Source organism: Chryseobacterium sp. (genome assembly GCF_019236175.1).
In the GTDB taxonomy this organism is placed as follows: Bacteria; Bacteroidota; Bacteroidia; order Flavobacteriales; family Weeksellaceae; genus Chryseobacterium.
Genome location: NZ_JAFAJM010000019.1, coordinates 230686 through 346028, shown reverse-complemented (window position 1 = coordinate 346028; position 115343 = coordinate 230686). Strand labels below are relative to the sequence as shown.

Annotated in this window: 105 protein-coding genes, 8 tRNA genes, 1 other RNA gene and 1 riboswitch (1 of these 115 running past the window's edge); of the genes, 58 read left to right on the top strand and 56 right to left on the bottom strand. The window is 37.5% G+C overall.

What is annotated here, in order from left to right; all coding sequences use genetic code 11:
- Nucleotides 1–66 precede the first annotated feature (66 nt).
- Nucleotides 67–4704: a GEVED domain-containing protein gene (locus JO178_RS17760; protein WP_291938654.1), complete on the top strand. Its 4638-nt coding sequence runs from the start codon at nt 67–69 to the stop codon at nt 4702–4704.
- Between the two features lie 106 nt (nt 4705–4810).
- Here JO178_RS17760 and coaE read toward each other — a convergent pair whose 3' ends face one another.
- Genes coaE through ruvB form a run of 4 tightly spaced genes read right to left on the bottom strand, consistent with a single transcriptional unit; the run spans nt 4811 to nt 8000 of the window.
- Nucleotides 4811–5434, bottom strand: coding sequence for a dephospho-CoA kinase (coaE, locus tag JO178_RS17755; protein ID WP_291938652.1), 624 nt, complete (start codon nt 5432–5434; stop codon nt 4811–4813).
- Between the two features lie 9 nt (nt 5435–5443).
- Complete coding sequence (locus JO178_RS17750; protein ID WP_291938650.1) at nt 5444–6310, bottom strand: MBL fold metallo-hydrolase; 867 nt, start codon at nt 6308–6310, stop codon at nt 5444–5446.
- 13 nt (nt 6311–6323) lie between these two features.
- Entirely contained in the window at nt 6324–6938 is a 615-nt protein-coding gene (locus tag JO178_RS17745; protein ID WP_291938648.1) for an FMN-binding negative transcriptional regulator, read from the bottom strand.
- Nucleotides 6939–6977: 39 nt separating this feature from the next.
- Nucleotides 6978–8000 (bottom strand): Holliday junction branch migration DNA helicase RuvB, encoded by a 1023-nt coding sequence (gene ruvB, locus JO178_RS17740; RefSeq protein WP_291938646.1) that lies wholly within the window; start codon nt 7998–8000, stop codon nt 6978–6980.
- Between the two features lie 260 nt (nt 8001–8260).
- Between ruvB and hutI the strand changes: the two genes are divergently transcribed.
- From hutI to JO178_RS17720, 4 genes are all read left to right on the top strand, one after another.
- A complete protein-coding gene (gene hutI, locus JO178_RS17735) occupies nt 8261–9484 on the top strand; it encodes an imidazolonepropionase (protein ID WP_291938643.1) in 1224 nt (407 codons plus the stop codon).
- Between the two features lie 124 nt (nt 9485–9608).
- A complete protein-coding gene (locus JO178_RS17730; protein WP_291938641.1) occupies nt 9609–9896 on the top strand; it encodes a hypothetical protein in 288 nt (95 codons plus the stop codon).
- An 8-nt stretch (nt 9897–9904) separates the two neighbouring features.
- Complete coding sequence (gene hutG, locus JO178_RS17725; protein WP_291938639.1) at nt 9905–10819, top strand: formimidoylglutamase; 915 nt, start codon at nt 9905–9907, stop codon at nt 10817–10819.
- 137 nt (nt 10820–10956) lie between these two features.
- Nucleotides 10957–12249 carry an aldehyde dehydrogenase family protein gene (locus tag JO178_RS17720; protein WP_291938637.1) on the top strand — a complete coding sequence of 431 codons (1293 nt, stop codon included), beginning with the start codon at nt 10957–10959 and terminating at the stop codon, nt 12247–12249.
- A gap of 102 nt (nt 12250–12351) precedes the next feature.
- On the opposite strand, the gene pyk is transcribed toward JO178_RS17720, so the two are convergent.
- The 8 genes from pyk to map all read right to left on the bottom strand — a co-directional run bounded on the left by pyk (nt 12352) and on the right by map (nt 19730).
- Complete coding sequence (gene pyk, locus JO178_RS17715) at nt 12352–13797, bottom strand: pyruvate kinase (protein ID WP_291938635.1); 1446 nt, start codon at nt 13795–13797, stop codon at nt 12352–12354.
- On the bottom strand, nt 13790–14263 hold the full coding sequence (locus tag JO178_RS17710) for an IPExxxVDY family protein (RefSeq protein ID WP_291938633.1): 474 nt from the start codon (nt 14261–14263) through the stop codon (nt 13790–13792). The genes pyk and JO178_RS17710 overlap by 8 nt, the downstream gene beginning before the upstream one ends.
- Nucleotides 14241–15005: a ribonuclease III gene (rnc, locus tag JO178_RS17705; protein ID WP_291938631.1), complete on the bottom strand. Its 765-nt coding sequence runs from the start codon at nt 15003–15005 to the stop codon at nt 14241–14243. The genes JO178_RS17710 and rnc overlap by 23 nt, the downstream gene beginning before the upstream one ends.
- 9 nt (nt 15006–15014) lie before the next feature.
- The gene (fabF, locus tag JO178_RS17700) at nt 15015–16259 is read right to left on the bottom strand and encodes a beta-ketoacyl-ACP synthase II (protein WP_291938628.1); all 1245 of its coding nucleotides are present in this window, start codon (nt 16257–16259) and stop codon (nt 15015–15017) included.
- Between the two features lie 34 nt (nt 16260–16293).
- Nucleotides 16294–16533, bottom strand: coding sequence for an acyl carrier protein (locus tag JO178_RS17695; RefSeq protein ID WP_002976354.1), 240 nt, complete (start codon nt 16531–16533; stop codon nt 16294–16296).
- A gap of 250 nt (nt 16534–16783) precedes the next feature.
- Nucleotides 16784–17674, bottom strand: coding sequence for a helix-turn-helix transcriptional regulator (locus JO178_RS17690; RefSeq protein ID WP_291938626.1), 891 nt, complete (start codon nt 17672–17674; stop codon nt 16784–16786).
- A 79-nt stretch (nt 17675–17753) separates the two neighbouring features.
- Entirely contained in the window at nt 17754–18575 is an 822-nt protein-coding gene (locus tag JO178_RS17685) for an SDR family NAD(P)-dependent oxidoreductase (RefSeq protein ID WP_291938624.1), read from the bottom strand.
- A 390-nt stretch (nt 18576–18965) separates the two neighbouring features.
- Complete coding sequence (gene map, locus JO178_RS17680; protein ID WP_291938622.1) at nt 18966–19730, bottom strand: type I methionyl aminopeptidase; 765 nt, start codon at nt 19728–19730, stop codon at nt 18966–18968.
- 127 nt (nt 19731–19857) lie between these two features.
- Between map and JO178_RS17675 the strand changes: the two genes are divergently transcribed.
- Entirely contained in the window at nt 19858–20412 is a 555-nt protein-coding gene (locus JO178_RS17675) for an NAD(P)H-dependent oxidoreductase (protein WP_291938620.1), read from the top strand.
- 52 nt (nt 20413–20464) lie between these two features.
- Here JO178_RS17675 and ssrA read toward each other — a convergent pair.
- Nucleotides 20465–20866: a transfer-messenger RNA gene (gene ssrA / locus JO178_RS17670) on the bottom strand.
- A 269-nt stretch (nt 20867–21135) separates the two neighbouring features.
- Here ssrA and rpsU point away from each other — a divergent pair.
- The 28 genes from rpsU (at nt 21136) to rplL (ending at nt 40698) form a co-directional block, all read left to right on the top strand.
- The gene (gene rpsU, locus JO178_RS17665) at nt 21136–21333 is read left to right on the top strand and encodes a 30S ribosomal protein S21 (protein WP_034693154.1); all 198 of its coding nucleotides are present in this window, start codon (nt 21136–21138) and stop codon (nt 21331–21333) included.
- A 78-nt stretch (nt 21334–21411) separates the two neighbouring features.
- On the top strand, nt 21412–22299 hold the full coding sequence (locus JO178_RS17660) for a tyrosine-type recombinase/integrase (RefSeq protein WP_291938618.1): 888 nt from the start codon (nt 21412–21414) through the stop codon (nt 22297–22299).
- The gene (locus JO178_RS17655) at nt 22296–22586 is read left to right on the top strand and encodes an HPF/RaiA family ribosome-associated protein (protein WP_034693158.1); all 291 of its coding nucleotides are present in this window, start codon (nt 22296–22298) and stop codon (nt 22584–22586) included. Before JO178_RS17660 ends, JO178_RS17655 begins: the two co-directional genes overlap by 4 nt.
- A 108-nt stretch (nt 22587–22694) precedes the next feature.
- Nucleotides 22695–22771, top strand: a tRNA-Thr gene (locus JO178_RS17650).
- Between the two features lie 15 nt (nt 22772–22786).
- Nucleotides 22787–22867 (top strand) — tRNA-Tyr (locus tag JO178_RS17645).
- An 87-nt stretch (nt 22868–22954) separates the two neighbouring features.
- Nucleotides 22955–23027: transfer RNA gene (locus JO178_RS17640), tRNA-Gly, on the top strand.
- A gap of 90 nt (nt 23028–23117) precedes the next feature.
- Nucleotides 23118–23194: transfer RNA gene (locus JO178_RS17635), tRNA-Thr, on the top strand.
- Between the two features lie 17 nt (nt 23195–23211).
- A tRNA-Tyr gene (locus JO178_RS17630) sits at nt 23212–23292 on the top strand.
- An 84-nt stretch (nt 23293–23376) separates the two neighbouring features.
- Nucleotides 23377–23449: transfer RNA gene (locus JO178_RS17625), tRNA-Gly, on the top strand.
- A 40-nt stretch (nt 23450–23489) separates the two neighbouring features.
- Nucleotides 23490–23561 (top strand) — tRNA-Thr (locus JO178_RS17620).
- Between the two features lie 243 nt (nt 23562–23804).
- On the top strand, nt 23805–24485 hold the full coding sequence (locus tag JO178_RS17615; protein ID WP_291938615.1) for a response regulator transcription factor: 681 nt from the start codon (nt 23805–23807) through the stop codon (nt 24483–24485).
- On the top strand, nt 24486–25850 hold the full coding sequence (locus JO178_RS17610) for an ATP-binding protein (RefSeq protein WP_291938613.1): 1365 nt from the start codon (nt 24486–24488) through the stop codon (nt 25848–25850).
- 223 nt (nt 25851–26073) lie between these two features.
- Nucleotides 26074–27315, top strand: coding sequence for a TolC family protein (locus JO178_RS17605; protein WP_291938611.1), 1242 nt, complete (start codon nt 26074–26076; stop codon nt 27313–27315).
- 4 nt (nt 27316–27319) lie between these two features.
- Nucleotides 27320–28402 carry an efflux RND transporter periplasmic adaptor subunit gene (locus JO178_RS17600; protein WP_291938609.1) on the top strand — a complete coding sequence of 361 codons (1083 nt, stop codon included), beginning with the start codon at nt 27320–27322 and terminating at the stop codon, nt 28400–28402.
- Nucleotides 28403–28461: 59 nt separating this feature from the next.
- Entirely contained in the window at nt 28462–31557 is a 3096-nt protein-coding gene (locus tag JO178_RS17595) for a CusA/CzcA family heavy metal efflux RND transporter (protein WP_291938607.1), read from the top strand.
- A gap of 238 nt (nt 31558–31795) precedes the next feature.
- On the top strand, nt 31796–32356 hold the full coding sequence (locus tag JO178_RS17590; protein WP_291938605.1) for a hypothetical protein: 561 nt from the start codon (nt 31796–31798) through the stop codon (nt 32354–32356).
- Nucleotides 32357–32370: 14 nt separating this feature from the next.
- Nucleotides 32371–33462 (top strand): hypothetical protein, encoded by a 1092-nt coding sequence (locus JO178_RS17585; RefSeq protein ID WP_291938603.1) that lies wholly within the window; start codon nt 32371–32373, stop codon nt 33460–33462.
- Between the two features lie 279 nt (nt 33463–33741).
- Nucleotides 33742–34947, top strand: coding sequence for an elongation factor Tu (gene tuf / locus JO178_RS17580; protein WP_291938601.1), 1206 nt, complete (start codon nt 33742–33744; stop codon nt 34945–34947).
- Nucleotides 34948–35003: 56 nt separating this feature from the next.
- Nucleotides 35004–35074, top strand: a tRNA-Trp gene (locus JO178_RS17575).
- A gap of 12 nt (nt 35075–35086) precedes the next feature.
- Complete coding sequence (gene secE, locus JO178_RS17570; protein ID WP_002976410.1) at nt 35087–35293, top strand: preprotein translocase subunit SecE; 207 nt, start codon at nt 35087–35089, stop codon at nt 35291–35293.
- A 19-nt stretch (nt 35294–35312) separates the two neighbouring features.
- On the top strand, nt 35313–35855 hold the full coding sequence (gene nusG, locus JO178_RS17565; protein WP_002976412.1) for a transcription termination/antitermination protein NusG: 543 nt from the start codon (nt 35313–35315) through the stop codon (nt 35853–35855).
- 412 nt (nt 35856–36267) lie between these two features.
- Nucleotides 36268–36888: a hypothetical protein gene (locus JO178_RS17560; protein ID WP_291938599.1), complete on the top strand. Its 621-nt coding sequence runs from the start codon at nt 36268–36270 to the stop codon at nt 36886–36888.
- 14 nt (nt 36889–36902) lie between these two features.
- Complete coding sequence (locus tag JO178_RS17555; protein ID WP_291938597.1) at nt 36903–37550, top strand: hypothetical protein; 648 nt, start codon at nt 36903–36905, stop codon at nt 37548–37550.
- A gap of 7 nt (nt 37551–37557) precedes the next feature.
- Nucleotides 37558–38226, top strand: a complete 669-nt coding sequence (locus JO178_RS17550) for a hypothetical protein (RefSeq protein ID WP_291938595.1) — start codon at nt 37558–37560, stop codon at nt 38224–38226.
- Nucleotides 38227–38521: 295 nt separating this feature from the next.
- Nucleotides 38522–38968, top strand: a complete 447-nt coding sequence (gene rplK / locus JO178_RS17545; RefSeq protein ID WP_291938593.1) for a 50S ribosomal protein L11 — start codon at nt 38522–38524, stop codon at nt 38966–38968.
- 11 nt (nt 38969–38979) lie between these two features.
- Nucleotides 38980–39672, top strand: coding sequence for a 50S ribosomal protein L1 (rplA, locus tag JO178_RS17540; protein WP_291938592.1), 693 nt, complete (start codon nt 38980–38982; stop codon nt 39670–39672).
- Nucleotides 39673–39689: 17 nt separating this feature from the next.
- A complete protein-coding gene (rplJ, locus tag JO178_RS17535) occupies nt 39690–40283 on the top strand; it encodes a 50S ribosomal protein L10 (protein ID WP_291938591.1) in 594 nt (197 codons plus the stop codon).
- Between the two features lie 46 nt (nt 40284–40329).
- Nucleotides 40330–40698: a 50S ribosomal protein L7/L12 gene (gene rplL / locus JO178_RS17530; RefSeq protein WP_076781873.1), complete on the top strand. Its 369-nt coding sequence runs from the start codon at nt 40330–40332 to the stop codon at nt 40696–40698.
- Between the two features lie 83 nt (nt 40699–40781).
- Here the strand turns inward: rplL and JO178_RS17525 are convergent, their stop codons facing one another.
- The 3 genes from JO178_RS17525 to JO178_RS17515 all read right to left on the bottom strand — a co-directional run bounded on the left by JO178_RS17525 (nt 40782) and on the right by JO178_RS17515 (nt 46424).
- Nucleotides 40782–41582: a tyrosine-protein phosphatase gene (locus tag JO178_RS17525; RefSeq protein WP_291938589.1), complete on the bottom strand. Its 801-nt coding sequence runs from the start codon at nt 41580–41582 to the stop codon at nt 40782–40784.
- 104 nt (nt 41583–41686) lie between these two features.
- Nucleotides 41687–43318, bottom strand: coding sequence for a SusD/RagB family nutrient-binding outer membrane lipoprotein (locus JO178_RS17520; protein WP_291938587.1), 1632 nt, complete (start codon nt 43316–43318; stop codon nt 41687–41689).
- Between the two features lie 10 nt (nt 43319–43328).
- Nucleotides 43329–46424, bottom strand: a complete 3096-nt coding sequence (locus tag JO178_RS17515; protein ID WP_291938585.1) for a SusC/RagA family TonB-linked outer membrane protein — start codon at nt 46422–46424, stop codon at nt 43329–43331.
- 546 nt (nt 46425–46970) lie between these two features.
- Between JO178_RS17515 and JO178_RS17510 the strand changes: the two genes are divergently transcribed.
- From JO178_RS17510 to JO178_RS17445, 14 genes are all read left to right on the top strand, one after another.
- Nucleotides 46971–48119: a hypothetical protein gene (locus tag JO178_RS17510; protein WP_291938584.1), complete on the top strand. Its 1149-nt coding sequence runs from the start codon at nt 46971–46973 to the stop codon at nt 48117–48119.
- Between the two features lie 81 nt (nt 48120–48200).
- Nucleotides 48201–49343 carry a hypothetical protein gene (locus tag JO178_RS17505; protein ID WP_291938583.1) on the top strand — a complete coding sequence of 381 codons (1143 nt, stop codon included), beginning with the start codon at nt 48201–48203 and terminating at the stop codon, nt 49341–49343.
- 26 nt (nt 49344–49369) lie between these two features.
- Entirely contained in the window at nt 49370–51970 is a 2601-nt protein-coding gene (locus JO178_RS17500; protein ID WP_291938582.1) for a T9SS type A sorting domain-containing protein, read from the top strand.
- Between the two features lie 448 nt (nt 51971–52418).
- Nucleotides 52419–56240: a DNA-directed RNA polymerase subunit beta gene (gene rpoB, locus JO178_RS17495; RefSeq protein ID WP_291938581.1), complete on the top strand. Its 3822-nt coding sequence runs from the start codon at nt 52419–52421 to the stop codon at nt 56238–56240.
- 82 nt (nt 56241–56322) lie between these two features.
- Nucleotides 56323–60588, top strand: coding sequence for a DNA-directed RNA polymerase subunit beta' (gene rpoC / locus JO178_RS17490; RefSeq protein WP_291938580.1), 4266 nt, complete (start codon nt 56323–56325; stop codon nt 60586–60588).
- An 87-nt stretch (nt 60589–60675) separates the two neighbouring features.
- Nucleotides 60676–60981 carry a DUF3467 domain-containing protein gene (locus JO178_RS17485; protein ID WP_002976436.1) on the top strand — a complete coding sequence of 102 codons (306 nt, stop codon included), beginning with the start codon at nt 60676–60678 and terminating at the stop codon, nt 60979–60981.
- A gap of 221 nt (nt 60982–61202) precedes the next feature.
- Nucleotides 61203–64037: a T9SS type A sorting domain-containing protein gene (locus JO178_RS17480; RefSeq protein WP_291938579.1), complete on the top strand. Its 2835-nt coding sequence runs from the start codon at nt 61203–61205 to the stop codon at nt 64035–64037.
- Between the two features lie 3 nt (nt 64038–64040).
- A complete protein-coding gene (locus JO178_RS17475) occupies nt 64041–64511 on the top strand; it encodes a hypothetical protein (RefSeq protein ID WP_291938578.1) in 471 nt (156 codons plus the stop codon).
- Between the two features lie 52 nt (nt 64512–64563).
- Entirely contained in the window at nt 64564–65088 is a 525-nt protein-coding gene (locus JO178_RS17470) for a hypothetical protein (protein WP_291938576.1), read from the top strand.
- Between the two features lie 28 nt (nt 65089–65116).
- Complete coding sequence (locus JO178_RS17465) at nt 65117–67264, top strand: TonB-dependent receptor (protein ID WP_291938574.1); 2148 nt, start codon at nt 65117–65119, stop codon at nt 67262–67264.
- Between the two features lie 203 nt (nt 67265–67467).
- Nucleotides 67468–68067, top strand: coding sequence for a GrpB family protein (locus tag JO178_RS17460; RefSeq protein ID WP_291938572.1), 600 nt, complete (start codon nt 67468–67470; stop codon nt 68065–68067).
- A gap of 10 nt (nt 68068–68077) precedes the next feature.
- Nucleotides 68078–68473 (top strand): cytidine deaminase, encoded by a 396-nt coding sequence (locus tag JO178_RS17455; RefSeq protein ID WP_291938570.1) that lies wholly within the window; start codon nt 68078–68080, stop codon nt 68471–68473.
- Nucleotides 68474–68505: 32 nt separating this feature from the next.
- Nucleotides 68506–69348, top strand: a complete 843-nt coding sequence (locus JO178_RS17450) for a GNAT family N-acetyltransferase (RefSeq protein ID WP_291938568.1) — start codon at nt 68506–68508, stop codon at nt 69346–69348.
- Between the two features lie 106 nt (nt 69349–69454).
- Nucleotides 69455–70738, top strand: a complete 1284-nt coding sequence (locus tag JO178_RS17445) for an ectonucleotide pyrophosphatase/phosphodiesterase (RefSeq protein ID WP_291938566.1) — start codon at nt 69455–69457, stop codon at nt 70736–70738.
- Nucleotides 70739–70845: 107 nt separating this feature from the next.
- On the opposite strand, the gene JO178_RS17440 is transcribed toward JO178_RS17445, so the two are convergent.
- Nucleotides 70846–71724: an NAD(P)H-binding protein gene (locus JO178_RS17440; protein WP_291938564.1), complete on the bottom strand. Its 879-nt coding sequence runs from the start codon at nt 71722–71724 to the stop codon at nt 70846–70848.
- Between the two features lie 83 nt (nt 71725–71807).
- On the opposite strand from JO178_RS17440, the gene JO178_RS17435 reads away from it, so the two are divergent.
- Nucleotides 71808–72206, top strand: coding sequence for a helix-turn-helix domain-containing protein (locus JO178_RS17435; RefSeq protein ID WP_291938562.1), 399 nt, complete (start codon nt 71808–71810; stop codon nt 72204–72206).
- 91 nt (nt 72207–72297) lie between these two features.
- On the opposite strand, the gene JO178_RS17430 is transcribed toward JO178_RS17435, so the two are convergent.
- Together JO178_RS17430 and JO178_RS17425 are read right to left on the bottom strand one after the other, a co-directional pair.
- Complete coding sequence (locus JO178_RS17430; protein WP_291938560.1) at nt 72298–73350, bottom strand: NAD(P)-dependent alcohol dehydrogenase; 1053 nt, start codon at nt 73348–73350, stop codon at nt 72298–72300.
- Between the two features lie 33 nt (nt 73351–73383).
- Complete coding sequence (locus tag JO178_RS17425; RefSeq protein WP_291938559.1) at nt 73384–73788, bottom strand: cupin domain-containing protein; 405 nt, start codon at nt 73786–73788, stop codon at nt 73384–73386.
- A gap of 130 nt (nt 73789–73918) precedes the next feature.
- On the opposite strand from JO178_RS17425, the gene JO178_RS17420 reads away from it, so the two are divergent.
- The 4 genes from JO178_RS17420 (at nt 73919) to JO178_RS17405 (ending at nt 76860) form a co-directional block, all read left to right on the top strand.
- Entirely contained in the window at nt 73919–74821 is a 903-nt protein-coding gene (locus JO178_RS17420; protein WP_291938556.1) for an AraC family transcriptional regulator, read from the top strand.
- A gap of 117 nt (nt 74822–74938) precedes the next feature.
- Nucleotides 74939–76282: a carboxylesterase family protein gene (locus JO178_RS17415; protein WP_291938554.1), complete on the top strand. Its 1344-nt coding sequence runs from the start codon at nt 74939–74941 to the stop codon at nt 76280–76282.
- Nucleotides 76283–76422: 140 nt separating this feature from the next.
- Nucleotides 76423–76587: a hypothetical protein gene (locus tag JO178_RS17410; RefSeq protein WP_291938552.1), complete on the top strand. Its 165-nt coding sequence runs from the start codon at nt 76423–76425 to the stop codon at nt 76585–76587.
- 105 nt (nt 76588–76692) lie between these two features.
- Nucleotides 76693–76860: a hypothetical protein gene (locus JO178_RS17405; protein ID WP_291938550.1), complete on the top strand. Its 168-nt coding sequence runs from the start codon at nt 76693–76695 to the stop codon at nt 76858–76860.
- Nucleotides 76861–76911: 51 nt separating this feature from the next.
- Here the strand turns inward: JO178_RS17405 and JO178_RS17400 are convergent, their stop codons facing one another.
- The 6 genes from JO178_RS17400 to lpxK all read right to left on the bottom strand — a co-directional run bounded on the left by JO178_RS17400 (nt 76912) and on the right by lpxK (nt 82687).
- Nucleotides 76912–78384: an alpha-amylase gene (locus JO178_RS17400; RefSeq protein ID WP_291938548.1), complete on the bottom strand. Its 1473-nt coding sequence runs from the start codon at nt 78382–78384 to the stop codon at nt 76912–76914.
- 47 nt (nt 78385–78431) lie between these two features.
- Nucleotides 78432–79526 (bottom strand): DNA polymerase IV, encoded by a 1095-nt coding sequence (gene dinB, locus JO178_RS17395; RefSeq protein ID WP_291938546.1) that lies wholly within the window; start codon nt 79524–79526, stop codon nt 78432–78434.
- Nucleotides 79527–79636: 110 nt separating this feature from the next.
- Nucleotides 79637–80092 (bottom strand): GNAT family N-acetyltransferase, encoded by a 456-nt coding sequence (locus JO178_RS17390; protein ID WP_291938544.1) that lies wholly within the window; start codon nt 80090–80092, stop codon nt 79637–79639.
- Nucleotides 80093–80131: 39 nt separating this feature from the next.
- Complete coding sequence (locus tag JO178_RS17385; protein WP_291938542.1) at nt 80132–80653, bottom strand: thioredoxin family protein; 522 nt, start codon at nt 80651–80653, stop codon at nt 80132–80134.
- A gap of 209 nt (nt 80654–80862) precedes the next feature.
- A complete protein-coding gene (locus tag JO178_RS17380; protein ID WP_291938540.1) occupies nt 80863–81678 on the bottom strand; it encodes a purine-nucleoside phosphorylase in 816 nt (271 codons plus the stop codon).
- Nucleotides 81662–82687, bottom strand: a complete 1026-nt coding sequence (gene lpxK, locus JO178_RS17375; RefSeq protein WP_291938539.1) for a tetraacyldisaccharide 4'-kinase — start codon at nt 82685–82687, stop codon at nt 81662–81664. Before lpxK ends, JO178_RS17380 begins: the two co-directional genes overlap by 17 nt.
- Before the next feature lie 88 nt (nt 82688–82775).
- On the opposite strand from lpxK, the gene truA reads away from it, so the two are divergent.
- Together truA and JO178_RS17365 are read left to right on the top strand one after the other, a co-directional pair.
- Nucleotides 82776–83528 (top strand): tRNA pseudouridine(38-40) synthase TruA, encoded by a 753-nt coding sequence (gene truA, locus JO178_RS17370; protein WP_291938538.1) that lies wholly within the window; start codon nt 82776–82778, stop codon nt 83526–83528.
- A gap of 456 nt (nt 83529–83984) precedes the next feature.
- Entirely contained in the window at nt 83985–85742 is a 1758-nt protein-coding gene (locus JO178_RS17365) for an ABC transporter ATP-binding protein (protein WP_291938537.1), read from the top strand.
- Between the two features lie 133 nt (nt 85743–85875).
- Here JO178_RS17365 and JO178_RS17360 read toward each other — a convergent pair whose 3' ends face one another.
- From JO178_RS17360 to JO178_RS17340, 5 genes are all read right to left on the bottom strand, one after another.
- Nucleotides 85876–86490, bottom strand: a complete 615-nt coding sequence (locus JO178_RS17360) for a class I SAM-dependent methyltransferase (protein ID WP_291938536.1) — start codon at nt 86488–86490, stop codon at nt 85876–85878.
- Nucleotides 86487–87080 (bottom strand): hypothetical protein, encoded by a 594-nt coding sequence (locus JO178_RS17355; RefSeq protein WP_291938535.1) that lies wholly within the window; start codon nt 87078–87080, stop codon nt 86487–86489. Before JO178_RS17355 ends, JO178_RS17360 begins: the two co-directional genes overlap by 4 nt.
- On the bottom strand, nt 87070–87540 hold the full coding sequence (locus JO178_RS17350) for a sigma-70 family RNA polymerase sigma factor (RefSeq protein WP_291938534.1): 471 nt from the start codon (nt 87538–87540) through the stop codon (nt 87070–87072). Before JO178_RS17350 ends, JO178_RS17355 begins: the two co-directional genes overlap by 11 nt.
- Entirely contained in the window at nt 87540–88391 is an 852-nt protein-coding gene (locus tag JO178_RS17345; RefSeq protein WP_291938533.1) for an alpha/beta hydrolase, read from the bottom strand. The genes JO178_RS17350 and JO178_RS17345 overlap by 1 nt, the downstream gene beginning before the upstream one ends.
- A 229-nt stretch (nt 88392–88620) precedes the next feature.
- A complete protein-coding gene (locus tag JO178_RS17340; RefSeq protein WP_291938532.1) occupies nt 88621–90000 on the bottom strand; it encodes an MFS transporter in 1380 nt (459 codons plus the stop codon).
- A gap of 110 nt (nt 90001–90110) precedes the next feature.
- On the opposite strand from JO178_RS17340, the gene JO178_RS17335 reads away from it, so the two are divergent.
- Nucleotides 90111–90947, top strand: a complete 837-nt coding sequence (locus tag JO178_RS17335) for an AraC family transcriptional regulator (protein ID WP_291938531.1) — start codon at nt 90111–90113, stop codon at nt 90945–90947.
- Nucleotides 90948–91201: 254 nt separating this feature from the next.
- Nucleotides 91202–91417: a hypothetical protein gene (locus JO178_RS17330; protein WP_115970288.1), complete on the top strand. Its 216-nt coding sequence runs from the start codon at nt 91202–91204 to the stop codon at nt 91415–91417.
- A 56-nt stretch (nt 91418–91473) separates the two neighbouring features.
- On the opposite strand, the gene JO178_RS17325 is transcribed toward JO178_RS17330, so the two are convergent.
- From JO178_RS17325 to JO178_RS17315, 3 genes are all read right to left on the bottom strand, one after another.
- Nucleotides 91474–92766: an MFS transporter gene (locus JO178_RS17325; protein WP_291938530.1), complete on the bottom strand. Its 1293-nt coding sequence runs from the start codon at nt 92764–92766 to the stop codon at nt 91474–91476.
- A 21-nt stretch (nt 92767–92787) separates the two neighbouring features.
- Entirely contained in the window at nt 92788–93717 is a 930-nt protein-coding gene (locus JO178_RS17320) for a hypothetical protein (RefSeq protein ID WP_291938529.1), read from the bottom strand.
- 88 nt (nt 93718–93805) lie between these two features.
- A complete protein-coding gene (locus JO178_RS17315) occupies nt 93806–94558 on the bottom strand; it encodes a DUF3575 domain-containing protein (protein WP_291938528.1) in 753 nt (250 codons plus the stop codon).
- 191 nt (nt 94559–94749) lie between these two features.
- Here JO178_RS17315 and JO178_RS17310 point away from each other — a divergent pair, with 191 nt between their 5' ends.
- Entirely contained in the window at nt 94750–96834 is a 2085-nt protein-coding gene (locus JO178_RS17310) for an outer membrane beta-barrel protein (protein ID WP_291938527.1), read from the top strand.
- Nucleotides 96835–96954: 120 nt separating this feature from the next.
- Here JO178_RS17310 and ribB read toward each other — a convergent pair whose 3' ends face one another.
- From ribB to JO178_RS17195, 23 genes are all read right to left on the bottom strand, one after another.
- Nucleotides 96955–97602, bottom strand: a complete 648-nt coding sequence (ribB, locus tag JO178_RS17305; protein WP_291938526.1) for a 3,4-dihydroxy-2-butanone-4-phosphate synthase — start codon at nt 97600–97602, stop codon at nt 96955–96957.
- A 92-nt stretch (nt 97603–97694) separates the two neighbouring features.
- A riboswitch (FMN riboswitch) is annotated at nt 97695–97820 on the bottom strand.
- A 156-nt stretch (nt 97821–97976) separates the two neighbouring features.
- Nucleotides 97977–98738, bottom strand: a complete 762-nt coding sequence (locus JO178_RS17300) for an SMI1/KNR4 family protein (protein WP_291938525.1) — start codon at nt 98736–98738, stop codon at nt 97977–97979.
- A gap of 8 nt (nt 98739–98746) precedes the next feature.
- Nucleotides 98747–99526, bottom strand: coding sequence for an alpha/beta hydrolase (locus JO178_RS17295; RefSeq protein ID WP_291938524.1), 780 nt, complete (start codon nt 99524–99526; stop codon nt 98747–98749).
- Nucleotides 99527–99625: 99 nt separating this feature from the next.
- Complete coding sequence (locus JO178_RS17290; RefSeq protein ID WP_291938523.1) at nt 99626–100870, bottom strand: hypothetical protein; 1245 nt, start codon at nt 100868–100870, stop codon at nt 99626–99628.
- Nucleotides 100871–101253: 383 nt separating this feature from the next.
- The gene (locus tag JO178_RS17285) at nt 101254–101814 is read right to left on the bottom strand and encodes an SHOCT domain-containing protein (RefSeq protein ID WP_291938522.1); all 561 of its coding nucleotides are present in this window, start codon (nt 101812–101814) and stop codon (nt 101254–101256) included.
- Between the two features lie 173 nt (nt 101815–101987).
- Entirely contained in the window at nt 101988–102491 is a 504-nt protein-coding gene (locus tag JO178_RS17280; protein ID WP_291938521.1) for a DinB family protein, read from the bottom strand.
- Nucleotides 102492–102527: 36 nt separating this feature from the next.
- Nucleotides 102528–102911, bottom strand: coding sequence for a 5-carboxymethyl-2-hydroxymuconate Delta-isomerase (locus JO178_RS17275; protein WP_291938520.1), 384 nt, complete (start codon nt 102909–102911; stop codon nt 102528–102530).
- Nucleotides 102912–103010: 99 nt separating this feature from the next.
- The gene (locus JO178_RS17270) at nt 103011–104621 is read right to left on the bottom strand and encodes a serine hydrolase (protein WP_291938519.1); all 1611 of its coding nucleotides are present in this window, start codon (nt 104619–104621) and stop codon (nt 103011–103013) included.
- Nucleotides 104622–104711: 90 nt separating this feature from the next.
- Nucleotides 104712–105173, bottom strand: a complete 462-nt coding sequence (locus JO178_RS17265) for a hypothetical protein (protein WP_291938518.1) — start codon at nt 105171–105173, stop codon at nt 104712–104714.
- Nucleotides 105174–105314: 141 nt separating this feature from the next.
- The gene (locus tag JO178_RS17260) at nt 105315–105707 is read right to left on the bottom strand and encodes a hypothetical protein (protein ID WP_291938517.1); all 393 of its coding nucleotides are present in this window, start codon (nt 105705–105707) and stop codon (nt 105315–105317) included.
- A 9-nt stretch (nt 105708–105716) separates the two neighbouring features.
- On the bottom strand, nt 105717–106256 hold the full coding sequence (locus JO178_RS17255) for a dihydrofolate reductase family protein (protein ID WP_291938516.1): 540 nt from the start codon (nt 106254–106256) through the stop codon (nt 105717–105719).
- A 184-nt stretch (nt 106257–106440) separates the two neighbouring features.
- Complete coding sequence (locus JO178_RS17250) at nt 106441–106791, bottom strand: TM2 domain-containing protein (RefSeq protein ID WP_291938515.1); 351 nt, start codon at nt 106789–106791, stop codon at nt 106441–106443.
- A 188-nt stretch (nt 106792–106979) separates the two neighbouring features.
- A complete protein-coding gene (locus JO178_RS17245; RefSeq protein WP_291938514.1) occupies nt 106980–107408 on the bottom strand; it encodes a DUF1801 domain-containing protein in 429 nt (142 codons plus the stop codon).
- Nucleotides 107409–107476: 68 nt separating this feature from the next.
- Nucleotides 107477–108118 (bottom strand): hypothetical protein, encoded by a 642-nt coding sequence (locus JO178_RS17240; RefSeq protein WP_291938513.1) that lies wholly within the window; start codon nt 108116–108118, stop codon nt 107477–107479.
- Nucleotides 108119–108309: 191 nt separating this feature from the next.
- Nucleotides 108310–109404, bottom strand: a complete 1095-nt coding sequence (locus JO178_RS17235) for a hypothetical protein (RefSeq protein ID WP_291938512.1) — start codon at nt 109402–109404, stop codon at nt 108310–108312.
- Between the two features lie 125 nt (nt 109405–109529).
- Nucleotides 109530–110189 carry a DUF2461 domain-containing protein gene (locus tag JO178_RS17230; protein ID WP_291938511.1) on the bottom strand — a complete coding sequence of 220 codons (660 nt, stop codon included), beginning with the start codon at nt 110187–110189 and terminating at the stop codon, nt 109530–109532.
- 89 nt (nt 110190–110278) lie between these two features.
- The gene (locus tag JO178_RS17225; RefSeq protein WP_291938508.1) at nt 110279–111847 is read right to left on the bottom strand and encodes a rhomboid family intramembrane serine protease; all 1569 of its coding nucleotides are present in this window, start codon (nt 111845–111847) and stop codon (nt 110279–110281) included.
- A gap of 49 nt (nt 111848–111896) precedes the next feature.
- Nucleotides 111897–112298, bottom strand: coding sequence for a DUF2310 family Zn-ribbon-containing protein (locus JO178_RS17220; RefSeq protein ID WP_291938506.1), 402 nt, complete (start codon nt 112296–112298; stop codon nt 111897–111899).
- The gene (locus tag JO178_RS17215; RefSeq protein WP_291938504.1) at nt 112258–112758 is read right to left on the bottom strand and encodes a DUF2004 domain-containing protein; all 501 of its coding nucleotides are present in this window, start codon (nt 112756–112758) and stop codon (nt 112258–112260) included. Before JO178_RS17215 ends, JO178_RS17220 begins: the two co-directional genes overlap by 41 nt.
- Nucleotides 112759–112896: 138 nt before the next feature.
- Nucleotides 112897–113616 (bottom strand): hypothetical protein, encoded by a 720-nt coding sequence (locus JO178_RS17210; RefSeq protein WP_291938502.1) that lies wholly within the window; start codon nt 113614–113616, stop codon nt 112897–112899.
- A 28-nt stretch (nt 113617–113644) separates the two neighbouring features.
- Nucleotides 113645–114316, bottom strand: coding sequence for a DUF4919 domain-containing protein (locus JO178_RS17205; RefSeq protein ID WP_291938501.1), 672 nt, complete (start codon nt 114314–114316; stop codon nt 113645–113647).
- 17 nt (nt 114317–114333) lie between these two features.
- A complete protein-coding gene (locus JO178_RS17200; RefSeq protein WP_291938499.1) occupies nt 114334–114618 on the bottom strand; it encodes a hypothetical protein in 285 nt (94 codons plus the stop codon).
- A gap of 160 nt (nt 114619–114778) precedes the next feature.
- Nucleotides 114779–115343, bottom strand: the 3' portion of a protein-coding gene (locus JO178_RS17195) for a hypothetical protein (RefSeq protein ID WP_291938497.1). 44 nt of this gene lie beyond the right edge of the window; only the last 565 of its 609 coding nucleotides appear in the window; its start codon lies beyond the right edge, outside the window; the stop codon is at nt 114779–114781.

The window sequence follows — 115343 nt, the reverse complement described above, 5'->3', positions numbered from 1 at the left end:
AATATGAGTGTACTTTTACTCTGTAACATGAGCAGGCCCCGGCGGGCGCTCATAACACTGCTTTGTATGGTCTTCGGACTATTCTTACAAGCGCAAACCGTTACAATTGGTACCGGAACCAGTACTCAAAGATACCCTTTGGGTAATTATTATGGGTTCGAAAGATCGGCATCACTGTATACGGCAACGGAACTAAGTGCTCCAACAGGAGGAAGCGTTCTTTCTGTAGCGTGGAATGCTACAACAGCTTCGTCAACGACTGTTCCGGTAAAAATTTACTTAAAGTCTGTACCAAGTACAACAACAACACTTTCCTCACAAAACTGGGCTGCCTCTACCGCAGGAGCCACTCTGGTATATGACGGAAACATAACCAGCCTAGCTACAGGCTGGAATACTTTTACATTACAAAATCCTTTTTATTATAATGGAACGGATAATTTGACTGTATTGGTTGAAACAAGTTACGGAGGTTCCGGAACAGGTACAACAGGTGGAGCTGGTATTACTTATTCTACAGCTACATCCAGACATATGTATATTCAGGGAGATTCTACAGCACCTACCGGAACAGGTACGGTGGTTTCAACCAGACCAAATCTTCAGATTACATATGGCCCTGCACCTGCATGTATTCCTCCGGGAGCTTTAAGCTTGGGAACTGTAACAGCTACAAATGCTGTTATCAACTGGACGGCATCATCACCAGCACCTGCCGGAGGTTATGATGTGTATTACAGTACGACCAATACTGCTCCAACAGCGGCAACAGTACCTCTACAAACAGTTACAGGCCCTACTGCAACTATTTCTCCGTTATTACCAAATACAACCTATTATGTATGGGTAAGAGCAAAATGTAGTGGAACCAGCCAGAGCTGGTGGGTGGGAGCAATTTCTTTGCTGACTCCTCCTACATGTCCGCCTATGCCTACAGGAGGTTCAATTACTATTGGAACTGTAACGCCAACAAGTGCTGTAGTAAACTGGACAGCCTATTCATACACACCAGCTGGTGGTTATGATGTGTATTATAGTACCACCAATACTGCTCCAACAGCGGCAACAGTTCCTTCACAAACTGTTACAACCGGAACTTCAACAACTCTTTCTCCGTTGTTGCCCAATACCACCTATTATGTTTGGGTAAGAGCAAGATGTAGTGCTACAGATCAAAGTTCATGGACTGGTTCAACATCGTTGTATACAGGATACTGCATACCTACAGGAGGTAGCAGTTCAACATCATACTACCTGACTAGTATTAAAACAACAGGTGGTATTTCGAACCTTAACTATACAGCCAATTCTTATCAGGCTTACGTAAATAGTACTGCCACACCATTCTCTGCAATACCAGGAACAACAGTAAATATGAATTTAGCTGTAGGTACCAGTACTTACTATTATTATGTATGGGTTGACTGGAATAATGATATGAACTTTAACGGAGCAGGAGAAACTATTTTAGCTACACCTAGCTATGTAACTGCTGCATCCGCTAATATTGTTATCCCTTCAGGACAAGCTCCTGGAAATTACAGAGTAAGAGTAGCAACCTCTTATATTGGAACGCTGAATTCTTGCGGACCGGCTTCGTATGGTAATTATGTTGATTTTAATCTGAATGTTATTGCTTTACAGCCTTGTAGTGCTTCACCTCCAAATAATATCACGGTTACAAGTATTACAGCGAGTACTGCACTTGTAAGCTGGATTCCTGCTACAGGAGCTTCTTATGTGGTAAGATATAAAAAACTTACTGACCCGACCTGGACTACATTGCCTGTAACAGCTGTGCTGGCTAGTAATGTAACGCTTAGTAACCTGACTGATGCAACTCAGTACGAAGTTCAGGTAGCAACAGTATGTAGCGGTACCCAGGGAGCATTCTCTGCAAGCACAAACTTTACAACACTCGCTCTTGGTTATTGTGACCCGAGTCCTGTGAATACCACTTCGGATGGTTATATCAATAAGGTCGTGGTAACACCTACCAACGCACCGCTTATGGTAAGTGATTCCGGATATGATGTATATAAAGATTATACTACAGATCCTACAAGATCAATTATCTTGGTAAGAGGTTCTGCAGGAAATAAAATATCTGTTAATAAATACTGGCCAGGTTCTACTTCTTCTTATGGAGTGGTTGCGTGGATCGATTACAATAGAAACGGAATCTTTGAACCAAGTGAAAAAGTATTAGATACAGCAAGTAATACAACGACTCCTGTAACGAATACCTTTACTTTAGTAGGACAGCCTGTGTATACGGGAGCTCAGCCAACACGTATGCGTGTAGCGATGAAGCAATATGCTGTTCCTGAACCTTGTGGTAGTTTTGGACAATTTGATTACGGGGAAGTAGAAGATTATTCTGTGAGATTTATTGATCAGCAGCCATGTACCACTGCTCCTCCAACGAATATTACCGTTTCAAATCTTACGGCTACAAGCGCAACGTTCTCTTGGGTAGCAACTACAGGGGCAACTTATAACCTGAGATACAGAAAGATAAATCCTGCCGGAGCATATACGACGGTAAACGGTATTACAGGAAATTCATATACAATTCCTAATACCGCTCAGTTAACTGAACAGACTCAGTACGAAGTGCAGGTACAGACCATATGTAGTGGCAGTACCGGGGCATTCTCTACAGCAGTACCATTTACAACACCACCATTATCTTACTGCCAGATGACAGGTAGCGGAGCTAACGATCACATCTCAAATGTAACAGTTACTTCTTCTAACCCTGGTGTTCCGGTGATGAGTAATACTTCAGTACAAACGAATTATATTGCTTATACAAGTGCTCAGACGTTGGTTACTTTAGATATCGGATCTAATAATAACAAGATCTCTGTAGCTAAAGGATGGACAGGTGCTACGAATAATGATGCTGTAGCAGTATGGATTGACTTTGACAGAGACGGGCAGTTTACCGATGCAGAAAGGATTCTTAATACACCTGCTAATACAACAACTCCAGTTACAGGTACATTCTCTGTTCCGGCAACTGCTTATACAGGTCCTTTGACCACTACCATGAGAGTGGTATTAAAACGTACAAGTGCTCCGGTAATGTGTCAGAATGCAGTCAACGGAGAAGTAGAAGATTATAGAGTACAGTTGAGACCATGTAGTACAGCTACGCCAACCTTAACTACTATGGTCCCTACTTATAACTCAGTTACCATCAACTGGACAGGAATGACAAATAACGTAAGTTACGTCGTAAGATACAGAGTACAAAATACAACGACATGGACTGAGGTTTATGCTTCTGCACTTCTTGGAAATGTTCCGCTTGTTGTAAACGGATTAACTCCTGCCACAACATATGAAGTTCAGGTAGCTGCCCTTTGTGGTGATACAATAGGTAATGCGACTCCGATAAAAACATTTACAACGAGATGTGATCCTACTCCTCCGAATGTGGCCATCAGTAATATTACTCCTACCACAGCTTTAGTGACGTGGTCGCCACTCGCTGCAAGCTCTACTTATATTATGAGATACAGAGTATACGGATCCGGAGCAACAGGATGGGTTACCGTTAATTTACCTGCCCCACCTGCCAATACCTATGTGTTGGGTACTACAACTCCGTTGCTTCCATATACTACTTATGAAGTACAGATCGCTAACCAATGCGTAGGAGAATCTACGCCGAATCCTTATTCTAATCCAAAAGTATTTACTACGGAAAGAATTTGTGAGATTCCGCCTCCGGGATTAACGATTACACAGTTGTTGCCAACAAAAGCTGAAGTGAAATGGGATCCTTTCCCTGGAGCAACTTATATTCTAAGATATAGAAAAGTAGGTATTCCAAGCTGGACAGAAGTTCCAACACCAGTTAATAACGTAGTATTAACAGGATTAACAGAACTTACAAAATACGAAATGCAGGTGGCTAATATCTGTAGCGGCGGACCTGGTAATTTTACACCGCTGTATTACTTTACAACACCTACGGTAATGTATTGTAAGATGGGATCAGAAAATGCAGCTGGAGAGCATATCGCCAAAGTTACTGTGAAGCCGAACGGAAAACCTGTGATGGAAAATGCATCTGGTGCTTCCAGCTATACGGATTATACCGGTGTTCCAGCCAAGTTTATAGAAATGATCCAGGGGTCTGCAGACAATGAAATCATCATTGAAAAGAAATGGACAGGAACTAACTATAACGAAGGAATTGCAGTTTGGATTGACTTCAACAGAAACGGAGAATTTGATATTAACGAGAGAGTATTTACTTCACCTCCTAATACCACAACTCCTGTATCCGGTAAATTCAGTGTTCCTGCAGACGCATTTGTAAGCATGACAGATTACAAATATGTAGTAATGAGAGTTGCTATGTCAAGAGACGGAATTCCTGTAAGTTGTGTTAACTTTAAAAACGGTGAAGTTGAAGACTATACAGTAAGAATCACTAAGCCGGCAGTTTCCAACCCTCTGAACCAGACTGATATTCTGATCTATCCTAACCCGGTAAGTACAGTATTGTATGTGAAAAATATAAGCAAAAAAGCGAAATATAAAATATACAATGCAGCCGGACAGTTGATCGCAGATGGTATTCTGTTGAATAATCAAATCAACGTAAGCAAGTTAATTAACGGTGTTTATGTAATCGATATTGATGACAATGGAAATTCAGCGCAGAAGAAATTTGTTAAAGAATAATAATTAAATTTCAATAGAATAAGCCTCCGGAAACGGAGGCTTATTTTTTTATCAATATGGAGGCTTATTAAAAAACTCGTTAGGAAATCTTCCTAACGAGTTTTGTTTATTCAATACTAAAGATGACCTGTTCCGTCTGTTCTTTTAAATCTTCCAGATTTGTATTGTTATAGATAATATAATCCGCTATTTTAATCTTATCTTTTTCAGACATCTGTTTTTCCATAATAGCTTCTACCTGACGATACGTTTTATGATCTCTGTCCATAACCCTTTTAATTCTGATATTGTCTTCAGCAGTCACCAGAAGGGATTTATAACATTGTCTGTTGAGTTTTAGCTCAAATAATAATGCTGTTTCTTTAAAGATCAGATATTTGGTTTGCTTTTTGACCCAGCTTTCAAAATCAAGGCGTACAGCAGGGTGAATGATTTCATTAAGTTTTTGAAGCAGTTCCTTATTGCTGAAAACTTTATCTGCGACAAATTTTCGGTCATATAATCCGTTTTGATCATAAGACTCATCTCCTAAAAGTTCTTTAATTCTGACCTTTACACCATCATGATCATTAACAATGGTCTTGGCTCTGTCATCAGAATAATAAACTGGAAATCCAAATTCTTCAATAAAGCGGGCCACTGTGGTTTTCCCTGAGCCTATTCCTCCGGTTAACCCGATAATCTTGGGTTCCGGTTCAATAGATTGTGTTTCTGAATGTAATTCTTCCATGATTAAAAATTAATATCCGAAAACATCATTAAAACTAAACGTTTCATCAAGTCTTACTCCTTTTTCGGTCATCTTAAGACTTGCCAGTTCGTTATGAGCATCATGTTCAAAGAATAACAGGTATTCATTATCTACACATTGTTTTAGGAATTTACCTTTTTCTTCTAATGTTAGGAGAGGTCTTGTATCATATCCCATTACGTAGACCTGATTAATATGCCCTGCTGTAGGAATAAGATCCGCAGCGAAGACTACTGTTTTTTCCTGATACTGAATGACCGGTAACATTTGTTTTTCCGTATGTCCGTCTACAAAGATAACATCCATTTTAAGATCCGGAGCAAAGCCATAATTTCCTGTGGTAGGAAGGGGCAGAAAATTCAGCTGACCACTTTCCTGCATCGGGATGATATTTTCCTTCAGAAAACTGGCTTTTTCTCTTGCATTAGGCTCTGTAGCCCACTGCCAGTGGTTTTCATTAGTCCAGAAATGTGCATTTTTAAAAGCAGGTCTGTATCCCGTTTTATCGTCATTCCATTCAATAGCCCCGCCACAGTGGTCAAAATGAAGGTGCGTAAGGAATACATCGGTAATATCTTCTCTTACGAAACCGTATTTCTTTAAATTTTTATCCAGACTGTCATCTCCCCAAAGAGCGTAGTGTCCGAAGAATTTATCATCTTGTTTATTACCCAGACCACAGTCTACAAGGATTAATTTTTTGCCATCCTCAATAAGAAGGGAGCGGGTTCCGAGTTCAATCAGGTTTTTTTCGTCTGCCGGATTTGTTTTTTCCCACAGACTCTTTGGGACGACTCCGAACATGGCACCGCCGTCCAGTTTAAATTTTCCACATTGTATTGGATATAGCTTCATATGTATATTTTGATTATTTTTTTATTAATTTCATTTTTTCAGCAATTTTCCGGGCATTTTCATCTGATGATGTTTCAAGATGGGAAATGATATTCTGAAAATCCGTTTCTTTTCTGTTTTGCGAAAGCTTATGTTTGATAAATATTTCTGTAGGAATTATTTTGATTCCGAAAGCTCCCTTCATCTCTTTTTCTACAAATTCTCTTCCCATATCTTTCACCATCATCGGGCACTGCTGGAACTTTTCGTATTTGGAAGTTAATTTTTCCAGGTGACTATAAAGTTCATCCTGATGCATCACTTCTACTTTTCCATAGATCTGTACTGCTTCATAATTCCAGGTTGATACATTGACATGATCATACCAACTGCTGGAAATATAAGTATGGGCACCCAAAAAATCGCAAAGAACTTCATCCCCGTTTTCTAAGGTTTTTGCCTGCGGATTGGCTCTGGAAATATGAGCTTCAATATAAATGTTTTCCGGATCATCTTCCTTTAGAATCATCATAGAATGGGTCGCCCGGATCTTATCACCGGAAGAAATCAGTAAAGCAAAGGAATTCTCTCTGATAATAGCCCTCATCAGATCCAGATCCTCGCTTTTGTATAATTTAGGTACAAACATTATTGATCTTTCTTTATATGGTAAACCTTATATCCTGAATCAGAATAACTCACCCGGATTTTTCGGTCTTGAAATATGTAAATGCTGATAGGCTTTGTCGGTAACTTCTCTTCCTCTGGGAGTTCTGATAATAAATCCTTCCTGAATAAGAAACGGTTCATAGACCTCTTCCAAAGTTTCCGGATTTTCTCCGATGGAAGTTGCTAATGCAGAAATTCCGACAGGTTTCCCTTTAAAATTTTCAATCATAACCCGCATGATTTTGTTATCCATTTCATCAAGACCAAACTCATCTACATTTAAAGAATTCAATGCATATTTGGTAATATTGATCTCTATTTCTCCGTTACCTTTGATTTCAGCAAAGTCACGAACCCTTCTCAGTAATGCATTGGCAATTCTCGGTGTTCCGCGGCTTCTTCTCGCAATTTCAATGGAAGCATCCTCATAAATCTTTATCCCTAAAACCCTTGCACTCCTTTGAATAATCATGGAAAGAAGTTCAACAGAGTAGTACTCCAGTCTGCTTTGAATACCGAATCGGGCAAGCATAGGTTTGGTAAGCATGCCGCTTCTGGTAGTAGCTCCTACCAGTGTAAAAGGATTCAGCCCAATCTGAACGCTTCTTGCATTAGGGCCTGTTTCCAGCATAATGTCGATTTTATAATCTTCCATCGCTGAATACAGATATTCTTCCACTACAGGAGATAAACGGTGAATCTCATCAATGAAAAGCACATCATTTTCTTCCAGATTGGTTAAAAGACCTGCTAGACTTCCCGGTTTGTCCAATACAGGACCGGAGGTGATTTTACAGTTTACTCCTAATTCGTTGGCAATAATATTGGCTAAGGTTGTTTTCCCAAGACCCGGAGGGCCATGTAATAGAACATGATCCAGTGCACCGCCTCGTCTTTTGGCTGCGGTAACAAAAACTTCAAGGTTTTCCAGCGTTTTTCTCTGCCCTGCAAAATCTTTAAAGCTCTGGGGACGCATCTGTTCTTCCTGCATTAGCTCCTCGCGTGAGTAGTTTTCCTTATCTGGATGTAAAAAATCTGGCATTAATTCATTTCATTTACTTCAAAGATAACAAATTTAGACTAAGGTTGAAGGGATGATTGAGAAAAGGTGAAGATTAGGATGAAGGTTTATGTTCATGATAAAATTGAAGCGGTCCAAGATTCAATAATTGGGATATTTTAAGTATTTTTGAGAGGAAAAATTATGAATAAAAATTAATGAAATCTTGATTGTTTAGCAGATAGGTGCCGATTGATAAAATTATTGTCTGTCTTCTAAACTTTAGCATTAACTTTAAACTAATGAAATTAATAGGACCATTTAAACAGGTGGTAACACTTGCTAATTTACCACTAAGAGGTAAAATTTCCGATGAACAATTGGAAATTATTGTTGATGGAGGAATTGTTGTAGATCATAACACTATTCAGAAAATCGGAAATTTTGAAACATTAAAATCAGAAAACCCAACAATAGAAATCGAGAACATAGAAGGTGAGCAGATTGTTCTTCCTGCTTTCGTAGATTCTCACACTCATATCTGTTTCGGAGGAAACCGTGCCAATGATTTTGCGATGCGTAATGCAGGAAAAACCTACCTGGAAATCGCAGAAAGTGGAGGCGGAATCTGGAGCTCTGTACAACATACCAGAAATGCTTCAGAAGACGAATTGCTGATAACCTTACGGGAAAGAATTCAGTTTCTGGTGGATCTGGGAATTACTACAATTGAAGTGAAAAGCGGTTATGGGCTGGATGTGGAAAACGAGCTTAAAATGCTTCGTATCATCAAGAAAGCACAGAAATCTACAAAAGCTACCCTTGTACCTACTTGTCTTTCAGCTCATTTGAAGCCGAGGGATTTTGACGGAAGTAATTCTGAATATCTGAACTATATTCTTACTGAGATTTTACCAAAAGTACAAGAAGAAGATTTAGCGAAACGTGTAGATATTTTTATTGAAAAATCAGCTTTTCAGCCGGAAGAAAGTAAAGATTTTTTACTTAAAACTAAAGATTTAGGTTTTGAAATTACGGTACACGCCGATCAGTTTACTCCTGGAAGTTCAAGAATAGCCGTAGAAGTAGGAGCGAAATCTGCGGACCATTTAGAAGCTACTATAGATGAAGATATTGAGTTTTTAGCTCAGTCTGATACCGTGGCAACAGCTCTTCCGGGTGCAAGTTTAGGACTGGGAGAGAAATTTACTCCGGCGAGAAAATTATTAGATGCAGGAGCTATTGTAGCCATTGCAAGTGACTGGAATCCCGGGTCTGCGCCTATGGGGAATTTAATTACACAAGCTTCTATTTTGGCAACTTTCCAAAAGCTGACGACAGCTGAAGTTTTAGCAGGAATGACTTTCCGTGCAGCTTATGCCCTTAATCTTGAAGATAGAGGACAGCTGGAAGCAGGGAAAAAAGCAGATTTTGTCACTTTTAAAACGAATAATTTCCAAAACGTACTCTATAATCAGGGAAGCTTAAATGCAGAACATGTTTATATTGACGGAAATAAAAAATAATAAACACAACCATGAAAATTAAATTGGAAGAGACCAGGGAAAAATAGGTCTCGCTTGGTGTTCCTGAGAAAAATGTTGAGTACGCATTGAATGCTGTAAAATCCGGTACTAAAAAGACTTTATTATGAAGAATCTGACTTCAGATATTAGAAAAGTTGATGCGGCTACAGCGAATCGTATGCTGGATGAAATGTTTGCGGCAAACGGTGGTGAATTTAAGTATGAAAATAGAGGAGGTTACCTTTATTCTGTTTTTTATTTAATTGTTATTACTGCATTAGGCGGAGTGATTCTTTTTCTAAATGCAGAAAACAGAAGTCTACAATTCAAATTAAGTGGAGCTTTATTAGTATTTATAATTTTATTTTTTAGAACATTTATACCTACCATTAGAGGCAGGTTTAGAGAATAATTTAGATTATGATTTGGCAAGGCAGATTAGATGGAGAAGAGCTTCTTCATCACAGAATATTTCAAAGAGTAAAAGAAGAACGTAATTACGACAATATTTCTGCAGAAGATTTCGTTTTGCATGGCTTTGCTGTGGACGAAGGAGTCAGAAGGAATAAAGGTCGTCTGGGAGCTAAAGATGCTCCAGATGTAATCAGGAAAAATATGTCTAATTTTCCCGTTATTTTCCCTGACTTTTCAATGAAAGACTTTGGAAATGTTACTTGTGAAAACGGTAATCTTGAAAATACTCAAAATAACCTTGCCAAGAATGTTTCAAAAGTCCTTTTAAAAGGTGGAAAGTCTCTTGTTCTGGGTGGAGGGCATGAAGTAACCTATGCTCACTATTTAGGCATTAAAACAGCCTTTCCGGAGCAAAAAATAGGAATTATCAATATTGATGCTCATTTTGATAACAGACAGCCTGAAAAAGGGATTGGTCCAAGTTCAGGGACAGGGTTTTGGCAAATTGCCCAGGAAGGCCCTATCAAGTCTTTGCATATCGGTATTCAGAGAAACTCCAATACATTAAAATTATTTGATACAGCCCATCAGTACGGAATGAAATATATCCTTGCCGATGAATTGTTTTTTGAAAATCTTCCCGCTATCTATCAACGTATTGATGACCTGCTTGATCAGGTAGATTATGCCTATCTCACCATTTGTATGGATGTATTTAATGCTTCTATTGCTCCGGGGGTTTCAGCTTCGGCTTATAATGGTATCTTTGCAGACGCAACTTTTATGCATTTTTACAGGCATATTTTAAAAAATAAAAAATTAGTTGCACTAGACGTAGCTGAAGTTAATCCTTCCTTCGACATTCAGGATAGGACGGCAAGACTGGCGGCATGTCTGGTGAATGAATGGCTAATGATGTAAGATAAAATTATATTCTTCCGATAGAGAAAATCACTATTTTATTTACCCTTAAGGAACGGAATTTGCTGATTTTATCCGTGCTTTTAAATAAAAGCGCTCATAAATTCATTAGCTGAATTTAAAACAGAAATTATATTATGGAACAATTAATTGAAAGTAAGCTTATTAAAGCAGATAAAGCGTTTTCAGTGTGGAGAAAAGTGCCGTTTGAGGAAAGGCAGAAGTTAATTGCAAAAGCAGCAGAAATTTTAAAAAATAATTCAGAGAAATTTGGAAGGATCATTACTACTGAAATGAATAAGCCTATTTCAGAATCCATTGCTGAGGTGGAGAAATGTGCTTTGATGATGAAGTATTATGCAGATGCTGAAAATATTTTAAAACCTGAAAAAATTGAATCCGAATTTGCTTATTCTGAAGTTCATTATGTTCCGAAAGGAGTGATTTTAGGAGTAATGCCATGGAACTTTCCTTTCTGGCAGGTCCTGAGATTTGCAGTTCCCGCTATTTTAGCCGGAAATACAGTAGTCTTAAAACATGCTTCTATTTGTTTCGGAAGCGGAAACGCCATTGAAGATGTTCTTTTGGAAGCAGGGTTTCCGGAAGGTATTTTCCAGAATCTTGAAGTAGGACACAAAGCTGTAAAAGAAATCCTTGAGCACGATACCATAAAAGGTGTGAGCTTGACAGGTAGTGGGAAAGCAGGCGGAGAAGTAGCCTCAATAGCCGGCTTAAATATTAAAAAATCTTTACTTGAATTAGGAGGAAGTGATGCTTTTATCATCTTTGAAGATGCAAATCTCGAAGAAGCAGCAAAAGCCGGGGCAAAATCAAGACTTCAAAATTGTGGACAAACCTGTACTGCTGCAAAAAGATTTATCATTGATGAAAAGATCGAAAGCCAATTTTTACCCATCTTCATTGAAGAATTTAAAAAATATGAAATAGGAGATCCTTTAGATAAAGAAACTAAATTAGCCGGGATGGCAAGACCGGATCTTGCGGATGAGCTGGAGGCCCAGTTCGACAGAGCATTGGAAAATGGTGCCGAAATCATTATTCCTCTGGAAAGAATTTCAGAAAATCAGTTTAAACCTGGCCTTATCAGAGTTCAGGCAGGCAATCCGATTTTAAAAGAAGAGCTTTTCGGCCCTCTCGGTATGGTGATGATCGCTAAGAATGATGACGAAGCATTACAGATTGCCAATGATATCCCATTCGGACTTTCAAATTCTGTATGGACTCAGGATAAAGCCCGCCAGTTATTCTTTATTGAAAACCTCGAGTCAGGTACGGTAAATATCAACAGGATGACAAGTTCAGATCCGCGTTTTCCGTTTGGAGGCTCCAAGGCCTCAGGATATGGTACTGAGCTGTCTCTTCTTGCTTTGAAGGAATTTGTAACCGCGAAGACGATCGTAGGGCATTAGTGTTGTCTGATGTACCATGCATCTGAAATCGCATAACAGACGATAAAATAAAAATTCCCGGAAATTGCTTCCGGGAATTTTTATATGTATTTATCTGGGCTGTTAAACCGTTGTTAATCTCAACGTATTGGTTTTCCCTCCTTCATAGGAAGGTGTCGCATTGATGTTGATTACAAAGTCTCCGGTTTCAATATAACCGTAGTTGTGAGTCAGCATATTTACCTGGATAATGGTTTCATCAGTAGACTTTTTCATATCGTAATAATAAGCATGAACACCCCAAAGCAGGTTCAGCATTGTAATTACTCTTCTGTTTCCGCTGTAAACGATGATGTGAGAGTTAGGTCTGTGAGCTGCAAGCTGGAAAGCTGTATATCCTGAGTGGGTAAGAGTTACGATTGCAGAAACGTTAGTTGTTTTTGCAATTCTTACTGCTGCAAGACATACCCTGTTCGTAATAAATCTCTCGTCGATACAGTTATAGTCCTTTTCAATAGGTTCATTTTTATGTTGATAGAAATGAGTGGTCTCAATATTCTTTACAATTTTAGCCATGTTTTCCACAACCTGTACCGGGTATCTCCCTACCGATGTTTCTCCTGAAAGCATTACCGCATCTGCTCCGTCCAGTACAGAATTGGCAACGTCATTTACTTCAGCTCTTGTCGGCGTCAGACTATTGATCATTGTTTCCATCATTTGAGTAGCAATGATTACAGGCTTGGAATAAAACCTTGCTTTTTCTACCAGATTTTTCTGGATAGCAGGAACCTCTTCCATTGGAACTTCCACTCCTAAGTCACCACGGGCAACCATAAGACCGTCACATTCCACCAAAATTTCTTCAATGTTTTTAACTCCTTCCGGTTTTTCAATCTTCGCGATGATCGGAGTTTTAAACTTACCGTTTGGATGCTGAGAAATTAATTCTTTCAAATCAATAATATCCTGTGCATGACGTACGAAAGAAAGTGCAATCCAGTCAACCTCCATATCAAGCATGAAATTAGCATCCTGAATATCCTTTTCTGTCAGGGCAGGAAGAGATACCTGGGTATTAGGCAGGTTTACCCCTTTTTTAGAGCTTAGAGGTCCTCCCTGAATGGTTTTTGCTTTTACCGTATCCTTTTCATTGGTTTCAGTAACCTCCAAGACCAGCTTACCATCATCGATAAGAATTCTTTCCCCTACTTTTACGTCTTGCGGAAATTGTTGGTAAGTCATGTATACCTTCGTAGAATCTCCCTCCATTTTTTCATTGGTGAAGGTAAGAATATCTCCGGGGTTTAGGTAAGAACCTTCCTTTACAACACCTACTCTTAGTTTAGGCCCCTGAAGGTCTCCCAAAATACCCACTGAATAACCATATTCGCTGTTAAGCTCTCTAATTATTTCAATATTTTTTCGAACTAAGTCGTAATCTGCATGTGAAAAATTTATTCTGAAAATATCAACACCCGCTTTCATTAAATCTAACATTACCTCCTTCGATGAAGAAGCAGGTCCTAGTGTTGCGATAATTTTTGTCTTCTTTAAATACTTATTCATAATACTGGATAATTTGATAAAGTTCCTCATCAGAACTCAGTGTATAATCTTGAATTGGAAACACAAGATTTTCAGGGAGCAAAATTACGGAAAAATCAGGAAATTGTTCCGAACTATGTAGAATATATTCCACATCTGCCTGATTATTTAATAAAAATTTAATGTTTTCTTCTTCTGAAAAGAGCTCTGTGTGAATTTTTTTTTGCTTACTTTCAGAAGATTTGTTTGAAATAAAAGTAAAACAGGTCTTCGAAAACTTGTGGTAGGCCTCGAATCTTGGAAAAAAATAATCATAATAATCTCCATGAAAGACCAGATCTTTTTTTCTGGAAAAATTAAGATTGTTGGTTTGATTTATTGTATAGAAAAACTCATGTGCGGGTATATCTTTTGCTAATCTTACCAAAGCTATGGCAATATCTTCAAATTCTATATCATCCAGATCATAAAGTTTTTGAATTTCCAAGTATGTTTTCTTTTTTATTTAAAATATAAAATGCCCGTTGTGCTGCCTTTTCTTCTGATTTTTTCTTGGAGGTTTCCGTTGCATTGGCAATTTTTTCATCTCCCAACCAGACATGACATCTGAATACAACTGCCTTGTTGGCTTGTATTTCTTCACAGGTTTCGTACTTTATATTGACCTTCTTTTTCTGGCTCCATTCTAACAGGAGACCTTTGTAGCTTACAATTTTATTCTCAAGTTTGTTAATCTCGGAAGGAGTCAGTAGCTTATCCAGAATGATTTTTTTGCAAATATCATAGTGGAAGTCTAAATAAACAGCTCCGATTAAGGCTTCAAATAAGTTTCCGGAGATATTCTCCCCCAAAGCGGATGAACTGTTCTGCTTTTGCAAAAGGTTCGTAAGTTTGAGATCTTCTCCTAATTTATTAAGATTTTTCCTATTAACAATCTTAGACTTCATTTGTGTCAGATATCCTTCATTAGCCTGAGGATAGGTCTGGAACAAATGACAGGAAATAACTGTACCCAACACAGAATCTCCTAAAAATTCAAGTCTTTCATAATTGCTGTCTTGATTTTTAGAAGAGTTTTTCAAAGAAAAAGCCTCACGATAAAGAGCAATATTCTGTACCTCTGTACCCAATACTTTACTAAGCTCGGTACTGAGAAAATATTCTCTCTCCGTTAATTGTCTTTTTCTTTTTTTAAGAAGGAATTTAGAAAAGTATTTCTGTAACTCCATTCATTGAATTTAGATTTTCTTAAATAGAACGCAAGCGTTGTGCCCGCCAAATCCAAAAGTATTGCTCATGGCTACTTTTACATCTTTCTTCACAGCATCATTAAACGTAAAGTTTAGTCTGCTGTCAATCTTTTCATCATCAGTAAAATGGTTGATAGTAGGAGGAACCGTACCATGAATAATAGTTCCCAACGCAGCAATAGCTTCAATAACACCGGCAGCTCCTAAAAGGTGACCTGTCATTGATTTTGTAGAATTAATCTGAATATCATAAGCATGCTCGCCTAATAATTTCGAAATTGCATTGGATTCTGCAATATCTCCTAATGGAGTAGAGGTACCATGCATATTGATATGGTCTACTTCATCAGCAGTTAAGCCTGCATCGTCCAAACAGTTTTTCATTACCAGATAAGCGCCAAGACCTTCAGGATGAGGAGCTGTCATATGATATGCATCTGCGCTCATACCACCCCCTAGTAATTCTGCATAAATTGTTGCACCACGTTTTACTGCGTGCTCATACTCTTCAAGAATAATACAACCCGCACCTTCACCCAGTACAAATCCATCTCTGTCTTTATCAAATGGTCTGGAAGCTGTTTTTGGATCATCATTTCTTGTAGAAAGGGCCATCATTGCATTGAATCCACCGACACCACTTGCTGTAACGGCAGCTTCAGAGCCCCCGCAAACAATCACGTCTGCTTTTCCTAACTGGATAAGCATCTTGGAATCAATTATAGCATTCGCTGAAGAAGCACATGCAGATACCGTTGTATAATTAGGTCCGTGGAAACCATATTCAATTGAGATCTGACCTGGTGTCATGTCTGCAATCATTTTAGGAATAAAGAACGGGTTAAATCTAGGGATTTCCGTATTGGCCCATCCTAATACTTCTGTTTCAAATGTTTCCAGACCTCCGATTCCGGAGCCCCAAATTACACCAACTCTGTTTTTATCTACATTATCTTCAATAATGCCTGAGTGTACTACTGCTTCTCTGGCAGCAACAAGTCCCAATTGTGTATTTCGGTCCATTTTTTTTGCTTCTTTCTTATCGAAATGCTGTAACGGATCGAAATTTTTCACTTCACATGCGAACTTTGTCTTGAAGTTTGTGGCATCAAAAAGAGTAATCGGAGCGGCTCCGCTCTCACCTTTCACAAGATTTTCCCAGTATTCTTTTGCATTATTTCCTATTGGTGTTATTGCTCCAAATCCGGTTACAACTACTCTTTTTAATTCCATAAACTTTTTTTAATTTCTTTTTTGTTGAAGAATATTATTTATTTACTACTTCTTCGATGTAAGCGATAGCGTGTCCTACAGTAGTAATTTTTTCAGCTTGATCATCAGGGATTTGAATGTTGAATTCCTTTTCAAATTCCATGATTAATTCAACTGTATCTAGTGAATCAGCTCCTAAATCGTTAGTGAAGCTAGCTTCAGGAGTTACTTCTGTTTCTTCAACGTCAAGCTTATCAGCGATGATAGCTTTTACTCTTGATGCAATGTCTGACATAGTAAATTATTTTTTTTAATTGTTAGATGGTGCAAATATATAAAATTCTTTACGATAAAACATTTTTTTAGACTTTTTTGTGGAGCACAGGCCTTCATTTTAGATATTGCTACTTTAGTGTTTTAGTTTTCAGTAGGTTATATTTGATGTCTTTAAGCAGTGATAAAACCGATTTTAAAAAGTAGAAGAGGGAACTTAAAACATATCCGTTTTAAATTCCCTCTTCTGGAGCCTTTCTGAGGCAAAATGATTATGTAATCTGTGCTTTTTTGAACTCCAAAGGTTTCATTCCGGTCTGTTTTTTAAAAAGCCGTGTAAAATAAGACGGGTTTTCAAATCCCAACTCATAAGCTATTTCAGATACGCCCTTTTCTCCCAGCCGCAATCTGTTTTTTGCTTCCGAGATCAGGGAAATGTGAATGAGCTCTATCGCTGTTTTTCCGGTTTCCTGTTTTAAAAGGTCACTGAGATAGCGTGGAGAAACTGAAAGTTGCTGAGCGAGCTCGGCAACCGCCGGAAGCCCGTCTTTTTGCAGTCTGTCATTTTGAATATACTGCCGGAGTACTTTGTCGAATCTTGTTGCTGTTTTCCCGCTGACCTGGGTCCGGTCTATGAACTGTCTTTTGTAAAATCTCTCGGCATATTTCAGGATAGAGGAAACATGGCTTAATATGATTTCTCTGCTGAATTCATCCGGATTATTTCTGTACTCGTTTTCGATGCTGTTCCGGAGATCGAAAATGATCTGTTCCTCTTTGGGGGAAAGATGCAGGGCTTCTGTCGTTTCGTAATCAAAGTATCCGTATTTTTCCATTCTGGAATGAAGCCCATGGCCGCTAAGGTAATCTTCATGAATTAAGATCATAAAACCGTCTTCTTCAAATTCCAGATCTTTCATTTCAATAATCTGTCTGGGTCTGGTAAAAAAAAGACAACCGTTGTTGTGGTCATAAGGCATTCTTCCGTACATGAAAATCCCCGATCTTATTTTTTTGAATGCGATCATATAAAAGTCTGTTGTGAATTCCCTGTTGCCTAAAGTACATCCCGAAAGACAGCCTACGATACTGAATAAAGGGTGTTCAGGAGCTTCCCAAAAGCTTTCGGAGTGAAGTTGGGTAAGAGTTTTATAATGTTTCATCTGGAATTATTGTTCTAATGTACATCAAAATTATATGAAAAGAAGGGGCGGTGTGAGATTTTTTAAAGCTTATCTTTTATTATCCATGAGCTTTGATACTGACCTCTTTCCAGTCTTCAATTTCCTTTAAACGATCATGGTACAGTTGATGAATGGCGTTGTAAGCTATTTTTCCCAGTAATAATCTTGAAGGCGGATTTTTTTGTTCTATAATATGAAGCAAAGGTTCCACGGTAGCTTCCGGTTGACCCCAGATTTCCGAATTTTCTCCTGTTTTAGCAAAAGCTTCACGTACCGGAACGTAATCTGAAATATTGTCAGAAGTCTGACTCGCAGAGGTGCCGGCCCAGTCTGTTGCATAGCCGTTAGGTTCAATAAGAGTGGTTTTTATACCTAGATGAGCGACTTCGGTTCCTAATGTTTCGATCAATCCTTCAACGGCAAACTTGGAAGCATTATAAAGTCCAAGAAGTGGAAGGGTCGTTAAACCCAGAAAACTCGAAACCTGAATGATATGTCCGCTTTTTTGTTTTCTCATTCCCGGGAGTACAGCCTGGATGGTCCATAATGAGCCAAAGACATTGGTTTCCATTTGTTCTCTGGCCTGCTGCTCCGTTGTCTCTTCAATAGTACCAAACAATCCGTAACCTGCATTGTTGATTAAAACATCGATGGAGCCAAAGTGGTTTTCTATGGTATTCACGGTCTTAATGACATCCTCACGGTTGTTGACGTCAAGCTGCAAAGGCAGAATAAGATCTCCGTATTTGTTTTTCAGATCTTCTAAGGCGGAAATATTTCTGGCTGTGGCTGCTACTTTATTTCCTTTTTCCAAAAGGGCTTCTGCCCATAATTTACCAAAGCCTCTTGATGCTCCGGTAATGAAAATTATTTTACTCATAATCGTATCTTTAATGATTTACAGGTCAAAGGTACTGTGGGTAAGATAGAAAGAATAGTCCGTTTCAGCTTAAAAATAGCATTAAAGTAGGAGAAAACGTATTTTGGAAAAGCCATGCGTTTCCTGTAGTAGGATCATGAAATTAATATGTTGATATTTCTGAATGACATGTCCTATCCGGTTATTGCTTAAAATGCAATGCTGGGGGATGGTTGTTGAAAAGCTTACAGGTGTTATGCCGATATTGTGCTCATGCGAAACTGGTTACTATATGATTTTTATGAAAAATAAGAACATCATAAAGATCAATCTTGTAATAGACCTGTATTGGTAAATGCGAAAAAGAGTCAGGAAATTCTTGGCCTCTGCATTTACCAATATCTGCAGTTTTTAATTGAGTATTTCATTCATTTGTGTTAAAATCACAGGTTCTCCGTCTGTAATGAATAGGGTGTGCTCATGTTGAGCCATATATCCTCCTTTATTGCCTGCCATTGTCCAGCCGTCATTAAGTTCTACTGCAATATTGGAAGATGTTGAAATAAATGTTTCAATGGCTACTACTGAATTCTTTTTAAAACGTCTGAAGTCGAAGCGGTTTTTATAGTTTAACAACTCTTCCGGTTCTTCATGCAGGCTCCTTCCAATCCCGTGACCGCCCAGGTTTTTAATGACTTTAAAACCTCTTTTTTTAGCTTCGGTTTCCATCAGCAATCCTATATCTGCTATTTTTACACCTCCTTTGATATGGCTGATTGCTTTTTTCAGAATATCTTTGGAGGCGTCTACCAGTTTCTGGTGTCCGTGAATGTCGTTTCCGATAACAAAAGAGCCTCCGTTGTCTGCCCAGAAGCCATCAAGTTCTGCCGAAACATCAATATTGATCAAATCTCCTTCTTTCAGAATTCGTTCTTCAGTAGGTATACCGTGGCAAAATTCATTGTCGACACTGATGCAGGTCCATCCGGGGAATCCGTAAGTAAGATGGGGGGCGGATCTGGCGCCAAAACCGGCAAGTATTTTTGCTCCGTAATCGTCTAGGTCTTTTGTGGTCATGCCAGGTTTTGCATAATGGGTCATTTTCTTTAAAGTGTAAGCAACCGCTTCACTTACTTTCTGCATTCCGGTCAGTTCATATTCATTGGTTATCGACATGATGTAAATTTTGGATAAAATTAATTATTTATTGTAACGTATGGAAATTGTGATACTTATTATTCATTAAAATTATTTCCGCATTGTTTTTGCTGTTGATTCATATAATCACTTAAATACTATTATTATGAATAAGGTAATCGGACTTATCGCGGGAAGCTTACGCAGGGAATCTTTTTCAAAAAAGATTGCAAAAGCACTGGTATCCATGGCGCCTGAGGGTTTTGAATTTAAAATAATTTCCATTGATGACTTACCGGTGTACAATCAGGATTTTGATGATGATAATGCTGTTCCTGAATCTTATGTGAAATTCAGAAATAAAATTAAAAATATTGAGGGTGTTATTTTTATCACCCCGGAACACAACAGGTCCGTTCCTGCAGCTCTTAAAAATGCACTGGATATCGGTTCAAGACCGGCAGGAAAAAGTGTATGGAACGGAAAGCCGGGAGCTGTATTCAGTAATTCGCCGGGGAATCTTTCTGCCTTTGGGGCTAATCATCATTTAAGACAAAGTCTTGTTTTTCTCAATATTCCGGCCATGCAGCAACCTGAGGTATATCTCCCGCATATTGATAAAGTGTGGGATGATCAGGGGAATTTAAAAGATCAGGACGTGAAAGATTTTCTTCAGAAAGCCATTGGTGCTTATATAGAATGGTTTAGGAAAAATAAATAGCCGGAAAATAATAAATAAAAAACCACTGAAATTTTTCAGTGGTTTTTGTATTGAGTGGAGTTGGAGGGATTCGAACCCTCGTCCAAACAAGCAATACATAAGATTTCTACATGCTTATTCTGCTATTGGTTTTCGACTGAAAGCAGAGAGCAGACACCCAACTTCCAGCTTATCTTCTAAGGTTTTCGAGCTTTAGCCGAAGTTTCTAAAGCCTTATTTCCGCATTCCTATATCCCAGGATCAAACGCCGCAGAATAGAGCATTTGTGGAATATCTTGCTTCCCTACTGAAATCTTCGGGAAAACGCTTTATCTACTATACTTCGATATTAAGCTGCAAGAGCGAACTCTTCGTTGCCAGTTAAAATTTTGTAGCAAGGGATTATAGAGATCGCGCTACGGTTCTCTGCATGCTTACTTACCCATTGGTCTTGCTGTCGAAACCAGTCAACCCCATGAATAAAGTGGATGCAAAGATAATGCTTTTTGTTTACATATCATTAATATACCTGTTTTTTGTCCGGAAAACTGTGTCGAAAATATGAGACTGAAGTATCGGGGGAGCATATTCAATGATTGTGGATAAAAAATAATATGGGCGTTAACTCCCGTAAATAGTAAGTTTTTGAGATGAGAAAGGGGAGTGTGGTCATTGTTTGTGGTAATATATTTTGTGTTGTCATAAAAAATGTTTAGTTTTGCAATCCAAAATGAGATGTAAAGTATGTTAATAATTCCAGTAAAAGATGGTGAATCCATCGACAGAGCATTAAAAAAATATAAAAGAAAATTTGATAAAACTGGTACAGTTCGTCAATTAAGATCAAGACAACAGTTTATCAAGCCTTCTGTAACGTTAAGACAAGCCAGACTAAAAGCGGCTTACAAGCAAAGAGCGCTTAGCAAAGAGGAGCAGGCTTAAGAATTTTTCTTAAACACATATTAATTCACTTCTTAAATACGTATATTTGAGAAGTGAATTTTTGTTTTTATACGGGATATGTTAAATAAATTTATAGAATATTTACAGTTCGAGAAGAGGTATTCGCCTCATACCGTTACAAGCTATAAAAAAGACCTTGATGACTTTTCCTGTTTCTATCTGAAAACAGAGTCGTCAGAAGATATTTCGAAAGCGGATAAAAAAATAATACGGAATTTCATTGTTGATTTGAGTGAGAAAGGGATTTCAAAAAGAAGTATCAACAGGAAATTGTCCTCACTCCGCAGTTTTTTTCTTTTTCTTTTAAAGATAGGGGAGATTAAGGTTTCTCCTGTGGAAGGAGTCTCTTCGCTGAAGTTTTATCCTGAAAAACAGATTCCTATGTCTAAAGAAGAAATGGCAGATCTTAGTGAGCGTATCTTTGAACAACGCCATGATATTCTTGAAAAATGTATTATAGAGGTGCTTTATCAGACTGGTATACGAAAAGCTGAGCTTTGTGGCCTGATATTTGAGAATGTTGACTTATACGGAAATGAATTGAAAGTGATCGGGAAAGGGAACAAAGAAAGGGTAGTTCCTATCTCTGAAGACCTGTCGGGAATTCTCAGAAGTTATTTGGAAATAAGAAATCCGCAGACAGAATTCGATACGTATTTTTTTGTCAATAAGAAAGGGAAAAAACTCAATGAAAAATTTGTTTATGTGGTAGTTAATAAGTACCTTAGTCTTATAACAACAAAGGAAAAAAAAAGTCCTCATATCCTTCGGCATAGTTTTGCAACTCATGTGTTGGACAATGGGGCGGAGATCTCCAAAGTAAAAAAAATATTAGGGCATTCCAGTCTTGCCAGTACTCAGGTCTATACGAATGCCAATATTGAACAATTGAAAAAAGTGTTTAATCAAGCTCACCCTCGAGCATCAAAAAAAGAAGAATTATGAAGATTTCAGTACAATCAATTGGTTTAACTCCACACGAACCACTAGAATCACACATCGACAAAAAAGTAAGTAAACTTGATACCTTCTATGATAAAATTCAGGAGTGTAAAGTTTTTTTAAAAGTAGAAAATAATGCGGATAAAGCGAACAAAACGGCCGAGATTATTTTAGCGGTTCCGGGAGATGATATTGTAGTAAAGAAGACCTCTGCAAGTTTTGAGGAAAGTCTGGACCTTTGTGTTGATACTGCTAAAAAGCTACTAATCAAGAAAAAAGAAATGGCTTAGAAAAAAAGTTTAAAAAAAGTTTATAAAAAATTTGAGAATTCAAAAAATCCGTTCTATATTTGCACTCGCAAAAAAGGAACAGCGATCTTTTGAATTCTTTTTTAATTTGCCTCCATAGCTCAGTTGGCCAGAGCACGTGATTTGTAATCTCGGGGTCGTGGGTTCGAATCCCTCTGGAGGCTCCAATTAATATAAATAGAGGGGAGATTCCAGAGTGGCTAAATGGGACTGACTGTAACTCAGTTGCTTCGGCTTCGTAGGTTCGAATCCTGCTCTCCCCACATTTATATTATGAAAAAAAACTTGCAGGATTAAATAATTATTCTTAGTTTTGCACAGCGTTTACCAATGGTTTTGGAAACAAAATTGCGGAAGTAGCTCAGTTGGTAGAGCGTCAGCCTTCCAAGCTGAATGTCGCGGGTTCGACCCCCGTCTTCCGCTCAGAAAATTACTGATTTAAAAGTGATTTTTTTTAACACTGAAATATGTAGAGTAGCGTTTCTCGATCAGTTTCAGTCAAATTATTAAAATGCCTCCATAGCTCAGTTGGCCAGAGCACGTGATTTGTAATCTCGGGGTCGTGGGTTCGAATCCCTCTGGAGGCTCCATTTTAATATAAACATGAGGGGAGATTCCAGAGTGGCTAAATGGGACTGACTGTAACTCAGTTGCTTCGGCTTCGTAGGTTCGAATCCTGCTCTCCCCACATTTTATATTAAAAAAACTTGCAAAATTAAAAAACTTTTATTAGTTTTGCACAGCGTTTACCAATAATTTTGGAAACAAAATTGCGGAAGTAGCTCAGTTGGTAGAGCGTCAGCCTTCCAAGCTGAATGTCGCGGGTTCGACCCCCGTCTTCCGCTCAAAAAAATCATGCTATTCAGTGTGATTTTTTTAATTAATGCCGACTTAGCTCAGCGGTAGAGTGCTTCCTTGGTAAGGAAGAGGTCACGGGTTCAAGTCCCGTAGTTGGCTCTCGATTCTCCCGAATTTCTTTCGGGAATTTTTTTTATCTCAACATTCTTTTACGTATCCAGTCAGTTTTCCGTTAATCGGTGACCATTATAAAATAAGGTTTTCTACCTTTTTTAAATAATATAAGATAGGAATGGCATGCGACTCAGGGATGCATAGTATGACAAAGCTTACAAGGTAAAAAGATCAACCATCTTGGAGCATCATGAAAAAATTGCTAAATTCGTATAAAATATATTTTTGATGAATATTCTTTTATTAGAAGACGATCTCATTCTTTCGGCAGAACTTTGCAGATTTTTAGAATCCAATACCTTTAATTGTGATAAAATCTATGACGGAGAAACTTTTCTTCGCCAGATTAAAAACAATACATATGATCTGTATCTACTGGATATTAATGTCCCGAAAATAAACGGACTGGATGTTTGCCAGACCATTCGTTCTTTTGATAAAAATACGCCTATCATCATCATTTCAGCTTACGGAGATCTGTCAGATAAAAAGGATGCCTTTACAAGGCTTGCAGATGATTATCTTGTGAAACCTTTCCAGTTTGAAGAACTCCTTTTAAGAATTAATTCATTATTAAGAAGAAAAGCACCTTCTGATACTTCGGATCAGGATATTATCAGAATTGATGACCTTATTATCAATAAAACAGAACAAAAGGTATATCGGGGAGGAAATGAGATTACCCTAACCTTAAAAGAATTTCAACTGTTGGTTTATCTGGCAGAAGCGCAGGGAAGAACTGTTTCCAAACAGCAGATTACGGAACATGTCTGGGAGCATAACTTTAATACGAATACCAATACGGTAGAGGTTTATATTAATTTCCTTAGAAAAAAGATTGATAAAGATTTTAAAATAAAACTGATCCACACACGTTCCGGATTCGGATATTACTTAAGTCCTTTATAAATGTCTTTAAAAAGAAAGATTGCTTTAACGATCAGTATTGCCTTTTCATTGCTTTTTGGAATGGTAATGGCGGTGATTTATTTATCTTTCAATGATTTCAGAAGAGATGAGTTTAAGGAAAGATTCAGGCAGCGTCTTGAATTTACCACTCATTTTATTTCAAAGTCTAAAGATTTTGAAGAAGAAGCTCCTGTTTTTTTTAATGAAAACTCAGATAACATTCTTTTGAATGAGAAAATATTAATTTTCAATAATAAGAAAGAACTGATCTATAGTACGATTAAAGATAAGAATGTAAGCTGGGATACTTTGATGCTTAATGAACTGGATAAGAAAAAAATCATCTATACAGAGAAGACGGTTCCGGAGATCTACGCAGCGTTACGGAATATTAACGGGGAAAATTATTATATTCTGACCAGTGCTTTTGATACGAATGGGAAATCGAAACTGGTATATCTTAAATATCTTTTGATTCTGGCTTATGTCATGAGCACGCTTCTGATTGGTTTTTTCAGTTATTATTTTGTAGAAAAATTTCTTCGTCCGCTGGAAGATCTGAATCAGGAGATTTCAGAAGTAACGGCTCATAAGCTGACAACACAAATTCCTGTTCAGCAATCTAATGACGAGGTAAGTGTTTTAGCCAAATCGTTCAATACGATGATTGGAAGATTAAATGATGTTTTTCAGTCGCAGAAAGACTTTACGGCAAGTGCTTCTCATGAAATCAGAACACCTATTACGAGAATGGCCTTCCAATTGGAAAACCTGATTAAATTTGAGGAACATTCTCCCAAAACATTATCGGCACTGGAGCAAATTCAGAGAGATGTGTATCAGTTGTCCGATTTAACAAACTCTTTGCTGTTGCTTACTAAATTTGATAAAGAGAATATTCAGAGTATTTATGAAGAGGTGAGAATTGATGAAGTTATTTTTGAAGCTTTTGAAGCCGTAGAAAAAAGTTACCCGGACTTAAAGCTGGATTTTTTAATTACTGAGGAGACTTCTGAAAATGCTTTTTTGACGATAAGCGGAATTCAGTCTTTGATGGTGATTGTTTTCATTAATTTATTCAAAAATGCAGCAGTCTATTCCGATGATGTTGAAATAAGGGTTTTGATTACGGAGACCAATGATTGTCTTACTATAGATGTCATCTCTCATGGAGATACTATTCCGGAAGGGGAACAATCTAAATTATTTGAAGCTTTTACAAGAGGAAATAATGCTCAGAATATATCAGGATCAGGGCTGGGACTTCGCATCGTTAAAAGAATTCTTGAGTATCATGATGCTGATATTTTATACTCTTCTCCTGACGAATATCTAAATAAATTTAGCGTTATTTTTAAGAAATAGCCCTGTTACCGGTGCATTTACTCAATGTACTGTAGTTTTTTCGTTAAATACTACATTAATTTTTAAGATAAAAATTCAACAAACAGAGAAAAATTTTGTTTTATTTTTTGCTGGAATCCTTTTATAATATTCGTATTTAAAGGGATTTTAATTTTTTTTTAATAAGCCTTTAAGTTTCTTTTAATTACATCAAAGCAATTTTGTAATTTAAAAAGAAAAAATAATGAACAGAATTGCAGTGTTGTTTTTGGCTATTTCCTCATTCATGGCGGCACAACAGCAAATGTCGCTTTTGGAGTGTGAAGAGGCATTCCAGAAGAACAATCTCCAGCTGCTTGCACAGCAATACAATATCAATATGGCAGATGCTGATATTATGCAGGCTAAAATCTGGGATCTTCCCCAGTTAAGCGGACAATTTAATGCCTATAATCCCGAAGGGAAAAAGCTGTTTGATATCGGACATTCAAAAGGAGCCGGTATTACGCAGCTCATTTACATGGGTGGGAAAAAGAAAAATGAGATTGCATTTGCAAAATCGAATAAAGAATTAGCCCAGCTGCAATTTTCTCAACTTCTGGTGGATCTCAGAGCCCAGCTTCATACCACTTACTTCAGCCTTTATTACGAAAAGCTTAAGCTTGAAAATACCAATAAGCAGTTGTTGTATATGAATGATCTTTTAAGTGCTTATCGGGTACAGTCTTCAAAAGGTAATGTATCTCTTAAGGATGTGGTAAGATTACAGAGTCTTGTTATTCAACTGAATCAGGATAAGCTGGATATCAATAAAAATATTCTTGATTTTGAGCAGAATCTGAAAGTACTTACCGGGATAACCGATGATATAGAACCTCATATTACTGAATCAGAAGTTAAAGAAATACTCGATGCACAGCCATTTGGTGATGAAGAAGAATTGAAAAAAAGAGCCCTGGAGCATAATGCAGATTATCAATATAATTTAAAATTAATAGACAACAGTAAACTGTTTGCACAATGGCAGAAATCTTTAAATGTACCGGATCTTAACCTGGGAGTTGCATGGGATCAGGCGGGAGGTACTTTTGCTAACGAAGCCAATATGACAGTCGGAATTCCTCTTCCTTTATGGAGAATCAATCAGGGAAATGTTGTAAAAGCAAACTATGCAATACAACAGAATCAAAAAAATGCTGACTTTCAGAAATTAACACTGGAAACAAAAGTCCAATCAGCCTATAAAACATGGAAAGCACAGTTTGAATTGCTGTCAGATGTAAAAGCTACGGATGTAAAAAATATGGAGCTTGTTTATGAAGGTATGTTAAGTAATTTTAGAAAAGGTAATGTAACCCTTATCGAATTTACAGACTTTATGGACAGCTATAGAACTTCAGTTTTACAGATATATGATATGAAAAATGGGGTTATGCAGTCGGCAGAAGATCTTAATCAATTAGTACAAACAAAAATTTTCTATTAAAAAAATGAAAAAATATATTATCCCCGTATTGATGGCCTTATCATTAGTGGCCTGTTCTAAAAAAGAAGAGAAGAAAACGGACACTAAAAAAGGCTTTGAGCTGAGTAATACCATGCTGAGTTCTATTTCACTGGCGAAAGTTGAAAAAAAGAATGTGGAAGATGTGTATAGTTTCTATGGGAAGATTTCAGCTGATAAAAACAGCTATATAGATGTATATCCACTGGTAGGAGGAAACGTAATGAGTGTCAATGTAGAGTTGGGAGATTATGTGAAAAAAGGACAGGTAATGGCTACCATTAGAAGTACTGAGCTTGCAGAAATTCAAAAAGATGTAAGTGATGCTAAAACAGATTTAGTAGTGGCTAAAAATGCTTTACGTGTAGCCAAAGAGATGTATGAAGGAAAACTTAACACGGAAAGGGACGTGCTGGAAGCTAAAAGCCAGTTGCAAAAGGCAGAAGATCAATTACAGAGAGCTACTGCAATAAGTACGGTCTATAATGTGCAAAAAGGAAATATTTATAGTGTCGTAGCTCCGATCAGCGGTTATATTGTTCAGAAAAATATTAATAAAGATATGCAGCTGAGAAGTGACCGAAGTGATAATATTTTCGATGTTGCGAATACAAGTAATGTATGGGCGATAATGAACGTTAATGAATCTGATATAGATAAAATCAGTCTTGGAATGAAAGCTCAGGTTTCAACGCTCTCTTATCCGGATAAAGTTTTTGACGGAAAAATTGATAAAATATTTAAAATTATTGACCCGCAGACCAATGCTATGCAGGCCAGAGTGGTACTAAGCAATGCAAACGGACTGCTGATTCCTGAAAGTAAAGCCACGATAAAAGTTTCTAATCTGGAAAATAATTCAATGTTGACAGTGCCGTCCAAAGCCATCATTTTTGATAACAATAAAAGTTTTGTCGTTGTATTTAAGACCAAAACGAATATTAAAGTAAAAGAAATAAAAGTGGTCAAACAAGTTGGAGATATAACCTATATATCTGAAGGACTTTCTGAAGGTGAAGATATTGTGACGAATAATCAGCTTCTTATTTATAGAACCTTAAATAGCTAAAAACAACAGGATTTCGTGTTTTCAGCTTTTATATTCAACCTTAATTTTAAGACGATGTCATGAATAAATTCATTAGAAATATTATTGCTTTTACATTAAAGAATAAAACCTTTACTTTTTTTATGGTCGGTATACTGGTTATAGGAGGCTACTTCTCTTATCAGTCAATGGCCATAGATGCTTTTCCGGACGTTACCAATACTCAGATTACCATTATTTCTCAATGGCCGGGAAGGAGTGCAGAGGAAGTAGAACGTTTAGTAACTACTCCTATTGAAATAGCAATGCAGCCGCTCCAGAAAAAATTAAATGTAAGAAGTCAGACCATGTTTGGGCTCTCCGTAGTTAAAATCATTTTTGATGACGATGTAGAGGATGCCTTTGCGCGGAATCAGGTGAACAACCTCCTGCGCTCTGTGAATCTGCCGGATGGGGTAGATCCTGAAGTACAGCCGCCTTACGGGCCTACGGGAGAAATTTACAGATATATTATAACAAGTAAGGATAAGAGTTCCAGAGATCTTCAGACTCTTCAGAACTGGGTCATTGACAGAAACCTAAGAGGAGTGGCAGGAGTAGCCGATATTAATACTTTCGGAGGGGAAACAAAGACTTATAATATCAATCTGGATCCGCGTGCGCTGGAAAAATACAAACTGACATCGGCCCAGGTATATACTTCTATCAATGGGAGTAATGTGAATGTCGGCGGAGATATTATTGAAAAAAATAATCAGGCTTTTGTGGTACGGGGAGTAGGATTGTTAAAGTCTGTTTCAGATATTGAGAATATCATTATTACCACTGTGAATGGTAACCCGGTATTAGTAAAGAATGTTGCGGATGTAAGTCTCGGGTCTTTACCACGTTTCGGACAGGCAGGATTTGATGATGTAAACAATGATGTCGTAGTGGGTATTGTTGTAATGCGTAAAGGAGAAAATCCTTCCGAAGTGCTGAAACGACTTAAGGATAAAGTGAATGAACTGAATGAGAAAATCCTGCCTAAAGGAGTTAAGATACAAACGATCTATGACAGACAGAACCTGATTGATTATTGTACACATACCATTTCGCATAACCTTGTAGAAGGAATTGTTTTGGTAACGGTCATGGTTATTATTTTTATGGCCAATTGGAGAACCACGGTCATCGTATCTATTATTATTCCGCTGTCATTATTATTTGCCTTCTTATGTCTGAAATTAAAAGGCCTGGAAGCCAATCTCCTTTCATTAGGAGCGATAGATTTCGGGATTATCATTGACGGGGCGGTCGTCATGGTGGAAGGTATTTTTGTAATGCTGGATCACAGGGCCAGTAAAATGGGAATGGAGCGTTTTAATAAAGCGGCAAAGGGAGGCTGGATAAAGACAACCGCTTCTGAAATGGGGAAAAGTATATTTTTTGCTCAGCTAATTATTATTACGGCGTTACTGCCTATCTTTTCTTTTCAGAAAGTTGAAGGTAAAATGTTTTCACCCTTAGCGTTTACTTTTGGTTTTGCCTTATTAGGATCACTGATCTTTACCCTGACTTTGGTTCCTGTACTTTGCCACTTGCTATTAAAAAAGAATATTGCAGAAAAAAGAAACCCTTTTGTAGAGTTTTGGAACAACTCGGTACAAAAAGCATTCAAATTTACATTTGCAAATAAAAAACTAACCGTACTTGTAAGTACTGTTGTGCTTGTTATTACTTTGGTTTCATTTAAATTTATGGGAACAGAGTTTTTACCACAACTCAATGAAGGATCTCTTTGGGTGACTGCAAATTTACCAATGAGTAGTTCACAGGAGTATAGTGTGAAAATGGCGGAAACCCTGACAAAAGATATACGCTCCTTCCCTGAAGTACGGCACGTAATATACCTCGAAGGGAGAACGAATGACGGAACTGACCCGAACGGATTCAATTTCCTCCAATTCCAGGTAGATCTTAAACCTAAAGAAGAATGGACCAGAAGTATGGATGATATTATTGCAGCTATTGACACCAAGCTGAAAACCCATCAGGGAATTCTTTACAATTATGCACAGCCTATATCCGATAACGTAGCGGAAGCCGCTGCAGGGATAAAAGCAAATAATGCCATTAAGATTTATGGTCCCGACTTACTTAAATTAAGTGATCTGGCTAATCAGGTTTTTCCGGTAATAAAAAATGTAAGAGGAATAAAAGATGCCGGGATCATCGAGAATATCGGGCAACCGGAAGTGAACGTTATTTTAGACAGAAACAAAATGGCAGCCTACGGAGTGCAGGAATCAGATGCGCAATCGGCACTTCAAATGGCAATAGGAGGGGCATCTGCAACACAATTATATGAAGGAGAAATGAGATTTGATGTCAGAGTCCGTTATGGTCAGGATTTCAGAAAAGATATGGATGATATCGGAAATCTGATGATTCCAACTGTAGACGGAAGCTCTAAAGTTCCATTAAGACAGATTGCTGATATCGGTATGAAGACGGGAGCCGCATTTGTTTACCGGGATGAAATGAAACGATATATCGGAATCAAATTTTCTGTAAGAGACAGGGATTTAGGAAGTACTATTGCGGAAGCCCAGAAAAAAGTCAACGAAAAATTAGACTTACCGGAAGGATACTCTACGGTATGGACCGGAGAATTCGAAAATCAGCAGAGAGCCACAAAACGGTTATCACAAGTAGTGCCTATCAGTATTACGGCTATATTCATATTATTGTTTATCATGTTTGGAACCATCAAAGATTCTTTATTGGTTCTGGCCAACGTACCTTTTGCATTAATTGGAGGAATATTAGCTTTGTTTGCAACGAATATGAACTTTGGAATATCAGCAGGAGTAGGATTTATTGCTTTATTTGGTATATGTATCCAAAATGGCGTGATTTTGAATTCGGAATTCCATAAAAACCTGAAAACGGGAATGCCGTTAATAGATTCTCTTAAAAATGGAGTACATGCAAGGACCAGACCGGTAATTATGACAGCGTTAATTGCTATTATCGGGTTATTCCCGGCTGCTATTTCAACAGGGATAGGATCTGAATCCCAGAAACCTTTGGCAATTGTAATTATAGGCGGGCTTATTACCTCTACTATTATTACCCTTATTGTATCACCAATATTTTTCTGGTTCTTTAACAAAGGCAAAAAATTATCATAAACTTAATCTTGTACATACTTCGCCTCAGATTTTTCTGAGGCGAAGTTTTTTAGCTTCTTTCAGACGATTTTGAAGAAAATAATTAAATTGATACTTTATCGTTTAATGATCAACAAATGCTGAAAGTAAAAGCAATGCCCATCCCGCAGCCTCTAAAAATATTTACAGAACACTTGCTTTGTTTTTTAAGCATAGACTTAATGTCTTCAGTCTATTTGATAATTTAAAAAAGCACAATATGAAACGTTATAAGAAAATGGTACTGTCCATATTTGGTTTCTTAATAGTCTTGCTTCCGTTGCAGCTGATTTTTAAGATCAATATGGAAGAAACATATCCTTCATTTAATCTTCCGGGATTTGCATCATATCCTATAAGGGACGGAAAGTATATTCAGTTTACAAAAACCATTTCCCGCGTTTTTTTTAAAGACGGATCAGATAGTATTCTGTTAAAAAATGATTATCTGGGTGACAGAATTCCCAGAACCATACAGATTACACTCATGCAAAACCTGCTTTTCCCCAAAAAATATCCGGTTTTAGACAGCAGAATACAGGCTCTGCCCTCTTATAAAAAGGAACTTTATCTGTTAAAAAAATCAATCCTGAACAGGAATATCAAAAAAGTGGATATCAATAAAAGCAAAAAATTTATTGTAGGAAAACTGAGAGAAAGGTTTCCCGGCAAAGAAGTTCGCGGTATTTTAGTCATTAATGAATCAAGAGATTTCGATATCAGTACAAGAAAGATGAGTGATAAGGCAACTCAGGATACCGTAATGCGTTTTCAGTTTTAAAATTGATCCGAGTGATGAACAAATTAACCGAACTTCCCTTCGCCAGTTACCATCCAGGTGACGAATTTCTGGCATTTTATAGAATTTTTTTCTCTGCATTCCTGTTGTGGATAGGAATTTCAGATAACAGTTGGATACATTCTATCCCAAACACGGCCATGCAGCCGCCGATCAGTGTTCTGTCTTTTACAGAGGCAATTCCTTCCCGGGCCTTCTTTGTAATCTGTCAGTATCTCATGTATCTGTGTTTATTACTTATCCTGACCGGCTACAGGCCGCGGATATTTGCAATATTGTATATGGTTCTCTATATAGTGACCAGTAATTATGCCTATTCCTTTGGAAAAGTAAATCATGATTTTATCTATACCCTGCCTATTTTAATAATAGCATTTACACCCTGGAATAAGACTTTCAGTTTCTTCCCCGAACCTGAAAAAGAAACGGACGAATCTGCGAGATCCTGGCCTCTGTTTATGATCAGTATGATCGTCAGTTTTGGAATGTTTACAGCAGGGATATCAAAAATCTTAGGCGGGTGGCTGAGTGCGGATACGCAGTATACGCAGATATTTTTCAGTCAGTACAGATATATTATTGGCTGGAACGGTCTGTTGTCAGATTTTTATGATCAGATCAGTTCGAAAGTATTCTGGGAAATTCTGGATGATCTTACCGTTATTTTCGAAACCTCTTTTATCGTTGCTTTTTTCTATCCGAAGTTTTTCAGGCTGATGCTTTTACTGCTTGTTTTTTTTCATCTCAATGTATTGTTGATGCTGAATATCTCATTTATGTACTCAATAGGGTTGTACGTTCTTTTTATTCCGGCTTATTTACTTCCGTCCGGTTTGAAAAAAAAGGTGAAAAATATATTGACTTATATATTTCGTCCTGAACACAGGGGATTTGCTCTTGTATCGGTGATGTTGTATCTGCTGGTTTTAGTTTTTTTTCATATTAACATAATTGGATTTATTGTGAATGAACTCTTCTCCCTGGTGGCCTTTAATCAGTATTCCACTTCTTTGATTATGCTGGGCGGCGCTTTTTTATTTGCTTTATATTTACTGATGAGATCATTCAGGAAAGCAGAAATGAGATAGAGAAAAAGGGAAGATGTAATAAAATAAATAGGAATTATAACCCCGGTAATTTATTCTTTTATTCTGTATTTCAGGCTTTTTCATAAAAGGTTTCAGAAAGTTTTTCTCAATCGGGAAAAATTTGTAAATTTGCAGTCTCAATACATTGAAATATAAGGTTTGTACTTCACTGGATTTGAATATTGAAACTTTTTTTCAATAAAAAGGTTTTGGTATTTAAAAATTCATTATATTTGCACACCGAAAATTTGAAAAACAATAAATAAATAATTTTAAATCATGGCAAAGGAAACGTTTAATCGTAACAAACCACACTTGAACATTGGTACTATTGGTCACGTTGACCATGGTAAAACAACTCTTACAGCTGCTATTTCTGCTGTATTAGCTAGCAAAGGTCTTGCTGAGAAAAAAGACTTCTCTGCGATTGACTCTGCTCCAGAAGAAAAAGAAAGAGGGATCACTATCAATACTGCTCACATCGAGTATGAAACTGTAAAAAGACACTATGCTCACGTTGACTGTCCAGGTCACGCCGATTATGTTAAAAACATGGTAACTGGTGCTGCTCAGATGGATGGAGCTATCGTAGTATGTGCTGCAACTGATGGTCCAATGCCTCAAACTAGAGAACATATCCTACTTTGCCGTCAGGTAAACGTACCTAAGATTGTTGTTTTCATGAACAAAGTTGACATGGTGGATGATCCAGAATTGTTAGAACTTGTTGAAATGGAACTTAGAGATCTATTAGCTACTTATGACTTTGATGGAGATAACTCTCCAGTAATCCAAGGTTCAGCTCTTGGAGCACTTACTGCAGCTACTAACGGTGACTCAGAAGATAAGTGGTTCAAAACTGTTGAAGCATTAATGGATGCAGTTGATGAGTGGATCGACGAGCCGGTAAGAGATACTGAGAAGCCATTCTTGATGCCAATTGAAGACGTATTCTCTATTACAGGTAGAGGTACTGTAGCAACTGGTAGAATCGAGGCTGGTGTTATCAACACTGGTGATCCAGTTGATATCGTTGGTATGGGTGAAGAAAAATTAACTTCTACAATTACAGGAGTTGAGATGTTCAGAAAAATCCTAGACAGAGGTGAAGCTGGTGATAACGTAGGTCTATTGTTGAGAGGTATTGAAAAAACTGACATCAAGAGAGGTATGGTTATCGCTAAGAAAGATTCTGTGAAGCCACACAAAAAATTCAAAGCATCTGTTTATATCCTTTCTAAAGAAGAAGGTGGACGTCACACTCCATTCCACAACAAATACCGTCCTCAGTTCTACGTAAGAACTACTGACGTTACAGGTGAGATCTTCTTACCAGAAGGTGTAGAAATGGTAATGCCTGGTGATAACTTAGAGATCACTGTGGAATTGTTACAACCAATCGCTCTTAACGAGGGTCTTAGATTCGCGATCAGAGAAGGAGGTAGAACAGTTGGTTCAGGTCAGGTTACTGAAATCTTAGATTAATATCTTAAAATATAAAAAGCTTCCGTAAGGAACTTCTTTACGGAGCTTTTTAATCTACGGGCATCGTCCAATGGTAGGATACCGGTCTCCAAAACCGTTGATCAGGGTTCGAATCCTTGTGCCCGTGCAAATATAAATTATGAGTTCATTTGTCGATTTTTTAAAAGGTTCTTATAACGAATTCAGACATAAAGTTGAATGGCCAAAATGGGCTGACCTTCAGTCTTCTACAATTGTAGTGACTATTGCGACAGTAATTCTGGCATTGTTTACCTTTGGAGTTGATGAATTGTTTTCAAAAGCAATCAGCAACATCATAGGAATGCTAATCAACTTGTTCAATTAATTAAAAGTGTTTTCCCATAATGAGCGAATTGAAATGGTATGTGCTGAAAGCAATCAGCGGACAGGAAAATAAAGTGAAAAACTATATTGAGACAGAAATCAAACGTCTAGGGTTTGAGCAGTACGTTACTCAAGTGGTTATTCCTATGGAAAAGGTTATTCAGATTAGAAACGGTAAAAAAGTTCCTAAAGAGAGACCTTACTACCCTGGATACTTAATGATCGAAGCTGATCTGATGGGAGAAATTCCTCACGTTATTAAAAACATTCCGGGAGTTATATCTTTCTTAAGTTTAACAAAAGGAGGAGATCCTGTTCCCATGAGAAAGTCTGAAGTGAACAGAATGCTTGGAAGAATGGATGAACTTTCAGAATTTGCAAGTGACGTTGAAATTCCATACGTAGTAGGTGAAAACGTTAAAGTAATTGACGGACCTTTCAATGGATTTAATGGTACTGTTGAAAAAATTCTTGAAGACAAAAAGAAAATTGAAGTTTCTGTGTTGATCTTCGGTAGAAAAACTCCAATGGAGCTAAGCTACATGCAAGTAGAAAAAGTATAATTATTACTTATATAAAATATAAAAGACTGCTATATATAGCGGTCTTTTTTTATTTGTATTCACTTTTGCTGATCTTAATTTTTTAAGTTTATTTAAGTTTACTATTGATAATGATTGCATTACTTTATTATATGATGGCATAGAAATGCTTGTGTATAACTGATTAACATTAATTAAAATGTCACTTTTCTGAGATAATAACAATCAGAAAACATACTTATATAGATTCTTATTCAGTAATATCCGGCGCGTGGCATGTTTATTGTAAACAATCAGGTAACTAATCCATAACACTTTATATTTTCTTATTTGATACACTGTAGAACAGGGTATGAAGATTTCGTGTCTCTAAGAATAAAGTCTGGATATAACACAGATGAGAAAGATACTTTCAAAATAAACACATAACCCAATGATTAAAATTATTTCGACACTCATTTTAATGGGTGCTGCGGTATTTTCATATGCGCAGGTTGGTATAAATACGCCAACACCAGAAAAGGAATTAACGGTTAACGGAACCATGAAAACAAAAGGTATTGTTTTCAAAAAGCCGATGGAGAAACTGGGAGCCAGTGAGAATTATACCTTTATTATTAAATCTCCGGCTCCTGAGAATAAAATTACAGCGTATAATGATACGTTTGTTCCTAACTCTCCGGCTCCAATCAATATCGTCCAGTTTAAGATTACCTGTGATCCTTCGGATAAAGACTGGGTGAACCAGTTTGATACCAAAATTAATTCTAATAAGTTTCTTGTGGTCATCTCTTCTTTTGGATTTACCCAACCCATCCGGACCTATTCTGCCGACTGGCTGACGCCGGTACCACAGATTTTTGCGTATTCCTCGGGAGGAACGTGGAAACTGAAAGCCGACTATCAGGGGTTTTCTCCTGATTCAGCATTGCCTACAGGGGTATGGACGCTTAATCTTCTGGTATATGATCGGTCTTATGCCAAAGAAGTCAACTCTACACAGGATTTAAAGTCCGGAACTACAGGTGCGGCGGCAACTCCTTTAATTCAATAAAAAAACAAATGCATATGAAAAAAATAATCACCATACTTTTTGTAGCCTTTGCCGCTTTAGGCAGTAAAGCTCAGGTTGGAATTAATACGGCAACTCCCAAAGGAACTCTGGATGTGGAAGGAGAAACACTGGTTGAATCTTATCTGGTGGATACGGAAAATGTAGCTGCCAGAGGAAATTATCTTCTGATTACCCGTTCAAAAGATTCATCACCGGTAGGTAAAGTAAAATTATTAGACATTTCACTCCGTAATGTAGCTCCTGTCAATATGTACAATGTCGTGCTGAAAAATGTAAAAGAAGATGAAGTAGTGAATCTGAATACAGGACTGGATGCGGATAAATATGTGGTAGCTATTACAGGCGCTGTTTTTACAGTTGCAGTATCAGCAGCCAATACATCTACTAATCCTAAATCTTACGGAGCTTATTCTACAGAAGTAACCAAAATATCAAGCGGAGGTAAAAATTATCACGCTGTTAATTTAAGTTTTAAAGGGGCGGGTACTACTTCTGCACAAAACGGGACCTGGACATTAACTTTAAACGTTTTCGAAAAATCTTTGGTTAAAGACTGGGGTACTTTCAACGGTTCTGTCTCTGCTTCAGCATCGCCTGCTTATTCGGGAGTTTCAACTAATACGCCATTAGGGCTTCAATAAAAACAATATGAGAAGAAAAATTTATAGTACAATAATCTTATGTCTGGGTATATTTTTGAATGCTCAGCAGGGTAAAGTAGGAATCCAGACGGATAAACCTACGGAGACCCTTGATGTAAACGGGAAATCTTATACCAATTCTTTATATCTTAGAAATCCCGGTGAACCTACTATGACAGGAGGTAGTTTTTTGGCAACTTCAGAAAATGCACTTCAGCTGTATGATCCTAATCTGGAAAGCAGCGGATTATTTAATTATCTGAAACTTAGTCTTACGGGAGTATCAGGATTAGGAATAACGGATTATGACACAAAAATAGATGCCAACAACTTTTTAGTAGTCCTTCATAATTATTCTTTTAAACTGAATGATGGTTCTACAAATGTTATGCTGGATTATGGTGATAACGGGATTAATGATAACAAACAGGGATCACCGGATGTAACAGCTTTCAAAAGTAACGGAACATGGCATATAAAAGCAAAATTCTCAGATAGCAGAGTGATTGCCACTAATACCAATCCTCCTTCAAGAACCTATAATAATCTTACCATTGATCTTTACTTAATGGCATATAAAAGACTTATTACAAAACAGAACATCAGTGATGTTAATGCTGATTTAGGAGGAACGGACGGTTCTACACGAACTATCAGTAAACCCGCCGGTTTTTAAGGAGTATACCCTATAAAAAGAGGTCATTTAGAGAAAAATGCCCTCTTTGTTTTTTAATTCTCCTGTGTATTGCTTATAATTCTATCCTCACGCAAGTATCTGACAGAACAAACGAAAAGAGAATATTGAAAATAAAACTAAAACTTTTTAAAAATCAGCAATATCCGTTTGTAGTTTCAAAAATATTTTATACTTTTGCAATCCGAAAAGTAGGTTTATTGTTATGTGAGTGCATAACCTGCTGAATAATAAATGCTTCCAAACTCATTAATTATTCAAATTTAAAAAACAAACAATGGCTAAGAAAGTCTTTAAAATGGTAAAGCTTCAGGTGAAAGGTGGCGCAGCTAACCCTTCTCCACCAGTAGGTCCAGCTTTGGGTTCTGCAGGTGTGAACATCATGGAGTTTTGTAAGCAATTTAACGGAAGAACTCAGGACAAGCCAGGTCAAGTTTTACCTGTAGTAATTACAGTATACGAAGACAAATCTTTTGAATTCGTTATTAAAACTCCACCTGCAGCAATCCAGTTAATGGATGCGGCTAAGATCAAAGGAGGTTCCGGTGAACCAAACAGAAACAAAGTAGGTGCTGTAACTTGGGATCAAGTGAAGAAAATCGCTGAAGATAAAATGACAGACCTTAACTGCTTTACAATGGATTCTGCTGTTTCTATGGTTGCAGGTACTGCTAGATCTATGGGATTAAGAGTAACAGGAACTAAACCAACTTTTAACGCTTAAAACTTAAAGAAATGGCAAAATTAACTAAAAAGCAAAAGGAAGCTTTAAGCAAAGTAGAAAAAGGAAGAATCTATAATCTTGAAGAAGGTTCAGCTCTTGTAAAAGAAGTGAACACTACAAAATTTGATGCTTCTGTAGATATCGCTGTAAGATTAGGTGTAGACCCAAGAAAAGCAAACCAAATGGTAAGAGGTGTTGTATCTCTTCCTCACGGAACTGGTAAAGATGTTAAAGTATTAGCTCTTGTAACTCCAGATAAAGAAGCAGAAGCTAAAGCTGCTGGTGCTGACTATGTAGGTCTTGACGAATATTTACAAAAAATTAAAGACGGTTGGACTGATGTTGACGTTATCGTTACTATGCCAGCTGTTATGGGTAAATTAGGTCCATTAGGTAGAGTATTAGGTCCAAGAGGTTTAATGCCAAACCCTAAATCAGGAACTGTAACAATGGAAATTGGTAAAGCAGTAACTGAAGTAAAAGCAGGTAAAATTGATTTCAAAGTAGATAAGTATGGTATCATCCATGCTGGTATCGGTAAAGTATCTTTCGATGCTGCTAAGATCAAAGAAAATGCTCAGGAATTAATCCAGACATTGATCAAAATGAAGCCAACTGCTGCTAAAGGAACTTATGTGAAGTCTATCTATTTGTCTTCTACAATGAGCCCAGGTATTGCAATTGATACTAAATCTGTTAACTAATATTTAATCCTAAGACAATGACAAAAGACCAAAAAGTTGTAGCAATACAAGAGATCAAAGACTTGCTTCAGGATGCAAAAGTAGTATACGTAGCAGATCTAGATGGTTTGAACGCTGCTAAATCTTCAGACTTCAGAAGACAGGCTTTCAAACAAAACATTAAAGTAAAAGTGGTAAAAAATACACTTTTACAAAAAGCAATGGAGCAAATTGAAGGAGTAGACTACTCTGAAATGTTTGAAACTTTCAAAGGAAACTCTGCTTTAATGATTGCTGAGACCGCTAATGCTCCTGCAAAATTAATCAAAGATTTTAGAAAGAAAGATGAGAAGCCGGCTCTGAAGTCTGCTTTTGTACAGGAAACTTTCTATGTTGGTGACAACAACCTTGATACTTTAGTAAACATCAAGTCTAGAGAAGAAATGATCGGTGAAATCATCGGATTACTTCAGTCTCCAATTCAAAGAGTTGTTTCTGCTCTTCAAAACAAATCTGAAACTGTAGAAGCTCAAGCTGAAGAAGCTGCTCCTGTAGTTGAAGAAACTCCTGCTGCTGAAGCTCCGGAAGCTCCTGCTGCAGAAAGCACTGACGAAACGCCAGCTGCTGAATAATTATACTCAAAAAATTAAATAAATAATCAACAAAAACATTACAACAATGTCAGATTTAAAAAATTTAGCTGAAACGCTAGTAAACCTAACTGTAAAAGACGTAAACGAATTAGCTGCTATCCTTAAGGATGAGTACGGAATTGAGCCAGCTGCTGCTGCTGTAGTAGTTGCTGCAGGTGGTGCAGGTGAAGCTGCTGAAGAAAAGACTGAATTCGACGTAATTCTTAAGTCTGCAGGTGCTTCTAAATTAGCTATCGTTAAATTAGTAAAAGATTTAACTGGTGCTGGTCTTAAAGAAGCTAAAGATATCGTAGACGGTGCTCCTGCTCCAATCAAGCAAGGTGTATCTAAAGACGAAGCTGAAGCTCTTAAGAAGCAATTAGAAGAAGCTGGTGCTGAAGTAGAATTGAAATAATTCATCAGTAAAGCGATTTACTAAAAATAAAAAAATGCCATCTCATACCGAGATGGCATTTTGCTTTTTATAGAGCAGAGAAATTATTCTAAGAACTTTTTTCTTAAGATTTTTATTTGTTCAGGCCCTACCTGCATTTCTTTACGAAGGTAAGCCTCTACGGAACCATACTGACGGATGATCGCATTGGCTGTCGCTTCTAACCACTCCGCTTTAACCTGTTGCATAACTTTAGGCACAGCTTTCATACCATTTTTAGTAGGAATGGTAATGAGTTTATTGATTTCTCCCTGCCTGTAATAGTTGGAGGCCAGATAATCTTCCATGATTTTACTTTCAGGCACCCCCAACGCATATAATACCAGCGCAGTTGCTATTCCGGTTCTGTCTTTTCCGGCTGCACAATGATACAGGATAGGATCATCGGAGGTTAATAATTGCTGAAATACAGGTTGATATCTTTTTGTCATATTGGGAAGATCTGTATAAATGGCCATTACAAGTGAATCTATTTTTTTCTCATTAGAAATGTCCAGCATTGTTTTTCCGAGATTTTCACTTCCTGCCGGTAAATTGGTCCAGTCTATGCTTTTAGGCAGATTATCCTTTGCAACAGCTATTTCAGAAGGTCCACGAAAATCAAAAACAGTTTTTATACCCAGTTGTTTTAACTTAATGGTGTCATGAGAGGTAAGTTTATTAAGGGCTGCTGATCTGTAGATTTTTCCCCATTTGACATTTTTGCCGTCCTTCGTTGTATAGCCTCCGATATCTCTGAAATTGATGGCTCCCTCCATAGGAACTTTTCTTTTAAGACTGTCATTTACCTGTGAATAAAATAATGCAGGAAGTAATAAAAGCAGTATATACAGTATATTTTTCATAATGGATACTTTTTTACAGTGAGTAGAATGGTTTTAATTCGAATAAAATTTTAATTTGTTTTGGCTAAAAAAGAACCAAATTGCCACTATGGTTCTTTAAACGGCTATTTCAGAAGCCACATGAATTGGGTAATGTCATCGGCTCCTCCGTATTGAGTTTGTATTGCATTCTGATAGTTGGAAGAGTTATAGGTGATCTCTCCCTGAGGATACATCCATCGGTAAGGCAACATATTATTAGGTGTCCCGATTCCTACACCTCCTTGCTGGAATGCAGGATATCCGGTTCTTCTCCAGTTGTAGAAAGCTTCGAATCCCGAATTACAAAATAAGGATACGTATTTCTGGGTAAGAATTTGTTTTAAACCATCAGTTGTATTTCCTGCATAAGCTACCTTAGAAAGAAATGTATTGGTATCGATGGTGACATTTCCCAGTGTACCTCCGAGTCGGTCTCCAACGCTAAAAGAACCTCCGTTAGAAAGGCCATAGAAAGTTAAAGAAGCGTTAATTCCTTTCAGGTACCAGTTCTCGGCATCTCCTGTTGCCCAGCCACGGTTAATAGCTTCAGCAATATTGAAACACATTTCAGGATATCCGATTAATACATAAGGTTCTGCAGTGGAACCGTCTTGGGACGAAAAATACCTTTTGAAATTGATGTAAGAATACGCTCCTTTATCTGAAGTGGTATTACCTGCGGTGTCTGTTCCTGCAAATAATACAGATTGGGCGGTATTTGTACTGGCTCCCACATAAGCAGAAAAGCTGGAAATAGGAAGTCCTGCTACTTTATACTGAGCAGGTGCCGGAGTGGCAAATACAAATGTTCTTGGATCACTGGTAGAAGTCGTAATATCCAGAATAGTTTTCCCGATATTAGCTCCGTATGTATAAGATCTGCTGGTGTAGATAGGATAAGGGTTGTAGCTGGTATTGAATCTGTACATCATGTTGTCCGTATTGGATTCCATAATAGGATATTGGCCGGGATTATTGAGGATGGTGGAAAACTGTCCCTTGATATTCAGGTCCGGAGTATCATTAGTTCTTTTACTAAGACTTACCAATACTCTTAATGTGTAGCTGTTAATTACTTTCTGCCACTGAAAATAAGTCAGTCCAAATATATCTCCTGAAGAGTCTGCTACTGTATTTTTTAATGACGGATAAGTGTTGTTTATATTACCTAAAAGATTATTGGCATCAGTAAGCAATGTCAGTGAGTTTTTATAGACATCTTTTTGAGTGTCATATTTTGGGGTAAGATTAGAAGAATTTCCGGCTTCTGTCATAGGAATATCACCCACTCTTTGAGATAACCAAATGGAGGAATAAGCTTTAAAAAATTTAGATAAGGCGGTATAAAAATTAATTTTAGCGTTGTCTCCAAGTTTCTTGGCCTGCTCTTCCATTTTAATGGAATATAGATACACATCATACTCGTTATCCGAATTAGTCCAGCTGTAAGAATTAGTGCCCCAATAGTAGCTGTAGTTGCTCACAAAATACTGGTTGGTTTTATGTGCCTGCTGGAATGGCATTTCATCAGCTTTGATGAGCCCTGATGTAATATGATTTAAAATTAAAGACGGAGGAATAAGGGCATCTTCCGATCTTGAATTTGGGTTGCTTAATAAGCTGTCATCTCTGTTGCAGCTGTTTAGTGTAAATCCTGCACAAAGTACGATGACAACCTTATAGATCCATTTATTTTTCATTATTTTTTTTTTCATTGCATGTTGATTAGAATCCGATGTTGATATTAAAACCTATAGTTCTGGTAGAAGTACTCTGTAATCCTACATTTCCTTTTCCTCCGCCTGCTGACCGGTCTGAAGAATTGAATCCGGCAGCAAAAGAGTCCATATCCATGTCTTTTCTTTTAGCAAAATAGAGCAGGTTTCTTCCGACAATAGATAGGCTTAAAGATCTTAAGAAAGTTTTTTCAAGGAATTCCTTAGGGAAGGAATACGTAAGGCTTGCTTCTCTCAATTTCACAAAGGTTCTGTCTACCATAAAATATTCCGTAGTATTGTAAAGATTGGTAACATAACTTTGTACGGTAACAGGAGTGGTATTAGGAGCAAATGTCAGTTCATTCATATTAACAATCTGACCGTTGACAAACTTAGGCGTTCCTGAAGTAATAACGACTCCCTGTGCTATGTATGAGGGAGTTATAGTGCCGTTATCTCTTAAAGAAACCCATTCTTTGTATCTTGCATCACCGAAATCACCGGCGGCACTTTCATAAGCCGTACCACCATTCATAGCCTGTGCGTACATAAAGTCATAAATTTTTCCTCCCACACGGGCGTCCCACTGGAAGCTCAGTGACCAGTTTTTAAAAGATAAATTGTTGGTTATACTTAAAGAATAATCCGGATTTAAATTCCCGAGGAATCCGTTTTGACTATCTCCGCTGGGTGCCTGATAAGCAAGGCCTGCTGAAGTGTGAACAATATTTCCCTGATTATCCCTTACAAAAGTTCTCCCATAATAAGCATCCATACGATCACCCACTTTGTAATTGTGTCCGTTGAGCCATAATTCATTATAACCGTCAGCAATCTCTTTCAGGGTTTCACGATAGGTGCTCCAGTTTGCATTCAGGTTCCAGTTGAAGCCTTTACTGTTTTTAAAGATAGTCGCGTTTAAACTAACTTCAAATCCCTGATTAAGAGTGGTTATTCCATTGATGTTATGGTAGTTTTGCCCCACAGAAGGCGCATTGCCCAGGGCATAGATCTGAGGCCCGTTGATTGTTCTGAAATAAGTCGCATCGATACCCATTCTGTTTTTAAAGAATTTCATATCAATACCTGTTTCGTAAGAAATTCTTTTATACGGATTGAGGTTTTGATTGGCAATGGTTGTGGAATAATCTACAGAAGCAGTTCCGTTGTAATAACTGTTGTTGGAATAAGCATTCTGATTGGCATAAGTAGGGCCGTCATAAGAGGTGTAGAGTTCAGATCCATAATGAAGAAGTCCTGAATTTAACGAATTTCCTGTAATCCCCATATAAGCAGAACCTATGGTAGAGGAAGTAAGTGCACCCTTTACATCGGCAAACGAACCTCTTACTTTAAGGTAAGATATGGTATTTCCCAGCTTCAGATAATCAGTGATTACAGAGCTGATGGATGCCGAAGGGTAAAAGAATGTATTGTATCCTTTACGTAAAGTGGAAAGATTGTCAACCCTTCCTGTTGTATTGATATTAAAGTAATTTTTATACCCGAAATCTATAGAGTAATAGGCACTGTATACCTGCATTTGTGATTCCCATGAATAAGCAAGTCCCGGAGCCTTGGTATTGGAAAGTGAATATAACTTAGGGATGGCAAGCCCTTTGGTCGTCGCCCAGTCGGAATCATATTTGAATAATCTCATATTGGCACCTCCTAATGCTGAAACATTCCAGTTGCCCAATTGCTTGTTGAAATTAATCATGATATCCGTATTGTTTTCAAGAAGATTACGCTTGTCAACCCTGTAATCCCCGTACCATCCGAAAGTATACCATGGAACATAATCATTCAGGTTGGTGGATGGAGGTACTTTTTCTGTTCGGGTTTGATTCCAGGTTGTTATTTGTGATCTGGCACTGATGTTCAGCTCCTTATTAATAGTATAAGTGGCTTTCAGGTATCCGTAAATATCTGTTTTCTGGTGAGATCTCAGCCATTCATTTGCCATAAACCATGCACTGTTCAAACGCCCATATTCAGAAGAATACTGTACGAGATCCTGTACTCCCTGAGGCCCTTTATAAATATCTCTCAGATCGTTAATATCATAATCTGAAGATCCGTACACCTTGAACATATAAATGTAACTGTTGGGGCCATAGTTGACATCCGGAATATTGGGAGTATACTGAAGACTTAGATTAAGATTTCCGTCAAAACGTAGTTTATCATTGATTTTATATCCCAGATTAATATTGAAATTATCAGCATTCAGTTTGGTATTGGGAAACATTCCCTGTTGGAAAAGATGGCTGTATGATAATCTTGCATCGTAATTTTCTCCCGAAGATGCTATGGATATATTATTGGTATTGGTGATTCCGCCCTGTACAAAATTTTCAAAGTTTTTTATTCCTCTTGCCAGCCATGGTGTTTTTCCTCTGGTTTGCGTTACAGGATCCCACGGGCTGTCATATTGCTGGATAGGTTGTCCTTCAAACCGGGGGCCCCATTCAGGAAGTCTCTGTCCGTTGTCATACAAAACATTTCCGTAGCTGTATTTGAAACCTGTGCCTCTTCCATATTCATACTGACTTTCAGGTAAGGCAATAAAGCCGGTATCATACATCGTGGTACTGTTGAAATCTACACTCCATCCTTTTTTGTTTCTGGTTCCTTTTTTAGTCGTGATGATAATGGCTCCGTTAATTCCTCGAAATCCGTATAAGGCAGCTGCGTTAGGCCCTTTTAGGATTGAATAACTTTCAATATCGTCCGGGCTCAGGTTCCAGGTGTCTGAGTTAATGGGGATACCGTCTACTACAAACAGTAAATCTTTGCTTCCCCTTAATACGATCTCGGGACGGCCCAGCATTTCCGTATTAGCCCCGATGTTAAGTCCTGCGACTTTACCGGCAAGGGCATTCAGGGGATTAGCAGCACGCACTTTGTTGACAACATCTCCCTTTACTTCGGTAACATCATATCCAAGTTTTTTCACTTCTTTTCGGACTCCCATCGCTGTAATTACTACTTCCTTGATGTCTTCTCCTTTTACAGATGCAGAGTCTTTTTTTTGTGATTTCATAAAACCTCCCACAAAAAGTAAGCTTAATATAAGCACACTTGACGGATTTTTTTTCATCCTTTTTTTTGTGTAAATGTAGAAAGATGAGTGAAAGGTAGAGTTACAATATTATTAATGTTTTATTATGAGGTTTTTAAAAAATCCGCATTCTGTATATTATTTGTTTAATGAAGTTTTGATTTTGTTGTTTTGTTTTAACTTAAAATATACTATGATTTATTTTTTTATTAGAATTTTAAACTGTTGATTATTGTAAATACTGAAAATGTTTAACATTAATACATGTTAAAATACTTTTTATAAGCTGTTTTGAATTATGAGCCTATGATGACGAGTTCTATAGCAATTATAGAAAAAGTTTGATATCCTTCTGTTATTTTATTCTATAGTGTTTGCTGTTTAATATCGATAAGACAGTGGTACCTTTCCCCTAGATTTTTTAGGGCGGAAAATTATGGTTGAGTCTGCGTCATTTACCTTTTTGCCTGATCTCAGCCCCTGTTCTGAAGAATACAGATTCCGGAAGTATTCATTAAGATGTATTGATTCATACGAAAGGAATATCTATGAGGGAAAAGAATATAATTATACACCACCATATTCATGAAAAAATTATTTATTCTTAGTTTCTTGCCGCTTGGTTTAGCTATTTACGCTCAGGTAGGAATTAATACTATTGCTCCCAAAGCTACTTTAGATATCGCAGGAGCACCCGCAGATGCCACCAGACCGGATGGCCTTATAGCGCCCAGACTTACAGGAACCCAGCTGAGGGCTAAAAATTATACGACAGCCCAGGAAGGGGCAATAGTCTATGCGACAGCAGCAGATACCGTGCCGGCAGGCCAGACAATACATGTAACAGCATCAGGGTATTATTATTTTGATGGAAAAAGCTGGCAAAAAATAAGCGGTAAAGAATGGCATACTCAAGGGAATACAACCGGCGAAATTTCAACCCAGTCTGAAGTCTTAGGCAGTTCGCCGGTTTCTGCCAATTATCTGGGGACTATAGGAAATGCTGATCTTGTACTTATTAGTGCCAATAAGGTACATGCCGTTCTTAATACCGGCGGCGCATTGAACGGAGGAGGTGAAGATGCATCGTCATTTTCATGGGGAAGAGCAAACCAGATTAATAACCTCTCTAATAATATTGCATTGGGAAAGGGAAATAATGCTGATACCAATAATAAAAATAACCCAGCTATAGCCATAGGGTCTTCTAATAATGTGTCGCTTGGAGGCAAGGCTTTCGGAGTAGGGAATTCCGTCATGACTAATTTTACATCTTTTGCTTTTGGAGCCAAAAATACTGCTTTGGAATCAGTGTCTTACGGAATAGGATTCGGCAATGAAGTACGAACCAGAGGCTTCGCTTTTGGAACTAATAACAAAGTATATTATGGTTTTGCATTGGGCAGTACGAATGGGGTGACTGGTACTGTTAATCAATATGGAATAGCTCTTGGAAATCAGGGAAAATCAGGACCTAACCAGTCTGTATATGCCAACATCATTCATGCTTTTTTTAATGAACAAAATACGGGAAAAACTATGGTAGGAATTAATATGATCCCTACAGCTGATAATGCTACCGGCACCGCCCTGCAGATGAAAGGTGTTGACACCTCTTCCGGAGGAACCGTCAATACGTGTTCATCCGCCGAAGAAGGAGCCATCCGGTATAACCGCACCCTAAAGGTACATGAAGGATGCAGCAGTAACGGAGTCTGGAAAGCATTTTACTAAATAAAACAATTTTTGAAAAAGAAGGATCGTCTTTTTGAAGGTATTCATTCTTTTACTATAAACAACTTTAATATCATACCCATGAAAAAATTATTTATCCTCAGTTTCTTAACAACTAGTCTGGTCATTTATAGCCAGGTAGGAATTAATACAACTGCTCCTAAGGCTACCTTAGATATCACAGGGGCACCGGCAGATCCCACCAGAATGGATGGTCTTATAGCGCCCAGACTTACAGGAGCAGAACTGAGAGCTAAAAACTATACGGCGGCTCAGGAAGGGGCGATAGTCTATGCAACGGCAGCTGATACGGCACCGGCTGGCCAGACGATAAATGTTACGGTACCCGGGTACTATTATTTTGATGGAAAAAGCTGGCAAAAAATATCCGATAAAGAATGGCATACTCAGGGAAATGCGGCTGGCGAAATTTCAACCCAGGCGGAAGTATTAGCTGCTGCACCCGTTTCTGCCAATTATCTGGGGACCAAAGGCAATGTTGATCTTGTGCTTATAAGTAATAATAAAGTACATGCGGTTCTCAATACCGGCGGCGCACTGGCGGGTGGAGGTGAGGCCGCATCCACACTTTCGTGGGGAAGCTCCAACACGGTCAACAGCACTTCCAATAATATGGCATTGGGAAGAGGAAATACGGCTAATGCCTCGGAGGCTGATTATCCTGCTGTGGCCATAGGCTCTTCTAATATTGTATCAGGCGGAGGCATGGCTTTTGGGATACAAAATTCTGCTGCAGGTAAATATAATTTTGCCTTTGGTTTTGCTAATGAAACGGGAAATGCAGTGGCTGTAGCAATAGGACAGGGGAATAAAGCAAAGACCGGAGGCTTTACCTTTGGTTTAGGGAATACTGTAACACTAAACGGTTTTGCTTTTGGTAATGCTAATACAGTGACGGGTGATTATGGTATTGCTGTTGGAAATAAGGCGACAGCAGGCATCAGCCAGTCTGTCTATGCCAATGCTACCCATACTTTTTTTAATCAAGGAAATGCTCCCACCACTATGGTCGGAATTAATATGGTTCCTACCGCCGATAACAGAACCGGTACCGCCATTCAGATGAAAGGTGTGGACACCTCTTCCGGAGGAGCCGTTAATACGTGTTCATCTGCTGAAGAAGGAGCCATCCGGTATAATGCGACCCTAAAGGTGCATGAGGGATGTAACGGTGGCGGAATCTGGAAAGCATTTGGTAAGTAAAAAACCAATTTATAAAAGAAAGCAAAATGACAAAAAAATTACCAGGGAAATGGATGACGGTATTTTTTATGCTGATGATGTTCCTGTCAGTTGCAGCGCAGAAAGGCTATGAGCCCATCCGTGGGATGGGAGTGGAAGCAAAGCCTGTGAATAACTCGGGGATCTGCTTAGCCTGCTATAACGGAAGCATGAACCCGGTGATTGATGCTGACCTTGACAATAAGGTAAGTATGGGAAATTTCGCTTCCGTTGTCAGTGGAAACGGAATTTCTGTGAAGAATAAAAATACGATGTATCCTGCAGGGTATATTACAGGTTTTAATGTAGATGTGGGAACAAGTTTCATTACCATTGATCTCCTGAGTTCATTGAGAATCAGCACCTATAAAAATGGTGTTCTTCAGGAAACCACTGCCAGTAGTACTTTGTTGTCTGTACCTGCATTCGGAGGCAATAAAAACAGAATTTTCCTTCATTTTAAAACCACAAAAGAATTCAATGAAATAAGACTGTATCAGACGAATGTGCTGTCTGTATTCAGTGCGATGAATGTGTATTATGCATTTGCATTTGATCCTGCCAAAATGCCGGTTGATAACAACGGAATCTGTGATGATATTATCGCAGGAAGTGGTGTGGACGGTAATGTATCCGCAAGCAGCAGTTTTATTGCCCCTCTTTCTTATGTGCTGAATAAAGAAAGGATAGGGGACGGAGATAAAAACTCTTACGGATCTGTTGTGCTGCCTAAAGGTATTCTCGGATCGTATTCTGTAGGAGTGCTGGATAAAAATCAAACCTATCCTGCAGGGAACAGAGCCGGCTTTGTCATCTCTCCGGATGATGAAGGTAAGCTTTTAAGTGCTGAATTTTTAAAGAATATGAGTATTGAGACTTATCTTTATGGTCATCTTCAGGATTCAAAATCATTATCTGACGGCGGAGGGCTTATTAATATAAAAGTTTTAGGTTTTGGAACAGGAAAGCAAAAAGTGACACTTATCACCACCAAACCATTTGATGAAGTACGTCTGAAATTGACGCAGACTGCGGGAGTCAATTTAGGGTCTTTAAAGGTATATTATGCTTTCGAAGAACCTGTATCATGTGACTGTGATGATAAAATTCAGACCAGTGGATCTGCAATTTCTGGAAACCTGGTGACAGGAAGCAATTGGACATCCGGTCCCGGATTATTCGGGCTTATTTTTGCGAAAATGACAAACCCCGGAGCTATCGTAGATGCCAATAAAACCAATTATGCGACAGTAACACTTCCGGCGGCTTCATTTCTGAGTATGTTCTCAGCGTATGCCACAGTGAGCAGCAATACAATGCTTCCTGCCAATACTTATGCAGGATTTACCCTGGAAAAAGCTGCTAACCTAATAGGAGTGAGTGTTCTGGAAAATATCAGCGTAACCCTGTACAATAATACTATTCAGACGGACCATTTTACCGGTGCAGGAAGTTTAATCAGCGGAAACTTCTTTACTACGGATTCCAATAAGTTGTATGTGGGCGGGAAGGCAACAAAACCTTTTAACCGCATTAAAATTACTTTCTGCAGCGGAACAGGAGTTCGCATCCCTCAGAATTATTATATTTATAATGCATTTGCAAGCAGAGACGATGATAATGATGGGGTACCCAACTGCTTCGACAGATGTCCGAACGGAGATGACAGCATTGATGCCAATGGGAATGGGATACCGGATTGTGCGGAAGGGTGTACTGCCGTAAATGATAAATCGCCTACATTGGATACAGATGGTGACGGAATTATGGATGCCTGTGATGCTGACTCTGATAATGATGGTATTCCTGATGTTCTTGAAGATCTGAATAAAAATAATAAATTTGAAGATGATGATACCGAAGGAGTACTGGGGCCGGTAGAAGTTCTGGGAGATGGAATTGCCAGTTATCTGGATCTGGACTCTGATAATGACGGTATTCTGGATTTATTTGAATCAGGCATTCCGGCTTCGGTGATCAATCAGATAGATAAAGATCATAACGGAATTATCGATGCAGGAATTGAGGTAGGTAAAAACGGATTAGCCGATATGCTGGAAACCTATCCCGATTCCGGAGTGATGAAGTATCCGCTGAGAGATACCGATGGAGATGGAAGACCCGATTTTATAGATCTGGAGTCCAACGGTTCAGATTTTGACCTGTACGTTATCGGAAAAGCCGGTTTAGATGATCTTGGTGTTGGGTTCATTTCCAGAATTGATGATAAAGATAAAGATGGTATTCAGGCTGTAGTAGATACCGATCTTATAAAAAGAGGTGCACCGGATTCTCCGCTTTCTCCTTATGCGTCATTACAGAAAAACGGATCAATGAGTGCAGCTAAAACAACAGGAGTCTCAGAAATCACTGATGCCGCTCATGATGTTAAGATCTATCCGAACCCCGTAAAAGCCGGAGAAAATCTGATGATTACCACAGGAAAAGCCGGAGAGTATACATTGTTCTCTGCGCAGGGACAGGTAGTCAGCGCTGGTCAGTTCAACGGAAATACAGGTATTGATACCGCTTCATTATCAACAGGGGTGTATATCATTACAATAAAAACTCAGTCTTCAGATAAATCTTATAAAGTTATTGTGAAATAACAATAAAAGACCTTTGTGTTAATAAGGGCTGCTTGCTTTAGAGCAGTCTTTTTTATGTTTAATAATCTCAAAATGAGTCTGTTTTATTTGTAATTTTGAATGTTTTTTTGTATCTTTGCCCCTCTTTTGGCGCGAAAAATTGTTTGTAAATTTATAAAATACTGAAAATCAACTCTTTCATTGTGTAAAGCATGAAGGGGATTTTCTGTTTATAATATTGCGGCGGCTCTGCCTCAAAAGTAAGAAAAATATTTTGCATTACGCTGTGAAAAGATATACCAGTGTTGCAGTTAGGAATCAGACTGTAAGAATAAAGAACAAAGAATAAAGACTATTTCTGATAGCGCCAAATATCTCCATGTCTTTTCTCTTTTCACTTTTCTCTTTCTTCTCTTCCTGATATTTTTTAATGAATCAAAATATTTTTTAACCCTTTCTTAAAAGTTTTATGAGTAAAACAAAATCAACAACTCAAGGAAATCCGAGAATTAATTTCTCATCAGCGAAAGGAAAAATCGTTACTCCTGACTTTTTGGACATCCAAATTGAGTCTTTTAAAGAATTTTTCCAGCTTGATACACTTCCTGAAGCCAGAAAGACAGAAGCTCTTTACAAGACTTTCCAAGAGAATTTCCCAATTACGGATTCTAGAAACCAATTCGTATTAGAATTCTTAGACTATCTGGTAGATTCTCCACGTTATTCAATCGATGAGTGTGTGGAAAGAGGATTGACATATTCAGTTCCTCTAAAAGCAAGACTTAAACTGTACTGTACTGACCCGGAACACGAAGATTTCCAAACGGTGGTTCAGGATGTATATTTAGGTCCGGTTCCTTATATGACGCCAAGTGGATCTTTCATCATCAATGGTGCGGAAAGAGTTATTGTTACACAGCTTCACCGTTCACCTGGTGTATTCTTCGGACAGACTTACCACGCTAACGGAACCAAACTTTACTATTCAAGAATTATCCCTTTCAAAGGATCTTGGATGGAATTTACAACAGATATCAACAGCGTAATGTACGCGTATATCGACCGTAAGAAAAAATTACCATTAACAACTTTATTAAGAGCTATCGGTTATGAATCTGATAAGGATATCCTTCAGATCTTCGATCTTGCTGAAGAAGTGAAAGTTTCTAAAGCAGCCCTTAAAAAAGTGGAAGGGAGAACATTGGCTGCGAGAGTATTGAACACTTGGTTCGAAGATTTCGTAGACGAAGATACAGGTGAGGTAGTTTCTATTGAAAGAAACGAAATCATCCTAGACAGAGAAACTATCCTTGAAAAAGAACACTTAGATCTTATCCTGGATGCTGGTGTGAAATCTATCTTGATTCACAAAGAAAACAGCAATGAATTCTCTATTATTCAGAATACATTACAAAAAGACCCTACTAACTCTGAGAAAGAAGCAGTAGAGTATATCTATCGTCAGTTAAGAAACGCAGATCCGCCAGATGAGGAAACAGCAAGAGGAATTATTGAAAAATTATTCTTCTCTGAGCAGAGATATTCATTGGGTGAAGTAGGGCGTTACAGACTAAACAAAAAATTAGGTCTAAACATTCCTACTACAACTGAGGTTCTTACAAAAGAAGATATCATTGCAATCGTAAGACACTTAATCGAGCTTGTAAACTCTAAAGCGGAGGTGGATGACATCGACCACTTATCAAACAGAAGAATTAAAACTGTTGGTGAGCAATTAGCAGGACAGTTCGGCGTAGGTCTTTCAAGAATTGCAAGAACAATCAAGGAGAGAATGAACGTTAGAGATAACGAAATCTTTACTCCTCTTGACCTTGTTAATGCTAAGACTTTAACCTCTGTAATCAACTCATTCTTCGGTACCAACCAGCTGTCTCAGTTTATGGACCAAACCAACCCACTTTCAGAAATCACGCACAAGCGTAGACTTTCTGCACTAGGGCCTGGTGGTTTATCAAGAGAAAGAGCAGGTTTCGAGGTTCGAGACGTTCACCATACTCACTACGGAAGAATCTGTCCGATTGAAACTCCGGAAGGACCAAACATCGGTTTGATTTCATCTTTAGGTATTTATGCAAAAATCAACAACCTAGGTTTCATCGAAACTCCATATAGAAAAGTAGAAGATGGTAAGATTAATCTTAACGCAGATCCTATTTATCTGAATGCAGAAGACGAAGAAGATAAGGTGATTGCTCAGGCAAACGTTGAATTGAGTGATAATGGAGATTTCTTAACAGACAGAATTATTGCAAGACTAGATGGTGACTACCCGGTAGTTGAGCCAGGTCAGGTGAACCTTATCGACGTTGCACCTAATCAGATTTCCGGTATTTCCGCTTCATTAATTCCATTCTTGGAACATGATGATGCGAACCGTGCATTGATGGGATCTAACATGATGCGTCAGGCCGTTCCTTTATTGAAGCCGCAGGCTCCGGTTGTAGGTACAGGGCTTGAGCAACAAGTTGCAAGAGATTCAAGAATCTTAATTAACGCTGAAGGTACAGGTACTGTAGAGTACGTAGATGCTGACAGAATCGTTATTAAATACGAAAGAAGCGAAGACGAAGATTTAGTACAATTCGAGTCCGCTACTAAAACATATAAACTTACTAAGTTCAGAAAAACGAACCAGAGTACAACCATTACCCTAAGACCAAACGTAAGAGTAGGTGATGTAGTGGAAAAAGGACAGGTACTTTGCGACGGTTATGCTACCGAAAAAGGTGAATTGGCTCTTGGTAGAAACTTAGTAGTAGCGTTCATGCCTTGGAAAGGATACAACTTTGAGGATGCAATTGTAATCAACGAAAAAGTGGTACGTGAAGACTGGTTTACTTCAATCCACGTAGATGAATATTCACTAGAAGTTCGTGATACCAAATTAGGTATGGAAGAACTTACGGCTGATATTCCAAACGTGTCTGAAGAAGCTACTAAAGATCTTGACGAGAACGGTATGATCAGAATCGGTGCTGAAGTGAAGCCTGGAGATATCATGATTGGTAAAATCACTCCAAAAGGTGAATCTGACCCGACTCCTGAAGAAAAGCTTCTAAGAGCAATCTTCGGTGATAAAGCCGGTGATGTAAAAGATGCATCATTAAAAGCGGACTCTTCATTAAGAGGAGTGGTTATCAACAAGAAATTGTTCTCCAGAAACATTAAAGACAAAAAGAAAAGAACTGAAGAAAAACTTAAACTTGAAGAAATTGAAAACACTTACAAGGCTAAGTTTGACGAGTTGAGAAATACTTTAATTGAAAAATTAAATACACTGGTAAGCGGTAAAACTTCTCAAGGGGTACAAAATGACCTTGATGAAGAAATCATCGGTAAAGGTGTGAAGTTCACTCACAAGTTATTAACTTCAGTGGAAGATTATGTAAACGTTAGCGGTTCAGACTGGACAGTTGATGCTGATAAGAATGAATTGATCAAACAATTGATTCACAATTACAAAATCAAATTTAACGATATTCAGGGAGTTAAAAACCGTGAGAAATTTGCAATCTCAATCGGAGACGAGCTACCGGCAGGTATTATGAAGCTGGCTAAAGTTTACATCGCTAAGAAACGTAAACTGAATGTAGGAGATAAAATGGCAGGACGTCACGGTAACAAAGGTATCGTATCAAGAATCGTTCGTGAAGAAGATATGCCATTCCTGGAAGACGGAACACCAGTAGATATCGTATTGAATCCACTAGGGGTACCTTCTCGTATGAACATCGGACAGATCTATGAAACAGTTCTTGGATGGGCTGGTCAGAAATTAGGAATGAAGTTCGCGACACCAATCTTTGATGGAGCAACTCTTGATCAGATCACTGAATATACTGAGAAAGCAGGTCTTCCTAAATTCGGTCACACTCACCTTTATGATGGTGGTACCGGGGAAAGATTTACACAGGCTGCTACTGTGGGTGTTATCTACATGCTGAAACTAGGACACATGGTTGATGATAAGATGCACGCACGTTCTATCGGTCCTTACTCATTGATTACTCAGCAGCCGTTAGGAGGTAAAGCTCAGTTCGGAGGTCAGAGATTCGGAGAGATGGAGGTTTGGGCACTTGAAGCATTCGGTGCATCGAATATTCTAAGAGAAATCCTGACAGTGAAGTCGGATGACGTGATTGGTAGAGCAAAAACTTATGAAGCTATCGCGAAAGGTGAGTCTATGCCTGAACCAGGTATTCCGGAATCATTCAACGTATTACTTCACGAGTTACAAGGACTTGGACTTGATGTAAGACTTGAGGAATAATTTTAAATTTTGTATGTGGAATTTTGAATCAGTTCAAAATTTGTAATCCAAAATTTATAATCCAAAATCTAAAATCTAAAAAATGTCAAATAAAAATAAAACAAGTAGATTTAATAAAATAACCATCGGTTTAGCGTCACCGGAGTCTATTTTACAGGATTCAAGAGGTGAGGTTTTAAAACCGGAAACTATTAACTACAGAACTCACAAACCTGAAAGAGACGGGTTATTCTGTGAGAAAATCTTTGGTCCTGTAAAGGATTACGAATGTGCTTGTGGTAAATATAAGAGAATTCGTTACAAAGGAATCGTTTGTGACCGTTGTGGAGTAGAAGTTACTGAGAAAAAAGTAAGAAGAGAGAGAATCGGGCACATCAACCTTGTTGTTCCTATTGCTCACATTTGGTACTTCCGTTCTTTACCGAACAAAATCGGTTACCTTTTAGGGATCCCTTCTAAAAAGCTGGATATGATCATCTACTACGAAAGATATGTAGTGATCCAGCAAGGTATTGCGAAAAAATTAGACGGTTCTGATTTTGAGCATATGGAATTTTTAACAGAAGAAGAGTATCTTGATATTATGGAAACTCTTCCTGTAGAAAACCAGTATCTTGATGATTCTGATCCCAACAAATTCATCGCCAGAATGGGTGCTGAAGCTGTTGAAGATCTGTTAAAAAGAATTGATCTTGATGCATTATCTTTCGACTTGAGACACAAAGCTCACAACGAAGGTTCTAAGCAAAGAAGAACTGAGGCTTTAAAAAGATTGAACGTTGTAGAAGCATTAAGAGGTGCTAATACAAGAATGATCAATAAGCCTGAGTGGATGATCATGCGTGTACTTCCTGTTATCCCACCAGAATTAAGACCATTAGTTCCATTGGATGGAGGACGTTTCGCAACTTCTGACTTGAATGACCTTTATAGAAGAGTTATCATCAGAAATAACCGTTTGAAGAGATTATTGGAGATCAAAGCTCCTGAAGTAATCTTGAGAAACGAGAAGCGTATGCTTCAGGAATCAGTAGATTCATTATTCGATAATACAAGAAAATCTTCTGCAGTAAAATCTGAATCAAACAGACCATTGAAATCACTTTCTGATTCATTGAAAGGTAAACAGGGTCGTTTCCGTCAGAACCTACTGGGAAAAAGGGTAGACTACTCTGCGCGTTCGGTAATTGTTGTAGGTCCAAACTTACAGCTTCACGAATGTGGTATTCCTAAAGATATGGCAGCTGAACTTTACAAACCGTTCATCATTAGAAAACTAATCGAGAGAGGGATTGTAAAAACAGTAAAATCTGCAAAGAGAATTATTGATAGAAAAGAGCCCGTAGTTTATGATATCCTTGAAAACGTGATGAAAGGTCACCCGGTACTATTGAACAGGGCACCTACTCTTCACAGATTGGGTATTCAGGCTTTCCAACCTAAGATGATCGAAGGTAAGGCAATCCAGCTACACCCGTTAGTAACTACAGCATTCAACGCCGATTTCGATGGTGACCAGATGGCGGTGCACTTACCGTTAGGACCAGAAGCAATCCTTGAAGCTCAGTTATTGATGTTAGGTTCTCAAAACATCCTGAACCCTGCAAATGGTTCTCCAATTACGGTACCTTCTCAGGACATGGTTCTTGGGCTTTATTTCATGACTAAAGAATTAAGCTCTACAGAAGATATGAAAGTAAAAGGTGAAGGTCTTGCTTTCTATTCTCCGGAAGAAGCGGAAATCGCTTATGCTGAAGGTAGAGTTTCTTTAAATGCTAAGGTAAGATGTAAACTACCGGTTAAAGAAAACGGAGAAATCGTAATAAGACTGATCGAAACTTCTGTAGGTAGAATCTTATTCAACCAGATTGTCCCTAAGCAGGTAGGATATATCAATGAACTTCTTACTAAGAAATCATTGAGAAACGTTATCGGTAAGATTCTTGCAGATACGGATTTCCCTACTACAGTGAAGTTCCTTGATGCCATGAAAGACCTAGGGTATTCAAACGCATTTAAAGGAGGTCTGTCGTTCTCATTAGGGGATATTGTAGTTCCTGTTGAGAAAAAACAGATGATTGCACAATCAATTGAAACTGTAGACGAAATTAGAGCCAACTATAACATGGGTCTAATTACCGATACAGAACGTTATAACCAGGTAATCGACGTTTGGACAAACACCAATGCCGGATTAACTGAAATGATCATGAGCAGAATGAAAACCGACCAAGGTGGTTTCAACTCTGTATACATGATGCTTGACTCTGGAGCGAGGGGTTCTAAAGAACAGATCCGTCAGTTGTCAGGGATGAGAGGTTTGATGGCGAAACCGCAAAAAGCCGGATCTACCGGAGCGGAGATCATCGAAAACCCGATCCTTGCCAACTTTAAGGAAGGTCTTTCGATTCTAGAGTACTTTATCTCTACCCACGGTGCTCGTAAGGGTCTTGCGGATACCGCTCTTAAGACAGCCGATGCCGGTTACTTAACGAGAAGACTGGTAGACGTTGCTCAGGACGTTATCGTTACAGAAGACGACTGTGGAACACTAAGAGGTACAGAAGTTACCGCACTTAAGAAAAATGACGAGATCGTTGAAAGAATCTCTGAAAGAATCTTAGGTAGAGTATCTCTTCATAATATCTATGATCCCGAATCTGATGAGCTAATTGCTAGTGCAGATCAGGTAATCATCGAAGAATTAGCGAAGAAAATTGAAGAGGCAGGATTAGAAGCAGTTGAAGTTCGTTCACCATTAACTTGTGAAGCTAAGAAAGGAATCTGTGCGAAATGTTACGGTAGAAACTTAGCAACCGGTAAAGTGATCCACATGGGTGAAGCGGTAGGTGTAATTGCAGCACAGTCAATTGGGGAACCAGGTACTCAGCTTACGTTGAGAACTTTCCACCAGGGGGGGACTGCAGGAAACGTATCAGAAAACCCATCTATCGTTGCAAGAAGAGATGGTATCGTTGAAATGGATGAAGTAAGAACAATTACTTCTGAAGATGAAAACGGTAATACTGCAGAAGTTGTGGTTTCTCGTTCAACAGAATTCAGATTAGTTGCTGATAATGAGTCTAGAACTCCATTAATGGTAGCTAACGTACCTTACGGATCGATATTATCTGTAAAACCAGGTGATAAAGTGAAAAAAGGAGATACGATCTGTAGATGGGATCCATATAACGCGGTAATCATTGCTGAAACTTCAGGTAAGGTAGAATACGAGGATATTATCCAGGGTATTTCATTCCAACTTGAAATTGACGAACAGACAGGATTCGAAGAGAAAGTAATCTCTGAATCTAGAAATAAGAAAGCCGTACCTACCTTAAAAGTAGTAGACTCTAAAGGAGTTGAGCAAAAAGCTTACAACTTACCGGTAGGAGCCCACTTAATGGTTAACGATGGTGAAAAAATTAAGGCGGGTAAAGTCTTAATCAAAATCCCAAGAAAATCTGCAAAAGCAGGGGATATCACCGGAGGTCTTCCGAGAGTTACCGAATTATTCGAAGCAAGAAACCCTTCAAATCCAGCGGTTGTTACTGAAATCGACGGGGTAGTTTCTTACGGAAAAATTAAGAGAGGTAACCGTGAACTTATTGTTGAGGCTAAAACTGGAGAAAGAAAGATTTACTTAGTGAAACTTTCCAACCAGATTCTTGTTCAGGAGAATGACTTCGTAAGAGCAGGTTCTCCACTTTCTGACGGTTCTATTACACCGGAAGATATCTTAAGAATTAAAGGTCCAACTGCCGTTCAGGAATACTTAGTCAACGAAATTCAGGAAGTTTACCGTCTTCAGGGGGTAAAAATCGACGACAAGCACTTTGAAATCATCGTAAGACAGATGATGACAAAAGTATCTATCGTTGATGGAGGTGATACTCAGTTCCTTGAAGGAGCTCTTGAACATAAGTATGACTTCTTGGAAGAAAACAACAGAGTATTCGGTCTTAAAGTAGTAGTTGAAGCTGGTGATTCTAAAGAATTCAAGCCAGGTCAGATGATTACTGCAAGAGAATTAAGAGATGAAAACTCTAAACTGAAACGTGAAGATTTAGGACTGGTAGAAGTAAGAGAAGCTCTTCCTGCTACTGCAACTCCTGTATTACAAGGTATTACAAGAGCGGCTCTTCAGACTAAGTCATTCATGTCTGCAGCATCATTCCAGGAAACAACTAAAGTTCTTAACGAAGCAGCAGTTGCCGGTAAGGTAGATGATCTTAATGGTCTTAAAGAAAATGTAATTGTAGGACACAGAATTCCTGCAGGTACAGGTCTTAAAGAGTATCAGAATGTTATCGTAGGTTCTAAGAAGGAATTCGAAGACCTTAACTAAAATTAATGATTTGAAATTTGGGATTTGAAATTATTTTTATATTTTCACAATCTCAAATTTCGAATTTTAAAAACATAATTTATAACAATGGACAACAATCAAAATCCACAAGACGGAAACATCAACATCGAATTAAACGAAATGGTAGCTGCTGGTATCTATGCTAACTTAGCTTTAGTAAACCACTCTCCATCTGAGTTCGTAGTAGATTTCATCCAATTAATGCCGGGGGTACAGCAAGCTAAAGTAAGATCAAGAGTAATTCTTGCTCCACTTCACGCTAAGAGAGTTTTAAACGCTCTTCAACAGAACATCGCTAATTATGAGCAACAGTTCGGAGAAATTAAAGAAGTTGAGCCTTTCGTATTAGGAGGAAACAACGTACAAGCGTAAGATTTCTTTTTACAATAAATTAAGTGCCTCTGCAATGCAGGGGCATTTTTTATGCCATAAACTCAATATTTCTGTGTAAAATTACTCAAATCATTAATGAGTGATAAAATATGTTTTATTCATAATTTTATTCATTTTAATTATAAATTACTAGGTATTTAAGATAAATTATGTTATTGTATTGTGTAACTTGAGTACATTTGCGAAAAAATGAAATGGATATGAAACTCTACCCCATTGCAGCAGTATTATTCTGTACGCAGGTGTTTGCACAGCAAAATACACTGAAGGATAATCAAAAACATTTGCAGGACTTGTATGCTAAATATGATAAAGAGCTGAAAAAGTCACATAAAGTCGGAAAGTCCGCAGGAATTCCACCGAACCCGTATAATGAAGAAGATTATAAAAGGACAATGGATCCTGTCACAGGAAGAACTAACTTTGAAGGACTGGCAAAAGTAAATAGAGACATCCAGAGAGGTAAATATGCACCCAAAGGGCCAATGTCTTTTATTAACAGCGGTTCTGCTACAGGTAAAATCGTTAATGAACCATGGATTGAAAGAGGGCCGTATAGTGTAGGTGGAAGAACAAGAGCCATTATGTACGATCCTAATGATCCTGCCGGTAAACGAGTTTTTGCAGGAGGTGTTTCAGGAGGACTCTGGGTCAATCAGGATCCTTCCGTAAGTACCAATGAATGGACTCCATTGAGTACATTCTGGGCCAATACTTCTGTTTCATCCATTACCTATGATCCCAATAATCACCAGGTATTTTATGTAGGAACCGGAGAAGCTCCGACTGCTGATGCCGTAGGATCCGGAATCTGGAAAACGGCTGATGGCGGAGTAACCTGGACACAAATCTTTACTATTCCGGTAACCTATTCTTCTTCAGGAGTAAGAAACGGTAATTTTTATATTAATGATATTAAAGTAAGAAATAATAACGGTGTTTCTGAGGTGTATGCGGGAGTAAGCGGTTCTTATGTCGGCATCTCATTCAATGATGGATGGCAGGGTTTAAGCCAGGCAGGACTATACAAATCTACTGATGGTGGTGCTACTTTCACTAAGAACTCTAATTTGCTGGCATTAAATACAACAACAAATACAACCAGTACAACAGGATATTCTGTTCAGCAGATAGAAATAGGATCTGATAATGCAATATGGATTTCTACAAGATCTTCACGATTTTCTAATATAGATTCAGGGGGAAGAATATTTAAATCTACCGACGGAGATACTTTTAATCAGGTATATAATGTGGCAAATTCCGGAGCAAGAGTTAATTTCTGTCTTTCTAAGACCAATGCGAATAAAATTTACGCATTTATGCAGGGAGCAACCACAGGAGAGCCTATCAGAATTGCAAGATCCTCTGATGGAGGAACGACATGGCAGGCGACGAATGATGCCGCTCCGGTTATAACTTTGCCAACAGCTACAGATACAAGCATTCCTGCTAATGATTTTACAAGAGGGCAGTCTTTTTATGATCTTGTGATTACAGCGGATCCTCAGGATGATAATACTTTGTATATCGGAGGAGTAGATTTGTATAAATCTACAAATGGGGCAGGGAGCTGGACGCAAATCTCAAAATGGTCTAATAACAACAATATGGCCAATTTACAGGTTTCCACAGTACATGCAGATCAACACGCGATTGTATTCAATCCATTCAATAACTATGCTACCGGGCAGATGATGTTTGGAAATGACGGCGGAATCTATTATGCAGCCAATAAAGCTACGATAGGTACTGTTGGTGGTTTTGCAGCAAGAAATACAAGATACAATGTAACGCAGTTTTACAGTGCTATGTTAAATCCGACAAAAAACCCTGCTGATGAAGAATTATTAGCCGGAGCACAGGATAATGGCTCATGGTGGCTGTATGGTGTACCTCAGGCCGATAATTTCCTTACCAGCCAGGCTGCTACAGGAGGTGACGGAATGTATACGGAATATGATGATCAGGATGCCTATGAAATTGCAAGTTATGTATACAACAGCCATTATATACTGAACTCAAGTTCTAATTATATTATTACAACTTCTGCAAACAGAAATTTAGGACATTTCGTTAACGAACTGGCGCTGGATAGAATCAATGATACCTTCTATTCTTACCGTTCGGGACTGACGCTTTTCAGAACAAGCGGTCTGTCTTCTACAGCTACTACAGCATCATTTACCAATAATCAGATTACGGTAGGAACCGCATTATCGGGAGAACAGGTGTCATGGCTAAAAGTTTCTCCTTATACAACAGCTTCCACAACACTTTTTGTAGGAACCAATCTGGGAAGAGTGTTTAAAATCACCAATGCAAATACAGCAGCATATACTTCTGCTGTATTAACAACACCGGTTACGGGGACTATTTCCGATATTGAATTCGGAGCGAATGAAAATGAACTTCTTGTAACAGCTTCCAATTACAATATCATCAATATATTCTATTCTACTGATGGAGGAACATCATGGCAGAATAAAGAAGGTAATTTACCGGATATGCCGGTAAGAACGATATTGAGAAATCCGGATGATGCTAACGAGGTGTTAATAGGAACAGAAATGGGAATTTGGGGAACCACGAATTTCCTTTCCGGAGCACCAACATGGTCAGCAATGTCAGGAAATGTAGGAAACGTCAGAGTCACTAATTTAGATTACAGACCTTCTACAAAAACAGTATTGGTTTCTACTTACGGAAGAGGAGCCTGGACCTCACAGAATACAAGTACCCTGGCCACTGCGGAAACAACTCCATCCAAAAGAGATATGACAAGAATATATCCTAACCCTTCAAAAGGAATCTCTCATTTAAGATTTGATGCTTCTAAATATGGCAGTGTAGATGTGACTATCTTTGACGGATCAGGAAGAGTAGTGTATACTAAGAAAAATGTGAAGCCTGATGAAGAATTCGGACAGAGGCTGACTCCGGGAAATTATGTCCTGAAGGCAGAATCGAAAGGGGAAATCGTATACAGTGGAAATTACCTGGTATTAGGCCGTGTAGGAGGAGATGATGATTAAGAAATGAATAATCAATTATTTTTAATATTATTTTGGATACTGGCCTCCTGCGGGATGCCGGTATCTACTTTATATCAGGATAAAACGATATCTGTGGTTTCAGCTGAAAAAACGATATGGTCAGGTGGAAGAGCAGGAGTTAGAGGAATCATATATACCATAAAACTGAAAAAAAGGAATAATAAAATAATGAAAGTGAAAGCCCTGAGAGCAGAAGGGAATACCATTCCTTTTGTCCAGACTGTTTCAGGAAATACCATCATCATTAAAGGAAACTATTCTTTTAAAAACAGTGGGGAAACTGTGACTGCTGATCAAGGGTCCGCAGGCAATTCCGTAGAAGGCAATGCATCACAGGATCTGAATCCAAAAGACAATTGGATAACCTATACTTTACAGGGATCCGAAACTTCATACAAAATAAACATTCCGGTCTTCACTTCTGTGGAGCCTTCCGGGGAGCTTGCTCCTTAATATTTCTCATTCTTTGAATAAAAAACTATTCTTTATATTTTTATGTGTTCCGATGATCATGTTATTTAATAATATGATCTATTCTGCTGTTTCCTGCTTAAAAAGGGAACTGTATGAAAAAACACAATATAGTATCGGAAGAAATAAGTGTAAAGAATCAGAGGTAATCTGCTTTACGGAAAAAGAGATCTCAGAAGCAGAGTGGAAAGAAGAAAAAGAATTTACCTTCCATGGGTATTCTTACGATGTTATTAAAGTCAATATGATCAATGGAAAAAAATATTACCTCTGTTATATTGATAAAAAAGATATCATTATTAATTCGGTATTGGATTTTTCAAAAAAGCTCACCGTTAAAAGAATACATATTCGGGGACAGATTGATCTTCCTATACATGGAAAAAATATTTTTAAAATATCTGATTTTTTTGCTGTTCTGGTTCATAAGGAAATCATTTTTTTTGATGCATCTTATTTTAAAACAAATTCCGGTCATTATCATTATTTAAAAAATACACATTATACATCCATTATTATTCCTCCTCCCGAGCCGGATTCAGGCATAAAGAGAATATAATATTAATGGTAACAATTTTTTAAATTAAATGAAAAGATATATATGTATTGCAGCAATGTTGGGCTGCGCTATCGCTCATGCACAGGTACAGGAAGGATCAATAGATGAGGTAAACATCCTGGGAAGAAAAAAAATTAAACAGGAACGTGCAGAATTCAAAAGACACGGACAGTCTGTAGAGACGCTTTCTGAAGAAGATTTAAACAGAAATAATCCCGCAGCTATTGATCAGACATTATCAACAATGCCGGGTGTTCAGGTGGACAAAAGAACCAATTTCGGAGGCCAGAGACTTGTTGTTCGTGGATATGGAAATGACCAGAAATTTAATAACTGGGGGGTGAAAGCATACTGGAATAATATGCCTTTAACATCAGCTGACGGAACTACGGTTCTGGATGATGTTGATTTTGCATATGTAACGAATGTAGAGGTGATTAAAGGCCCTGCTGCAACAATGTATGGCGGCGGAGTAGGTGGTGCAGTACGTTTTTATACCCGACCGGATTTTACTAAAGGCGTTTCCGTTTCAGAAAATGCAATGTTTGGAGCCTTTAAGACATTCCAGTCAAGGACACAACTGAATGTAGCAGATGAAAATTATTCGGTAAGTGCAGCATACGGGCATCTTGAAACAGATGGATACAGACCTAACGGAGGTGGGTTGAAAAACTTTTTCAATATAAACGGTACTGTTAAACTAAGTAAAAAAGATCAGTTAAGTTTCTTTGCAAGCCAGGCTTATTCTTATGAGCATACTTCAGGTCAGATATCATATGATGATTATTATGCGGGTATTGATAACGGAAATCCTGCATATATCCGTAAAAATTCCGGGACGAAAATAAAGTCGACGAGGGTGGGATTAAGCAATACGGTAAGTCTTACTTCTAACTTGAGAAATTACACGACATTGTTCTATTACAACGGAAATACGGAAAGTATTTCTGCCGGAGCATATGGTATTACAAGCTCTCCGAATGTAGGATTACGCTCTACGTTTACATTAAAGAATGACTTCAAGGATTTTGAAAACCGATTAGATTTTGGTGCAGAAATACAAAATTCCGTTTCTACTACTTCCAGTTATCGTTTTACAGGTTCTGAGACAGATCCGTTACAAACAACAGGAATAGGAGGAGCTTCTTATTTTAAATACAATAATAACCAGTCTACTTATTTTGCTATCGATTATCTTACGTATAAACCGTGGGGGCTTACATTATTGGCCGGAATCAGTGCTAATAGAACGAACTATGACAGAAAAGATCTTTATGCATTACCTAATCTGGTTCCCGGACATAAAGATCAGTCATTTGAAAAAAAGTTTGATGTAGCTTATACTCCTCATTTTGCACTGCAAAAAGAGTGGAAACATCAGATTTTTAATCTGAGTTATAGTGAAGGATATAATTCTCCTACGGCGGCTTCCTCTTTTATAACGGCAACTAATACCGTGAATGATGACCTGAAACCGGAACGTGCAAGGATGTTAGACTTCAGTATTCACGGGCTTCTGCTGAATACGAAATTAGATTACCGTTTTTCTGCATTCAGAATAGATTATTCCGATAAACTTACCCAATTGGTGGTTCCGGGTACGCCTAATCTGACATATTGGACGAATACGGGAAGTCAGAAAAATACGGGTCTGGAATTCAGTCTAGGATATCAATACAGAACAGATGATTCTTTTATTGAAAGAATTGTTCCGTTTGTTAATCTTTCTTATTATGATACAAAATATAAAGATTTTTCTACAATCATTGCAGGAAGAAAAGAAACCTATGATCATAAAACGGTAGTAGGAGTTCCAAGAAATAAATATGCAATTGGGTTGGATATTTATACAAAACCAGGATTCTATCTTATTAATACATATAATTATCTGGGGAATGTGTACACTGATTTTAATAATACGAATCTTGTAAAAGGTTTTGGATTGCTGAATTCAAAACTGGGCTTTAAAAAATCCTTTAATAAGCTGGATGTAGATGTTTACGTAATGGGGAATAACCTTACGAATCAGATCAATTATACCTTTTTGTTCTTAGGAAATAGTATTAATGATTCCGATGTCGGTAGTGGTTACCCTAAAGGAGTGGCTACGGATCTTAATCCGGGACCGAATAAAGCGTATTTCTTTTACGGGCTAAACCTGAAATACAGATTCTGAAAATTTCAGGATAGAAAGAAAAAAATACAATTTCTAATTGATGTTGGTTAAGAGGTCGGATTTATAATTTATAAAACGATTTTTTAAATTGATACCTCTGATTTTTCAGAGGTTTTTTTCTATGGATAGATAGAAAACCTTGAAAAGCTTCATTCTAAAGGGATTGATGTAATTTTTATATATTTGTGTATAAACCGGTGCCAATGAAAGTTACTTTTGAAAAATACAATCCTTCCTGGAAAATAGAATTTGAATCTATCAAAAATGAACTGGAAAAAAATATCGGTTTTTTAAATCCAAGAATTGAACACATCGGAAGTACATCAGTAGAAGGATTATCTGCAAAGCCTGTTATTGATATTATGATCGGGGTAAAGAATGAAGAGGAGCTGGATAAGATCCCATCTTTACTACAAGGACAAGACTATGTTTATTATGAAAGATATAATGAAGATATGCCTTATCGTCGTTTCTTTATTAAGCTTATAGATCTGCCCCAGAAGTTAGATTTGCCCGAAATTATTCATTATAATGATGAGATTCCTGAGAAAATTCATGATCACAAACTTCGTATCGCCCATATCCATGTCATTCCAACTTCTTCTGAGCATTGGACTCGTCATATTGCATTTCGGGATTATTTGCGTACGCATCCCGAAATAAAAGACGAATATCAGCAATTAAAAGAGCATCTGAGCCAAAATGAATGGTATGACGGCAATGATTATAACGAAGCAAAAGATCCGTTTATTAAAAGAGAAGAGCGGAAGGCTGTCCAATGGTATGCAGAACATCAAAAATAATTTTTTACCTATGAAAAATGATTTAAAGGAAATAGCCGGTCAGTTTGCAAAACCCAAGACGTTGAATAGCTTTATAGAATATGGAGGCGTAGCAGCTGCCATTGAAACGGTACAAGGAAATGTATATACAGGAATCAGTATAGATACAGCCTGTTCTATGGGATTTTGTGCTGAACATAGTGCAGTTGCTGAAATGCTGAAAAACGGTGAACATCATATCAAAGCGGTAGTGGCGGTTGATAATGACGGAAATGCAGTACCGCCCTGTGGCAGATGCAGAGAACTGATGAGTCAATTGTCTAAAGAAAATCTTAATGCGGTGATAGAAGTGAAAAACGGAGTTTTTGTCACTTTAAAAGAACTGATGCCATATGACTGGAAAGAAGATCTTGGAAGAAAATGGTAATGTAAAATACGATTTTATCAAAAGAATAATCAATGGAATTTAAAACACTGGCTCATCTGAATACCGAAGATATTTTATCGGTTTTTAATCTCTCTTTTTCTGACTATATCGTTCCTTTTCATCTGACGAAAGAACAGCTGATCTCAAAAATAAGTGCTGAAAAAATAGATCTGAGCTTATCTGCGGGAGCATTTGAAGCAGGGCAGCTGAAGGGGTTTATTTTAAGTGCCGAAAAAGAAGAAAACGGAAAGAGAATAATTTACAATGCCGGCACCGGGGTAATTCCTGAAAGCAGGGGGAAAGGGCTGGTAAGAAGAATGTATGACTTTATTTTGTCTTTACCAAAAGAAAGAAAAGTGGATGTGCTCATGCTTGAAGTCATTGTAGGAAATGAACCGGCTATCAGAGCCTATCAAAATTTAGGCTTTTCCATTGTCAGAAAATTGTTGTGCTTTCACGGTGAAATGAACCCGGTAAAAAAAGAATCTGACGTTATTATCAGAGAAAAAGAAGGGTTTCAATGGGATAAATTTCAGTCTTTCTGGGATGTTGAACCATCATGGCAAGGTTCTGTTTTTATACTTGAGGATATGAAAGATACTTTAACGCTGGAAGCTTATCAGGCTGAAAGACTGGTTGGATATCTTATTTACCATCCTGTAGCCAGAAAAATTTATCAGATAGCAGTGCATAAAAATGATAGAAATCAGGGAATTGCTACCCGGCTTTTTGAAGCGGTCAGAAACGGGGTCAACGGTCAGCCTGTATCTTTTAATAATGTAGATGCTGTTTCTGAAAGTACCCGCAGGTTTCTGGAGGAAAAAATAGGACTTAAGAATTGGGTCTCACAATTTGAAATGAAAAGATTTTTATAATTGATAGTAAAATTTTAATCAAAAAAGTGTTTTAATATACTTTTAATATTTTTAATTTTTCAGGGAGAAGGATAGAGTGTAACTTTGCCAAAAAATTTAAATAATAATGAAGCGAGGAATACATTTTTTACTGCTGTTTATTTCCTTTACGGTTTTTGCACAACAGGTAAATATTGACACGGCCCAGGTAGTGATTCCGGGAAGACAGAACAGTGTGGAAGCTCAGAAAAAACCTTATGTAATCATGATTTCAACAGATGGTTTCCGGTATGATTATGCTAGAAAGTACAAGGCTGAAAATCTTCTGAAACTTTCTAATAGCGGAGTAAAAGCCGAAGCGATGATTCCGAGTTATCCAAGCATTACTTTTCCTAATCACTGGAGTCTGATCACAGGACTTTATCCTTCTCATCATGGTCTGATAGATAATTTTTTCTACGATTATAAGAGAAAAGAAGCCTATGCCATGAGCAGTAAGAAAAATGCAGAGGACGGAAGCTGGTATGGCGGAACTCCATTGTGGGGACTCGCTGAAAAACAGGGAATGGTTTCGGCCTCTTTAATGTGGGTGGGATCTGCAAGTGATGCAGGAGGAATGAGACCTACTTATTATTATCCTTATCACGAAAAATTTACTCCTTTGGAAAAAGTTGAAAAAGTGGTGAACTGGTTAAAACTTCCGGAAGATAAAAGACCACATTTTATCTCATTATATTTCCCGGAAGTAGACGGAAGCGGTCATCATTACGGTCCGGATGCCAAAGAAACCGAAACAGCTGTTCATCTGATTGATGAGGCTATTGGTGATCTGGTTCAGAAAATTAATACTTTAGGATTAAAAGATGTCAATTTTATTTTTGTTTCCGATCATGGGATGATTAAAGTAGATGGCGGAACTCCATTGGAAATTCCTGCCGTCTTATTTGATAAAAACAGATTTGATTTTTATAATTCCCAGACTCTGCTGAGAGTATATGTTAAAAATCCGGATGAGGTAAAAGCGGTGTATAAAGAATTAAAAGCGCATAAAACAGATGATTATGAAGTGTATCTGGATAAAAAGCTTCCGAAATATCTGCATTTTGCCACAAGAGATGACAGCTACAACAGAATCGGGCAGATTCTTCTGATTCCCAAAGCTCCGAAAATATTTCTTGAAAAGGGTAAAAAGACATCTGTCGGAAAACATGGGTATAATCCAAGAACAGTTCCTGAAATGAAGGCAACCTTCTTTGCATGGGGCCCCGAATTCAAAAACAATAAAGTGATCGGTGAGTTTGAAAACGTCAATATATATCCTTTAGTCACTGAAATTTTAGGATTAAAAATAGATCAGCCTGTTGACGGAAAGCTGAAAGTTCTGAAAGAAACCCTTAAAGAACAAAAATAATCCGGAGTCAGAGTAGAATAAAAAAAGAGAATTTTAAATAGTTTCGGCGCACCAAAGGTGCGCCGAAACTATTTATATACAGGTCATGAAACCCTGGAAAATAAAATTTAAAATTGAGTTGAAAACTCTTTAGCGAAATCTTCCAGTTGAACACTGCCCGTAACCGGAGAGCCATGTTCGATAAAATCTTTTTGGACTATTCCGGTTTTCATTCCGCTTCCCATTTCAACATAGAGTTCTGCCATATCTTTTGAAAGTCCGGCCTGTAGCATTCCGTTCAGGCTGTCTTCATCAGAAAACTCTACCCATGGAAGTTGTGGCTTTTCTACCGAAGTCCCCAGAACTTTCGCGAAGTCAGATGCCTTCCGGATGTCTCCAACGATATAGCGGATGTTTTTACCCGCTTCATCCTTTACAAGCTCTTCGGCTGCTGCCTTTGCGATATCTGAAGGGTGAACTAGCGGAATCACGGTGTCTTCCGGATAATTTCCTCCTATGATTCCTGCATTTTGAATCAACGGAATATCGTTGAAGAAATTGGTGTAAAAATATCCTGCTCTCAGGAAAGTAAACGAAGTATTTTCGACTTCATTATAAATTTTTTCAATGTGATGAAGGCTTCTGATAGGTCCGGTTCCTACAGGTGATGCTGCTCCTACACTACTTAACATGACGGCACGTTTTACATTGGTGTTCTTTAAAGCCTCTGCATAATTTTTTCCGATATGGATAGTGCTGTCGATAATATGATCTGCAGTCATGGCAGGAGGAGTCATTACAAAGACAGCATCTGCTCCTTCAAACGTCCGAGTCAGAAAAGAGGTGTCGGTAATAGATCCGATAGCGGGTATTGCTCCCAATGATTCAATATCATGTTTTCTTGAGTCATGACTACTGATTACGGTAACGTCATGTCCCTGATGTACTAATTGTTGTGTTAGAGGTTTGGCCACATTTCCCAGTGATCCTGTGATGATCATTTTCATAATAAATATTTTTTTATTTCTGAGAACAAAGTTATATTTGTACTTACTTTTATACAAGTACTTACCCTAAAGTATGTAGATTTATGACAGCAATTAAAGAAAGTTCAACCATTCAGGAAAATAAAAAAGTGGTACAGGACTGTCCTGTAATGTACGTGATGGAAAGAATTGGCGGTTTCTGGAAACCTATTATTCTTTTTAACCTTGCCACCGGTGAGAAAAGGTACAGTGAGCTGAAAAGAGCAATTCCTGCGGTAACCGAAAAAATGCTGATCCAGCATTTGAAACAACTGGAAGCGGACAACCTGATCATAAGAACTGCAAAACCTGTAGTTCCGCCGCATGTTACGTATCAACTGAGTGAAGCAGGGCAGGAGCTTGGCGCTGTGATTGATGCGATGGCCGAATGGGCATTTCAGGATATGGAAAGGCATAATATACCATGTAAAAATACCTATACTGTAAAAAATGTTATACAATAAAAAAACAATAGAATAAGGATTTAGCCCGTTCAAAACAAAAAAAGACAGACCCTTGGAAGAGTCTGCTTATCTTATTTGGAAAATAAAAAAATTATAAAGACTGCATGTCAATAACAAAGCGGTATCTGACATCACTCTTCAACATTCTTTCATACGCTTCGTTGATTTCCTGCATCTTGATCAGTTCAATTTCAGAAACAATATTGTGTTCGCCGCAGAAATCAAGCAATTCCTGAGTTTCTGCAATACCACCAATTACAGAACCGGCTACAGATTTTCTTCCCAGAATCATAGGAACGGTATTGAGGATAGGCTCAAGACCGCCCAGGTATCCTACAAGAACATGAGTTCCGTTGATATGTAAAGTAGCAACATACGGGTTGACGTCATGTACATAAGGAACAGTATCGATAATCACATCAAATTTCCCTTTTACCGAGTTCATCTGCTCTTCATCCGTAGAGATAATGACATGATCTGCACCCAGCTGTTTAGCATCTTCAGTTTTTCCGGGAGTTCTGGAAAATAAAGTCACTTCTGCTCCTAATCCTTTAGCCAGCTTAATCGCCATATGACCTAGTCCTCCTAATCCTACAACAGCTACTTTAGAGCCCGGGCCTACCTTCCAGTGTCTCAGGGGAGACCATGTTGTAATTCCTGCACACAGAAGAGGTGCTACAGCGGCCAGATCCAGATTTTCAGGCACTTTTAAAACATGATGAGCATCTACCACTACTTTCTGAGAATATCCTCCGAATGTATGACCTCCCAAATGTTTGTCATGTCCGTTATACGTCCCTGTAAATCCGTTTAAGCAATATTGTTCCAGGTCATGCTGACAACTATCACAATGGCCGCAGGAATCTACGATACATCCGACACCTGCCAGATCACCAACTTTAAATTTAGTCACCTCACTGCCGGTTTGGGTAATCCTTCCTACGATTTCATGCCCCGGAACAGCAGGGTAGATGGTTCCGCCCCAGTCATTTCTTGCAGTATGAAGATCAGAGTGGCATACTCCGCAATATAGGATTTCAATTTCTACATCTTTAGAAGTTATTTCCCTTCTTTCAATATTCATTTCTTTCAGATCTGCTGTGGTGGATGCTGCACCATAAGCTTTTACTGTTGTTGTACTCATTTGATTAATTAATTTAAGTTAATATGCTCCGTTTTATAAATTCAGATATTCTTCATCTGTTACGGGATCCAGCCAATTCACAATTCCATTCTGCGTATTGGGATTGATGGCTATATGCGTAAACTCACTGTCCGGAGCTGCCCCGTGCCAGTGGATGATATTAGGTAGAATATTCACAATGTCTCCGGGGTGTAAAGCCTGTGCAGGTTTGCCTTTTTCCTGATAAAAGCCTTTTCCTGAAGTAACGATCAAAATCTGGCCACCCCCGTGAGAATGCCAGTTATTTCTGCATCCGGGTTCGAAAGTGACATTTCCAATCTGGCAGTTCAGTTCATCTTCATTGGGTTTTAAAAGATGTACCCAAGCTGTTCCTCCGAAAAAATATTCGGAAGGTGCTTTTTCTCCTTTCGGAAAAATGCTGGTATTAAAAGTTTCCATAACGATACAAAATTCGAAACTTTCGGACAAACAAAGCTTATACAGATTACCGAATTACTTACCAATTTTACAGACCTTATATATGTTCTCCGGGAAAGTGGTAATTTTGACTATTCATAATATGTACATCATGGAAAATCAGAAGGTTGAAATTTATAATACGGTGTCGGAATATAATAAAATGGCCAATCATGAAACTTTACATCCCCTGGTCAGTATTATCGACTTTTCCAAATCCGATCCTATCTGCCAGTATAAAAGAAAATTCGGGTTCTATACCGTTTTTCTGAAGGATGTGATGTGCGGAGATATGTTGTATGGTAAACACAGCTATGACTATCAGGAGGGAACATTGGTTTTTATAGCTCCGGGGCAGACTTATGGAATTTATAATAAAGATAAATATGTTCAGCCTGCAGGTTTTGCATTGATTTTTCATCCTGATTTGCTGAAAGGAACCAATCTGGGGAAAAATATAAAAGACTATTCCTTCTTTTCCTATGATGTACATGAAGCATTACACCTTTCTGAAAAAGAAAGAGAAATTGTGCTGGAATGTTTTAAAAATATTAAACTGGAACTTGAGCAGCCGATTGATAAACACAGCAAGTCCTTAGTGGTAAACAATATTGAGTTGTTTTTAAATTATTGTATGCGTTTCTACGACCGCCAGTTTATTACCCGGGATCATATCAATCAGGGCCTGATCGGTAAATTCGAAGGCCTTATCGATGACTATTTAAAATCTGAAAATCCCAGGAATATCGGATTCCCGATGGTTAACTACTTTGCCGAAAAATTGAATCTTTCCGCCAATTATTTCGGAGACCTGATTAAAAAAGAACTGGGAATTTCCCCACAGGAACTTATCCACAATAAATTAATTGATATTGCAAAGGAACAGATTCTGGATCAGCAAAAGTCAATCAGTGAGATTTCCTATGATCTTGGTTTTAAGTATCCACAGCATTTTACCAGACTGTTTAAAACTAAAGTCGGCATTTCTCCAAGCGAGTATAAAATCCTGAATTGAGATATTTAACACCGATAGATAATCAGAATTCTGATCAATAGATATTTTGTGGATAATTATTTCTTGGTATCAAAAAACAGGCTACCTTTAAGGAACAATGTTTTGTAGTCACCACCAATGAAATCACAACCTAAAGATACTTATACCTTCAATACCCGTTTCGGAAGAATTATAGCCCTGAAGGAAAATGGTGTTATCAAAGCGAAGAGCATCCGCTATGCTCATTCTGAAAGATTTCAAAAACCTGTTCCGGCAGAGCCTTCTGTTTCTGATATTACTTTTCCGGATAAAACTCCGGTTTGTCCACAGGCATTAAGCCCGCTTGTGGAAAAGATGATCGGAGTTACCGATGTCGATAGCTTTCAAGCTGATGAATCTACTCAGTATCTTTCCGTGACCCGGCCTGAAACCCACAATGAAGATGAAAAATTACCAGTCATTGTCTGGATTCATGGGGGGTCCCATGAAATAGGATGTGGAGATCTTCCTACTGCAGATCCGGCTGAGTGGGTAAGAGAGCAGAATATTATTATTGTCACGGTTTCTTACCGGCTGGGACTCTTTGGTTTTTTAGGAGGTGATGAAAAAAGGCCGCCCAACCTTGGGTTATTCGATATGATTGAAGCGCTGAAGTGGGTTACAGCTTATATTGCAGACTTTGGTGGAAATCCCGAAAATATTACCCTTTTGGGGCAGTCTTCAGGCGGGGATGCGATTGCACATCTCATGATTTCAGAAGGGGTGGGTGACTTGTTTCAACGAGTGATTATTCAGAGTGCACCGCTGGGATTACGTCATAAAAGACAGAAAATGTCTGCAGAGTTTTTGAAAAAAACTGAAGTGCTGAAAGAAGAGAAAGATGTTCTGAAAATGATGGATGAGTATGGAAAACTGGTGCCCTCTGTCATAAAATACGGGCTGAAGGCAGCAATGCCTTTTGGCATCCAGTACGGGTTTCCCCCGTTATGTAAAGAAGAAGAATCCAATGAGAAATGGAGAGCTCTTGCAAAGAAATATGATGTATTGATAGGGTTCAATAATGATGAAACGGCTTTTTATCTTAAGACATCAGAAGCTTTAAATAAATATTTAGGCAAGGGCTTAGGATTGAAGATTCTGGATAAAACGGTTGAAAAAACAACAGCCGCGATCTATGGTGCGCCGGCCCGGAAATTTGCCGAAAATTATGCAAAAGGCGGAGGGAATATTTATTTGTTCAGAATTCATTCCCAATTAAAAGATAATCCTATCGGAGCCTCTCATTGTATCGATCTTCCTCTGATCTTTGGAAATGAAAAAGCATGGGCATCTTCTGCCATGTTAAAAAATATTCCATGGCATACTATTCAGGAGAATGGTAAAAAATTAAGAGCGCTCTGGGCGGAATTTGCCAGGACCGGAAAAATCTCCGACCAGTCACCGCGGCCTGAAATTTTAAAAATTCAGAAAATAGAGGATTAATAAAATATATATAAATCGGGTTGTAGGTTTAAATTTCATTGTGGAATAAGTGTTTTATTTCTTTATTTTTTAGTTAATTATCAATTATAATTGATATTTTTTGATTATATTTAGGATATCAAATTCGAAAATATTTAACTATGAAAACCAAAACTCATGAAAATGTGCGGAAAATCAACCGCCAGGAACTTAAGACTTTAAAGGCAGGTGCTGCTGGAGAAAGAATCTGCTGCAGCTATAATATATTCAATGAATGTTGTGAATGGGTCCGTGATATAAGATACTGCCAGAATATTTATTGTTAAATCAATATACTCAATGGGTTGAGCATATATTCACAGGAAATCGGTCTCTAAAGAAGTACGCTATTTTTAATTACTATTTAACATTTAATCAGGAATAAAATAACTATGAAAACAACACAACTTCAAAACGCAAGAAAAGTAAACAGACAGGAACTTAAACACTTAAAAGGAGGAATCATCATCAGAGACAGAATATGCTGTTTTTATAACGAAGACAACTATTGCTGTGAATGGGCTGCCGATTTATGGAGCTGTCGTGGCATTAAATGCTAGTAAGAGCATCATAAAAAAAGTAAAGCGTACATGATTATGTACGCTTTTATTTTATTCAGTAATCCATACACTGACATTTCCTGCAGGAACCGGAAAATCTCCCCAGCCGTTTTCATCAATGGTTACTTTTTCTTCGGATCTTTTCAGGACATCTTTGAATTTTTTTCCGGAATACTTTTTTCCCATTTCCATAGGTTTGTTGTAGGCATCTTTATTACTGAGAACAACAGCACATCCGGAATGTTCCTCATCACCTTCACGGATCCATCCAAGACAGTTCGCATCCTCAAAATAGTCCCGTTGTTCTCCGTAGGCATACTCTTTCCTGGCTTTTAAAAGTTCTTCAATACCATCTATTTTAGGCATGAATATTTCCTGATCATTTCCGGATTTGTCTTTATCCACATAGTGAGCGCCGTATAAATCAGGATAAAATACACAGGGGTAGCCATCCTGCCTCAGAAGGATCAGAGCATAAGCAATGGGCTTAAACCAGGGCTCCACGGGAGCTTCAAGATCCTGTAGGGGTTGGGTGTCATGATTGGCTACGATACTCACCGAATGTAGCGGATCAGCCTGGGTTAATGTATCATCAAAAATTCTTCTCAGATCATAGGAAGCTCCTTCTTTGGAAGCATTATGAAAATTATTTTGTAAAGAACTATCGAAGAGACTCATACAGCCTTCCGTTACGTCGATATATTTCTGAAGAAGATGAAGGTATCCCGGAGCCCAGTATTCGCCTACTGCAAAAATATTTTTCTCCGAATTCGAGCGAAGGAGGGTAACCCATTCTTTATAAAAATCAAATGAAATATGTTTGAGAGCATCCAGTCGTACCCCGTCAAAATCGGTCTGATCAAAATACCATTTTATCCAGGTATTGAGTTCTTCCCGTACAAAGGGATTCCGATGCTCAATATCATTATACATCAGATAATCATAATTGCCTTTCTCATCATGAATCATTTCTTCCCAGTCATCGCCATATTCGGACTGTATTTTATAAATATGGGATTCCATGCCTTCAGCATAATCCACTCCGCTGAAGCAGGTGAAATTCCATTCAAAATCGGAATATTTTTTACCCCTTCCGGGAAATGTGAATTTGGTATAAGATTCTATTTCGATGACATCAGAAATTACTTTTTCCCTGTTGTTTTCATCTACTTTTACTACATTGAATTTTTCCAGTTCATCACCTCCGGCCTTATGTCCCAGAACAATATCCACAATGGTTTCTATATTCTCTTTTTTTAGTGCTTTGATGGCTTTGATATATTCTTCCTTAGTGCCATACTTTGTGGGAATAGTACCTTTCTGATCAAATTCTCCAAGATCATAAAGATCATAAGAATCATATCCGATGGAATATCCGCCACTAGTTCCTTTATAAGCAGGAGGAAACCATACGGAAGAGATGCCCAGTTGTGCCAGATAGGCGGCTTGCGTTTCAGCCTCTTTCCACAATTTCCCATCCCCTTCAGAGTACCAGTGGAAAAACTGAATCATTGTTGGGTTCATATATTTGAAGATTTGGTGGATACAAGATAGTGAAAAAATACGACCTGTTAATTTTCAAATTCTTCAAACGGAATTTTTAGTTGAACGGAAATTTGTTTTTTTTCTTCTGTATTAAGATGAGACAGAGAGAGTCCCAATAAACGGACCGCTTTATCGTAAGGGCGCAGTTCCCAGAGTTTTTTTCCTGTACTGAAATACTGTTCCGGTGAGGTGAAATAATCTTCTCTGGTAATACTTCTTGTAAAAAGAGAGAAATCTTTATATTTTATTTTTAAGGTTAAAGCTCTTCCAAGAATGTTATTTTTCTGTAGCCGCTGATGAAGTTCCTGGCTGAGACTTTCCAGTTTTTCATTGATCTGCTGCTCATCAAAAAGGTCTTCAAAAAAAGTTCTTTCTACGGCTACGCTTTTCTGGATGCGATGAGGCTTCACTTCTGAAGTATGGATCCCGCGTACTACATTGTAATAGTGCTTACCAGACTTTCCAAAAAATTTTACCAGTTCTTCCAGCGACTTTTTCTTCAGATCTTTTCCCTTGTAAATCCCTAAACTGAACATTTTGTTGGCGGTAACTTTTCCGACACCATAAAATTTTTCAACAGGTAATTCTTCCAGGAAGTTTTCCACTTTATCCGGATGAATTGTTTTTTGTCCATTGGGTTTATTAATGTCAGAGGCTACTTTTGCGAGAAATTTATTGACTGAAATCCCTGCAGAAGCAGTTAATCCTGTCTGTTCAAATATCTTCTGGCGTATTTCCTTGGCAATAAGATTGGCTGAATCCATCCCTTTTTTATTTTCGGTGACATCCAGATAAGCTTCATCCAGCGACAGAGGTTCCACCAGATCGGTGTATTCATAGAAAATTTCCCGTATTGTTCTTGAGATTTCTTTATATCGGGCAAAGCGGGGCGGAACGAAAATGAGATGAGGGCATCTCTCTTTGGCCGTTTTACTGGGCATCGCTGAACGAACTCCGAATTTTCTGGCTTCGTAGCTGGCTGCTGCTACCACGCCACGGTGTTGGCCTCCTACTGCAATAGGCTTTCCTTTAAGCGAAGGATTATCATGCTGCTCCACGGAAGCATAGAATGCGTCCATGTCTACGTGAATAATTTTACGAAGAGGCACCAAAAAATCCATATCACAAAGATATGGATTCCTTTATTTATAGTAAATTATTTTAAAGAAGGAAAGCCGGAAGCTGAAGGAAAGCAGTAATTGCTGTGTTAAAAATAATTCAGTCCGCTTTTTTAAGATTTCAGTCTCATGGTAAGAAGATGAGGTTCGAATCCTGCCTTTTCATAGGCTTTGATAGCAGATTCATTTTGAGCATATACGTCCAGTCTTACTTCTGTAATTCCTCTGGATTTCGCCCAGCCGATCAGCTCATCGGTAATCAGCCTGTTGATTCCTTTTCCTCTGTATTCAGGTTTTACATACATAAAGCCCAGATATGCATAGGTTTCAAATGTATAGTAATCCTTTTCCGGCTTTTTAATCAGTGCATAACCGGAGCCTATGATTTCATTGTTTTCTTCAGCAATAACTAAAATCGCATCCGGAGATTTGATAAAATGACTCAGGTCGTAATAATGGATTTCTCCATCAATCAGTGTACTATTAAAAGGCCTTTCTGCTGAAACTATTCCCTGTTCGAATTCTAAAAGAATATCTAAATCCTGTACTGTAGCTTTTCTTGTAATCATGGTGTTATAGGAGTACCGTAATTTTATTGTAGATAAAAATTAATTGTTTTTTAAAAGCTGGTCTATGGTTTGCTGAATCTCAGGGTCTTCAGGAGAAATAGCATAATATTTGGCAATGGAGGATTTCTGGTCTATCACCATATATCTCGGAATCCAGTTAAGATCCACATAATTGTTGAAATCATTTTTCCATCCTGATGCGAACCAGTAGTTATCCTTATCTTTCATGTTAAATTTATCAAGACTTTTATCAAAGCCTTCTTTCGATCTTTCCAGAGATAGAAATACAAAGTTCACATTGGGATTGTTTCTTTCTAATTCTTCAGCTTTTGGGAGTGCCTGTAAACAGTCTCTGCACCATCCTGCCCAAAAATCGATCACTACAATTTTTCCTTTATACTGGTTAAGAATTTGTTGAATGGTAATACTTTTTCCGTCTTCATCTTCCAGCTTTTGTTTTAAAGCTTCTTTAGAAAAACCTGTCTTAAGGACAGTCGGTACTTTTTGTGAATAACCTAATCCGAAAATACCCATCATAAAAATTAATAACAACTTTTTCATTTTGTACAATTTCATTTATACAAATCTAAACAATGAATTGCAATTGAAGAGGAGGAAAATTGATCAATCGAAAAATTCTATAACGGCGAATTATCCACATCGTCGGGCTACTCTTTCTATAGTATTGACGGGGCTAAAATACAAACACATGATTATAAGCCACGGATGTCAGGAATAAACGTGAATTAAGCGTAAGACAATCTTTGATATTATAAGTAATTCCTGATCAGACCTTTGACGATGGTGATCACATTAGGCATTGCTTTGTTGGCGGCATTTAAAACTTCTTCATGAGAAACAGCAAAGGCTATGTCCGGTCCGCCGAGATCTGTAATCACAGACACACAGAATACATTCATTGCCATGTGTCTGGCAACGATGACTTCGGGAACGGTACTCATACCTACCATATCACCACCAATAGCTTTGATCATCCCGTATTCGGCAGGAGTTTCAAAAGTTGGCCCCTGCAAGGCTACATACACTCCCTGAAGGATTTTTATATTGTTTTCGGCAGCAGCCTGTTCCGCTACAGCAATCATTTTTTTGCTGTACGGCTCACTCATATCTACGAAGCGCGGTCCTAGTTCATCGATATTTTTTCCCCGAAGCGGATGTTCGGGCATCATATTGATGTGATCTTTTACCATCACAACATCTGCCACATTAAAGGCAGGATTTACTCCGCCACAGGCATTCGAAAGGATAAGATTTTTGATTCCCAGCAGATGAAAAACCCTAATGGGGAACGTTACAGTTTCCATAGAATGGCCTTCGTAATAATGAAAACGGCCGCTCATCATCAGTACTTTTTTACCTTCCAGTATTCCGTAGATTAATTTTCCGCTATGTCCCGCTACTGTTGTTTGGGGGAAATTAGGAATGTCTCTGTATTCTAAGATATGAACAGGCTCTACTTCATATTGCAATTCTCCCAGCCCTGATCCTAAAACAACAGCAAAATCAGGAGTTTCATGGATTATATTTCTGATAAAATCCGCAGTCTCTTTAATTTTTTCTAACATAATCTAAGATGATTTGATTGAATTCTTCTTTTTTATCAATAAGTACATTGATAGGCCAGTAGTAAACAATTTCTCTAAGATAGTCAAAAGTTTTCAGACGAACGTAATCTTTCTCTGTGGTTAATATCAGTTTATATTCCCCTAATTTTTTATATTCCGCAAGGATTTTTTTAATATCATCATCCGTGAAATTATGATGATCTCTGAATTTTAAATGCTTTACTCTCTTTGAGAATTTGGCCAGGTGTTCCAGGAGCGGTTTAGGATTGGCAATTCCCGTTATCAGTAATATATCGTAATAATTCAGATTGTTATCAGGAAGCACTTTATCTTTTCCGTATACATTTTCGTCATAACCAATGGATGAAAAGAACACTTTTTGGTTATAAGAAGGTCTGATCCTTGAAATATAATAACGTTTTGTTTCTTCAGTAAGCTCATCAGGGCATTTACTGACCATGATAATATCTGCTCTTTTTACTCCTGATCTGGATTCTCTGAGATCTCCGGCAGGAAGAAGATAATCTTTAAAATAAGGATCATTAAAATCAGTCATCAGAATGTTGAATCCGGCTTTAATAGCTCTGTGCTGCAGGGCGTCATCCAATACCAGTACATTCAGATCCATATCATCGATTACTTTTTTAGCACCCGGTACTCTTTCTTCCGAAACAGCGATCACAAAACGGTTTTTAAAACGTTCAAAAAGCTGCATTGCTTCATCGCCCACCATTTTATAGTTGCTGTCATAATTGGTTACCTCATACCCCTTTGTCAATCTTCCGTAGCCTCGTGACAGGACTCCGGTTCTGTAATGTTTGGATAAAAACTGGGCAAGGTACATCACCATCGGCGATTTTCCGCTTCCGCCCACAGAGAGATTACCAACATTGATTATCGGTGTTTTGAATTTTGTTGACTTAAAAATTCCCCAATCATACATTGTGTTTCGGATACCCGTTACCAAATGATAGCCGAGGGAAAAAGGATAAAGGTACCATCTTTTCATACGATTGCAAAAATAGTAATTTTCATAAGCATTTGGTATAATATTCTCAAAGACTTTTCAACAAATATTTCGTTAAATTAAAGTATTTTTGTGGAGTTATTACAATACATTGAGATACTTTATTGAATTTTCTTACAACGGAAAGAATTATTTCGGCTATCAGATACAGCCGGATGCTATTTCCGTGCAGGAAGAACTGGAGAAAGCACTCTCCACCATTTTACGAGAAGAAATTAAAACAACAGGGGCCGGAAGAACGGATACCGGAGTTCATGCAAAAAAAATATTTGCCCATTTTGATACCGGACAGGAGGTGAGTGACGAGCTTCCAAGGAGGTTAAACAGTTTTCTGCCACCCGATATTTCCATCCACAGGATTTTTAAGGTAAAGGATGATTTTCATGCCCGTTTTGATGCTACCTACAGAACATATGAATATTATATTTCATTGTCGAAAAATCCTTTTACTCAGGAATCTGCATGGCAGCACTGGAAGAGGCCGATTGATATTGATACAATGAATGAAGCCTGTAAAATTTTATTTGAATATGAAGACTTTACAAGTTTTGCTAAATTAAAAACCGACAATAAAACCAATATCTGTAAAATGTATAAAGCAGAATGGGAGCAAAACGGAACAGAACTGATATTTACCGTTTCTGCCAACCGTTTTCTCAGGAATATGGTTCGCGCTATTGTTGGAACAATGGTAGAGATCGGTACCGGAAAAATAAAACCTGAGGACCTGCGTAAAGTCATTGAAGATAAAAATCGTAATGCAGCAGGAACTTCAGCTCCTGCTCATGGACTGTATCTTGTAGATGTAGGCTACGAATTTTAAAATACTAAAAATAAAATGACAGTATAGCCTTTTAGCTATTGGAATTTATCTGGGGATACAACTCTTTTTAAGCTTTAGTTATGGAGTGTATGTAAGGATCGCCGATCCTGAATCTCTTGATCGTGTAAGCGATACGGGATTTTCTGCAATTCATCTTGTAAGTTGGTTGATATCCGTTATTGCAGTATAGGGAATTGATCAGTTTCTTGAAAAGAAATTAAAAAAGAAAACCCTCAAAAACCTGCCTTTGAAATAGATCAGATAGGGGAGCCTTCTGAAAATCAGTGAAAAAAGTAACATAAGGAGCTGCCTTTACCTGGCAAAAGATATTCATTCTGTAAATGACAGGTATCTGAAATTTTCTATGACGATTTGCAAAAGTTCTAAAGCCAGTCCGGTTATAAAGTATTATTTTTGCATAGAATTTTATTTTAATTCTATTCTTCGATCCGAACAATGAAAAAACAAGATACCTGGGGAATTGTAAAAAGGCTGTTCTTTATCGGAATGAAATTTCGTTCCTGGTTCATCCTTACTTTAGTAATTTCCATCATCCTTTCAATCGTTTCTACTTACAGACCGTATCTTACCATGAAGGTGGTAGATATTGATATCACAAAGCTTAAAGATAAAGCTTTAATGATGAAGCATATCTACATTCTGGTGGGACTGGTGTTTGCGGAAACAGTCTTAAATTTTTTCCTGGTTTATTTTTCCAATTTTATTTCACAGAATGTGATTCGTGATATCAGAGAAAGATTATATGCCAAGCTTATTTATTTCAGAACGTCTTTTTTTGACAAAACCCCGATCGGGCAGTTGGTAACCCGTGCGGTAGGGGATGTGGAAACCATTGCAACGGTATATACCGATGGGTTTTTGATGGTTTTCGGAGATATACTGAGAATTATATTCGTATTGATCATGATGTTCAGTACCAATGTTCACCTCAGTTATATTACTTTAGCTATTTTACCTTTAATGGTTGTTATTACCCGGTTTTTTCAGAAAAGACTTAAAAAAGCCTTTGGTGATGAGAGAAACTGGACGTCTACCCAAAACTCTTTTGTTCAGGAAAGATTGGCAGGAATGCCTATTATCCAGGTGTTCAACAGACAGGACTCAGAATTTAAGAAATTTGACGATATTAATATTACTTTAAAGGGAGCGCTGCTAAGAACTGTTTTCATATTCTCTTTATTTTTCCCTGTTGTGGAGCTTATTTCTTCACTTTTTATCGGCTTCATCTTATTTTACGGAGGGTATATTACCATCAGTGCAGGGGTTGTTATCGCTTTTATTCAGTATATTTCAATGCTGATTCGACCGTTAAGACAAATTGCAGACCGCTTCAATAATATCCAGAGAGGTATTGTAGGTGCCGAAAGAGTATTGGGATTAATGGATGAAGAAAACTCAATGCCCAATACCGGAACTGTGAAAAAAGACCATTTTGCGGGGAAAATAGAATTCGAAAAAGTGCATTTTGCTTATGATGAAAAGCAGGAAGTACTGAAAGGTATTGATTTTAAAGTAAACCCTGGAGAAACCGTAGCTATCGTAGGAGCGACAGGTGCCGGAAAATCTACAATTATCAGCCTTATTACAAGGCTTTATGATATCAATTCTGGAAACATACGGATTGATGATGTCAATCTGAAAGACTATGAACTTTACAATCTGAGGAGCCATATTGGTGTCGTATTACAGGATGTTTTTCTTTTCCATGGAAGTATTTTTGAAAATCTTGCCTTTGGAGATGAAAGCATTACATTGGATAAAATAAAAGCAGGAGCCAGAGAAATTGAGGTAGATCAATTCATTGAACAGCTTCCCGGAGGATATGATTATGTTGTGAGTGAGAGGGGTTCTTCCATTTCTTTAGGACAGCGACAGTTGTTATCTTTCCTTAGAGCCTATTTGTCTGATCCTAAGATTCTGATTCTGGATGAAGCGACTTCCTCTATTGATCACGAAAGTGAAAAACTGATCCAGAGAGCTACAGAAAAAATTACAAAAAACAGAACATCCATCATCATTGCCCACAGGCTTTCAACCATTGAAAAAGCAGATAAAATCATTGTGATGGAACATGGTAAAATTGTGGAAGAAGGAAAACATATTGATCTTCTGGATCAAAACGGATATTATGCGACTTTATACAAAGCTCAGCTGCGTCATGAAGTGGAAATGGAAGAAGAGAAAGAATTATAATCCGGAAGAAGATTCTTTCCCTCCCCGGTATTGCCCTATATCAGTTATAATTTGCCACGAATACATGAATGTTTTAGAGTGTATTCGTGGCAAAATTGTATATCTTAAAAGCCAGCGTCCGGCTGATGAAATTTTAAATTTTTTTAAAACTGCAGAAAACAAAATTCTGAGTGGTATCAAAAGGCGTTGTATGATCTTCCGTGATACACTTTATTTTTTCAAAATTTTCATTAAATGTTTCGGACAGCGATTCTTCATCATATTGTCGGATATCCAGTCCGCTGCATTTGGTGGGGCCGTTTTTGGAAAAAGTTCCAAGGACCATGAATCCGTTGATATTTTGTTCTGTAATATCAATGTATTTAGCCACCTGTTCCGGACTTGTTAGAAAATGAAAAGCAGCTCTGTCGTGCCAGATATCATAGCTTTCCGTAGGTTCAAATGTGGTAATATCTGTAGCGATCCATTTCACTCTGTCCGCTTTATCACCCAGCCTTTGCCGGGCTTTCTCTAAGGCCTTTGCCGAAATGTCAAGTACGGTAATATTTTCGTAACCTTCTTCAAGAAGAAAATCTACAAGATTACTGTCTCCACCACCAATATCAATAATTTTAGCTTCTTTTCCCAGTCCAAATGAATGGATAAAATCAAGAGATGTCTGAGGTTTCTCCTGAGTCCAGCTTACCTGTTCAGGGTTTTTTGTTTCGTATACGGTTTCCCAATGGTTTTTATGATCGGAAGAGTTCATAATTCTTTACATTGATTATTTATTTCTTCAAATTTACTGATTAATCCGTGAAGTTTTTCCTGTTGTTTTTTAATTGTTTTTGGTCTTATATAAAACCAGCTAAAGGCGATCCATGCAAAAGTAAGCCCATAGGCAATGACCGCTGAAGATAATTTCATTACTGAGGCATATTCATACATATAGAGACAGATTCCTGTGAACAGCAGGATAAAATAGACATTCAGCATAGTGGTCTGCATCAATTTCTGCTTACTTTTTACCGTGTATAAGCTCTGAAGGTATCCGCTGTTAGACTGTGTATTATCAATTGTATAGAAAGTCATGAACAGCCTGTTGTAAACAACAAGAAAAATAACCATAGCTAATATGGCCAGTATGATTCCAAGCTTTGTAGTGATCATTTGCGGCTGATAGTAATACCAGATGAAGCCGATACATAAAGAGGTGGCAGTCAGAAGGAGATTGGTGATGATTAATTTACGAAGATTTTCGTTTTTAAATTTTTTCAGTCTCCCCAAAAGCTCTTCCATATTGGGCTTATTGGATGTCTGTTGTTTCCAGATATTTTTGAAATCTATATTAGTATCCATTTTCTTTAAACTTTTGCGTTAATTTTTCTTTAATCCTGTGAATTTTTACCCGGATATTGGATTCGGAAAATCCCGTAATATTGGCAATTTCTGTTTGTTTTACTTCTTCCAGCTCCAGAGAGATGATAATTCTTTCTGTTTCGGGAAGCTCAGAGATGAATTGATAAAGCAGCTGGATTTGCGGTTCCATAGATTCCTGTTTTTTTTCCTCCAGATTAACAGGCAGGTCGGATTTTGCAAACTTCTTCTCTTTTTCAATTTGTCTCAGACAGTTATTGGAAGCAATTCTGAATATCCATGTGCCGATGGCGGATTCATTCCGGAATTTAGGTAATTGCTGCCATACGATGATAAAAGTTTCCTGGGCGAGATCCTGAGCCAGTTCAGGATCATTGATATATCCCATACATAAGCGGAATATTTTCTGCCAGTACATTTCATAAATCTCTTCAAATGCCATTATTTTGAAGATAAAAAGTTGTTCAGTTGATTAAAATACCAGTCTTTGTCATCATACATGATGAAGTGAAGTCCTTTGGAAGCATATTGCATATTGGCGTTTTTTAAGTTTTTATATTGATCCTCAATCACAGGTTTTAAATTAACAAAAAAAGATTCTAATAAAATGAGAGAAGGACATTGTATATTTTTTATCGTTTGTCTGAGATCTGTATTGTAGAAATCACAATACATTTTAGCAAATGTTTTCCTGTCGGATTTCATGCTCCAGCTGATCACCGTTTCCTGCATGGAAGTATCTGCCAGAAGACGCGGAATGGCTTGTGTCTGCATTTGACGGAATTGCTCATCAGTCATGGCGGTCAATTTATTAATAGTAGACGAACAGTCATTATTTTCTTTAGAAGTAAATTTCGGATCCGAAATGGCAGCCAGACAAGGCAGGGTATCTACAATCACAATTTTACCTATGAGTTGCGGATAATCTGCAGCGATGGCCAAAGCAAGGCCGCCGCCCATACTGTGTCCGATAATTATCGGCTTTTCAATTTTATTATTTTTTATATAGGCTGCAATTTCTTTTTCCCAGTCTTTGAAGCTGGCATCTGCACCAGGCCGGGTTCCTGCAAATCCGGCCATTGTTAAAGTATAACAAGTAAAGTTTTTCTCAAATTTTGCAGTCGTTTCATTCCATACCTCTCCTGAAGAAGCAAATCCCGGAATAAAAATCAAAGACTGTTTTCCCTGTCCGGCTTTTTTTACTTCAAACGGATATTGTTTTTCCTGACCGAATATATTACAGAAAGCAGCAAGTGATAACAGAATAATAAGAAGAAATGTGTATTTTTTCATGATTTCTAAGGTTTTAAGGTTTATTTGTCTTTTAGAGACAGAACGTTTAGAAATGTTACATAAAATTTTCACTTTTTTTAAAAATATATAAAACTGATCAATGGCTTATACGGTTAGGTATTATCATATTACCGATGAATAAAGAGGTTGTTTATAGGGTTAGGGATAGGATACAGGGAATAAAAATAAATCCGGAACTATGAAAACAAAGGTCAAAAAATATAACTCATTATTGTATTTTCATGAATTTTCTTCTTAATGAAACTCCAAAAATCAGAAAGGTGATGCCTAATAAGATGATCATCAATAAGGAGGAATTATGATAACCGTCTGAAGTACTGAAATACATCCTCCCCAGAATACTGACTCCTAATGCAATGCTGATTTGCTGGACCGTGAGGTATACCCCGGAAGCGACCGAGGTTACCTCTGCCGGAAGCTGATGCATAGCATTGGTAAACATAGAAGGAAGAACAATTCCACAACCGATTCCATAAAAGAAGAGAACGACTGCAACAGTAGTGTCACTCACAGTCGGCCCATCAAAGAATCGAATGTGCAGTATCAGGCATATTATCATTAAGAGTAATCCGGAAGCCATAAAACGTTCCTGATACCGATGCAGGTATTTTACTCCAGATAAAGATGCTATTACATAGCCAATTCCCTGAAATGCAAAAAGTTTTCCTGTCTTGGCAGAACTGAATAACATATGCTCCTGAAAATAATTGGCGTTGATGAAAAAATAGGCGTCCTGAACCAAAGAATATAAAGCTGCTGCAGCTACAGCAATGCAAAAACTGTTGTAAGCAAAGGGTTTCATGCTGACCAGAACATTTTTCCCTGATCGGTAATCTATATTTTGACGGTAAACAAAGCAGACCAGACCGGCCAAAGAAAAAAGAGCTATAATAATTGTATGATTTTTCCATCCTTCTTCACCGGCAATAACAATCTGGTAAATCCCCACGATTAATAAACCGACAAGCATAATTTGTGAAGAAATCTGGATTTTTTCTGTCTTTTTTAAAGGGATCTCACGTAATAATTTCATTGCGAGTAGAGCTGCAATGAAAGCAATAGGGACATTAATCAGGAAAATAATCCTCCAGGCGCCGAAACTGATATTCATATCCGGAATAATTCCTCCTAAGACCTGTCCCAAAACAGAAGCAGCCCCGGCAATTGCTCCATATATACCTAAGGCTGCAGAGCGCTCCTTTTCATCCGGAAAGATTTCAGAGATCAATGCAACTCCCTGAGGTACCATGAATGCTGCGGTAATTCCCTGGATAAGTCTGCTGATATTAAGCTGAACAGGGGATTGTGATACGCCGCAGAAAAAAGAAAATACCATGAAACCTAACATAGAGATCACAAAAATCTTTTTGTGCCCGTATTTAATTCCCAGCTTACTTCCCGTAATCAGAAAGGCACCATAACCGATGATGTAAAAAACAATAATGAACTGGCTTTCCGCAGTACTGGCATGAATACTTTCCCGAATGGAAGGAATAGCGATATTGACGATGAAAAGATCCAGAACGCAAAGAAAAACAGACATAGAAATGACAAGCAGACTGATCCTGTTTTTTAATGAAGTATGCATATTTTTAATGATTAAATGATATAAATGATTATAAGGTAAAATTATACAGATTAGCTGCTGTTATTTTTGTAGTATTGTATTATTAATTTGTATTAATTAGTCTTTTTGGTATGAATAATCCGTATAAAATATTGTATGAAAAGCTTGACAAATGTCCGTTAAAAGGAAAAGTATATCATTTGTATCAGTTGGTATATATCATTTCAGGTCATGGATGTCAGCTGGTAAATAATTATGCAGTGCCTTATCAGCCCGGAGATCTGCTGGTTTTAATGCCTTCGGATGTCATAACATTCGATATTCAGAAGACGACTGAGTTTCTGTTTATAGGATTTGGCAGACAATATCTTGAACAGGATGCTTTATCAATGGATCATAGCCTGAAACTTGAACTGCTGCTGAGTAAAGTTCAGTCAAACAGAGGGTGCATTCTTCGTGAAGGTAATGATTCCGTTTCAGTAAAATATCTGACAGAGGGGATCGTACGGGAATCCGTTAATGACAGTCTCTACAGTAAACGTTTAATTGAACAGTATATTAATGCCTTAATTTTAATTGTAGCAAGAAATTTAGCACAGTCTCCGTTGCCGGAAGAAATTTCAGAAATTTCAGAATCGAAAATTGTTAATATCCTGCAATATATCCAGGATTCCATTTATGAACCTGAAAAGCTGAAACAGGAACGGATCGGAGCTGCTTTTGGTTTGTCAAAGACCTATGTAGGCCGATATTTCAGAAAACATACGGAACAGACATTACAGGAGTATATTGCACAGTTTCGGCTGAATATTATTGAACATAAGCTCCTGTATACTAATATGCGTATTGGCGAAATTGCATTTGAACTTGGTTTTACTGATGAAAGCCACCTGAATCACCTGTTCCGGAAATACCGTACTATGACGCCTACAGAATTTAGAAAACGGAAATCAGTAACAGAAGAATAAGCAATATTAATCGTCGTTTCCAGTGTTTTTTTATTCCTTATTTCTGTTTTTTACAATGAAACCTGCAGCGGGGTTCATTATTGATATAAATATCATTTATGTTATTTCGTTATATAAAACAAAAAAATATTGGCAATGAGGTGTTTATATTAATAATATTTACTAAATTTATTAAATATTTAAGGCTGTGCCTTAGATATTACAGGGGTATCATATAAAAGTGAAATTTTTAACTAAAAAACTAAAAAATATAAATGAGTAGTAGTATCCAAGATGAATTTAAAGTCTTTAAAGACGAACTGAAGAAACTTAATATTGAAGTGCAGAAAGTAGTAAAAGTAGGAAACGGAAGCATGGATTTCCATGAAGTTTTCTACAAATCGCCGAGGTATGAAGAGGTGAAGACTGTATATGTCCAGCGACATAATTTAGACAGTATGATAGAAAAATTTAAACAAGCTTATCATTAAAAAATATAACCGGCGCCGCAGATTCTCTGTGGCGCCGGTTTCTTATCGTTATATCATTAATCTTTATCCAGTGTTGAGGTCTTTTGAGTATCTTTCATTCTTGCATATACCAACAGAGAAAAGAAAATACATCCGGTAATATACCAGTAAAAATAATTCTCATTTCCCGCTTTTTTAAACCATAAAGCAATATATTCTGCTGTTCCTCCAAAGATGGCTACTGTAAGAGCATAGGGAAGCCCCACACCAAGAGCTCTGATCTCGGAAGGGAAAAGTTCAGCTTTTACCACTGCATTGATGGAAGTATAGCCACTCACAATAATTAATGAGATCATGATCAGAAAAAAGGCAGCCCACATAGAGGTAGTGGTGCTGAGTGCAGTAAGAAGCGGAACCGTGCATAAAGTTCCCAGAATTCCAAATCCCAGTAATAGCGGACGCCGGCCTATTTTATCGGAGAAAGCTCCAAATGCAGGCTGAAGACAGGCAAAAATAAATAAGGTGACGAATGAGATCAGGGTAGATTCTTCTTTGCTCAGATGAACTGTATTGACCAGAAATTTTTGCATATACGTTGTGTAAGTATAAAATGCAAGTGTTCCGCCTAAGGTAAGCCCTACCACAGTAAGCAGCGCCTTAGGATATTTCAGAAGTTCTTTTACGGTTCCTTTTTTATTTTCACTGATTTCTTTTTTATTTTCAAATGCTTCCGTTTCATGAAGATTGGAACGGAGATATAATGCAATGACAGAGAGTACGGCTCCGATGACGAAAGGAATTCTCCAGCCCCATTCTTCCAACTGGGCCTCCGTGAGTAATATTTTTTGAAGAATCAGCTGGACTCCCAATGCAATAAGTTGCCCTCCGATAAGAGTTACATATTGAAAACTGGAATAAAATCCTCTTCTGTCCTGGGTTGCCATTTCACTGAGATAGGTGGCTGAAACGCCATATTCGCCGCCTACACTTAATCCCTGAAGTAATCTGGCAATAAGAAGTAATGCCGGAGCAAGAATTCCTATAGTTTGATATGTTGGAGTAAGTGCAATGAGAAGCGAACCGAACGACATCAGTAAAACAGAGACTGTCATTGCTTTTTTCCGGCCTATTTTATCAGCAATACTTCCAAATACCCATCCTCCGATGGGACGCATAAGAAATCCAACGGCAAAGATTCCTGCGGTATTCATCAGCTGGGCATTGAGATCAGAATCCGGAAAAAAAGAATGGGAAAAATAAATGGCAAAAGCCGCATAGGCATACCAGTCGTACCATTCTACAAGATTTCCGATGGATCCGCCAACAATGGCTTTAATTCTCTGACCCGAAGTGATAGGGGATGAATTCATAAACTAGGCTTTAATAGAAAATCAGTTTTTACCGAATATCCTTTTTATTTTAGTCAATAATCCCTGTTTCTCAGAAACAGATTGAACGGGAGGTTCGGCTGAGCGGTTCGGCTGTTCCTGAACTTCTATTTCTTCTTCAGTCTCAGCTTCAGAGGACTCGAATGCAGAATCAATAATGGATTGTACCAGGCCGGCTGCATCTTTGCTTTCCTTGATATGAATTCTGTTGGGTTCCTCTAGTGTTTTTCCCGTGATTCTTTCAAAATGAATTTTAGCTTCATTAAAAATGGCAATTTCGGCCTCAGGCCTGTCATCCACATGTATCGTTTCCGGAATAAGCCCTGAGCTGTTACGTACAGATTCACATTCAAAATCACTTAGGATACCCTGGTAAATGGGAACCACCATTTCTATGGGAGCTACCTTTTCGTAGCTTTCTGCAAGCTGAAGCATATCTTCTCCCACTTCGTATTTCTGAAGAGTATTATCCACAGCATGGGTTACTTTAGCCTTCGCCGTAGAAAGATTGGCAACTGCTTTTTCCTGTTCCGGAGTATTTTTAAGGATATTAATTAATTCCTGAATACGATGTCTGATTTCAGGATCTATTTTATAAATATGTTCAGCGTGGGTAAGAGGAACACCATGGCTCATCGCTGCTAATGAAGCTTCCTGAACGTGAAGTCCCATCGTAAAGGCAAGCTCCACAACAACTTTAATAAATTGTGCTAGCTGTTCTCTGTCTAATTCCGATTTTGCAAGAGCCTGATAAAGCTTAGATCCTTCTGTAAATTCTGCCTGATATTTTTCAGGGGTAAAGCTGTGCTCATTTAAATGAACAGTTTTTCCATCTAATATATCTGATAAATAAGTGTATATCTGAAATTCTTTCTGGCTTTTGAGTTCCCCCTTTAATTCCTCAAATTTGTTTTCTCTAATTAATTCTGTCATTTTCCTGTTATAATGACGAGCAAGATACAAATTTCGCTAAAAAATAAAACCATCCTTAAAAAAGGACGGTTTTGATATTGTATTTGTTTTAAAATCTATATCCCAGAGAAAGGCCGCTTCTGAAGCCTGCCCAAGGTCCGTCTACTCTTATTTTAGCACCATTGGCATTGGTTTCTACGGTATATTTTACAAACGGAATGTCCAGGTTTTCTATTTCTTTTTTCAGCTGTGCCTGCATATCCGGAGTAAGAACATAATCGCTGGTCATTGTAAAATCTCCTTTTCCGCTTCCGTAATGAGCTCCGGCGATCCAAAAATCAAGCACCAGATTCTGATTTCGGGTGAGGAAGAATTGTACTCCAACCATAAGCCCGCCGCTGTTCCCGTTTGTTTTTCCCTGTCCCTTCAGAGGAACCTGATAGGTGATACCATTGGGGCCGTTATAGTCATAATAAAAATCAAAAGTATTGGATGAAACATCAGAATACCGGTAGTACGGAGCAATATAAAATCCTTTTCCATAGCCTTTTCCAAGGTAGAATCTGGGCTCTATGGTGATATGGGTAGCTTTTACTCTTAAATTTTGAAATCTTTTTTCATCTTCATCCTTTAAAAAAGAATTGATAAAAGGAACTTTTCCTTCCGGCATGGTACCAAAGCCAACATTTACTGAAAACCATTGATTGATAGCTCTTTCATAAGACAGATTGATATTTCTGAATGCATAAGCCGTAACATTCGTCTTAATGATATTCATTTTTTCTGTCGGAGTTGTTTGATTTTCCTGTGCTCCGGCTTGTGAAAACAGGGCACAAAAAATTAATATCATTGCTTTTTTCATGATCTTATATTTTGTGGTGTTGAAATAGTACCAGCAAAAAACGGGCTGAATTTAACATAATAATATTAATTAACAGAAAAAAATACGGGTGAATATTCATTATTTAGATGGTTTTTATTATTTGTAGCCACCATGAATATAATGTAATGAATAAGATGCTTGGTCTGTCTTAACAGTATATTCCATTCTGTATGAAAAAATTGATATATACTGTATGCATTCTTTATGGAACACTGATGTTTTCACAAGAGAAAGTGATTGATACTGCTGACGTATCAAGGACAAAAGAAATTCAGGAAGTTATTGTAAAGTCACAACGCAAAAAACAGTTTGCAGATAAATCGGTGTATACTTTTGATAAAGAAGCTCTTGAAAAAGCCCGGTATGCAAAAGACCTTCTTCAGACTCTTCCTGAGCTGCAACTGGATCCTGTGGCCAATACGATTACCAGTACAAAAGGTGGAGCCACTTTATTTCTTATTAACGGAATTGAAGCTACAGATCTTCAGATTCGCAGCGTGAGCCCTTCGGAAGTTCTTAAAGTTGAATATTATGATATTCCGCCGGCAAGGTGGGCGACAAGGGCTGATACGGTGGTGAATATTCTGACAAGATCTGTCGAGACCGGATATGTTTTCGGAACAGATGTTTCTTCCGCTTTGAATACGGGATTTGTAAACGCTTCTGCCTATGCCAATTTTACCAAAGGAAAAAATAATATAGGCCTTGAGTATTCTCTAAACATGAGAGACTATAATGACAGAAGAGTAAACAGCATCTATGATTACCGGCTGAATGGTAATCATTACCGTTCGGATGAAAACAGAACAGACCATTTCGGATATACCTCCCAGAATATTGCTTTACGTTATACCAGAATGGTTTCGGATGATTATGCATTTCAGGCTAAATTAAATATGGATATTTTCAGCAGATTTTCCAAAGGAGCGGGACAGAGTGTTTTTATGAAAGATGATTTCAGTGAGGAACATGCTATGTTTAAAAATAACGGATCTGATTATGCCATCCCCAAACTCGATGTATATTATTCTAAAAAAATAGGCGGGAAAGACGAGGTAAGTATTAATCTGGTAGGATCACATTATACAACCAATAGCTCGGAAACCGCTAAAGAGTGGATGGTAAGTTCGGGACTTTCCGTATATGATAATGATATGGTCTTGAAAGCTAAACAAACGAGTGTTGTAGGAGAACTGGCCCATATTCATGATTTTAAATCAGGAAAACTTTCATCCGGATATCGCATATCAAGGTCTTCTATTTCCAATGATCTGAATAATCTTGCAGGGTATTCACTGTATCGTGTGGATTATCTGGAACAATATTTTTATACTGAATATTCCGGGAAAATTGATAAACTGACTTACCGAGTAGGAGTAGGGCTTACCAATATCCATAATAAGAGTGCGGAAAATACGTTTGATGAATGGACGTTTACGCCCAAACTTATTGTAGGCTACCAATTTAAAAATAATCAGAGCCTTCGTTTTACAGGAAGCTATAATCCTGTGAGCCCGTGGAGTAATGCGCTCAGCAGTAATGTAGTACAGCTGGCTCCCAATATTGTGCAAAGAGGGAACCCTTTCCTGAAATCACAACAGGTTTTTTCTAATTCACTGACTTATTCTCTGAATAATCAATATTTTGATTTTAATGCTGCGCTGTTCTACCGTTTCACAGATAGGGTGATTAATCAGTATTACGTGCAGGATGATACATTGGGCGGTTATGCCCTGACGTATGAAAACGGGAAAAACGGACAAAGGTACGGACTGCAGTTAACCGGTTCTTATAAACCTTTCGGAAATAATTTACTGGTAGTAAAAGCTGTCATTACTCCTACTTCAGAAACTATAAAAACAAGTGCGGGAGCCCTGATTAAAAACGATTATCTGGGAAATTATTTTATATTGTCCTCAGAGTATCAATCTTTTTCAGTTCAATACCAGTTTAATTTTCCGGTGTATAGCCTGAACGGAGCATTTCTTAATACAAATGAAAACCAGAATCATGTTTTTCTCAGTTATAAACATAAAAACTGGACTTTCTCTACAGGAATGTACTGGATCGGAATGCCTTCGGAGTATCAGACAAGAAGCCTTTCTGAGAGCCTGGTTGATTACAGACTTCATACGAGAATCATGAACAATAAATCAATGTTTATTCTGGGGCTTAGTTATGATTTCTCAAAAGGAAAGAAAACCGACCTCCAGAGAAAACTGAACAACGAAACGGCTCCTGCTGCTACCTTTTAAATGAAGACATTTTTAATTGATTTCCTGATGAGTTTCATGTTCTTTTTTGCTTCCGTATTTAAATTAAACAACCGTCCGATAGGGATCGGACGGTTGCTCTGTGCGTTATTCAATATAAGTCTAATTGCTGATAATCATTTTGCGGTAGGCATAGATATCTTCAATGGTAACGACTGTCATTCCTTTTTTGATGGCAAAGTCAGCGATTTCGGGAAGTCTTGCCATAGAGCCGTCTTCATTGGTGAGCTCACAAAGTACAGCATCATCACCCAGATTGGCCATTTTTACAAGATCTACACTGCCTTCCGTATGGCCGCGTCTTTCAAAAACACCGCCTTTTTTGGCAATTAAAGGAAAAACATGTCCCGGACTGGCAATATGCTCGGCTACAGCATTGGCTGCAACTGCTGTTCTGATGGTGGTTACACGGTCTTTTGCTGAAACTCCTGATTCTACACCTTCTCTTGCCTCAATGGTAATGGTAAATGCAGTCTGGTTTTTGGAATTGTTGTTTTCCACCATTGGACGAAGGTTGAGGTGGCGGCTTTTTTCTTCAGAGATACATAAGCAGACAATACCGCTGCATTCGCGGATCAGAAGTGCCATGTCCTGTTCTGTAATGGTGGAAGCAGGAAAGATGATATCGCCTTCGTTTTCACGGTTTTCATCATCTACTAAAAGAATCCCTTTTCCCTGTTGTAATGTTTGAAGTGCTTTTTCAACACGATCTTTGGAGGTAGCTCCGAATTGTTCTAATAATTTTTCCATGTTATTTTACTGTTAAAAGCTAAAATAGTCTTCGGTACATGGAAATGAAATACAATACAATAAGAGTCCATAAGGAATCTTACTGATCATCTCATTTTCTTCTCCCATCCAGACTTTAACTGTCGGTTTTGGAATTTCACCAAATCAGTCCCTTCAGATGAAAGGAGTCGCGGACTGTAACCGCCGGTAGGGAATTTCACCCTGCCCCGAAGAAAACTTATACTAAGTTTTGCTGTATGTTTTAATTTAAATTTTTATTTCATTGATTTTATTTAACGCACAGGCTGCTAATTTCGGGAAGTTTTCTGACATGGAAAAAAAAATTGATCGGATACGGTAATAAATATTTGGTAAAACCTATTTTATGTACAGGATTATGCTGTTTCGTAATTTTTCAGATAGGCAACCATTTTCTTCTCCACAAGGTCTGTAATTGAATCGGCTATTTCGATGACTTTAGGTGGTTGATGATCATGAGCAAAAATATATACATGCTGACTTTCCCAATGATATAAGAGCTGATCTCCATCGCCATACATCCAAAATTCACCTAAGATGAGATAAGGTACCTTTTGTACGATTTGATGACTTAAGTCTGAAAAATCTATTTCTATTCCTTCAAGTTTTAGCTTGGAGATATTTTTGTAGAATAAGATCAGATCGGCCGGTAATTGTATGGAAAGTTCTTTTTCTTTATGTTGAATATCTTTTGAGCTGATACCTGCTTCAATTATATCCGAATCACTATATGATTTTGTTAATTGTCTAAAAAATTTAGGATACACATTTTTTAAATACTCAAATTTATTTTCAACGATTTTCCGGAGCCATTGTTCTTTTTCTTTTTCAGCTTTACAAAAATCAGCAAATTCCTTTTCCCATCTTTTTTGATAAAGATCAGAAAAATGAACGTTTATCTTTTGTGATTCCAGCCATTCAAAAGCTCCCAGCTGCCCAATGTATAAATTTCGGATTCCGCTGAAACTATCTTTAGGCTTTATTTTAAGAAAAGCCAGCCTGCCACATATCTTTTCCAATTGATCTGTATGATCCCTGAACCAGCCTGCCCATTCTTCGGCAGTAAGTCGGCCTTCCGTCAGCTCAGAAAGCCGGCTGATTATTGTTTGTCGTATCATGTTTTTTTTTAGATTAATGTTTTTAAAACCTGATCTAAAATGGTATTGAATTCTTCAGGTTTTTCAAGCATCGGGTAATGGCCGGTCTCAGTGATGGAAGTATAGTCGTAATCTTTCAGGTATTTGCGGTTATTTTCAAGATGAGTCGGAGTAGTATCGGAATTAATTGCTCTTACAGGAACCGTAACCTGTTCTGCAATGGTACGGAAATCTGTTTTATATAAAGGGCGAAGCGTATTAATTGCCATTTCAGGCTCATTTTGAAGAAATTCATCAGAGACTCTTTCTTGTACTGAAGGAGGAGTGTTTTCACTAAACAGATATTGCGGAAGGAAATTCTTCACGGCATTTTTGAAATCGTGACGATAATGAGAAAACAAAAGCAATTCAGCCTGTTCTTCTGTAAATGTTTCACTTAAATTTTTTAAGGTATCTATTAAGACTAAAGCTTTTACCTTTGGGATTTTCAAAGCTGCTTCAAGAACATAGGCCCCGGACATGGAATGTCCTACGAGTATCATCTCTGATGACTGTATGTCATCAGCTACCGTTTTAATATCATTCGCATATTGCTCACTTGTCCAGTCTTTTCTTGAGGTATCTGATTTTCCGTGCCCTGCCAAATCGAGTTGTACAATGTGATAAAGGTCTTTGAAATATTCCTGTTGATCTGCCCACCATTCTGTGTTTCCCAGCCATCCGTGAATGAAGATCAGTGTCGTTTTTCCGTTTCCGGATTCCTGATAATGAATTTTTTGTCCGTCTGCTGAAACTGCATATTTTTCCATGACTTTTAATAATATTAGTGATTGTTCTTTTGGTCAGTTAATTTATAAAAATGATAAAGCCTTATCGACTGGTGGCGTAAAGAAGTTCTGTATTTTCAATTACCATTTCCAGATTTGTGGCTCATTCTTCCATATCAGCAGCCTGAAGTCTTCATAAAGATTTCCGTTGCCGATTGTGTGGGAATCCCGCTGTTCTTTTTCCAGTTTCAGCTGATGTAAAATTCCGGAATGAGCACCTACCCAAAGTGTTTCTTCATCGTCAGATATCGTCATGCCCGATATCGTGGAGCCCAGAAAATATCTCCAGAGACGATTGCCGTTTTTGTCAAACGCTTTAATATAGCCATAAGCATCACCAAGAATATAATAGTCTTTTACGGCAACTCCTGCATATACTCTCATCTCTTCATCAATGAGCGTGAAATCATCGCTCTCCGTATACGCTTCAATATCCGCTCCTGTATACTGGTCTGAATTGATTCCTATTGTGATCCCATTATAGAAATGACACGAATTGGTAATCAGCTGGCTGTCATCTTTTGAAAACAGACAGAAATGAGGGTAAGAAGATTGTGGTCCGATGGCTCCGATAGGATTTCCTTCAGCATCCAGTATCCTGTGATCATAGCCCTGATCACCCACTGCGATATAAGAATTGTCATTGGACAATGCTGCATTTTCCATATCGATTTGGGAAGTCCATTCATCATCATTGTCTTCATTCACCGGATGTATTAATTTTTTCTCCTTTCCGGATATCAGAAAAATTCCTTCTGATGAGACTATGAGTACTTTACTGCCGTCATTAAACGGAGTTATTTCCGTAATTCCGAAATCGGGGTTTTCATCCAGTTCAAACTGGTTGATAAGTTCCCCGTCCCAGTCTTTATAGACTGAGATATGCTGTCCTCTGGCTATGGCAAAGATATTTCCCTTTTTTGATTTCCCAATGGCATGGATGTTTTCATTAAGTCTGGTAATCTGCCCGTGGTCAAGAAGGTAAGCCTGCCTTTTTTCATAAGACGTTCCTGTAAGAAAGACTATTTTTTGATCGGAAATGAACTGCAGATGTTCAATACTCTGGGATTGGGCATTTAGTAAAGGAATGATCGGAGTATAGGCAGGAGGAAAATTTTTTCTGAAATTTTCAATGTCATTATTCCGGTTGGCCTCTTTAAGCATTTCAAAAACCTGTCCGGCCAGGTTTGCTCTGCTGTCTTCAGGCTCTTTCCCTTTCCAGTTTTCCCAGCCATTTTTTTCACCGAATTCAACCATTTCATTGATTTCTGTGGCATAGCGCTCTCCTTTTGAGAACCATTCTTTTTGGATGTCAGTGTTGTTCATTGAACCGTATTTTGTTATCAGTGAAGCTAACTTACAAAAAATAAATGGGTAAGACCGGTTTTGTATATAATGATGGCTTACAGACAAAAATATATGCAGTACCATTCATAAAAGGCAGAAAGAACAGTAAGGAGGTTTTCAGAATATCAACAATTTTAAAGGTTATTAATACCCGTTTGTGGATAAATTATCCACATTGTGTAAAACTTACCTGCTATTAAAGTGCCATGAATACTAGGATTTTAATTGTTTTTGTAGGATGGGTTAAAATGGATATAAAAAAGTTATCCACAATTTATTCACAAAATATAGGCAGCCTCCGAATTGTATATGAAAGAAGAAATAACAAAAAACGACTCCCATAGAGAGCCGTTGTCCTGAATTTATTTTTCAAGCATAATTTTTTCTTTTTCTTTCTGAAACTCTTCCTCAGATAAAACTCCGGAATCTTTTAGTTCTTTTATCTTTTTTAATCGGTCATATTTAGTTTCTGAAGCCTGGCTTTGAATTTTTTCTTTCGGTATGAATTCTTCAGGAATAATGATTTCACCGGATTTTATAGCGTTTTCAATATCCACTTCATAATTGATGAGTCCGCTGCCGATTTTGGCATAATAAACAAATCCGTTTTTTTTATTTCCGCGCGGCATTATTTTTTTCACTTTGAAACTAAGCCCGGAATTGTTTCTTTTAAAAGAATTAGCCTGATTGGCCAGCCCCTGATAGCCTGTCGTGGAAGAATAATTGAACACGGAAGAAGCGTTGGTTCTGATAAACTTGAAATCCCCATCATTCATGGATCCGGTTCCTATTTTTAGATCAAGTCCTTCATAAACTTTAAATCCTACTGAGGTAGTGAGGGTATCATTTTCAAATTTCGGTGCATTTTGCGAATAGTAAATTCCGAAGAATAAAAGAGCAAAAGACAATAATAACTTTTTCATAGCTTTATATTTAATTATCAAAAAATATTGAGAACCAAAAGTAAAATGAATTCAAAAGTTTACCTTACGGGAATCCCTTATGGGTAGATGTAAATGATATTTTTCAGGACTTCTGTATCCGGAAGAGATCCTGGTGATTTATTGGTTTTGAATGAAGTTATAAGACAGGATATTTATTTCTGGTCTTTATAAATATTCCAGAAGTTGAAATCCGTCATCGGAGCATCGGTTATTCCGATATTTCGTCCCATGGTTACAATTTGTCCTCTGTGGTAGGTACTGTGGAGAATGGCATGTTGAATATATTCGTACTTTGAAAAATCACATTGAAACCACTGCGACTCAATTTTCACATTTTTTGACAGGTCTTCTTCAGATAAATTTTCCACATAATCTACCAGTTTCTGTGAATTGTTTTTAATGGCATTGAAAACATCTTCTTTAGTAGTAAATGTCGCGGTTTTTTCAAAATCAAATTCGTTGTTTTCTGCAATGTGGCTCCACCAGTATTCCTGTGTCTGCCAGATATGATGTAATGTTTTCAAAATGGTCGGAAAACTTGAGATGGTTTCCTGATTAAGCTGTTCATCAGACTTTGTGGATAACCAGTCGATATATTTATTGACTACCCAATTATTGTACTGAACGCTTTTGGTGGTTAATGTTTTTAAGCTCATAATGATTCGTATTTTGTTGATTTGATATTGGTGAAATTATAATCCGAAATGCCGGTCTTTATTTATATTTTCAGGATTAATTAAGGCTTTATTGCTGTAAGTTGCAGCTTCAAACTCATTGATATTCACAGACGAAAAAGAAATATCAGGGAGCAATTCCGTCAGACGAATGCTGATATGCCTGGATAGCCCGGCTTTTTGCTCGGTGCTTCGTCCTTCCATAATGTACCCGAAGACATGCAGAAAATTTTTTTTATGTTCTCCCAACCGGTAATATTGATAGGTCTGAAGCCTTACCTTGATGTCGTGGGTCGCAAATAGACCTGTATCATCAGCTGCTTCGTATACTGCATTCATTATTTCCTCCGCTGTTTTTTGCTGAAGAATATTTTCCGAACAGTCTATGATGAAGTGAGGCATATTGCTATTTTGTTTGTTGATTTTGAGGTATATAAAATTAATGAAAATGTGGAATGATTGTTAAAATAAAACCGTTCTATTTTTAGAACGGTTTTATTTTCATTGAACAGATGATTTGATGCTGTACTTAGGTTTCATCTTGTTGGTCATATCCAATAGGATATCATAATTACCCTCTTTTTCTATTTGAAAATTATAAGCATCCATGGCAACGGTTTTACCATCATTATTTAAACCAAGGCTATATCCCCAGTCATTGTCAAATCTGAATTTAAATTCTCCCTTTTTTAATGGATAATTTTTAAGGATATGAATGTCGGGGTTTTTTAGGTCTGTTGTCATCTCAATATCTTTGCCATCCCAACCGGAAGGTGTGGCATCTCCTATAATTCCCCACGAAAAATTTCCTGTGATTCTTTTTCCTGTTTTGATACTGCCGTCTCTGAAATGAATAACAAGTGAGTTCATTTTTCCCGTATTATCAGGCTGGAATTTGAAAGTAAAGTTGTTAGCCAGTTGATAGAAAGTATCAGAAATGGGTAATAATGAGCACCAGGGATAATTTTTTTCTCTGAATATCAACAGTCCATCAATAACATCTACAAAGAAAGTGGTGCTTCCATCTGAGTATGTTCCGGATAATTTTTTTTGATTTTGCGGGCTGATTTTTCCCGTTTGCGGAATAGTATATGGTTTGTCATAAAGAATACTTTCAATTTGAGGAATAATGGAATCAGTATGTGATAATGCGGAATTTGACAATGCAATAACGCAAATATCATCGTCTAATACCTGATAATATCTGCTTCGGTAACCCGGGCCGCCACCATCATGCCCGACTCTTTTTTTGCCGTACAGTTCTGAACTCTCAAAACCTAATCCATAATGATCATTGAGGTACGGAGTAAAAGCCTTTTCTCTGGTTTCTTTTTTCAGAATCTTATTATTTTTCAGAGCTTCATTAAATGTAAAAAGATCTTCAACCGTAGAATACATGGCTCCTGCAGAAAACGGATGATCGGTTTTGAAACGTAATGCTTCGCTGGAAATATGATCAGATAAAAATTCATATCCTAAAGTTTTGTTTTCACGGGTCACATTATTGAAATGAAATCCCGTATTTTTCATTTGCAGTGGCTTCAGGATGTAGTTTTCAATAGCTTCATCATAATTTAAACCACTTACTTTTTTGATGATATATCCAAGAATATAGTATCCGGAATTGGAATAATCCCATTTCTTACCCGGTGAAAAATTGAGTGGCTTTGTGGAAATATATTTTATAAATGTTTCTTCATTGACTGTTTGTTCGGAAGCCGTTTCATTGGGAATTCCGGAAGTATGGGAAAGAAGGTTGGCAATGGAAATACTGTCTCCTTTCGGAAAACCGGGATAATATTTCGAAAGCTTATCATTTAAAGATAATTTTCCTTGTTCTTCCAGTTTCAGAAGAACTATTGCCGTGAACATTTTTGTTGTGGAAAAGATTCTGTAAAGACTGTTGTTGGTATTTTTTTCTTTTTTTAAAACATTTCTGTATCCATAACTGTGCTCAAAAATAATTTTACCTTTTTGGGCAATAAGAACAGATCCGCTGAATTGTCCGGATTTTTCATAGGTATTGAGTAATTTTTCAATTTGTTCCGCTTTTTGGGAAAAAACGGGATGAGTTGCCAGGGCAAAGATAAGGCAGGTTAAAAGAATCTTCATGTATTTTTTAAGTAAGACAAGCGTAAACAACGGGGTATTACATGTTTTTGAAAAAAAATAGCCGTTACATTGCTTCGTGACGTTTTGAGTTTAGTATTTTTTATTCATCTGATCCACAATTTCTTCCGCCCTGTCTTTTGTGATCCAATCCACAATTCTTATTTCTTCCCGATTATTATTAATGAGAACCACAGAATAGGTAGCACCGCTCCATGAGATGTTATAACGGACTCCAGATTTGTATTTTTCCACTGCAAAATCTTTTGCGGAGACAGAATGAATTTCCTTTTTAAGAAAGATTCTGGGTTGGGTAAATAATTTATTTTTATAGCGGATTAAGATTCTATCGGGTTCAATGGTGAGGATGGTTTTTCCGAAGGTATTCCACAGCCATATATAAAGAAATAGAATAAAAAATGCTGCAAAAGGAAGTATCGCCTGGATGCCGGCAACAGGAATAAGAATTAAAATAATAACCAGAGTCATACATAAACCCATTCCCATAATAATGGTGATGAGCCAATTGATTTTATTTTTTATGCTTATGGTCATTAGGGAAGGAGAAACTGTGGTTTAGTTTTTTCTTTCGTATAATGATGTTTTTTCGACACCGGAATTGTAAAGGGTTGGCGATTTTGGGAAAAGATCCCAATCCGGAAGGTGAGTGGCCATTTCTTCACCTAATTTTACAAATCATTTGGTATCCTGAGTGTTAAATTCATAACTGCTTTTTTCGGTAATGATTTCCAAACCTGTTTGCCGGCTGGAAAGAACCGGAATACTGAAGTAATAGACAGAAACAATTTCATTCCATTTTATATACTCTTTTGAGTTTTCTTTCAGGACATAAAAACCATCTTCCCTATATTGAAATATTCCATCTTCCGTATAAAGTCTGCTCATTTCTTTTTCAACAGATTCATAGTCTTCTTCATCACCCGGAGCGTAGATTTTTGCTCCTGCAAAACAAATAGCGACAAAACATAGGAAAATAATGGCATATGACATTTTTTCACTGTCAAAAACAGGATAATTAAAGAGCACTAAAACTATAATTGCAGAGCTTATAACAAGAATTTTTTTCATAACTATTTTCTAAGTTTCGTAGATAAGTTGTACCACGCCGGATTTGAAAACATTGGTTTTGATTAATTTTAGATTCAATCTTTCTGTCAGATCTTCAAACAAAGGTTTTCCGCTTCCTAAAGCAACCGGATGAACAGATATTCTGTAAACATCCACCAGATTATTCTGGATAAATGTTCTGATCAGGCTTGCTCCGCCGTATAGCCAGATATTTTTGCCACCCTGATTTTTTATTGCTGAAACTTTCTCCACAATATCAGAGGTAATGAAAGTCGCATTTTGATCTTCCCTGTTTTGGCCTGAAAATACAAATTTTTCTTTTGAATGAACTGTCTTCCAGAGTTTTTGATCTTCAGGATCCGCATGTTCCTCAGGCTGATAATTTCCCCAGGTGTCATAGCTTATTCTTCCATAAAAAATAGTATCAATATCCGAAAGAAATCCATCAAAATCCATATCATCATCCATAATGCACCAGTCCACTTCTCCGTTGGGACCTTCGATAAATCCGTCTAGAGTAGTGGCAAGATCTAAGATTATTTTTTTCATATAAGAATCATTTTTTTGTGTACACAGCAAAGGTAGTTTTTACTTTTTTTATCCGGAAGACTGCATGGATCATTCTTCCGTTAAAATCAGGACTATAGATTTTCTATTTGCAATTTTAATCATTGTAATGGGCAAAAAAACCGCTCTAAGAATAGAACGGCCGGTATTTTACGGGAAGCGTATATTATTCTGTAATAATAGCTCCTTTAGGCTGAAATTCAGAAGAACTTGAATTATTATTGTTGTTGTTGGAAACCGCATTCAACATAGCCATATTTCTTGCATGCGCTTCTTCCTGCTCGCGTCTTTCAATTTCCTGAATCTGATTTGAAATTAAAAGATTATGATTATTTACTTTTGAAGGAATGGTAAATAAATCGATAAGTGCCCAGACTCCTAATCCTCCCAGGGTAAACCAATATAAAATCTGAAGCCCCCATTTTCCAAGGTATGCATAGTGGCATCCTACAAAAAACCAGCATAAATAAGCGGTTCCGGTTGATTTCATTTGGGACATCAAAAAATGTTTGTTCATCTTTAAAAGTTTTTAAGGTTATTGTATTAGTTTTTGTGCTTTTCAGCAAAATTGCAAAGAGGCCGAATTTACATATTCTTCTGATATGAATGAGAGAAAAATGAATTTATTTTAATGTGATTTTTGTAATTACCTGACAATCAAATGTATATAATGTATATTGCGATTGGAAAATATAGGACTTATGCTTAATGTTTTTGTTCAATACCGTATTGCAGAGCAGTTTTGAGAACTTCAAGGTTGAGATCCCTGAGTTTTTTGAATTTAATGCAGTATCCTGTTACCTCTGCTTTACCTATCTTTCCGGCCAATGTTTTGGAAAGGTAAGTTTTATCATCAATTCCCAGAATATATACAGAAATTCCGGTTGTGTTGGCGCTCATCCCGATCTGATAAAAGTCTTTTGTTGTTCCGTCAGCATACCGAATACTGCGAAGCCCGTAACCGATATTGGGATTGGAAACTAGTTTTCCGGTCTCATTTCTGCCATCCAGAAACCATAATCTGCATTCCGGCATAAGTTCCAGAATAATGCGGTGGAGCTCCTGCATATCGTTACGTTTAAGTTCCGGCTGAGAAGTGATGTATTCCAGGATTTGGGTTGGGATTGTCATCATAAAATGAGGAGTGATTATCCGGATAAAATTAGTTTTTAATTCTCAAACTTTTTGAATGCCTTTGTATTTTACTGATAGGATGCATTGAGTTCATCGATTTTTTTCCTTAAATCTTTCAATGTAAACCGGTCGGGATCACATTGTGCTGAAGGAATTTCATGTTCAAAGAGAAAATCATTAAAATCATCACAGTCGCGGAAAATATTAAGTTCTTTATTTTTTAAATCCAGGACTATTCCTTTGTTATTTCCGCTGATAAGCTGAGTCAGGGAATTGAGTTCACTCAGAAGCCCTTTGTTCCATATACTTCTCACACTTTCCTCAAAATATAAGAACCTGCCGTAGGATAAAACTTTGCAGAATCTTGAATACACATCAGCCTCATATGTCTTATCTTCTTTGTTGGTATATTTTCTAAAGGTCTGAAAATACATTTCTCCTTTGTAGGAAACAGCCAGTGGTTTTCTTATTTTCCGGTCATCTTGTTTGTCATAAAAAAAAACTTTATCAGGTAGTGTGGCAGCATCATTTTTTACGGCAGTTTTGAAATAAATGTCTTCGGCTGAGCTTGGGGTTTTTTGGAGAACCTCTTCCAGGGTCATATATATACCTTCCGGGAATTCTCCTTTTTTTATTGATAGGTATTCTTTTTTCTGGGCAGTAATCCCATTGAAAATTAAGAAGAGAAAGGCAAAAATATACAGCTTCATGAATGCTTGTTTTGGGGTCGGTTAATTAGTTTTTCCAGGGATTAAATTACAAAAAATACGGAGTGAAAACTGAGGAAAGAAAAAGGTTAACTTTTATTTAATCTTCGTATTCAGACGAAGAAATCATGGAAGAACAAAAATAAACCCACACTGATTTTTCAGTGCGGGTGATGTATAAATAATATTGTTTTTTATTGGTTCCACATGGATTGGTAATGTTCCAACTGAGCCATTTCTTCGGCCATGAAAGAGGGATCATTGTGCTGAACTCTCAGCTGCTGAATGACATCAACGCTGGCCAGAACACCCTGTGTAAACCAGGGAAACTCACTGGCCAGAGCATTCAATTTAGCCAAAGCTTTCAGGCTTTCCCCGTGGTTGGAAAGAAATACGGCGTGCTCAAATCTGAATACAGGGCACCAGTAATATTCTTCTGCCATTTTTTGCCAGGTTTCTTCATCGCATTTTCCAGCAATTAAAAAGTTGATGGCGTATATTGAAGAATCTATATAGCCTTCAGAAAAGACAAAATAATTGAGCAGACCAATTTCTTCTTGATCACCCTCAGACTTGATTTTATTCTCAATAAGTTCGTTGATCAGCTGATGAGAGCGTTTTTTATCATCATCATTTTGCGAAAGATGTAAGACATTGGCATATTCAATTCTGACAATATCTAAATCCGGCCTCAGTTCATAAGCTCCTTTGGCGTAATGTAATGCATTAGGAATGGCATCCAGTGTACGGTAAAGTTTGGACAGCGCAATGATTAATCTGATGTCCTGAAAATCCTCCTGATTAATATGGGTTTTCTGAAAATCAACTGCTTTGAGTGAGTGCCTGTCTTTTACGAATCGTTCGATAACCTGCCATTTCTGTAATTTATTAAATTCAGTTTCATCCCACTGTTCAAAAAGGACCGATTTTCTGTCCCATACAGAGCGGATCTGTTTCCATTGGCTGAAAGTGTAATTAAAAGCTTCATGTTCCTGATAAAGATTTCCTTTATCATCCTGCAGGTTAAATTCAACGTTGTAATCCGGAGAAGAATAATACTGTCTGATCGAGTGATAGACTTCTTCTCTGAATAATTCGGGAGTATTGGTTTCTATTTCAGGATCTTCTGAAGTTTTGTTTAGCATTTTTAAGAACAGGTCCTGATCTTTTTGAGATAAAGACTGGAGTTTTTCCGTTGCTTTTTTCTCAATAACTTCGGTATTTTCAGAGAAATTACGGGTTTCATTTTTCTTTTCAGTTTTCCCGAAAAGTTTTTTAAATAGGCTCATAGTTTTTTTATATAAAATGAAGAAAAAGTAGGGATACTGAATACTGTATCAGATTTCCGGTTTCTTTTTCAGAGGAGACTAAATTAAAGAAAAAAGCAATAATAAAAACAGATTGGGCTTCGGTTTTAAAATAAAGGCTCTCCGTTCAGATCCGTGGTCAGTACTTCACTCATATAATCAAAAAAAGGACGCATGGCCAGTAATGTCAGAACGGCTTCCTTCTGAAAATTGTCAGATAAAACTTCCTTATCGGTAAACGTACGCATGACGATGAATTGTTTTTTGCGGATTAAATCTATGGCAGGATGGCTTTTATCAAAGCCCCGTGGTGCTGTTTTTACGGAGTCTCCTTTCAGTTCTCCGAAATATTTCACAAAAGTTTCATCAGCAGTAATCTTATCGATTGCTGTTGTACTGAGTTCAAATTCTTTACGGATACGGAGTAAATCTCCGGTTTCCGGTCCCCAGAATCCGCCTCCTACAAAACTGTTTCCGGGTTCCAGCTGAATATAATAACCACCTCTCAGCATGGGTTTTGAACGGGAGTATCCTACTCCGAAATTGGTTTTATAAGGTGTCTGATCTTTGGAAAAACGAACATCCCTGTAGATTCTGAAAATATGAATTCCTTTTAACTTGTCATGCTCCTGAAGCTCATTGTAGATCTGAGTGAAAAAAACTTTGTTTTCTTTCACGATGGAGTCATATTCAGGTTTGTTGCCGGCAAACCAATCCCGGTTGTTATTTTTTTCTAACTGTTTAAGAAATTCGAATGCTTTTTTCATAGGAGTCTTATATGTTTGATACCTGAAACTGATCTTCAGACGTATCCGTTTTATTTTATAGAAGGAAATTGTGTTTTCATGGCTTACTATCATTCATTTTCATCATCATATTCAATTGACATGTTTGTTTGTTGTTTCAGTTGTCCAGACATAATAAGCCCAATGATAAATCCACTTATAAGCCCACCAATATGTGCTGCATTATCAATACCACCTGCAAGGCCCATAAGTAAGTTAACTCCAACAAAGATAAGAGTACTTACCAAAAATGCTTTTCCAAAATCCGGTGGAAATACTTTTAATAGCAAGCAGGCTAAGAAAAATCCGTATAGGCCGAATATGGCTCCGGAAGCTCCAACACTTACGGTAGCATCATACCACCAGATACTTGCAATACTTGCAAAAATTCCGGTGATTAAATAGATGAAAGCATATTTTACCTTTCCTAAGATAGGTTCAAGGAAAATGCCAACAAATAAAAGGCCGTACATATTAGCTAAAATGTGCATGAGCCCTCCGTGAAGAAATGTACTCGTTAATAAACGCCACCATTGTCCATTGATGGTTAATGGTTTAAAATTAGCACCCCAATTCAACAGGTCTTCTCCTTTGAATGATATCAAGCCTAATCCGGAGAAAACCATTATGATATAAATTAACAGATTTAAGTTGATTATAATAGGGGTTATATAAAAGCCTTCTTTAGGGACGAAGAAGGCTAATATTTCTTTTACATCAGAGTCTTCTGTCATTTCTCCTTTCCGGAATTCTTTCAACTTATTGTCCTCAAATTTTGGAAATAGTAAAAGGATGCAAAAGACTAAGAGGCCGGCACCCAAAGAACCTAATATCCAAGAAAGTTTGGTCCCGTTTCTGGCTTCAAAAGGTTCTGTCTTTGCCTGAAAAATAAGACTTTCGTCTGTTGAGTTTTGTCCCAGTTTCTTGAGAGCATTATTAAATTCATCATGATCTTCCGTATTTCCAATGACTTCTAAATACGTGAATTTTCCAAAATCGGTGTTTTCAAATTCCTTTTGTGATTGTTCCGCAAATACCTTGTATCGGGCTTCTTTTTCCTGCTCTGAAAGGCTGTTGCTGATTTGCTCATTGTATTTTTTTCCCAGCCAAAACTTATTATTAAAATTCTCAATGCTGGTCTTGTTTTCCAAAATTGGCATTGCAACATAGATAAGCATATTAAAATTCTGATTATTCTTTCCTGTGACAGAAGCCGTGTTTTGTACGGTAATATGCTGCTTATCGATATAATAATTTTTTATCGAATAATATTTTGTTTTATCGTGCTGGGTAATTTGTGAAATGTGATCAAGCCGGGTTAATCTCCCTGTTGCTGTCGTTAGATATTCCTGTGCAATGATTGTAGGAATAGCAATAGCAATGCAGGCCAAAAACTGATAGAAAAAAGAGGCGTTATCATTTTTAAAATGCAGTAATTTTATTCGAGGTCTCAACCAGATTAAAACCGGTATCCAGGGTAATCCAAAAGGAAACCAGAATTTCAGAATATCCTCTTTGAGCGGAATTCCTGCTTTTATAAATAACAACCAATGGAGAAGGGTATAGGTTGTTATAAATCCTATTGCTATAATGAGAAAAGGTTTGTAAATGAATTTCAGTTTATCAGTAAATCCAATCATGTTGGGGTAATTTGTTCTTTATGGGGTGTTAAAAATGTTATCTACTCAATTATCTATTAGGAGATATGGTTGATACAATCTTACATTGATCGCATTTGAAATCATAAAAATCATGGAGTTTTGTATTTAATTTCCACTTTTTTTGGCAGACAGGGCAAGGTTTGATCTCGTCTCCTTTTTTATGCTTTTTATAGTTGTATAAATAATAATAGGTTGGAATATTCGTAAGTTTTTCAATTTTAATACAAATATCAATTCCTTGTTTTGATAACTGAGATTTTGTATCCTGCATTTGATTTAAAGCCCATCGTTCACCGACTTCGCAATTCATTTGCAGTCGATCGCAAGATTGATAATTGGTTTCCCAGCTTAAAATTGGCACATATTCAAAATCATATTCTGAAAGAAATTTAGCTTTCCATAGCCATATAGTCCAGCTGTCCGTTTTCATCCGTATTGACTACGACTAAATAATTGGTAAAATCTTCTCCTATTGAATAATCTGAAACGGCAAAATTCTCCTCGCTGTCGGGATAAAGTCCTATCCTTAGCAATTTAAGTTTTGTCAGTAGCTGTTGCTCTGGTTTTATTGTTGTGTCATGAAAATTGATCAATGATGAAAAATGGTCTTTTTCAAATTCTTCCAAATGGTGCTCCAGATAAAATTTTACGGTGTCTCCGTTTTCATCATGATAATCTTCCAGGATGTATTGTTTATTGAACCGGTCGAATTTTTCGATATTGTCAAGATAATTTTTTACTTTGTCCAGCTTTAAGGCGTCAATACTGCCATTTTCAAAATTCAGGTCGATCTGAATCCTGTTTCCGTTTACATCGATATAAACATCATAATATTCTTCTAAATTGTCTGTAGATAATTTTCCAAAATGGGGTAAGGTGTATTCTTTCATGATGGGTATAAAATCGGGTATTAGTGAGGTCCTAATTTACATATTCCTTTACACAAATAAGGTATTTTATTTTTTTCAGGAAGAAAACATTGATAGTATAGAGGTAAAATATTCAGGCCGTCACAGGAATATCACCCGCTATTGATTGGCGTTTAGAATTCTAAGCATGATTGTATTGTTTGCCTTTTTAGCTTCTTCGATTGAGCGCAACCCATTATAAAATTTATTATAAGCGGAAAAAAACAGACGATTTTTAATAATGAACATATTTCCAACAGTAATCATATTTTTAGATGTATTGTTTTTTCTGATCGTTATCAGAGTAACATATTGCCTGGAATTTTCAGATAATGAATAGCTTTCAGTGATTACCGGCTTTTCAAATATATTTTTTTCATTTATTGTTTCAAGCTTTTTTTTCAGATTTTCCCAATAAGCAGAATTTAAATATGTATTGAGATATTCTTCATTGACTTCAGCAAAATAAGAATGATCTGCTTTTTTATTTTGATTGGCATTGGTTACATAGATTTGAAAAAAATCATCAAACTGATCTTTCCATAAAACGTGTAAATTCTTGTAGAGTTTTTTATTGACATAATAAGCGGCAAAAGTATTTCCGGGAAAGTTCTTACTCTGTATATAATCTTTTGATGCTGTATTATGAATGATATTATACATTCCTTCAATTTTAGGAACACACAGAACAGCTTCTCCAAACCGGAAGGTATATTCACAATTTTTATCTGAAGGGGTGAGATTAAAATAAGCAGGAGTATCCGCATGAGAATCGGGTTCAGGGTTTGGCTTCGTGCAACTGATTATAAAAATCAGACAAAAAAGATATAAACTTTTCATACATGTAAGATTCGTATATTTCAACGTATCAGGGTTTAGTAAAATTTTCAATATTTTCAAATACCTTAAAATATATCTTTTCATCTCCTTTTGAGAACTCATCAATTGTGCCGTCCTTCTGCATCGTTGAGGTTCTTTTGAATGTTCTGATATTTTTTCCGAGAATCCCGGCAATTAAATAAACCTCACCTACAGAATTCACCTTGAAAGCCGTTTCTTTTGTTTTTCCGTCGCCATTTTGCATGATATAATTTAATAATGTTTTTGACTGTGCAGCATATAAGCCATAATTGGGGGCTTCTTTATCCTTCTTTTCATAGGCTAGCAGTATATAGGTAAGAACCTCAGTATTGGTAGGATCTTTTACTAGATATTTTTCCCCGTAGTTAATTGTTTTTTTCCAGTTTTTCTGGGAGATGCTTTTCATAAAATCTAAATAGTCCGGATCAAAAAAGTAAGTTCGGTATTTTGAGAAATTTTTCCCATAATATAAATTTTTCACTTCCTCATCTGATAAAGAAGTAGGATCGAATTTAAATTTATAAATCAGCTTTTCGTAGTAGAATTCTGAATTTTCATTCTGTACATTTATTTTAATCGAGTCAAGATTTATATTTTGAGCCTGGGACCATGCTGAGAAAAATGAGAGAATGATGATGTATATTTTACTGCGTATATCTGAAAAAAAAGTAATTTTCATAGGGTATTTTATTTTGTTTAAGTTTGGTTTGAGATAAAAAACTGCCATTGTACGGTCTGGTTTTTAAATTGTTTTTCATCATATATCCTCTGCTTTATCATAAAATGATCCGATTCCCGGCCTTCGATTGTTTTCCAGCCAGATTGTGGAAGCCTGTCTTCAGTCAATTGTTCTTGATGATATTCCGTCTTTGTAATATTGTAAGAGATGTTCATCGGGAAATGCTTTCTGCATTTCAGCCAGTTCAGAGCTAATAATTTTTTTGTTGTAAAGATTTCATTTCTTGTAATAAGTGTTGTCATCGTTTGCCGTTGATTTCTAAAATAAAACGTTCTTTTAGGATGTTTATTTTCTTTATAAGTCCTGTTTTTTCGATGTTTCCTGATACTTTGGAGAGTTTTTTAAAAGAGATTTATTTGGATGCTTCCGGCTCAGAGTCAGGTAACTTTTTGTTAGGGAGACCTATTTAATTTTTTTCAGGTAATTTCTTTTGTTTTTCCAATGGGAACCAAAAAACAGAAACTTTTTTTTATGGGTATATATTTTTGATTTTCTGGCGGGCTTATTGTCTGTTCTGTAAGCAAAAAGCTTATGGCCTCTGATTTTATATTTCAGGTGGTAATCGATATTATTTTCACAATTTAAATCATGGTTGTGATAGTTTCCCGATATGATTTCTTCAGTTGTCAAAGAATCATTCTGTGATTCTGTTTCTCTTTTATTTTTATTGAATTTTAGATAGAGATGGTGATCTTTCAGTTGATAAATTCCGGAAAGCTTCCTGTGTACAAGGTCTCCTGAAAATTCATAGTTAAATTGATGATCGTTCTTTAATTCAATTGTAGTGATAAAGAATCCAAAATCAGCTTCTTTTGACCGATAAATTCCCGCCGGATTCTGTTGTGAATAACATGATGAAAGAAATAAAAGGACTAAAATCAGGTTAAAAGTTTTCATGGTGTAATCAGATAAATTGGTACGGATGATCTCCTGTTCCCGAGGAGTTTTTTTAAGAGTATCATTGGGA

Excerpts from the sequence above, each read along its gene's own strand:
- JO178_RS17450 (WP_291938568.1), top strand. The coding sequence starts at position 68,506 with ATGGAATTTAAAACACTGGCTCATCTGAATACCGAAGATATTTTATCG.
- JO178_RS17345 (WP_291938533.1), bottom strand. The coding sequence starts at position 88,391 with ATGAAAAAATACACATTTCTTCTTATTATTCTGTTATCACTTGCTGCT.
- JO178_RS17360 (WP_291938536.1), bottom strand. The coding sequence starts at position 86,490 with ATGAACTCTTCCGATCATAAAAACCATTGGGAAACCGTATACGAAACA.
- JO178_RS17285 (WP_291938522.1), bottom strand. The coding sequence starts at position 101,814 with ATGAAAAAGTTATTATTGTCTTTTGCTCTTTTATTCTTCGGAATTTAC.
- rpoC (WP_291938580.1), top strand. The coding sequence starts at position 56,323 with ATGTCAAATAAAAATAAAACAAGTAGATTTAATAAAATAACCATCGGT.
- JO178_RS17695 (WP_002976354.1), bottom strand. The coding sequence starts at position 16,533 with ATGTCAGACATTGCATCAAGAGTAAAAGCTATCATCGCTGATAAGCTT.
- rpsU (WP_034693154.1), top strand. The coding sequence starts at position 21,136 with ATGTTAATAATTCCAGTAAAAGATGGTGAATCCATCGACAGAGCATTA.
- JO178_RS17280 (WP_291938521.1), bottom strand. The coding sequence starts at position 102,491 with ATGAGCTTAAAAACATTAACCACCAAAAGCGTTCAGTACAATAATTGG.
- JO178_RS17435 (WP_291938562.1), top strand. The coding sequence starts at position 71,808 with ATGACAGCAATTAAAGAAAGTTCAACCATTCAGGAAAATAAAAAAGTG.
- rplL (WP_076781873.1), top strand. The coding sequence starts at position 40,330 with ATGTCAGATTTAAAAAATTTAGCTGAAACGCTAGTAAACCTAACTGTA.
- ribB (WP_291938526.1), bottom strand. The coding sequence starts at position 97,602 with ATGGAAAAATTATTAGAACAATTCGGAGCTACCTCCAAAGATCGTGTT.
- JO178_RS17615 (WP_291938615.1), top strand. The coding sequence starts at position 23,805 with ATGAATATTCTTTTATTAGAAGACGATCTCATTCTTTCGGCAGAACTT.
- pyk (WP_291938635.1), bottom strand. The coding sequence starts at position 13,797 with ATGAATAAGTATTTAAAGAAGACAAAAATTATCGCAACACTAGGACCT.
- JO178_RS17550 (WP_291938595.1), top strand. The coding sequence starts at position 37,558 with ATGAGAAGAAAAATTTATAGTACAATAATCTTATGTCTGGGTATATTT.
- JO178_RS17355 (WP_291938535.1), bottom strand. The coding sequence starts at position 87,080 with ATGGATACTAATATAGATTTCAAAAATATCTGGAAACAACAGACATCC.
- JO178_RS17610 (WP_291938613.1), top strand. The coding sequence starts at position 24,486 with ATGTCTTTAAAAAGAAAGATTGCTTTAACGATCAGTATTGCCTTTTCA.
- JO178_RS17425 (WP_291938559.1), bottom strand. The coding sequence starts at position 73,788 with ATGGAAACTTTTAATACCAGCATTTTTCCGAAAGGAGAAAAAGCACCT.
- JO178_RS17290 (WP_291938523.1), bottom strand. The coding sequence starts at position 100,870 with ATGAACAACACTGACATCCAAAAAGAATGGTTCTCAAAAGGAGAGCGC.
- JO178_RS17605 (WP_291938611.1), top strand. The coding sequence starts at position 26,074 with ATGAACAGAATTGCAGTGTTGTTTTTGGCTATTTCCTCATTCATGGCG.
- JO178_RS17235 (WP_291938512.1), bottom strand. The coding sequence starts at position 109,404 with ATGAGCCTATTTAAAAAACTTTTCGGGAAAACTGAAAAGAAAAATGAA.
- JO178_RS17330 (WP_115970288.1), top strand. The coding sequence starts at position 91,202 with ATGAGTAGTAGTATCCAAGATGAATTTAAAGTCTTTAAAGACGAACTG.
- hutI (WP_291938643.1), top strand. The coding sequence starts at position 8,261 with ATGAAATTAATAGGACCATTTAAACAGGTGGTAACACTTGCTAATTTA.
- JO178_RS17520 (WP_291938587.1), bottom strand. The coding sequence starts at position 43,318 with ATGAAAAAAAAAATAATGAAAAATAAATGGATCTATAAGGTTGTCATC.
- JO178_RS17260 (WP_291938517.1), bottom strand. The coding sequence starts at position 105,707 with ATGAAAAAAATTCTTGTTATAAGCTCTGCAATTATAGTTTTAGTGCTC.
- JO178_RS17660 (WP_291938618.1), top strand. The coding sequence starts at position 21,412 with ATGTTAAATAAATTTATAGAATATTTACAGTTCGAGAAGAGGTATTCG.
- JO178_RS17215 (WP_291938504.1), bottom strand. The coding sequence starts at position 112,758 with ATGAAAGAATACACCTTACCCCATTTTGGAAAATTATCTACAGACAAT.
- JO178_RS17585 (WP_291938603.1), top strand. The coding sequence starts at position 32,371 with ATGAACAAATTAACCGAACTTCCCTTCGCCAGTTACCATCCAGGTGAC.
- JO178_RS17385 (WP_291938542.1), bottom strand. The coding sequence starts at position 80,653 with ATGAAAAAGTTGTTATTAATTTTTATGATGGGTATTTTCGGATTAGGT.
- JO178_RS17315 (WP_291938528.1), bottom strand. The coding sequence starts at position 94,558 with ATGAAAAAAGCAATGATATTAATTTTTTGTGCCCTGTTTTCACAAGCC.
- JO178_RS17320 (WP_291938529.1), bottom strand. The coding sequence starts at position 93,717 with ATGACAGAATTAATTAGAGAAAACAAATTTGAGGAATTAAAGGGGGAA.
- rplK (WP_291938593.1), top strand. The coding sequence starts at position 38,522 with ATGGCTAAGAAAGTCTTTAAAATGGTAAAGCTTCAGGTGAAAGGTGGC.
- JO178_RS17275 (WP_291938520.1), bottom strand. The coding sequence starts at position 102,911 with ATGCCTCACTTCATCATAGACTGTTCGGAAAATATTCTTCAGCAAAAA.
- JO178_RS17225 (WP_291938508.1), bottom strand. The coding sequence starts at position 111,847 with ATGATTGGATTTACTGATAAACTGAAATTCATTTACAAACCTTTTCTC.
- JO178_RS17510 (WP_291938584.1), top strand. The coding sequence starts at position 46,971 with ATGAAAAAATTATTTATTCTTAGTTTCTTGCCGCTTGGTTTAGCTATT.
- JO178_RS17415 (WP_291938554.1), top strand. The coding sequence starts at position 74,939 with ATGAAATCACAACCTAAAGATACTTATACCTTCAATACCCGTTTCGGA.
- dinB (WP_291938546.1), bottom strand. The coding sequence starts at position 79,526 with ATGGATTTTTTGGTGCCTCTTCGTAAAATTATTCACGTAGACATGGAC.
- JO178_RS17300 (WP_291938525.1), bottom strand. The coding sequence starts at position 98,738 with ATGATACGACAAACAATAATCAGCCGGCTTTCTGAGCTGACGGAAGGC.
- JO178_RS17310 (WP_291938527.1), top strand. The coding sequence starts at position 94,750 with ATGAAAAAATTGATATATACTGTATGCATTCTTTATGGAACACTGATG.
- JO178_RS17340 (WP_291938532.1), bottom strand. The coding sequence starts at position 90,000 with ATGCATACTTCATTAAAAAACAGGATCAGTCTGCTTGTCATTTCTATG.
- JO178_RS17420 (WP_291938556.1), top strand. The coding sequence starts at position 73,919 with ATGGAAAATCAGAAGGTTGAAATTTATAATACGGTGTCGGAATATAAT.
- JO178_RS17485 (WP_002976436.1), top strand. The coding sequence starts at position 60,676 with ATGGACAACAATCAAAATCCACAAGACGGAAACATCAACATCGAATTA.
- JO178_RS17265 (WP_291938518.1), bottom strand. The coding sequence starts at position 105,173 with ATGACCATAAGCATAAAAAATAAAATCAATTGGCTCATCACCATTATT.
- JO178_RS17525 (WP_291938589.1), bottom strand. The coding sequence starts at position 41,582 with ATGAAAAATATACTGTATATACTGCTTTTATTACTTCCTGCATTATTT.
- JO178_RS17465 (WP_291938574.1), top strand. The coding sequence starts at position 65,117 with ATGAAAAGATATATATGTATTGCAGCAATGTTGGGCTGCGCTATCGCT.
- coaE (WP_291938652.1), bottom strand. The coding sequence starts at position 5,434 with ATGGAAGAATTACATTCAGAAACACAATCTATTGAACCGGAACCCAAG.
- JO178_RS17200 (WP_291938499.1), bottom strand. The coding sequence starts at position 114,618 with ATGACAACACTTATTACAAGAAATGAAATCTTTACAACAAAAAAATTA.
- JO178_RS17390 (WP_291938544.1), bottom strand. The coding sequence starts at position 80,092 with ATGATTACAAGAAAAGCTACAGTACAGGATTTAGATATTCTTTTAGAA.
- JO178_RS17745 (WP_291938648.1), bottom strand. The coding sequence starts at position 6,938 with ATGTTTGTACCTAAATTATACAAAAGCGAGGATCTGGATCTGATGAGG.
- JO178_RS17440 (WP_291938564.1), bottom strand. The coding sequence starts at position 71,724 with ATGAAAATGATCATCACAGGATCACTGGGAAATGTGGCCAAACCTCTA.
- rplA (WP_291938592.1), top strand. The coding sequence starts at position 38,980 with ATGGCAAAATTAACTAAAAAGCAAAAGGAAGCTTTAAGCAAAGTAGAA.
- lpxK (WP_291938539.1), bottom strand. The coding sequence starts at position 82,687 with ATGAAAAGATGGTACCTTTATCCTTTTTCCCTCGGCTATCATTTGGTA.
- nusG (WP_002976412.1), top strand. The coding sequence starts at position 35,313 with ATGAGCGAATTGAAATGGTATGTGCTGAAAGCAATCAGCGGACAGGAA.
- JO178_RS17245 (WP_291938514.1), bottom strand. The coding sequence starts at position 107,408 with ATGATGACAATCCCAACCCAAATCCTGGAATACATCACTTCTCAGCCG.
- JO178_RS17675 (WP_291938620.1), top strand. The coding sequence starts at position 19,858 with ATGAATAAGGTAATCGGACTTATCGCGGGAAGCTTACGCAGGGAATCT.
- JO178_RS17365 (WP_291938537.1), top strand. The coding sequence starts at position 83,985 with ATGAAAAAACAAGATACCTGGGGAATTGTAAAAAGGCTGTTCTTTATC.
- JO178_RS17760 (WP_291938654.1), top strand. The coding sequence starts at position 67 with ATGGTCTTCGGACTATTCTTACAAGCGCAAACCGTTACAATTGGTACC.
- JO178_RS17380 (WP_291938540.1), bottom strand. The coding sequence starts at position 81,678 with ATGTTAGAAAAAATTAAAGAGACTGCGGATTTTATCAGAAATATAATC.
- JO178_RS17685 (WP_291938624.1), bottom strand. The coding sequence starts at position 18,575 with ATGAGTAAAATAATTTTCATTACCGGAGCATCAAGAGGCTTTGGTAAA.
- JO178_RS17220 (WP_291938506.1), bottom strand. The coding sequence starts at position 112,298 with ATGAAAACGGACAGCTGGACTATATGGCTATGGAAAGCTAAATTTCTT.
- JO178_RS17590 (WP_291938605.1), top strand. The coding sequence starts at position 31,796 with ATGAAACGTTATAAGAAAATGGTACTGTCCATATTTGGTTTCTTAATA.
- JO178_RS17295 (WP_291938524.1), bottom strand. The coding sequence starts at position 99,526 with ATGGAAAAATATGCAGTTTCAGCAGACGGACAAAAAATTCATTATCAG.
- JO178_RS17205 (WP_291938501.1), bottom strand. The coding sequence starts at position 114,316 with ATGAAAATTACTTTTTTTTCAGATATACGCAGTAAAATATACATCATC.
- map (WP_291938622.1), bottom strand. The coding sequence starts at position 19,730 with ATGTCGATAACCAATGAATATGAACTGACCGGAATGCAGAAAGTAAGT.
- JO178_RS17410 (WP_291938552.1), top strand. The coding sequence starts at position 76,423 with ATGAAAACCAAAACTCATGAAAATGTGCGGAAAATCAACCGCCAGGAA.
- JO178_RS17500 (WP_291938582.1), top strand. The coding sequence starts at position 49,370 with ATGACAAAAAAATTACCAGGGAAATGGATGACGGTATTTTTTATGCTG.
- ruvB (WP_291938646.1), bottom strand. The coding sequence starts at position 8,000 with ATGCCAGATTTTTTACATCCAGATAAGGAAAACTACTCACGCGAGGAG.
- JO178_RS17405 (WP_291938550.1), top strand. The coding sequence starts at position 76,693 with ATGAAAACAACACAACTTCAAAACGCAAGAAAAGTAAACAGACAGGAA.
- JO178_RS17350 (WP_291938534.1), bottom strand. The coding sequence starts at position 87,540 with ATGGCATTTGAAGAGATTTATGAAATGTACTGGCAGAAAATATTCCGC.
- JO178_RS17555 (WP_291938597.1), top strand. The coding sequence starts at position 36,903 with ATGAAAAAAATAATCACCATACTTTTTGTAGCCTTTGCCGCTTTAGGC.
- JO178_RS17515 (WP_291938585.1), bottom strand. The coding sequence starts at position 46,424 with ATGAAAAAAAATCCGTCAAGTGTGCTTATATTAAGCTTACTTTTTGTG.
- JO178_RS17475 (WP_291938578.1), top strand. The coding sequence starts at position 64,041 with ATGAATAATCAATTATTTTTAATATTATTTTGGATACTGGCCTCCTGC.
- JO178_RS17690 (WP_291938626.1), bottom strand. The coding sequence starts at position 17,674 with ATGAAACATTATAAAACTCTTACCCAACTTCACTCCGAAAGCTTTTGG.
- JO178_RS17655 (WP_034693158.1), top strand. The coding sequence starts at position 22,296 with ATGAAGATTTCAGTACAATCAATTGGTTTAACTCCACACGAACCACTA.
- JO178_RS17325 (WP_291938530.1), bottom strand. The coding sequence starts at position 92,766 with ATGAATTCATCCCCTATCACTTCGGGTCAGAGAATTAAAGCCATTGTT.
- rnc (WP_291938631.1), bottom strand. The coding sequence starts at position 15,005 with ATGGAGTTACAGAAATACTTTTCTAAATTCCTTCTTAAAAAAAGAAAA.
- JO178_RS17480 (WP_291938579.1), top strand. The coding sequence starts at position 61,203 with ATGAAACTCTACCCCATTGCAGCAGTATTATTCTGTACGCAGGTGTTT.
- secE (WP_002976410.1), top strand. The coding sequence starts at position 35,087 with ATGAGTTCATTTGTCGATTTTTTAAAAGGTTCTTATAACGAATTCAGA.
- JO178_RS17250 (WP_291938515.1), bottom strand. The coding sequence starts at position 106,791 with ATGAACAAACATTTTTTGATGTCCCAAATGAAATCAACCGGAACCGCT.
- JO178_RS17400 (WP_291938548.1), bottom strand. The coding sequence starts at position 78,384 with ATGAACCCAACAATGATTCAGTTTTTCCACTGGTACTCTGAAGGGGAT.
- JO178_RS17730 (WP_291938641.1), top strand. The coding sequence starts at position 9,609 with ATGAAGAATCTGACTTCAGATATTAGAAAAGTTGATGCGGCTACAGCG.
- tuf (WP_291938601.1), top strand. The coding sequence starts at position 33,742 with ATGGCAAAGGAAACGTTTAATCGTAACAAACCACACTTGAACATTGGT.
- rpoB (WP_291938581.1), top strand. The coding sequence starts at position 52,419 with ATGAGTAAAACAAAATCAACAACTCAAGGAAATCCGAGAATTAATTTC.
- JO178_RS17505 (WP_291938583.1), top strand. The coding sequence starts at position 48,201 with ATGAAAAAATTATTTATCCTCAGTTTCTTAACAACTAGTCTGGTCATT.
- JO178_RS17445 (WP_291938566.1), top strand. The coding sequence starts at position 69,455 with ATGAAGCGAGGAATACATTTTTTACTGCTGTTTATTTCCTTTACGGTT.
- JO178_RS17455 (WP_291938570.1), top strand. The coding sequence starts at position 68,078 with ATGAAAAATGATTTAAAGGAAATAGCCGGTCAGTTTGCAAAACCCAAG.
- hutG (WP_291938639.1), top strand. The coding sequence starts at position 9,905 with ATGATTTGGCAAGGCAGATTAGATGGAGAAGAGCTTCTTCATCACAGA.
- JO178_RS17270 (WP_291938519.1), bottom strand. The coding sequence starts at position 104,621 with ATGAAGATTCTTTTAACCTGCCTTATCTTTGCCCTGGCAACTCATCCC.
- JO178_RS17430 (WP_291938560.1), bottom strand. The coding sequence starts at position 73,350 with ATGAGTACAACAACAGTAAAAGCTTATGGTGCAGCATCCACCACAGCA.
- fabF (WP_291938628.1), bottom strand. The coding sequence starts at position 16,259 with ATGGAATTAAAAAGAGTAGTTGTAACCGGATTTGGAGCAATAACACCA.
- JO178_RS17255 (WP_291938516.1), bottom strand. The coding sequence starts at position 106,256 with ATGAAAAAAATAATCTTAGATCTTGCCACTACTCTAGACGGATTTATC.
- JO178_RS17720 (WP_291938637.1), top strand. The coding sequence starts at position 10,957 with ATGGAACAATTAATTGAAAGTAAGCTTATTAAAGCAGATAAAGCGTTT.
- JO178_RS17240 (WP_291938513.1), bottom strand. The coding sequence starts at position 108,118 with ATGAAGCTGTATATTTTTGCCTTTCTCTTCTTAATTTTCAATGGGATT.
- JO178_RS17470 (WP_291938576.1), top strand. The coding sequence starts at position 64,564 with ATGATCATGTTATTTAATAATATGATCTATTCTGCTGTTTCCTGCTTA.
- JO178_RS17460 (WP_291938572.1), top strand. The coding sequence starts at position 67,468 with ATGAAAGTTACTTTTGAAAAATACAATCCTTCCTGGAAAATAGAATTT.
- JO178_RS17600 (WP_291938609.1), top strand. The coding sequence starts at position 27,320 with ATGAAAAAATATATTATCCCCGTATTGATGGCCTTATCATTAGTGGCC.
- JO178_RS17750 (WP_291938650.1), bottom strand. The coding sequence starts at position 6,310 with ATGAAGCTATATCCAATACAATGTGGAAAATTTAAACTGGACGGCGGT.
- JO178_RS17230 (WP_291938511.1), bottom strand. The coding sequence starts at position 110,189 with ATGAAAAAAGCATTCGAATTTCTTAAACAGTTAGAAAAAAATAACAAC.
- JO178_RS17595 (WP_291938607.1), top strand. The coding sequence starts at position 28,462 with ATGAATAAATTCATTAGAAATATTATTGCTTTTACATTAAAGAATAAA.
- rplJ (WP_291938591.1), top strand. The coding sequence starts at position 39,690 with ATGACAAAAGACCAAAAAGTTGTAGCAATACAAGAGATCAAAGACTTG.
- JO178_RS17210 (WP_291938502.1), bottom strand. The coding sequence starts at position 113,616 with ATGAAAAGTTTATATCTTTTTTGTCTGATTTTTATAATCAGTTGCACG.
- JO178_RS17335 (WP_291938531.1), top strand. The coding sequence starts at position 90,111 with ATGAATAATCCGTATAAAATATTGTATGAAAAGCTTGACAAATGTCCG.
- JO178_RS17560 (WP_291938599.1), top strand. The coding sequence starts at position 36,268 with ATGATTAAAATTATTTCGACACTCATTTTAATGGGTGCTGCGGTATTT.